The organism is Streptomyces sp. G-G2, assembly GCF_030063135.1.
Lineage (GTDB): Bacteria > Actinomycetota > Actinomycetes > Streptomycetales > Streptomycetaceae > Streptomyces.
The window spans coordinates 1-111,798 of record NZ_JASISO010000018.1 but is presented as its reverse complement, the minus strand read 5'-3'; the positions used below and the strand labels follow the sequence as shown (position 1 = coordinate 111,798).

104 protein-coding genes and 7 pseudogenes (1 of these 111 only partly in view) are annotated in these 111,798 nt (G+C 70.7%); 49 read left to right on the top strand and 62 right to left on the bottom strand.

Translation table 11 applies throughout. From position 1 onward, the window contains the following. The 5 genes and pseudogenes from QMF80_RS16635 to QMF80_RS16615 form a co-directional block, all read right to left on the bottom strand. Positions 1 to 1,292, bottom strand: partial view of a sensor histidine kinase gene (locus tag QMF80_RS16635; protein WP_283453941.1) — the 5' portion only. It extends 133 nt beyond the left edge of the window; only the first 1,292 of its 1,425 coding nucleotides appear in the window; its start codon is at positions 1,290 to 1,292; the stop codon falls past the left edge of the window. Beyond that, positions 1,289 to 2,023: pseudogene (locus tag QMF80_RS16630) on the bottom strand (response regulator transcription factor). Before QMF80_RS16630 ends, QMF80_RS16635 begins: the two are co-directional and overlap by 4 nt. Before the next feature lie 520 nt (positions 2,024 to 2,543). Continuing rightward, positions 2,544 to 4,256: a glycerol-3-phosphate dehydrogenase/oxidase gene (locus QMF80_RS16625; protein WP_283453940.1), complete on the bottom strand. Its 1,713-nt coding sequence runs from the start codon at positions 4,254 to 4,256 to the stop codon at positions 2,544 to 2,546. Positions 4,257 to 4,334: 78 nt separating this feature from the next. Beyond that, positions 4,335 to 5,852 carry a glycerol kinase GlpK gene (glpK, locus tag QMF80_RS16620; RefSeq protein ID WP_283453938.1) on the bottom strand — a complete coding sequence of 506 codons (1,518 nt, stop codon included), beginning with the start codon at positions 5,850 to 5,852 and terminating at the stop codon, positions 4,335 to 4,337. A gap of 107 nt (positions 5,853 to 5,959) precedes the next feature. Then, positions 5,960 to 6,805, bottom strand: coding sequence for an MIP/aquaporin family protein (locus tag QMF80_RS16615; protein WP_283453936.1), 846 nt, complete (start codon positions 6,803 to 6,805; stop codon positions 5,960 to 5,962). Between the two features lie 244 nt (positions 6,806 to 7,049). Between QMF80_RS16615 and dhaK the strand changes: the two genes are divergently transcribed. Then, positions 7,050 to 8,057, top strand: coding sequence for a dihydroxyacetone kinase subunit DhaK (dhaK, locus tag QMF80_RS16610; protein WP_283453934.1), 1,008 nt, complete (start codon positions 7,050 to 7,052; stop codon positions 8,055 to 8,057). 37 nt (positions 8,058 to 8,094) lie between these two features. Then, positions 8,095 to 8,700 carry a dihydroxyacetone kinase subunit DhaL gene (gene dhaL, locus QMF80_RS16605; RefSeq protein WP_283453932.1) on the top strand — a complete coding sequence of 202 codons (606 nt, stop codon included), beginning with the start codon at positions 8,095 to 8,097 and terminating at the stop codon, positions 8,698 to 8,700. Between the two features lie 318 nt (positions 8,701 to 9,018). Here the strand turns inward: dhaL and QMF80_RS16600 are convergent, their stop codons facing one another. Beyond that, on the bottom strand, positions 9,019 to 9,252 hold the full coding sequence (locus tag QMF80_RS16600) for a DUF6296 family protein (RefSeq protein WP_502962863.1): 234 nt from the start codon (positions 9,250 to 9,252) through the stop codon (positions 9,019 to 9,021). Positions 9,253 to 9,990: 738 nt separating this feature from the next. Between QMF80_RS16600 and QMF80_RS16595 the strand changes: the two genes are divergently transcribed. The 7 genes from QMF80_RS16595 (at position 9,991) to QMF80_RS16565 (ending at position 19,407) form a co-directional block, all read left to right on the top strand. Continuing rightward, positions 9,991 to 10,389, top strand: a complete 399-nt coding sequence (locus tag QMF80_RS16595; protein WP_283453929.1) for a hypothetical protein — start codon at positions 9,991 to 9,993, stop codon at positions 10,387 to 10,389. A 138-nt stretch (positions 10,390 to 10,527) separates the two neighbouring features. Then, positions 10,528 to 11,634 carry a PLP-dependent cysteine synthase family protein gene (locus tag QMF80_RS16590; RefSeq protein ID WP_283453927.1) on the top strand — a complete coding sequence of 369 codons (1,107 nt, stop codon included), beginning with the start codon at positions 10,528 to 10,530 and terminating at the stop codon, positions 11,632 to 11,634. Beyond that, positions 11,631 to 12,914 carry an MFS transporter gene (locus QMF80_RS16585; protein ID WP_283453924.1) on the top strand — a complete coding sequence of 428 codons (1,284 nt, stop codon included), beginning with the start codon at positions 11,631 to 11,633 and terminating at the stop codon, positions 12,912 to 12,914. Before QMF80_RS16590 ends, QMF80_RS16585 begins: the two co-directional genes overlap by 4 nt. Positions 12,915 to 13,504: 590 nt before the next feature. Next, positions 13,505 to 14,992, top strand: coding sequence for an APC family permease (locus QMF80_RS16580; protein ID WP_283453922.1), 1,488 nt, complete (start codon positions 13,505 to 13,507; stop codon positions 14,990 to 14,992). Positions 14,993 to 15,013: 21 nt separating this feature from the next. Then, entirely contained in the window at positions 15,014 to 15,952 is a 939-nt protein-coding gene (locus QMF80_RS16575) for a hypothetical protein (RefSeq protein WP_283453920.1), read from the top strand. 368 nt (positions 15,953 to 16,320) lie between these two features. After that, entirely contained in the window at positions 16,321 to 17,763 is a 1,443-nt protein-coding gene (locus QMF80_RS16570; protein ID WP_283454002.1) for an APC family permease, read from the top strand. Positions 17,764 to 17,775: 12 nt separating this feature from the next. Beyond that, positions 17,776 to 19,407, top strand: a complete 1,632-nt coding sequence (locus QMF80_RS16565; RefSeq protein ID WP_283453918.1) for a flavin monoamine oxidase family protein — start codon at positions 17,776 to 17,778, stop codon at positions 19,405 to 19,407. 236 nt (positions 19,408 to 19,643) lie between these two features. On the opposite strand, the gene QMF80_RS16560 is transcribed toward QMF80_RS16565, so the two are convergent. Then, positions 19,644 to 20,054 carry an arsenate reductase ArsC gene (locus QMF80_RS16560; RefSeq protein ID WP_502962862.1) on the bottom strand — a complete coding sequence of 137 codons (411 nt, stop codon included), beginning with the start codon at positions 20,052 to 20,054 and terminating at the stop codon, positions 19,644 to 19,646. Between the two features lie 82 nt (positions 20,055 to 20,136). Here QMF80_RS16560 and QMF80_RS16555 point away from each other — a divergent pair, with 82 nt between their 5' ends. Together QMF80_RS16555 and QMF80_RS16550 are read left to right on the top strand one after the other, a co-directional pair. Beyond that, complete coding sequence (locus tag QMF80_RS16555; RefSeq protein ID WP_283453914.1) at positions 20,137 to 20,451, top strand: ArsR/SmtB family transcription factor; 315 nt, start codon at positions 20,137 to 20,139, stop codon at positions 20,449 to 20,451. A 40-nt stretch (positions 20,452 to 20,491) separates the two neighbouring features. Continuing rightward, positions 20,492 to 21,286: an aquaporin gene (locus QMF80_RS16550; protein WP_283453912.1), complete on the top strand. Its 795-nt coding sequence runs from the start codon at positions 20,492 to 20,494 to the stop codon at positions 21,284 to 21,286. Between the two features lie 65 nt (positions 21,287 to 21,351). Here QMF80_RS16550 and QMF80_RS16545 read toward each other — a convergent pair whose 3' ends face one another. After that, positions 21,352 to 21,840 (bottom strand): GNAT family N-acetyltransferase, encoded by a 489-nt coding sequence (locus QMF80_RS16545; RefSeq protein WP_283453910.1) that lies wholly within the window; start codon positions 21,838 to 21,840, stop codon positions 21,352 to 21,354. 5 nt (positions 21,841 to 21,845) lie between these two features. Next, positions 21,846 to 22,217, bottom strand: coding sequence for an ArsR/SmtB family transcription factor (locus QMF80_RS16540; protein ID WP_283453908.1), 372 nt, complete (start codon positions 22,215 to 22,217; stop codon positions 21,846 to 21,848). A 107-nt stretch (positions 22,218 to 22,324) separates the two neighbouring features. On the opposite strand from QMF80_RS16540, the gene QMF80_RS16535 reads away from it, so the two are divergent. From QMF80_RS16535 to QMF80_RS16520, 4 genes and pseudogenes are all read left to right on the top strand, one after another. Further along, a complete protein-coding gene (locus QMF80_RS16535) occupies positions 22,325 to 23,698 on the top strand; it encodes an NAD(P)-binding domain-containing protein (RefSeq protein ID WP_283453906.1) in 1,374 nt (457 codons plus the stop codon). A gap of 128 nt (positions 23,699 to 23,826) precedes the next feature. Next, positions 23,827 to 24,537 (top strand): annotated as a pseudogene (locus QMF80_RS38340) (permease); the annotation flags it as partial. Positions 24,538 to 24,626: 89 nt separating this feature from the next. Continuing rightward, entirely contained in the window at positions 24,627 to 25,340 is a 714-nt protein-coding gene (locus QMF80_RS16525; RefSeq protein ID WP_283453905.1) for a class I SAM-dependent methyltransferase, read from the top strand. Between the two features lie 292 nt (positions 25,341 to 25,632). Further along, a complete protein-coding gene (locus QMF80_RS16520) occupies positions 25,633 to 25,767 on the top strand; it encodes a hypothetical protein (RefSeq protein ID WP_283453903.1) in 135 nt (44 codons plus the stop codon). Between the two features lie 12 nt (positions 25,768 to 25,779). Here QMF80_RS16520 and QMF80_RS16515 read toward each other — a convergent pair whose 3' ends face one another. From QMF80_RS16515 to QMF80_RS16490, 5 genes are all read right to left on the bottom strand, one after another. Beyond that, positions 25,780 to 26,877 carry an NAD(P)-dependent oxidoreductase gene (locus tag QMF80_RS16515; protein WP_283453901.1) on the bottom strand — a complete coding sequence of 366 codons (1,098 nt, stop codon included), beginning with the start codon at positions 26,875 to 26,877 and terminating at the stop codon, positions 25,780 to 25,782. Between the two features lie 360 nt (positions 26,878 to 27,237). After that, a complete protein-coding gene (locus QMF80_RS16505) occupies positions 27,238 to 27,741 on the bottom strand; it encodes a hypothetical protein (protein WP_283453899.1) in 504 nt (167 codons plus the stop codon). A gap of 197 nt (positions 27,742 to 27,938) precedes the next feature. Beyond that, on the bottom strand, positions 27,939 to 28,679 hold the full coding sequence (locus QMF80_RS16500) for a dienelactone hydrolase family protein (protein WP_283453898.1): 741 nt from the start codon (positions 28,677 to 28,679) through the stop codon (positions 27,939 to 27,941). A gap of 167 nt (positions 28,680 to 28,846) precedes the next feature. Continuing rightward, positions 28,847 to 29,704: an aminoglycoside phosphotransferase gene (locus QMF80_RS16495; protein ID WP_283454000.1), complete on the bottom strand. Its 858-nt coding sequence runs from the start codon at positions 29,702 to 29,704 to the stop codon at positions 28,847 to 28,849. A 536-nt stretch (positions 29,705 to 30,240) separates the two neighbouring features. Further along, on the bottom strand, positions 30,241 to 30,903 hold the full coding sequence (locus tag QMF80_RS16490) for a lysophospholipid acyltransferase family protein (protein ID WP_283453896.1): 663 nt from the start codon (positions 30,901 to 30,903) through the stop codon (positions 30,241 to 30,243). 1,062 nt (positions 30,904 to 31,965) lie between these two features. On the opposite strand from QMF80_RS16490, the gene QMF80_RS16485 reads away from it, so the two are divergent. Continuing rightward, positions 31,966 to 32,127: a carbohydrate-binding protein gene (locus QMF80_RS16485; protein WP_283453895.1), complete on the top strand. Its 162-nt coding sequence runs from the start codon at positions 31,966 to 31,968 to the stop codon at positions 32,125 to 32,127. A gap of 427 nt (positions 32,128 to 32,554) precedes the next feature. Here the strand turns inward: QMF80_RS16485 and QMF80_RS16480 are convergent, their stop codons facing one another. The 3 genes from QMF80_RS16480 to QMF80_RS16470 are packed head-to-tail and all read right to left on the bottom strand — an operon-like array spanning position 32,555 to position 37,188. Then, positions 32,555 to 34,099, bottom strand: coding sequence for a GMC family oxidoreductase (locus tag QMF80_RS16480; protein ID WP_283453893.1), 1,545 nt, complete (start codon positions 34,097 to 34,099; stop codon positions 32,555 to 32,557). 57 nt (positions 34,100 to 34,156) lie between these two features. Next, positions 34,157 to 35,722, bottom strand: a complete 1,566-nt coding sequence (locus tag QMF80_RS16475; RefSeq protein WP_283453891.1) for an APC family permease — start codon at positions 35,720 to 35,722, stop codon at positions 34,157 to 34,159. Then, on the bottom strand, positions 35,719 to 37,188 hold the full coding sequence (locus tag QMF80_RS16470) for an aldehyde dehydrogenase family protein (RefSeq protein ID WP_283453888.1): 1,470 nt from the start codon (positions 37,186 to 37,188) through the stop codon (positions 35,719 to 35,721). Before QMF80_RS16470 ends, QMF80_RS16475 begins: the two co-directional genes overlap by 4 nt. 253 nt (positions 37,189 to 37,441) lie before the next feature. Here QMF80_RS16470 and QMF80_RS16465 point away from each other — a divergent pair, with 253 nt between their 5' ends. The 4 genes from QMF80_RS16465 (at position 37,442) to QMF80_RS16450 (ending at position 45,554) form a co-directional block, all read left to right on the top strand. Further along, the gene (locus QMF80_RS16465; RefSeq protein WP_283453887.1) at positions 37,442 to 37,663 is read left to right on the top strand and encodes a hypothetical protein; all 222 of its coding nucleotides are present in this window, start codon (positions 37,442 to 37,444) and stop codon (positions 37,661 to 37,663) included. A gap of 239 nt (positions 37,664 to 37,902) precedes the next feature. Next, the gene (locus QMF80_RS16460) at positions 37,903 to 42,432 is read left to right on the top strand and encodes a HAMP domain-containing hybrid sensor histidine kinase/response regulator (protein WP_283453885.1); all 4,530 of its coding nucleotides are present in this window, start codon (positions 37,903 to 37,905) and stop codon (positions 42,430 to 42,432) included. After that, positions 42,390 to 44,957 carry a SpoIIE family protein phosphatase gene (locus QMF80_RS16455; RefSeq protein WP_502962861.1) on the top strand — a complete coding sequence of 856 codons (2,568 nt, stop codon included), beginning with the start codon at positions 42,390 to 42,392 and terminating at the stop codon, positions 44,955 to 44,957. Before QMF80_RS16460 ends, QMF80_RS16455 begins: the two co-directional genes overlap by 43 nt. 297 nt (positions 44,958 to 45,254) lie before the next feature. Next, positions 45,255 to 45,554: a hypothetical protein gene (locus QMF80_RS16450; RefSeq protein ID WP_283453883.1), complete on the top strand. Its 300-nt coding sequence runs from the start codon at positions 45,255 to 45,257 to the stop codon at positions 45,552 to 45,554. A 570-nt stretch (positions 45,555 to 46,124) separates the two neighbouring features. On the opposite strand, the gene QMF80_RS16445 is transcribed toward QMF80_RS16450, so the two are convergent. Both QMF80_RS16445 and QMF80_RS16440 read right to left on the bottom strand, forming a co-directional pair. Further along, the gene (locus QMF80_RS16445; RefSeq protein ID WP_283453881.1) at positions 46,125 to 46,745 is read right to left on the bottom strand and encodes a hypothetical protein; all 621 of its coding nucleotides are present in this window, start codon (positions 46,743 to 46,745) and stop codon (positions 46,125 to 46,127) included. Positions 46,746 to 47,219: 474 nt separating this feature from the next. Then, positions 47,220 to 47,855, bottom strand: coding sequence for a TetR family transcriptional regulator (locus QMF80_RS16440; protein ID WP_283453880.1), 636 nt, complete (start codon positions 47,853 to 47,855; stop codon positions 47,220 to 47,222). Between the two features lie 105 nt (positions 47,856 to 47,960). On the opposite strand from QMF80_RS16440, the gene QMF80_RS16435 reads away from it, so the two are divergent. The 6 genes from QMF80_RS16435 to QMF80_RS16410 all read left to right on the top strand — a co-directional run bounded on the left by QMF80_RS16435 (position 47,961) and on the right by QMF80_RS16410 (position 52,460). Further along, on the top strand, positions 47,961 to 48,140 hold the full coding sequence (locus QMF80_RS16435) for a hypothetical protein (protein WP_283453879.1): 180 nt from the start codon (positions 47,961 to 47,963) through the stop codon (positions 48,138 to 48,140). After that, positions 48,137 to 48,496 (top strand): DUF4190 domain-containing protein, encoded by a 360-nt coding sequence (locus tag QMF80_RS38335; RefSeq protein ID WP_502962860.1) that lies wholly within the window; start codon positions 48,137 to 48,139, stop codon positions 48,494 to 48,496. The genes QMF80_RS16435 and QMF80_RS38335 overlap by 4 nt, the downstream gene beginning before the upstream one ends. 135 nt (positions 48,497 to 48,631) lie before the next feature. After that, a complete protein-coding gene (locus QMF80_RS16425) occupies positions 48,632 to 49,861 on the top strand; it encodes a low temperature requirement protein A (RefSeq protein WP_283453877.1) in 1,230 nt (409 codons plus the stop codon). Positions 49,862 to 50,041: 180 nt separating this feature from the next. After that, complete coding sequence (locus QMF80_RS16420; protein WP_283453875.1) at positions 50,042 to 50,575, top strand: hypothetical protein; 534 nt, start codon at positions 50,042 to 50,044, stop codon at positions 50,573 to 50,575. 20 nt (positions 50,576 to 50,595) lie between these two features. After that, the gene (locus tag QMF80_RS16415; protein WP_502962859.1) at positions 50,596 to 51,789 is read left to right on the top strand and encodes a sensor histidine kinase; all 1,194 of its coding nucleotides are present in this window, start codon (positions 50,596 to 50,598) and stop codon (positions 51,787 to 51,789) included. Then, on the top strand, positions 51,786 to 52,460 hold the full coding sequence (locus tag QMF80_RS16410; protein WP_283453871.1) for a response regulator transcription factor: 675 nt from the start codon (positions 51,786 to 51,788) through the stop codon (positions 52,458 to 52,460). The genes QMF80_RS16415 and QMF80_RS16410 overlap by 4 nt, the downstream gene beginning before the upstream one ends. Before the next feature lie 291 nt (positions 52,461 to 52,751). On the opposite strand, the gene QMF80_RS16405 is transcribed toward QMF80_RS16410, so the two are convergent. The 7 genes and pseudogenes from QMF80_RS16405 to QMF80_RS16375 all read right to left on the bottom strand — a co-directional run bounded on the left by QMF80_RS16405 (position 52,752) and on the right by QMF80_RS16375 (position 58,109). Continuing rightward, entirely contained in the window at positions 52,752 to 53,486 is a 735-nt protein-coding gene (locus QMF80_RS16405; protein WP_283453869.1) for an SOS response-associated peptidase, read from the bottom strand. Between the two features lie 200 nt (positions 53,487 to 53,686). Continuing rightward, complete coding sequence (locus QMF80_RS16400) at positions 53,687 to 54,262, bottom strand: SMI1/KNR4 family protein (RefSeq protein WP_283453867.1); 576 nt, start codon at positions 54,260 to 54,262, stop codon at positions 53,687 to 53,689. 100 nt (positions 54,263 to 54,362) lie between these two features. Further along, positions 54,363 to 54,589: pseudogene (locus tag QMF80_RS16395) on the bottom strand (transposase); the annotation flags it as partial. A gap of 148 nt (positions 54,590 to 54,737) precedes the next feature. Continuing rightward, positions 54,738 to 55,130 carry a hypothetical protein gene (locus QMF80_RS16390; RefSeq protein WP_283453866.1) on the bottom strand — a complete coding sequence of 131 codons (393 nt, stop codon included), beginning with the start codon at positions 55,128 to 55,130 and terminating at the stop codon, positions 54,738 to 54,740. 219 nt (positions 55,131 to 55,349) lie between these two features. Next, positions 55,350 to 56,294 carry an AraC family transcriptional regulator gene (locus tag QMF80_RS16385; protein ID WP_283453863.1) on the bottom strand — a complete coding sequence of 315 codons (945 nt, stop codon included), beginning with the start codon at positions 56,292 to 56,294 and terminating at the stop codon, positions 55,350 to 55,352. 323 nt (positions 56,295 to 56,617) lie between these two features. Continuing rightward, positions 56,618 to 56,875 (bottom strand): annotated as a pseudogene (locus QMF80_RS16380) (ATP-binding protein); the annotation flags it as partial. 700 nt (positions 56,876 to 57,575) lie between these two features. Continuing rightward, positions 57,576 to 58,109, bottom strand: a complete 534-nt coding sequence (locus tag QMF80_RS16375) for a hypothetical protein (RefSeq protein ID WP_283453861.1) — start codon at positions 58,107 to 58,109, stop codon at positions 57,576 to 57,578. Between the two features lie 600 nt (positions 58,110 to 58,709). On the opposite strand from QMF80_RS16375, the gene QMF80_RS16370 reads away from it, so the two are divergent. Beyond that, positions 58,710 to 59,009, top strand: a complete 300-nt coding sequence (locus QMF80_RS16370; RefSeq protein WP_283453859.1) for a hypothetical protein — start codon at positions 58,710 to 58,712, stop codon at positions 59,007 to 59,009. Continuing rightward, positions 59,009 to 59,362 (top strand): hypothetical protein, encoded by a 354-nt coding sequence (locus QMF80_RS16365; protein ID WP_283453857.1) that lies wholly within the window; start codon positions 59,009 to 59,011, stop codon positions 59,360 to 59,362. The genes QMF80_RS16370 and QMF80_RS16365 overlap by 1 nt, the downstream gene beginning before the upstream one ends. A gap of 119 nt (positions 59,363 to 59,481) precedes the next feature. On the opposite strand, the gene QMF80_RS16360 is transcribed toward QMF80_RS16365, so the two are convergent. From QMF80_RS16360 to QMF80_RS16350, 3 genes are all read right to left on the bottom strand, one after another. Further along, positions 59,482 to 60,054: an SRPBCC family protein gene (locus QMF80_RS16360; RefSeq protein ID WP_502962865.1), complete on the bottom strand. Its 573-nt coding sequence runs from the start codon at positions 60,052 to 60,054 to the stop codon at positions 59,482 to 59,484. Then, complete coding sequence (locus QMF80_RS16355; RefSeq protein WP_283453854.1) at positions 60,051 to 60,497, bottom strand: GNAT family N-acetyltransferase; 447 nt, start codon at positions 60,495 to 60,497, stop codon at positions 60,051 to 60,053. The genes QMF80_RS16360 and QMF80_RS16355 overlap by 4 nt, the downstream gene beginning before the upstream one ends. A gap of 371 nt (positions 60,498 to 60,868) precedes the next feature. After that, positions 60,869 to 63,187, bottom strand: a complete 2,319-nt coding sequence (locus QMF80_RS16350; protein ID WP_283453852.1) for a M9 family metallopeptidase — start codon at positions 63,185 to 63,187, stop codon at positions 60,869 to 60,871. 376 nt (positions 63,188 to 63,563) lie between these two features. On the opposite strand from QMF80_RS16350, the gene QMF80_RS16345 reads away from it, so the two are divergent. From QMF80_RS16345 to QMF80_RS16335, 3 genes are all read left to right on the top strand, one after another. Then, the gene (locus QMF80_RS16345; protein ID WP_283453850.1) at positions 63,564 to 64,451 is read left to right on the top strand and encodes a helix-turn-helix domain-containing protein; all 888 of its coding nucleotides are present in this window, start codon (positions 63,564 to 63,566) and stop codon (positions 64,449 to 64,451) included. A 63-nt stretch (positions 64,452 to 64,514) separates the two neighbouring features. Beyond that, complete coding sequence (locus tag QMF80_RS16340; RefSeq protein WP_283453849.1) at positions 64,515 to 65,522, top strand: SMP-30/gluconolactonase/LRE family protein; 1,008 nt, start codon at positions 64,515 to 64,517, stop codon at positions 65,520 to 65,522. 337 nt (positions 65,523 to 65,859) lie between these two features. Beyond that, a complete protein-coding gene (locus tag QMF80_RS16335; RefSeq protein ID WP_283453847.1) occupies positions 65,860 to 67,014 on the top strand; it encodes a glycosyl hydrolase in 1,155 nt (384 codons plus the stop codon). 63 nt (positions 67,015 to 67,077) lie between these two features. Here QMF80_RS16335 and QMF80_RS16330 read toward each other — a convergent pair whose 3' ends face one another. The 4 genes from QMF80_RS16330 to QMF80_RS16315 all read right to left on the bottom strand — a co-directional run bounded on the left by QMF80_RS16330 (position 67,078) and on the right by QMF80_RS16315 (position 69,998). Further along, complete coding sequence (locus QMF80_RS16330) at positions 67,078 to 67,260, bottom strand: hypothetical protein (protein ID WP_283453845.1); 183 nt, start codon at positions 67,258 to 67,260, stop codon at positions 67,078 to 67,080. A 279-nt stretch (positions 67,261 to 67,539) separates the two neighbouring features. Then, a complete protein-coding gene (locus tag QMF80_RS16325; protein ID WP_283453843.1) occupies positions 67,540 to 68,079 on the bottom strand; it encodes a DoxX family membrane protein in 540 nt (179 codons plus the stop codon). 680 nt (positions 68,080 to 68,759) lie between these two features. Further along, positions 68,760 to 68,933, bottom strand: a complete 174-nt coding sequence (locus tag QMF80_RS16320) for a hypothetical protein (protein WP_283453841.1) — start codon at positions 68,931 to 68,933, stop codon at positions 68,760 to 68,762. Between the two features lie 456 nt (positions 68,934 to 69,389). Further along, positions 69,390 to 69,998 (bottom strand): TetR/AcrR family transcriptional regulator, encoded by a 609-nt coding sequence (locus QMF80_RS16315; protein ID WP_283453839.1) that lies wholly within the window; start codon positions 69,996 to 69,998, stop codon positions 69,390 to 69,392. 288 nt (positions 69,999 to 70,286) lie between these two features. On the opposite strand from QMF80_RS16315, the gene QMF80_RS16310 reads away from it, so the two are divergent. After that, positions 70,287 to 71,117 carry an ABC transporter substrate-binding protein gene (locus tag QMF80_RS16310; RefSeq protein ID WP_349372212.1) on the top strand — a complete coding sequence of 277 codons (831 nt, stop codon included), beginning with the start codon at positions 70,287 to 70,289 and terminating at the stop codon, positions 71,115 to 71,117. Between the two features lie 444 nt (positions 71,118 to 71,561). After that, positions 71,562 to 72,140 carry a dihydrofolate reductase family protein gene (locus tag QMF80_RS16305; RefSeq protein WP_283453837.1) on the top strand — a complete coding sequence of 193 codons (579 nt, stop codon included), beginning with the start codon at positions 71,562 to 71,564 and terminating at the stop codon, positions 72,138 to 72,140. 171 nt (positions 72,141 to 72,311) lie between these two features. Here QMF80_RS16305 and QMF80_RS16300 read toward each other — a convergent pair whose 3' ends face one another. Beyond that, a complete protein-coding gene (locus QMF80_RS16300) occupies positions 72,312 to 73,130 on the bottom strand; it encodes a GNAT family N-acetyltransferase (protein WP_283453835.1) in 819 nt (272 codons plus the stop codon). Between the two features lie 344 nt (positions 73,131 to 73,474). Further along, on the bottom strand, positions 73,475 to 73,960 hold the full coding sequence (locus tag QMF80_RS38330) for a hypothetical protein (RefSeq protein ID WP_502962858.1): 486 nt from the start codon (positions 73,958 to 73,960) through the stop codon (positions 73,475 to 73,477). Between QMF80_RS38330 and QMF80_RS38325 the strand changes: the two are divergent. Then, positions 73,907 to 74,095, top strand: a pseudogene (locus QMF80_RS38325) (hypothetical protein); the annotation flags it as partial. The gene QMF80_RS38330 and the pseudogene QMF80_RS38325 overlap by 54 nt on opposite strands. Further along, positions 74,088 to 74,690 (top strand): NmrA family NAD(P)-binding protein, encoded by a 603-nt coding sequence (locus QMF80_RS16290; RefSeq protein WP_502962857.1) that lies wholly within the window; start codon positions 74,088 to 74,090, stop codon positions 74,688 to 74,690. The pseudogene QMF80_RS38325 and the gene QMF80_RS16290, both read left to right, overlap by 8 nt. Positions 74,691 to 74,926: 236 nt before the next feature. Here QMF80_RS16290 and QMF80_RS16285 read toward each other — a convergent pair whose 3' ends face one another. The 3 genes from QMF80_RS16285 to QMF80_RS16275 all read right to left on the bottom strand — a co-directional run bounded on the left by QMF80_RS16285 (position 74,927) and on the right by QMF80_RS16275 (position 76,916). Beyond that, the gene (locus tag QMF80_RS16285; RefSeq protein WP_283453833.1) at positions 74,927 to 75,133 is read right to left on the bottom strand and encodes a hypothetical protein; all 207 of its coding nucleotides are present in this window, start codon (positions 75,131 to 75,133) and stop codon (positions 74,927 to 74,929) included. Between the two features lie 233 nt (positions 75,134 to 75,366). Continuing rightward, positions 75,367 to 76,512: an RNA polymerase sigma factor gene (locus QMF80_RS16280; RefSeq protein WP_283453831.1), complete on the bottom strand. Its 1,146-nt coding sequence runs from the start codon at positions 76,510 to 76,512 to the stop codon at positions 75,367 to 75,369. Then, complete coding sequence (locus QMF80_RS16275; RefSeq protein WP_283453990.1) at positions 76,509 to 76,916, bottom strand: YciI family protein; 408 nt, start codon at positions 76,914 to 76,916, stop codon at positions 76,509 to 76,511. Before QMF80_RS16275 ends, QMF80_RS16280 begins: the two co-directional genes overlap by 4 nt. 305 nt (positions 76,917 to 77,221) lie before the next feature. Here QMF80_RS16275 and QMF80_RS16270 point away from each other — a divergent pair, with 305 nt between their 5' ends. After that, the gene (locus QMF80_RS16270; protein WP_283453829.1) at positions 77,222 to 77,374 is read left to right on the top strand and encodes a hypothetical protein; all 153 of its coding nucleotides are present in this window, start codon (positions 77,222 to 77,224) and stop codon (positions 77,372 to 77,374) included. 103 nt (positions 77,375 to 77,477) lie between these two features. Here the strand turns inward: QMF80_RS16270 and QMF80_RS16265 are convergent, their stop codons facing one another. From QMF80_RS16265 to QMF80_RS16245, 5 genes are all read right to left on the bottom strand, one after another. Then, positions 77,478 to 78,641, bottom strand: a complete 1,164-nt coding sequence (locus QMF80_RS16265) for a cytochrome P450 (protein WP_283453827.1) — start codon at positions 78,639 to 78,641, stop codon at positions 77,478 to 77,480. Further along, positions 78,638 to 79,495, bottom strand: a complete 858-nt coding sequence (locus QMF80_RS16260) for a TauD/TfdA dioxygenase family protein (protein WP_283453825.1) — start codon at positions 79,493 to 79,495, stop codon at positions 78,638 to 78,640. Before QMF80_RS16260 ends, QMF80_RS16265 begins: the two co-directional genes overlap by 4 nt. Position 79,496: 1 nt before the next feature. Continuing rightward, entirely contained in the window at positions 79,497 to 80,708 is a 1,212-nt protein-coding gene (locus QMF80_RS16255) for an adenine nucleotide alpha hydrolase family protein (protein WP_283453823.1), read from the bottom strand. A gap of 22 nt (positions 80,709 to 80,730) precedes the next feature. Further along, positions 80,731 to 80,886, bottom strand: coding sequence for a hypothetical protein (locus QMF80_RS16250; RefSeq protein WP_283453821.1), 156 nt, complete (start codon positions 80,884 to 80,886; stop codon positions 80,731 to 80,733). A 446-nt stretch (positions 80,887 to 81,332) separates the two neighbouring features. Then, positions 81,333 to 82,154 carry a S1 family peptidase gene (locus QMF80_RS16245; RefSeq protein WP_283453819.1) on the bottom strand — a complete coding sequence of 274 codons (822 nt, stop codon included), beginning with the start codon at positions 82,152 to 82,154 and terminating at the stop codon, positions 81,333 to 81,335. A gap of 381 nt (positions 82,155 to 82,535) precedes the next feature. Between QMF80_RS16245 and QMF80_RS16240 the strand changes: the two genes are divergently transcribed. After that, positions 82,536 to 83,102: a hypothetical protein gene (locus QMF80_RS16240; RefSeq protein ID WP_283453817.1), complete on the top strand. Its 567-nt coding sequence runs from the start codon at positions 82,536 to 82,538 to the stop codon at positions 83,100 to 83,102. A gap of 107 nt (positions 83,103 to 83,209) precedes the next feature. On the opposite strand, the gene QMF80_RS16235 is transcribed toward QMF80_RS16240, so the two are convergent. The 7 genes from QMF80_RS16235 to QMF80_RS16205 form a co-directional block, all read right to left on the bottom strand. Next, on the bottom strand, positions 83,210 to 83,587 hold the full coding sequence (locus QMF80_RS16235) for a nuclear transport factor 2 family protein (protein ID WP_283453815.1): 378 nt from the start codon (positions 83,585 to 83,587) through the stop codon (positions 83,210 to 83,212). 267 nt (positions 83,588 to 83,854) lie between these two features. After that, positions 83,855 to 84,553, bottom strand: coding sequence for a carbonic anhydrase (locus QMF80_RS16230; RefSeq protein ID WP_283453813.1), 699 nt, complete (start codon positions 84,551 to 84,553; stop codon positions 83,855 to 83,857). Between the two features lie 456 nt (positions 84,554 to 85,009). Next, a complete protein-coding gene (locus QMF80_RS16225; RefSeq protein ID WP_283453811.1) occupies positions 85,010 to 85,213 on the bottom strand; it encodes a cold-shock protein in 204 nt (67 codons plus the stop codon). A 429-nt stretch (positions 85,214 to 85,642) separates the two neighbouring features. Beyond that, on the bottom strand, positions 85,643 to 85,837 hold the full coding sequence (locus QMF80_RS16220; RefSeq protein ID WP_283453809.1) for a hypothetical protein: 195 nt from the start codon (positions 85,835 to 85,837) through the stop codon (positions 85,643 to 85,645). A gap of 204 nt (positions 85,838 to 86,041) precedes the next feature. Further along, a complete protein-coding gene (locus tag QMF80_RS16215) occupies positions 86,042 to 86,518 on the bottom strand; it encodes a hypothetical protein (protein ID WP_283453808.1) in 477 nt (158 codons plus the stop codon). Positions 86,519 to 86,788: 270 nt separating this feature from the next. Next, the gene (locus tag QMF80_RS16210) at positions 86,789 to 88,516 is read right to left on the bottom strand and encodes a thiamine pyrophosphate-dependent enzyme (protein WP_283453806.1); all 1,728 of its coding nucleotides are present in this window, start codon (positions 88,514 to 88,516) and stop codon (positions 86,789 to 86,791) included. Positions 88,517 to 88,541: 25 nt separating this feature from the next. Then, entirely contained in the window at positions 88,542 to 90,122 is a 1,581-nt protein-coding gene (locus QMF80_RS16205) for an FMN-binding glutamate synthase family protein (protein ID WP_502962864.1), read from the bottom strand. A 764-nt stretch (positions 90,123 to 90,886) separates the two neighbouring features. Here QMF80_RS16205 and QMF80_RS16200 point away from each other — a divergent pair. Continuing rightward, the gene (locus QMF80_RS16200; protein WP_283453802.1) at positions 90,887 to 91,528 is read left to right on the top strand and encodes a hypothetical protein; all 642 of its coding nucleotides are present in this window, start codon (positions 90,887 to 90,889) and stop codon (positions 91,526 to 91,528) included. 44 nt (positions 91,529 to 91,572) lie between these two features. On the opposite strand, the gene QMF80_RS16195 is transcribed toward QMF80_RS16200, so the two are convergent. Both QMF80_RS16195 and QMF80_RS16190 read right to left on the bottom strand, forming a co-directional pair. Next, a complete protein-coding gene (locus QMF80_RS16195; protein ID WP_283453800.1) occupies positions 91,573 to 92,958 on the bottom strand; it encodes an MFS transporter in 1,386 nt (461 codons plus the stop codon). A 167-nt stretch (positions 92,959 to 93,125) separates the two neighbouring features. Then, positions 93,126 to 94,067 carry a RimK family alpha-L-glutamate ligase gene (locus QMF80_RS16190; protein WP_283453798.1) on the bottom strand — a complete coding sequence of 314 codons (942 nt, stop codon included), beginning with the start codon at positions 94,065 to 94,067 and terminating at the stop codon, positions 93,126 to 93,128. Positions 94,068 to 94,864: 797 nt separating this feature from the next. Between QMF80_RS16190 and QMF80_RS16185 the strand changes: the two are divergent. Continuing rightward, positions 94,865 to 95,500, top strand: a pseudogene (locus tag QMF80_RS16185) (response regulator); the annotation flags it as partial. A gap of 49 nt (positions 95,501 to 95,549) precedes the next feature. Here QMF80_RS16185 and QMF80_RS16180 read toward each other — a convergent pair. Then, positions 95,550 to 97,136: a GAF domain-containing protein gene (locus tag QMF80_RS16180; RefSeq protein WP_283453796.1), complete on the bottom strand. Its 1,587-nt coding sequence runs from the start codon at positions 97,134 to 97,136 to the stop codon at positions 95,550 to 95,552. Positions 97,137 to 97,735: 599 nt separating this feature from the next. Here QMF80_RS16180 and QMF80_RS16175 point away from each other — a divergent pair. After that, entirely contained in the window at positions 97,736 to 98,137 is a 402-nt protein-coding gene (locus tag QMF80_RS16175) for a cyclic nucleotide-binding domain-containing protein (protein WP_349372211.1), read from the top strand. 21 nt (positions 98,138 to 98,158) lie between these two features. On the opposite strand, the gene QMF80_RS16170 is transcribed toward QMF80_RS16175, so the two are convergent. From QMF80_RS16170 to QMF80_RS16150, 5 genes are all read right to left on the bottom strand, one after another. Beyond that, positions 98,159 to 98,860, bottom strand: a complete 702-nt coding sequence (locus QMF80_RS16170) for a helix-turn-helix domain-containing protein (protein WP_283453792.1) — start codon at positions 98,858 to 98,860, stop codon at positions 98,159 to 98,161. Positions 98,861 to 98,948: 88 nt separating this feature from the next. Continuing rightward, on the bottom strand, positions 98,949 to 99,221 hold the full coding sequence (locus QMF80_RS16165) for a hypothetical protein (RefSeq protein WP_283453790.1): 273 nt from the start codon (positions 99,219 to 99,221) through the stop codon (positions 98,949 to 98,951). A gap of 36 nt (positions 99,222 to 99,257) precedes the next feature. Further along, on the bottom strand, positions 99,258 to 99,545 hold the full coding sequence (locus QMF80_RS16160) for a hypothetical protein (protein ID WP_283453989.1): 288 nt from the start codon (positions 99,543 to 99,545) through the stop codon (positions 99,258 to 99,260). 106 nt (positions 99,546 to 99,651) lie between these two features. Continuing rightward, the gene (locus tag QMF80_RS16155) at positions 99,652 to 99,876 is read right to left on the bottom strand and encodes a hypothetical protein (RefSeq protein WP_283453788.1); all 225 of its coding nucleotides are present in this window, start codon (positions 99,874 to 99,876) and stop codon (positions 99,652 to 99,654) included. Between the two features lie 5 nt (positions 99,877 to 99,881). Then, positions 99,882 to 100,469 carry a DUF5994 family protein gene (locus tag QMF80_RS16150; RefSeq protein WP_283453786.1) on the bottom strand — a complete coding sequence of 196 codons (588 nt, stop codon included), beginning with the start codon at positions 100,467 to 100,469 and terminating at the stop codon, positions 99,882 to 99,884. A 537-nt stretch (positions 100,470 to 101,006) separates the two neighbouring features. On the opposite strand from QMF80_RS16150, the gene QMF80_RS16145 reads away from it, so the two are divergent. From QMF80_RS16145 to QMF80_RS16135, 3 genes are read left to right on the top strand one after another with little or no spacing between them, the layout of a single operon-like run. Further along, on the top strand, positions 101,007 to 102,497 hold the full coding sequence (locus tag QMF80_RS16145) for an MFS transporter (protein ID WP_283453784.1): 1,491 nt from the start codon (positions 101,007 to 101,009) through the stop codon (positions 102,495 to 102,497). Between the two features lie 60 nt (positions 102,498 to 102,557). Beyond that, positions 102,558 to 103,208: a TetR/AcrR family transcriptional regulator gene (locus tag QMF80_RS16140; protein WP_283453783.1), complete on the top strand. Its 651-nt coding sequence runs from the start codon at positions 102,558 to 102,560 to the stop codon at positions 103,206 to 103,208. 29 nt (positions 103,209 to 103,237) lie between these two features. Continuing rightward, on the top strand, positions 103,238 to 103,507 hold the full coding sequence (locus QMF80_RS16135) for a Tn3 family transposase (RefSeq protein WP_283453781.1): 270 nt from the start codon (positions 103,238 to 103,240) through the stop codon (positions 103,505 to 103,507). A gap of 221 nt (positions 103,508 to 103,728) precedes the next feature. On the opposite strand, the gene QMF80_RS16130 is transcribed toward QMF80_RS16135, so the two are convergent. Then, positions 103,729 to 104,256 carry a putative immunity protein gene (locus QMF80_RS16130; RefSeq protein WP_283453778.1) on the bottom strand — a complete coding sequence of 176 codons (528 nt, stop codon included), beginning with the start codon at positions 104,254 to 104,256 and terminating at the stop codon, positions 103,729 to 103,731. Between the two features lie 270 nt (positions 104,257 to 104,526). Next, positions 104,527 to 105,621 (bottom strand): annotated as a pseudogene (locus tag QMF80_RS16125) (ABC-2 transporter permease). A gap of 299 nt (positions 105,622 to 105,920) precedes the next feature. Here QMF80_RS16125 and QMF80_RS16120 point away from each other — a divergent pair. From QMF80_RS16120 to QMF80_RS16110, 3 genes are all read left to right on the top strand, one after another. After that, the gene (locus tag QMF80_RS16120) at positions 105,921 to 106,331 is read left to right on the top strand and encodes a MarR family winged helix-turn-helix transcriptional regulator (protein ID WP_283453987.1); all 411 of its coding nucleotides are present in this window, start codon (positions 105,921 to 105,923) and stop codon (positions 106,329 to 106,331) included. Positions 106,332 to 106,485: 154 nt separating this feature from the next. Then, positions 106,486 to 106,746 carry a DUF4404 family protein gene (locus tag QMF80_RS16115; protein ID WP_283453776.1) on the top strand — a complete coding sequence of 87 codons (261 nt, stop codon included), beginning with the start codon at positions 106,486 to 106,488 and terminating at the stop codon, positions 106,744 to 106,746. Positions 106,747 to 106,981: 235 nt separating this feature from the next. Then, positions 106,982 to 108,301, top strand: coding sequence for an aldehyde dehydrogenase family protein (locus QMF80_RS16110; RefSeq protein ID WP_283453774.1), 1,320 nt, complete (start codon positions 106,982 to 106,984; stop codon positions 108,299 to 108,301). 461 nt (positions 108,302 to 108,762) lie between these two features. Here the strand turns inward: QMF80_RS16110 and QMF80_RS16105 are convergent, their stop codons facing one another. Then, positions 108,763 to 109,089 carry a nuclear transport factor 2 family protein gene (locus QMF80_RS16105; RefSeq protein ID WP_283453772.1) on the bottom strand — a complete coding sequence of 109 codons (327 nt, stop codon included), beginning with the start codon at positions 109,087 to 109,089 and terminating at the stop codon, positions 108,763 to 108,765. Between the two features lie 108 nt (positions 109,090 to 109,197). Here QMF80_RS16105 and QMF80_RS16100 point away from each other — a divergent pair, with 108 nt between their 5' ends. The 3 genes from QMF80_RS16100 to QMF80_RS16090 all read left to right on the top strand — a co-directional run bounded on the left by QMF80_RS16100 (position 109,198) and on the right by QMF80_RS16090 (position 110,941). Beyond that, positions 109,198 to 109,494, top strand: a complete 297-nt coding sequence (locus QMF80_RS16100; protein WP_283453770.1) for a DUF8825 domain-containing protein — start codon at positions 109,198 to 109,200, stop codon at positions 109,492 to 109,494. Between the two features lie 173 nt (positions 109,495 to 109,667). Further along, the gene (locus tag QMF80_RS16095) at positions 109,668 to 110,456 is read left to right on the top strand and encodes a VOC family protein (protein WP_283453768.1); all 789 of its coding nucleotides are present in this window, start codon (positions 109,668 to 109,670) and stop codon (positions 110,454 to 110,456) included. A gap of 251 nt (positions 110,457 to 110,707) precedes the next feature. Beyond that, positions 110,708 to 110,941: a DUF6479 family protein gene (locus QMF80_RS16090; RefSeq protein WP_283453767.1), complete on the top strand. Its 234-nt coding sequence runs from the start codon at positions 110,708 to 110,710 to the stop codon at positions 110,939 to 110,941. Positions 110,942 to 111,088: 147 nt separating this feature from the next. Here QMF80_RS16090 and QMF80_RS16085 read toward each other — a convergent pair whose 3' ends face one another. Continuing rightward, complete coding sequence (locus tag QMF80_RS16085) at positions 111,089 to 111,661, bottom strand: GNAT family N-acetyltransferase (RefSeq protein ID WP_283453765.1); 573 nt, start codon at positions 111,659 to 111,661, stop codon at positions 111,089 to 111,091. Positions 111,662 to 111,798 lie beyond the last annotated feature (137 nt).

Sequence of the window (111,798 nt, the reverse complement as noted above, 5' to 3'; positions counted from 1 at the left end):
GCGTGGTCGGCGCGGACGAAACGGCCGAAGACTTCGGATTGGAGTTCGTCGGGGATGCCGGGACCGTTGTCACTCACGTCCACACAGACGGTGGTCTGTTCCGTAGTGAGGGAGATGGTCACGTCGGTGCCCGGCGGGGTGTGGGTCCGGGCGTTGGCGAGGAGGTTGCCGATCGCCTGTTGGAGGCGGTGGGCGTCGCCGGTGACGGTGACCGGTTCTTCGGGGAGGTCGAGGAGCCAGTGGTGGCCGGGGCTGGCGGCGCGGGCGTCGTCCGTCGCGTTCAGGATCAGCAGGGTCAGGTCGACCGGTTCGTGTTCGAGGGACCGTCCGGCGTCCAGGCGTGCGAGGAGGAGCAGGTCGTCGACGAGGCGGGTCATCCGTTGCGACTCGCTGCCGATGCGTTCCAGTGCGTGACGGACTTCGGCGGGGACGGGGCCGTGGTGGCGCAGGGCGAGTTCGGCGTGGCCGCGGATGTTGGCGACGGGAGTGCGCAGTTCGTGGCTGGCGTCGGCGGCGAAGTGACGGAGTCTCTCCTCGCTCGCGTGACGCCGGGTCAGGGCGTCTTCGACGTGGCCGAGCATGTGGTTGAGGGCGGTGCCGACCTGGCCCACCTCGGTACGGGGGTCGGTGTCGGGGAGCGGTCCGGGCATGGCGACCTCGCCGCTGGCCAGCGGCAGTCCGGCGACCTCCGCCGCACGGGCGGTGACCTTCTGGAGGGGGCGCAGGGACACCCGCACCCACACGGCCCCCGCGATGCCGGTGGCCACGAGGGCGGCGCCGAACAGCGCCGCTTCGACCGCTTCGAGGCGGTGAACTGTCTCTTCCACCGGGTGCAGGGGCAGGCCCGTGATCATGGTGTCCTGGTCGTCGCCCCGGACAGCCGTGACGCGGTACTTCCCCAGAACGGAGAGGCGGATGCTGTGCCCCTCTCCGTCCACGGGGATTCCCCTCAGGGTGCGGCGGTCCCCGGGGGTGAGCCGGAGCGGGCGGGCGGTGGCGGCGTCGACGACGGCGGCCTGGGTGACGGTGTCGTCCAGGAGACGTGCGCCGAAGGTGGATTCGGCCTGGCCCCGGGTGTCGGGGAGGTTGTCGGCGTCGGGCTTGGCCTCGTGTTCCAGGCTGGCCGCGAACCGGCCGCCGGACGCGGAGAGCTGCTCGTCCAGGCGCCCCATCAGGAAGCCCCGCAGAGCAAGGGCGGTGGTGATTCCGACGGCGAGACAGGCGAGGGCGAGCAGGGCGACGAGTCCGACGGTGAGCTGGCCGCGCAGAGTGCGGGGCGGCGGGCGCCTCACGAGGCTTCCGGCTTGAGGATGTAGCCGACACCGCGCACGGTGTGGATCATGGGGGTACGTCCGGTGTCGATCTTCTTGCGCAGGTAGCTGATGTAGAGCTCGACGATGTGGGCACGTCCGCCGAAGTCGTAGGCCCAGACACGGTCCAGGATCTGGTCCTAGGACAGGACCCGGCGCGGGTTGCGCATGAGGAAGCGCAGGAGTTCGGACTCGGTCCGGGACAGCTCGACGGTGGCCCCGTCGCGCCGGACCTCCCGGGCTTCCTCATCCATCGTGAGGTCCCCGACGGTGAGCCGGTTCGTGCCGGGTCCGGCAGTCATGCCGGCCCGCCGGAGCAGCCCGCGCAGCCGGGCCAGGACTTCCTCCAGGCTGTAGGGCTTGGTCACGTAGTCGTCGCCGCCCGCAGTGATCCCGGCGATGCGGTCCTCGACCGCGTCGCGGGCGGTCAGGAACAGGACACACACCTTGGGCATCTCACGTCTGAGGGCCCGCAGGACCTGGAGCCCGTCCAGGTCGGGCAGCATCCAGTCCAGAACCACCGCGTCGGGCCGGAAAGCACGGGCCGTCGCCAGCGCGGCCGCACCGTCGCCTGCGGTGCGCACCTGCCAGCCCTCGCCGGTGATGACCCCGGCCAGGACGTCGGTGACATCGGGTTCGTCGTCGACGACGAGGATCCTTACGGGGTCTCCGTCCGGGTGGCGCAGAAGCGATGTCGTACGCGGCTCGTCCATGATTCCTTCAGCATCCCCCAGCGCAGGCGACGGCAGGGATGAGGCATGCCTCTGAGTTTCCTCTGAATCGGAGCTGAGAGCGGTCGGCGGCGCTGTTTCAGAAGGTACGAAGAGGCTGGGCTGTGAGGCTGGCCGCCCATCGCCGGAGCATGCGCTACTTCCGGAGGAGCCCCATGACCACCACGTTCACGACCACGACGTATGCGACCACGACGTATGCGACCACGACGTATGCGAGCCGCGGGATGCGCCACCGACGCCCGCGCCGCAGCCTTGAAGTTGAGTCCTCCGCGCATCGGTGACTGCGAGGAGCCGCCCGGAGGGCAGGCAGCCGGAGGACGGCTACGGACAACAGTCGAGATCGCTTCCCAGTTCGCCGGTGAGCGTCCCGAAGGAGTCCCGGTCCGGGGGCCTGCCCGTCTCGGCCGTGATCGACGAGGCGAAACGGGCCTTCGAACGCCTGATTGTTGCCCGTGACACGGTGGTGGAGGTGCTTTCCGAGCGGGCCGCGGCGTGCCGCTCAGCGCACCGGGATGATGTCGGGGGCGCCGAGCCGCACCGCGTCGGCCGTCCGGTCGTCCGGCTGCTGCTGCGCCTCGCGTTCGGCCGCCACCCGCTTCAGGTAGTAGGTGACCTCGCGCTCCTGGTGAGCCCGGTCCCAGCCCAGAGCAGGCGCCATGAGCTCGGCGACGGTACGCGCGGCGTCCACGCCGCGGTCCCAGGACTCGATCGAGATCCGGGTGCGGCGGGCGAGCACGTCCTCCAGATGGCGGGCTCCTTCATGAGTCACCGCGTAGACGGCCTCGACCCGCAGATAGTCGTCCGAGCTCGGCAACGGCTCACCGAGGGAAGGGGCGGCCGCGACCATGTCGAGCAGTTCTCCCACCAGGGAGCCGTAACGGTTCAACAGGTGCTCGATGCGGGCGGCATGGAGCCCCGAGCGTTCGGCGAGCCGGTGCCGGGAGTTCCACAGGGCCGGATAGCCGTCGGCGCCGAGCAGCGGGACGCTCTGCGTGACGCAGGGAGCCACCTTCTCGTCCAGGCCGCGGACCGCCTCGTCGACCGCGTCCTTGGCCATCACCCGGTAGGTCGTGTACTTGCCTCCCGCGACCACGACGAGGCCGGGGACCGGGTGGGCGACCAGGTGTTCCCGGGACAGCTTGCTCGTCTCCGCGGCCTCGCCGGAGAGCAGGGGACGCAGGCCCGCGTACACGCCCTCGACGTCCTCCGCGGCCAGCGGCCTGGTCAGCACCCGGTTGACGTGTTCCAGCAGGTAGGCAACGTCCTTGGAGCTGAGGGCGGGATGAGCCTTGTCCAGAGTCCAGTCGGTGTCGGTGGTTCCGATGATCCAGTGCCGCCCCCAGGGGATGACGAACAGCACGCTCTTCTCGGTGCGCAGGATCAGCCCGGTACGGGAGTTGATCCGGTCGCGCGGCACGAGCAGGTGCACGCCTTTGGATGCGCGGACGTGGAACTGGCCGCGGGTGCCGGCCATGGCCTGGGTGTCGTCGGTCCACACACCGGTCGCGTTGATGACCTGCTTGGCCCGTACCTCGGTCTCGTCGCCCGTCTCCAGGTCGGTGACCACGGCTCCCACCACCCGCTCCCCCTGACGCAGGAAGCGGCTGACCCGGGTCCGGCTGGCGGCGAGGGCCCCGTAGGCGGCTGCGGTGCGGGCGAGGAACATCGTGTGCCGGGCGTCGTCCACCTGGGCGTCCCAGTACTGGATCGCGCCGACGAGGGCGTCGGAGCGCAGGGCGGGCGCCTCGCGCAGGGCTTGGCGCTTGAGCAGGTGGCGGTGGTGGGGCAGGCCGCTGGAGGTGCCCGAGGCCGCGGCCATGATGTCGTAGAGCAGCACGCCGGCGCCGACGTACGGACGCTCCCGGACCCGGTGTCGCAACGGGTACAGGAACGGCACCGGATGCACGAGATGCGGGGCCAGGAACTGGAGCAGCAGGCCGCGCTCCTTGAGCGCTTCGGCGACCAGCCGGAAGTCCAGCATTTCCAGGTAGCGCAGGCCTCCGTGAATCAGCTTGCTGGAGCGGCTGGAAGTCCCCGAGGCCCAGTCCCGGGCCTCCACGAGGCCGACGCTCAAGCCCCGGGTGGCCGCGTCGAGAGCCGCCCCGGCGCCCACTACTCCGCCACCGACGACGAGGACGTCCAGTTCGCCCTCGCCCAGCGCCTTGAGGGCCCGCGCCCGCGCCTCGGGAGAGAGAGCCACTGGATTCACCATCGGTCTCCTCCTCGTGCTGCGGTGGCCCGCGCTGGGGCCGGGGCGCCCTCGGCGGGCAGCCCCGGCCGCGAGCCGGGTCTATTCGACCTTGACCCATTCCAGCGTGCGCTCCACCGCCTTCTTCCAGCCCGCGTACCCTTCCGCGCGCTGTTCCTCGGACCAGGCGGGCTCCCAGCGCTTGGACTCCTGCCAGTGGGTGCGCAGTTCGTCGGTGTCCCGCCAGAAGCCCGTGGCCAGACCGGCTGCGTACGCGGCACCGAGCGCCGTGGTCTCGGCGACGACCGGGCGGCTGACCGGTACGCCGAGGATGTCGGCCTGGATCTGCATGCACAGGTCGTTGGCCGTCACACCGCCGTCGACCTTCAGCACGTCCAGATGGACGCCGGAGTCCTGCTCCATGGCCTCCACCACGTCGCGGCTCTGGTAGCAGATGGCTTCCAGAGTGGCCCGCGCCAGGTGGCCGTTGGTGTTGTACCGGGCGAGGCCGACGATCGCGCCGCGGGCGTCGGAGCGCCAATACGGGGCGAACAGGCCCGAGAAGGCGGGGACGAAGTAGATGCCGCCGTTGTCCTCGACGGTGGCGGCCAGACGCTCGCTCTCGGCGGCATCACTGATGATCTTCATCTGGTCGCGCAGCCACTGCACGGCGGACCCGGTGACCGCGATGGAGCCTTCCAGGGCGTAGATGGCCGGGCTGTCGCCGAACTGGTACGCCACGGTGGTGAGCAGGCCGTGCTGTGAACGGACCAATTCCGTGCCGGTGTTGAGCACCAGGAAGTTGCCGGTGCCGTAGGTGTTCTTGGCTTCGCCGGGCGCGTAGCAGACCTGCCCGACGGTGGCCGCCTGCTGGTCGCCGAGCACGGCGGTGATGGGGATGGCGGCGCGCAGCGGCCGGGAGGTACGGGTCGTGCCGAACGCCTCCCGGTGCGAGGACGGGTTGATGGTGGGCAGCATGGCCCGGGGGATGTTGAAGAAGCCCAGCAACTCGTCGTCCCAGTCCAGGGTTTCCAGGTTCATCAGCATCGTGCGACTGGCGTTGGTGACGTCGGTGGCGTGGACACCGCCGTCCGGGCCGCCGGTGAGGTTCCACAGCACCCAGCAGTCCGTGTTGCCGAAGATGGCATGGCCCTGCTCCGCCGCTTCGCGGACGCCGTCGACGTTCTCCACGATCCATTGGATCTTGCCGCCGGAGAAGTATGTGGCCGGTGGCAGCCCCGCCTTGCGGCGGATGACGTCGCCCTGGCCCGAGCGCTCCAAGGCGGCGGCGATGGAGTCGGTGCGGGTGTCCTGCCAGACGATGGCGTTGTAGTAGGGACGGCCGTTGCGGGGGTCCCAGACCACGCTCGTCTCGCGCTGGTTGGTGATGCCGATCGCCGCCAGGTCCTCCGGCCTCAGGTTCCCGTGCCGAAGGGCGTTCTGTACCACCGAGTTGGTGCGTTCCCAGATCTCCACCGGGTCGTGCTCGACCCACCCCGGGCGTGGAAGGATCTGGGCGTGCTCCAGTTGGTGCTTCGCCACTTCGTTACCGTCGTGGTCGAAGACCATGAAACGGGTGCTGGTGGTTCCCTGGTCCACCGCACCGACGAAGTCCGCCATGGGGATGCCGCCTCTCCTGTGAGGTGGGACTGGATTACGGCCCTACGCAGCCACGGCATTACGGCCGGCCCTACGCAGCCACGGTCGGGCCCCGGGGCAGAGCCAGGTCACCCCTCCGGGACCGGCATACGTCCGGGGGGCTCCGGCTCGGCAGTCGGCAGGAACCGGCCGATGAAGAACTTGTACAGACCCGCTCCGAGCAGACCGCCGATCAACGGTCCGACGATCGGAACCCAGAAGTAGAAGTGCCCGTATTGATCTCGCCACGCTCCGCGATATCCCGTAAGGAAGCTGGCGAGCCGAGGAGCGAAGTCACGGGCGGGGTTGATCGCGTAGCCGGCGTTGGTGCCCCAGGCCATGCCGATCGCCACGACGACCAGGCCGATGATGAACGGGGCCAGGTTGGCGCCGGGGGGCGTGTTGAGCAGGTCGGTGATGGCCAGGATCAGCAGCAGCAGGATCGCGGTGCCGATGACCTGGTCACGCAGCGCACCCCATTCGGTGACCGGCAGATTCGGATTGCCGTTGGCCGGCAGCGTGGAGAAGACGCCTTGGGTCTTGATGCTGTGGCCGGGGTCGGCCTTCGCCAGCGCCTCGCTGTAGTTCCAGCGCACCAATAGGGCCGCCACGAAGGCGCCGGCCGTCTGGGCCAGCACGTAGGGCGCCACCTTGCTCCACGGGAAACCTTTGAAGGCCGCCAAGGCCACAGTCACCGCGGGGTTCAGATGGGCACCGCTCAGCCTTGCGGCGACGTACACGCCGAGGGTGACGCCGAGGCCCCACGCCCACGCGATGCTGTCGTGGTTTCCGAGGCCGCCCGGAGGAGTCGTGAGCGCACCGCCCGCGACCACTTGGGCCACCACACCGACACCGAAGAGGATGAGAATCATGGTCCCGGCGAATTCGGCCGACAGTTCGCCGATCAACCCCGACCTTTTCAGACGCTCAGTCATGGAAGCCCGCTTCCCACCGGCCCAGGACCGGCCGCCGACTGCCCGAACCCTCCTGATATCAGCATAGGACGCTCCAAGGTCCCTCGCACACTCGCGGAGAGTGGCTCCCGGCCGTCACACTTGACTCAGGACGGACCGGCTTTCAGCGGACGGAGAGCGTCGGCACCGGGAACCGGCTACCCCTCCCCTGACCTGCGAAAACCCTACTCAGAGGCTCACCTGTCAACTTTACCGGGAGATTGCCATGAGGATGCTGATCAACAGCCCGGAGACGGTCGTCGCCGATGCGCTGCGGGGACTGGCCGCGGCCCATCCCGAGCTGGATGTAGACGTGGATCGGCGGATCGTCGTACGACGGGACGCGCGGGACGGCGGGCGGGTCGGGCTGGTGTCCGGGGGCGGTTCGGGCCACGAGCCCCTGCATGCCGGTTTCGTGGGACCCGGGATGCTGTCGGCGGCGTGTCCCGGTGAGGTGTTCACCTCACCGGTTCCCGATCAGATGCAGCGGGCTGCGACGGCCGTGAACGGCGGACAGGGGGTGCTGTTCATCGTCAAGAACTACACCGGGGACGTACTGAACTTCGACATGGCCGCCGAGCTCGCCGAGGAGGACGGCCTGAGGGTCGAGAAGGTGCTGGTCAACGACGACGTCGCCGTGACCGACAGCCTGTACACCGCCGGGCGGCGGGGCACCGGGGCCACCCTCTTCGTCGAGAAGATAGCCGGGGCGGCCGCGGAGGAGGGCGCGCCGCTGGACCGGGTGGCGACGCTCGCGCGGCGGGTGAACGCGTCCTCGCGGAGCTTCGGGGTGGCGCTGAGCGCGTGCACGACACCGGCCAAGGGGAGCCCCACCTTCGACCTGCCCGACGGCGAACTGGAGCTGGGGATCGGCATCCACGGCGAGCCGGGCCGGGAGCGGCGTCCGATGATGCCCTCGCGGGAGATCGCGGAGATCGCGGTGGGCGCCGTACTGGAGGACATGGCGCAGCTGGGCGGCCCGGCGGACGGGCCGGTGCTGGTGCTGGTCAACGGGATGGGGGCGACGCCGCTGCTGGAGCTGTACGGATTCCACGCGGAGGTGGCCCTGATACTGGGCGAGCGTGGCGTGCCGGTGGCGCGGACGCTGGTGGGGAACTACGTCACCTCGCTCGACATGGCGGGGTGTTCGGTGACACTGTGCCGGGCCGACGAGGAGTTGCTGCGGCTGTGGGACGCGCCCGTGCAGACCGCGGCGCTCCGCTGGGGCCGCTGACGGTAGGGACTGGGATGCTCTGATGCAAGGAGAACCGGTGCGTGACGCAGATTTCTTCCGGCGCTGGATGATGGCCGCCGCGGCCGTGGTGGAACGGGAGGCGGATCGGCTGACCGAGCTCGACTCGCCCATCGGGGACGCCGACCACGGGAGCAATCTGCGCCGCGGTTTCACGGCGGTACGGGCGGCCCTGGAGGCGGAGACTCCGGCCGCGCCGGGAGCAGTGCTCCAGCTGGCCGGGCGGACGCTGATCTCGACGGTCGGCGGGGCGTCCGGACCGCTGTACGGGACGCTGCTGCGGCGGACGGGCAAGGAGCTCGGGGAGGCCACGGAGGTCTCCGACGGGGAGCTGCGTGCGGCGCTGTACGCCGGGGTCGGCGCGGTGGCTCAGCTCGGCGGGGCGGCGCCGGGCGACAAGACGATGCTGGACGCGCTGGTCCCGGGGGTGGCGGCGCTGAGCACGTCGTACCGCGCGGCGGCGGACGCGGCGGAGAACGGAGCGGAGGCGACGGTACCGATGCAGGCCCGCAAGGGCCGGGCCAGCTACCTGGGCGAGCGGAGCATCGGCCATCAGGACCCGGGGGCGACGTCATCGGCGCTGCTGTTGGGGGCGCTGGCGGACACGGCGGACCCGGTCTCGTAAGCAGCGGGGTCGGGATCGTCCTGGTGTCGCACAGCGCGGAGGTCGCCGAATCGGTGACAGAACTGGCGCGGGGCCTGGCGGCGGGTGGCTCGGTGGCCTTTCTCGTGACTCGACGCGAAGAGCGACCCCCGGTGGAGGAAGAGGACTCGTCGGTGGCGTGCTCCGGCGCTATGTGATCCCAGCGGGCCGCGTGATACGCAATACGGGGCAATGAAGACAGCACATGCCAGGGCGAACGGGCTGCGGGCAGCGCGTGCCGTCCGCCGGCTGCGCCTGACCCGAAGGGGTGGCCCGCAGCCCCTCACCGGCTCCCGACCCTCATGTGGGCCGACGGGCCACCACGGGGTACGTGGGATCCTGCTGACCGCCGGAGGCCAGCATTCTGACCTCGCCCTGGTCACTGATCTCCGCCCGGATGATCCCGGTCTCGTCCGCGTACACAGGATGACCACCCGGTCCCGCCTGCGGGGTACGCGAAACGAGGACCTTGTCCTCGGTCCGTCCCCCGTTCCCGCCGCTCCGGAACACCAGCTCATACCGGTCCTCGTCCACCACACCTCCCGATCCGTGCCGCCGTCGGCCGTCCCTCCATGGAAAGGCGTCGTGCCCGGCTCGTCCACGCCACTGCGGCGATTGGCCCACCGGGACGCGGCGCCGACGCTCAGCCTGCCGCCGCCGTCCGTGTCGAGGGACCGGAAGGCTGCCTGACGGTGTTCCGGCACGGTACGGAAGACCTCCTGCCAGGCCGAGAACTCGTCCTCGTCGACCTCGCCGCCCCCATCGGTGTCCAGCAGCGCACAGATCGCCTCGGTCAGAGGCCGAAACACGCCCTCAGAGCCGTCGGCAGGGGTGATGAACGCGCCGGTCATACCCGCGCGGTGCTCCTCGGGCGTGAGCCGCCTGTCGCCGTCGGCGTCGGCGGCCGCTGCGAGAGCGTCCCAGTAGCGCGCCATGCCGTCCATGAGCAGGGTGCCCCTCCCTCCGGGACAGAGACCCTAGTGGTCGCGTCGCGTCCAGCGCCGGCGTGCGGTCATGACGAGCCGTGGCCGACTCGCCGAGAAGCCCCGACCGGCCCACCCCGACACCCCCCACGTGACCTCGCCTCCCCGGCCGCGACGAAATCGACGGCTCCCCGTCCCGCCGATCACCTACGGGATCCCCTTCGGCGCAGACGCCCGACTCTCACGCCGAGTCCCGGGGACTGCGCCTCCCCTGCGCGGCCGATGTGACTTCACGTGCCGATGTGGATACTTTGAGTGCGTGATCGGTGTGGCCGGGTCGGCTCCTGCGGTGGATCACCGCGTATGGAGGATCGGCGTCTTCGCGCTGCTGATGTGGGTCTCCATCCATCTTCTGGGGTGCCTGCACGGTCCGGCGCTGGACGGGCCGCACTCACCGATGGCTGCCGCCATGGCGAATTCCCCCGTCGCTGCTGCCGCGTTGCCCTCGGGCGCTCCCGGCCTGGTCAGCTCCGTGCAGCACGAATCCCACTGCCCTGATGGACTCGATCACGCCGTCGACCGGGTGCGCAGCGACACCTTCTCCGCACCGGCTCCCGGCCGCCCCCTACTGACGTACTCGCAGCCGGCGTCGGTGCTCGTCGCCTTGGTGGGAGCCGAGACCGTGTGGCCTGACAGCCGTGTCACGGGCCGCGGGGTTCTCACGGCTCTGTGCGTGGCGCGGACCTGACAGGTCCGGCACGGCCATCTGCTTCTTCCACCCGTCTGGGTATGCCGGGCGGGCGGTGCGCGGTGGTCGTGTCTTCGCGCCCTGATCCGCCGATGTCCCCGGCCGACGTACGCCTGGGGCCAAGGAGCCGTGACACCCATGACGAACACCCCGTTGTACGCGCCTGCCCCCGTGGCCGCGCGCAGGCCTGCCGACCTCGTCGGCCACACCCCCGTGCTGTGGATCGGTGAGCCGTTCGCCGGTTGCGGCCGCGGGTTCTGGGCCAAGCTGGAGGGCGCCAACCCGGGCGGCATCAAGGACCGCCCGGCCCTGCACATGGTGGCCCGCGCGCGATCCCGCGGAGACCTGGCCGACGGCGCTCCCATCATCGAGTCCTCCAGCGGCACCCTCGCCCTGGGCCTGGCCTTGGCCGGCATCACCTTCGGACACCAGGTGACCGTGGTGAGCGATCCCGGACTCGAGCCCTCGATCCGGCGAGCGCTGACGGCGTACGGCGCCCACGTCGAGATGGTCCCCACGGCGCACCCTGCCGGGGGCTGGCAGCAGGCCCGCCGGGACAAGGTAGCCGAACTGCTGGAGCAGCATCCGGGCGCGTGGTGCCCGGACCAGTACAACAATCCCGACAACGCCGATGCCTACACACCGCTGGCCGACGAACTCATCGCCCAGCTCGGCCGCGTCGACGTCCTGGTGGCCTCGGTGGGGACCGGCGGCCACTCCGCGGGCATCTCGGCTGCCCTGCGCCGGACCTTCCCCGAGCTGGACCTCATCGGTGTGGACTCGACCGGCTCCTCCATCTTCGGGCAGCCCGCCGGTCAGCGGCTGATGCGCGGGCTGGGCTCCAGCATCCACCCGGGCAACGTCGTCTACGAGGCGTTCACCGAGATCCACTGGGTCGCCCCGGGTGAGGCCGTCTCGGCCTGCCGCACCCTGGCTCGCCGCCATTACGCCTCCGGGGGCTGGAGCGTGGGAGCGGTCGCGCTCGTCGCGGGCTGGGCCGCCCGCACGTGGCCCGTCGGAACCCGGATCGCCGCGATCTTCCCGGACGGCCCCGCCCGCTACCTCGACACCGTCTACAGCGACGGCTGGTGCCACGGCCACGACCTGCTCGCGGCGCCCCTGCCGGACGGCCCGCAGGAGATCACCCATCCCGGCGCCCAGGTGGTGTCGTCGTGGACACGCTGCACTACGGTCATCGACCCGGCCCCGGCCGCACCGCGCGCTGCCCTGGCGGGTGTCCGGTGAGGCGGCTGCGAGCGCAGATGCGCTCCTTCGACCACGGCGTGCAGCTACTGATGATCAATCAGTTCGGCATCAACCTCGGCTTCTACATGCTGATGCCCTACCTCGCCGACCATCTCGCCCACGGCCTCGGCCTCGCGGCATGGGCCGTCGGCCTGGTACTGGGCGTGCGCAACCTGTCCCAGCAGGGCATGTTCTGGCTGGGCGGCACGCTCGCCGACCGGATCGGCTACAAGCCGATGATCCTGGCCGGGTGCGCGCTGCGGACCGGCGCGTTCGCGCTGCTGGCCGTCGCCGACACCCTTCCCGCCCTCATCGCCGCCTCGGCGACCACCGGATTCGCGGGGGCACTCTTCAACCCGGCCGTACGGGCCTACCTCGCCGCCGGAGCCGGGGAGCGCCGAGTGGAGGCCTTCGCCTGCTTCAACGTCTTCTACCAGGCGGGCATCCTGCTGGGCCCGCTGGCCGGGCTCGCCTTGCTCATGCTGGACTTCCGGCTGGTGTGCGCCGTTGCCGCGGCGCTCTTCGGGATGCTGGCGGTGGTGCAGGCCCGGGCCCTGCCCGCCCGGCGGCCAGAGCCGCACGCGCGGCAGGTGGCGGGCTGGCGCGGGATCGCGGCGGACTGGAAGGCGATCGGCCGCAACCGGCCCTTCCTCCTGTTCTCAGCCGCCATGGCCGGCTCCTACCTGCTGGCCTTCCAGACCTACCTGGCCCTGCCGATCCAGGCGCGGACCCTGCTCGGCGACGACAGTGGCACCGCCATGGGCGTGGTCTTCGCCGTCTCCGCCCTGGTCGCCATCGCCGGCCAGCTCCGGCTGACCGCCTGGGCCGGGAAACGGCTGGATGCCCCGCAGGCCATCGCCATCGGCCTGGCCCTGATGGGCGCCGCCTTCCTGCCCCTGCTGCCCGGTCCACACCGCACCGCCCAAGGCCTGTCGGCAGTGGTCGGACCGGCGGCACTCGTGCTGTGCGCGGCGCTGCTGGCCGCTGGGTCCGCGCTGCTGTATCCGTTCGAGATGGACACCCTGATCCGTCTCTCGGGCGAGCGCCTGGTCGCCACCTACTACGGCGCCTACAGCACCGCGGCCGGCATCGCGGTCGCGGCCGGGAACCTGGGCGTGGGCGCCCTGTTCGACCTGGCCTCCCGGCTCGGCCTCCCCTGGCTGCCATGGGCCGCGCTGGCCGCCGTGGGCGTGGGCTGCGCAGCAGCGTTGACCGCCCTGCGGCGAGCCGGTCACCTGAGCCCTGCCGCCAGTCCCCTTCCGGCCCCGGCTGCGGCCTGAACGCCTCGCTGGGCGTGCGCGCTTACGCGTGGGGTACCCGCCCGGCGGCCCGTGACCATCTCAACCACGGGGACTCTCCCTGTCCGTGGCGGCTGGCATGCCCACCGCCACGACCGACGCCACCCCTGTCATCCCCGCGTACGGGAACGCCGCCGCCCCGGCGTTCGACGACGAGCCGGTCCACGGGCCGCGCCACGAGCGCACCCGTACCTCCTGGGCGCGGCTAGTGCATGCCGCAGGACCTCCTCACGTCGACCACGAGTTGCTCACTGCGGCGGCGCTCGCCAGCGAATCCTCGGCATGTCAAGGAGGCGTGCATGGATTCCAATATCAACAAGCGAACCGATGCACAGAATCTTCGCTCACGCTCTTGCGCTTCCCATGCGACTTCGACAGGATCTGGTTCCTGTCCAGCCCCCGGTCGCGCGAACCGCAACCGGGTCGGCTCGGCAAGGGCCGGGAACGCCACCGCGATGCCGCCCGACTTCCGGCGCACTGAGCCTCCATCCGCCACGACACACGGCGCGGGCGTCGCCGGCGACCGCCAGCGACTCCGGGCCGCTGGTACCCCTCCCGGAAAGAACGTGATCGTGAGCAAGCACTCGGGTACCGGCGGGAGCCTGCGGGCCGATGCGCTCGGACCCTTCGACTCCGCCGTGATGGCAGTGGCGGGTTGCGGCCCGGCCTACACCATCGCGGGTACCTTTCCCGCGTTGATAGCCGCCGTCGGCGTCGCCGGGCCGGCCGTGTTCCTGTACTGCGTCATCCCGGTGCTGGGCATCGCCCTCGCCTTCCGCCACTTGGGGCGCCTCGACCCGAACGCCGGCGCCTCGTACGCCTGGGTGGCCAGGTCGCTCCACCCCTTCCTCGGCTTCCTCAGCGGCTGGGCGCTGGTCGTCTCCGCCACCGTCTTCATGGCGTCCAGCGCCTTGCCGGCAGGCGCCGCGACGCTGTCGCTCTTCGGGCCCGGAGCAGCCGGCGACACCGTCCTGGCCACGGCCGTCGGCGCGGGCTGGTTCCTGCTCATGGCCGCAGTGGTGATGTTGGGCGCCCGGATCAGCGCCCACGCCCAGACCATCATCACCGGGACGCAGCTCGTCCTGCTCGTCGGCTTCGCCGTCGCCGCCCTGTCCAAGGGGGGCAGCGTGGCGGACTTCTCACTCTCCTGGTTCGGCTTCGGCCACTTCGACGGTCAACACCACTTCGTGACCGGTGCCTTGATCGCGGTCTTCGCCTTCTGGGGCTGGGACGTGACAAGCAACCTCGCGGAAGAGACCCGGGGCGGCCGCCGCAGCTCGGGGTTCGGCGGTGTGATCGGCGTACTGACGTGCTTCGCTCTCTTCGTCGTCTTCATCATCGCGGTCAACATCCTCGTCGGCGCCGACGCCGTCAGGCAGAATCCCGGCGCCTTTCTCAGCGTCCTCGGTGACGCGGTCTGGCCGGGCTGGGGTGGACGGCTGCTCGTCCTCGCGGTGCTGCTCTCCACCGTCGCCACCTTGGAGACCTCGCTCATCCAGGCCACCCGCACCCTGTTCGCCATGGGCCGCGACCGCACCCTCCACCAGGCGTTCGGCCGCATCCACCCGCGCCGCCAGGCGCCGTGGACCGCCACCGTGGTGGTGGCCGGCGTCGCCCTCGTCTTCACCGTCGCCGTCAACCTGGGTGACGGGCCGGGGCTGGTCGCCGACGCGGTCAGCGGCGTCGGCCTGCTCATCTGCTTCTACTACAGCCTCGCCGCGTTCTCCGCTGTCGCGGTCCACCGCAAGCAGCTGCTCACGTCCACGGGCAGCCTGTTCCTCATTGGTGTGTGGCCCCTGTGCGGCGGGCTGTTCATGTCGTGGATCTTCGTTCAGTCGTTGACCGAACTTGGCACGGCCGCCCTCAGCATCGGACTCGGGGCGCTCGTCCTGGGCTGCCTGCCGATGCTGAGGTCCTGGTTCCTCGGCAGTTCCTACTTCCAGCCGAGTCGGCTGGACGCCGAACGCGCCCAGAAGGTGGACGCTTCGTACGGGGTCATGGACCTCGGTTCCTCCCGGGCCGCCGCCGGTCAACCCGAGGAACTTCTCACCGACTTCTGACCCGAGGAGGGTCCTGTCCCCATGGCCTGGAAACGCCGCCGCTCCGCAGCAGCACCGCAGTACGATCCGGCATTCGGCGACAAGGCCCTCTCGGAGTCATGTCAGGACATCAAGGCCGGTCGGTGGCAGGGCCCACGCGACCTGCTCGCCGCCGGGGCACCGAACGACTGGGACCGACGCAGCCACCGGATCCGCCTGCTGGCCAACGCCGCGGCGGACAGCCGGGTCGTGGAGGCCTGGCAGGCCTCCGAACCCGACAATCCGGATGCCGTCGTACTGCGCGCCGACACCGAGGTGATGCGGATGTTCGCCGTCGCCCGCGGCGGAACGATGCCAGGACGGCACCACCTGGACTGGACCGCCCAGATCTGCCTGCACGCGTCCGAGGTCGTACCGGAGGACCCCCATCCCTGGGTGTCGCTGGTTACCTTGGCGAGACTGTACGAGGGCGGGCATGCGGCCATGGGGCAGTGGTGGCAGCAGCTCCGCGCCCGCGACCCGCACCACCGGGAGGGACACCACCAGGGGCTGCGTTACATGTCAGCGCGCTGGCACGGCTCGCACGGCCAGGCGTACAACTTCGCGCGCGATTCCGCGAGCTACGCCCCGCTGGGCTCCGCCCTCGCCGTCCTTCCGCAGGCGGCCCGTGCGGAGCAGTTCCGCCATCGGGTGGAGACCGAAGGCGGCAACACGCTCGACCTCCTGCACCACTGGAGCGGGGACGCGGCACTGTGGGACCTTCGCGCGACGATGGAACGCTGGCTGGCGGCCCGCACAGCCCCGGCGGCCCAGGACGTGGCAGACCTCAACTACCTGACCCACGGACTCGTTCAGGCCGGCCTGCTCACGGAGGCGGCCCTCGTGTTCCAGCTGCTGGAAGGCCGGGCCACCCGGGTGCCGTGGTCGTACACCGGCGACCCGGAGGAGCAGTACGTCCGCTGGCGCGACCGGACGCGGTGATCGCCGGCCAGGCGGGTCCGTGCTGAACCACGTTCCGAGTCCGCCCCCTCGCTGTCCGGCGGCTACAGGGTGTCCTGTTCCCGGTACATCACCGGGCGGTTACGGAGCATGAAGTGTCCGCATGGGGGACGACAACTCGTATGCCCCGAACAGCAATTACCGCACCGTATGCCGATTGTGGCGTAGGACACGTGCGGTGAGAGTGGGCGCTCTCACCACAGGAACGAGGAACCATGAGTACGGAGACCGGCGCGGGCGGCCGCGCGGATGTCAGCGCGGATACGACCGGCGCGCAACCAGGCCCGTCCGGAGCACCCCCGGTCCAGCGGCTCAAGGCGAATTCGGTCGGCCTGGTCGGCGTCGTGTTCATGGCCGTCGCCACCGCCGCCCCCATCACCGCGATGACCGGAAACCTCCCCATCGCCGTCGGCTTCGGCAACGGCATCGGCGCCCCCGCCGGCTACCTCTTCGCGACCGCCGTACTCACGGTGTTCGCGGTCGGCTACGTGGCCATGGCCAAGCGGATCACCGCCGCCGGCGCCTTCTACGGGTACATCTCGCACGGGCTCGGCCGGATCGCTGGCATGGCCTCCGGGATGCTCGCGGTCCTCGCGTACATCGTCTTCGAGGCCTCGATCGTCGGCGTCTTCTCCTACTTCACCAAGACCACCGTCCACGACCAGCTCGGCATCGACCTGCCCTGGATCGTCTACGCGGCCGCCATGCTCGCGATCACCGCCTCCCTCGCCCACTTCGACATCAACCTCACCGCCAAGGCCCTCGGCGTGATGCTCGTCGCCGAGATCGCGGTCCTCTTCGCCGTCGCCACCGCCGTCCTGATCGCGGGCGGCGGCCCGGACGGGATCCCGGTCGCCCCCATCAATCCGAAGAACGCCTTCACCGGCACCTCCGCCGGGCTCGGCCTCTTCTTCGCCTTCTGGTCCTGGGTCGGTTTCGAATCCACCGCCATGTACGGGGAGGAGTCCCGCGACCCGAAACGGGTCATCCCCAAGGCGACCCTGATCTCCGTCGTCGGCGTCGGCCTCTTCTACATCTACGTCTCCTGGATGACCATCGCCGGCAACGGCCTCACGAAGTCCGTGGAGCTCTCAGCCTCCGCCAGCCCCCTCGACCTGTTCTTCGCCCCCACCCAGACCTTCATCGGCGCCTGGGCCGTCGACGCCTTCCAATGGCTGCTGCTCACCGGCTCCTTCGCCTGCGGCATGGCCTTCCACCAGTGCGCCGCCCGCTACCTCTACGCGATCGGCCGCGAGGGCTTCCTCCACCCCGGCCTGGGCCGCACCCACCCCAAGCACGGGTCCCCGTACATATCTTCCATGGTGCAGACCGGCATCGCGACGGGCCTGGTCGCGCTGTTCTGGCTGACCGGGCAGGACCCGTACGTCCACCTCTACACCCTCCTCGCGATCCTCGGCACGATGGCGATCCTCATCGTGCAGACCCTGTGCTCCTTCGCGGTGATCGGCTACTTCCGCAAGAACCACCCCGAGGACCGGCACTGGTTCCGCACCTTCACGGCCCCGCTCATCGGAGGGATCGCCATGGCGGCCGTGGTCGTCCTGCTGCTGGTCAACATGAAGACCGCCGCCGGGCTGGCCGCCGACTCGTTCTTCTTCACCCTGATCCCGTGGATCGTCGGAGGCGTCTTCTTCGGCGGCCTGGGGCTCGGCCTGTGGCTCAAGATCAAGGCCCCCGCGCGCTACGAGATCATCGGCCGCGTGGTCCTGGAGGACGCCGCCGAACGCACCGACGACCCCGCCCCTGCCACCCCTTCCGCGCACATCCGATAAGGAGCCACCGCCATGGCCCGTACACCGTTGATGCACGCGCTCCGCCAGCTCGCCGCCGAACACGCCGCCGGCCGCCGCCTCGGGCTGCCCGTCGCCGAAGTCCGCGGCTCCACCCGCCGACAGCTCCTCGGCCGGGCCGCCGCCCTCGGCCTCGGCACCGCCCTGGCCTCCTCCGCGGGGGCGACCGCGCACGCAGTGGAGGCACTCCCGCAGAAGAAGCCCATCACACCCGCCCGCGTCGCCGTCGTCGGCGCCGGAATCTCGGGGCTGACCGCGGCCCTCACCCTTCAGGACGCGGGGGTCGCCTGCACGCTCTACGAGGCCAACCCGAGCCGCGTCGGGGGCCGGATGTGGAGCCAGCGCTCCCTCTGGGCCTACGGGCAGACCTCCGAGATCGGCGGCGAGCTGATCGACACCAGCCACAAGAAGATCCTGGAGCTGTGCCGCCGCTTCAACCTGCCCACCGAGGACTTCCTCGGCGGCGGACCCAACGGCGCGGAGGAAATCCTCCGGTTCAACGGGACGTACTATCCGCGCAGCCAGGCCGATGAGGACTTCAAGGCCGTCTACCAGGCGCTGCACCGCGACCTGCAGGAGGCGGGCGAGGTCTCCTGGAACACCACCACGCCCGTCGGCACCGCCCTGGACAACATGACCCTCTACGAGTGGATCGAGACCCGCGTTCCCGGCGGCCACACCTCGCAACTCGGCCGCTTCATCGACGTCGCGTACAACGTCGAGTACGGGGCCGACACCGATCAGCAGTCCGCGCTCGCCCTCGTCCTGCTCATGGGCTACCAGCCCAACCCCGGCAACTTCAACGTCTGGGGCCTGTCCAACGAGCGTTACCACATCATCGGCGGCAACGACCAGCTGCCGAACGCCATCGCGGCCGCCCTGCCGGCCGGTTCGCTCGTGCGGGGCCGCGAGTTGGTCGCCGTACGCGTCGCCGCCGACGGCACCCAGACGCTGACCTTCAACGACGCGGGCGCCACCCGGACGGTCGTCGCCGACCACACCATCCTGTGCCTGCCACTGCCGATCCTCCAGCGGATCGACCTCACCGCGGCCGGCTTCGACCCGCTGATGACGAACCTGCTGCGCGATGCCCGCATGGGCTACTGCACCAAGCTGAACATGCAGTTCACCAGCCGCCCCTGGCGCGGCACCGGCCCCTGGCCGGGAGTCTCCGCAGGCGACTGCTTCACCGACACCGACGTCCAGCAGACCTGGGACACGACGAAGGTGCAACCCGGCAACGCGGGCATCCTGCTCCAATACGGCGGCGGCACCCTGGCCGGCTCCCTCACCCCGGGCAGCCCCTTCGCCACCGACTCCGACCCCTACGTCCGCACCCTCGCGGGCCGGATGCTCACCGGGATCGACGCGTTCTTCCCCGGCACCAAGGCCGCCTGGACCGGGCGCGCGCAGCTCTCGGCCTGGCACCGCAACCCGTACTCGCTCGGCGCGTACTCTTACTGGCCGACCGGCTACCTGCACAGGTACGCCAAGTACGAGGGCACCGCGCAGGGCCGGATCCGCATCGGCGGCGAACACTGCAGCTACGACTTCCAGGGCTTCATGGAAGGCGGGGCCACCGAGGGTGAACGGGCGGCGAAGGAGGTCATCACCGCCCTGACCTGACGCGAGCGGAACCGCCGAGGAGACGCCCGTGGCAGGCAAGCCCCAGGCCGATGACCTGGGGCTTGCCATGGAGCGAACGACGGGACGCGAACCCGTGCGTCGACCTTGGGCAGTCCATGAACCGCTGTCTCTCACGGGAGCAGCGACGGGAGATGTCGCGACCTGAGGGAAGGCGCTTCTTCCGGGGGCCGGCCTCCACGCGCTGAGGGGGAGTCGCGGGCAAGAGCGGAGCCGGATCAGGCGGTCGTGGCCGGTGCGATCTCGGAAATCAGGCTCTGGACCAGGGCCTTGATCTCGTCGCGGATGGGACGTACGGCTTCCACGCCCTGCCCGGCCGGGTCTTCGAGTTTCCAGTCGAGGTACCGCTTGCCGGGGAAGACGGGGCAGGTGTCGCCGCAGCCCATGGTGACGCACACGTCGGACGCATGGACCGCGTCGACGGTGAGGACCTTCGGCGTCTCGGCGGACATGTCGATGCCGACCTCGCGCATGGCCTCGACCGCGGCCGGGTTCACCGAGTCGGCAGGCGCGGAGCCGGCGGAGCGGACCTCGACGCGGTCCCCGGCGAGGTGGGTCAGCCAGGCGGCGGCCATCTGGGAGCGGCCGGCGTTGTGGACGCAGACGAACAGCACAGAGGGCTTGGACACGGCGGGTCTCTTCTCGCAGGCAGGGCGGGAACGCATCAGCAGACGATGGTGTCAGCCGTCGCTGATGTGAAAGTATCAGCTCATGATGACGTCAGTCGACACTGATCTGATCCGGGTTCTGGCCGACCCGCTCAGGCTCCAGATCGTAACCCTCCTCGCCAATCAGACGCTCTGCACCACCCACCTCGTCGAGGAGACGGGCGCCAAGCAGACCAACCTCTCCAACCACCTCAAGGTGCTGCGCGAAGCCGGGTTCGTCGATACGGAGCCGTGTGGGAGGTACATCTACTACCGCCTGCGCCCGGAAGTCATCGAAGCCCTCGCGGGTCAGTTCGCCGACCTCGCCCAGACGGCGCGCGCCACCGCCGGGGCGAACCTCAAGCGGTCCTGCCCGTAGCTCTCCCCCTTTTGCCTCACCTGCCCGAGGAGAACCTGTCGTGACCGCAACCGAGCCCGTCGGCGCCGCCCCCGCAGCGGAGATCGTCATAGCCGCCGACGCGCCCCGGCCCGCACCCGGTGCCACCCCGCCCCGGACTCCGCTGATCGCCCGCGCCGTCGCCGAACTGGTCGGCTCCGCGGCCCTGGTCGCGGTGGTGGTCGGCTCCGGAATCCAGGCCACCGAGCTCACTGACGACGTGGCCCTCCAACTGCTGGCCAACTCCACGGCCACCGTCTTCGGCCTCGGTGTCCTCATCACGCTCCTCGGCCCGGTCTCCGGCGCCCACTTCAACCCGGCCGTCACGCTGGCCGAGTGGTGGACCGCCCGCCGCGGCGGCGCCGGCGTCACCGCGCGCGAGCTGGCCGTCTACGTACCTTCACAGATCGCGGGGGCCATCGTGGGTGCCGTCCTGGCTGACGCGATGTTCGGCGAGCCGCTGGTGAAGTGGTCCACGCACGAGCGCTCGGCGGGCAACCTGCTGCTGGGTGAAGTCGTTGCGACGGCCGGCCTGATCCTCCTGATCTTCGGCCTCGCCCGAACCGACCGGCTCCGCTTCGCACCCGTCGCCGTCGCCTCGTACATCGGCGCCGCGTACTGGTTCACCTCCTCCACCTCCTTCGCCAATCCGGCCGTGACCATCGGGCGGTTGTTCACCGACACCTTCGCGGGCATCGCCCCGGCCTCGGTGCCTGCGTTCATAGGCATGCAGCTCGTAGGCACTGCGGTCGGGCTGGCGCTGGTGTCGGTCATCTTCATGAGCGGCAAGACGGCTAGCGGTCAACCCTCCGCCTGATTGAGCGGGCGGCCGGGATAGAAGCGCTCCTGGTTCGACCTGGTGCGACGCCGTTCGCGCAGCCGTCAGAGGACCGACGGGCTCCGGCGTTCAAGGAGGACGACGTCGCGCCAGGCGTCGTGGTGGCGTCCGACGCGCTCGCGGGTGCCGACGACCCGGAACCCGGCCCGCTGGTGGAGGGCGAGGCTGGCGGTGTTCTCGGGGAAGATGCCGGACTGGATCGTCCAGATCCCCACCGCCTCCGTGGACGCGATCAGCTCGTCCAGCAACGCGCGGGCGACACCCCTCCCGCGGGCGCCCGGGTGGATGTAGACGGAATGCTCGACCACGCCCGCGTACGCGCACCGGTCCGAGACCGCACTCGCGGCGACCCAGCCCAGGACCTTGCCGTCCTCTCCGAGGGCGGCGAAGCGGTGCTCGGGCAGCTTGGCGGCGTCGAAGGCGGTCCACGTCGGTGCGGTGGTCTCGAAGGTGGCGTTGCCCTCGTCGATCCCGGCCTGGTAGATCGCCAGGACCTCGTCCGCGTGTTCCGAAAGCAGCGCGGCGATGCGCATCCGCGTCAGGCCGCCTTCGTGGCGGCGGTGGTCAGCAGCGCTCCCATGGTCGCCAGGACGGCGGGCTCGACGCGGTAGTAGACCCAGGTGCCGCGCCGCTCGGAGGACAGCAGTCCGGCGTCCTTGAGCTTCTTCAGGTGGTGGGAGACGGTCGGCTGGGAGACGCCGACGTCGGAGATGTCGCACACGCACGCCTCGCCGCCCGCGTGCGAGGCGACCAGCGAGAACAGCCGTAGCCGCACCGGGTCGCCGAGCGCCTTGAACATCTTCGATGTCCGCTCGGCCTCTTCCGCACTCAGCGGCCGTTCGTTCAGCGGCGGGCAGCACGGCGCGGCGGACTCGCTGAAGAGGGGCAGCTCGACCTTCGGGTTCGACATGTGTCGATATTGACATCGGTCGATGCTTGGGTGCAAGCTCCAGGTGTCGACCATATCGACAAACGTCGAACCAGAAGATCGACGGAAGCCTGCCCATGGAGCCCCGGATGAGCGACAACACCACACCCGCCACCTTGCCGACCGTGGTCATCGGCGCCGGCCCCGTCGGCCTGGCCGCCGCCGCCCACCTCGTCGACCGCGGCCTCACGCCCCTGGTCCTGGAGACCGGCCCGAGCGCGGGCACCGCGGCCCGCGACTGGTCCCACGTACGGCTGTTCTCCACCTGGGCCGAAGTCACCGACCCGGCGGCCGAGAAGCTCCTCGCCCCGACAGGGTGGGTCAAGCCCGACGGCGCCACGTACCCGACCGGTGGCGACTGGGCGGAGAGGTACCTCCAGCCGCTGGCCGAGGTGCTGGGCGAGCGGGTGCGCTACAACGCGACGGTCACCGGTGTCTCCCGGGCCGGCCGCGACCGCGTCGTGGACGCCGACCGCGACGCCCAGCCCTTCAGCGTCCACCTCACGACCGCCGACGGCCGCGAGGAGCGGATCTTCGCCGCCGCCGTCATCGACGCCTCCGGCACCTGGTCGACCCCGAGCCCCATCGGCGGCGACGGCCTTCCCGCCCTCGGCGAGCGCACGGCAGCAGACCGCATCTCGTACCGCGTCCCCGACCTCAAGGACCCCGCCCAGCGCGCCCGGTACGCAGGCAAGCGCACCGCCGTCATCGGCTCCGGCGCCTCCGCCTTCACCGCCCTCGCGTACCTGGCCGACCTCGCCGAGGAAGAGCCCGGCACCCACGCCGTGTGGATCCTGCGGCGCGGCATCAGCGGCTCCACCTTCGGCGGCGGCGCCGCCGACCAGCTCCCCGCCCGCGGCGCCCTCGGCCTCGCCGCCAAGGCCGCCGTCGACAACGGATACGCGGACGCGGTCACCGGCTTCCGCACCCAGGGAGTCGAGCAGGACCCCGAAGGCCGCCTGGTCCTCGTCGGCGAGGACGGCCAGCTGCTCGACCCGGTCGACGAGGTCATCGGCCTGACCGGCTTCCGCCCCGACCTGGCCTTCCTGTCCGAACTCCGCCTCGGCCTCGACGAGCGCCTCCAGGCACCCACCGAGCTGGCCCCGCTGATCGACCCCAACCAGCACTCCTGCGGCACCGTCTATCCCCACGGCGTCAACGAGCTTTCGCACCCCGAGAAGGGCGTCTACCTCGTCGGCATGAAGTCCTACGGCCGCGCCCCGACCTTCCTCGCCATGACCGGCTACGAGCAGGTCCGCTCCATCGCCGCAGCCCTCGCCGGTGACCAGGAAGCCGCCGAGCGCGTCGAACTCACCCTCCCCGAAACCGGCGTCTGCGGCGGCGCCGGCCTCTTCGACCAGCCCGAACCGACGGAGGACACCGGCGGCGGCTGCTGCGCCGCTCCCGCCACAACCACGCTGCAGATCGGTGTCGGCGCCCCCGCCTCCTCCGGCGGCTGCTGACCACCGCGGCCCACGAGCGCAGGAGTAGGGGCCGGCCCGCGCGGGCATGTGGCCCGCGGCGGACGCCATCAGCGCGCGCACCGCAGGTGACCTCGCCGGATTCCCGAAGCCGCACACGGCCTGAGGGCCTGTGGGGCCCGGTCATCGGCCCGCTCGTTGCGCTCGCCTCGTTCGTCCGCTCGATCGGAAACGTGCCGCTCGCGGTCGTGCTGCAGAAGGGCGGCATCAGCTTCGGCGGCGGCGTCGTCATCGCGTTCGTCTTCGCCGAGCCGACCTGCTGATCCTTCCGATCCTTCCGATCCTGAACACCTACCAGAAGTACTACGGCGCGAAGATGGCCCGCTTCCTCCTCGGCCTGCTCGGCGCCTTCTGCCCAATGGTTGTCCCGTACGCCGCGGTGGACCAGCGCGCGGCATCGGATGCGGCGCCTCGCACGGCGCAGGGTCGTCCTCATACCGGGTGTATCCGGGCGATCCCACAACGCGGCGAGGTGCCGTGGCCGGCGTCGCGCGCCCGCCGGGGATTACGGGGCGGCCCTTCGCCAGCGTCATCGCCGGCTATGTCGTCGAGTTCGCCTTCAACGGCCATGGCCTCATTCGCGACCGGGCCGACGCCAAGATGCCTGTGGAGGGGGCACCTGGCACCACGCCACCTGGCTCAACATCGTTTTCCTTCTCCTTGCCCCCGCGCTCCTGATCCAGTTCTTCCATACCGGCGGACGGGACATGCTCCGCAAGACGGGCGGTCGACCCGGCAACGGCGACGACCGCGGAGGACACCCCATCAAGCCTGGCCATGAGAAGGCTTCCGGAGACCGGGACGAGGGCCATCACCACTGACTACCCTCGTCTCTCTGCACCCAGGGGTGTAGCCAATCCTCCACCCAAGGACCGATCCCTGCACGGCCGCCGCGTGCTCAACTAGCGGCGTGATTGCGACATTGCCGCGCGTCCTGCCCAGCCCGGACGGCAAACCCGTCCCGCCGCAGGCAACCGCTGAAGCATTCCGGTCCTTCGCCCGCGACCTCGCTGCCGGACACCGTCCCTGGACAGTCGAAGCCGCCCGCTTCCTCAGCACCCAGTTCGACCAGATGGCCGCCGACTGGGACACCACCCAGGCCACGGGCCGCGACGATCCACTCCGCGACGCCCTGTCCCGCAGCGGCCCCCTCCCCCACGGCCTCTGCCTGGAACTGGGCTCCGGAACGGGCCAGTTCACCGAGCTACTCGCCAGCGCCTATCCCGCAGTCGTCAGCATGGACATATCCCAGGAGATGCTCCGCCAGGCCGCCGGACGTTCCCCATGGCGTGTACGTGCAGACGCCAGCACCCTGCCGACCGCCGACGGCTCGGTGGCCGCCATCGTCGCAATCGACATGCTCCTGTTTCCTGCCGAGACGAGCCGCGTACTCGCGTCGGACGGCGTCCTGCTGTGGATCAACCAACTCGGCGAAGACGGACCTCTGTATCTGCCGGCCGAAGACGTCGCCTCGGCCCTGCCCGGGCACTGGACCGCGATCGAAGCCGAGGCCGGCTGGGGAACCTGGGCCGCACTTCGGCGCGCCACTGACGATTCCGGCCCAGTCCTTGGGACCCAGAGCCACCGGCCACTGCCCGTAGCCGTGGCAGCGTCAGAGGGTTGATGGCTGTCTACGCCTCCGCGGCGGACGGACGACCACCCGGCCCGGCCTCGTTGCCGACACGTGGCACCACACGCTGTGGAACCGGTGGGGAGACCCGGATATGCCCTGCGCGGACTTGCCGCGTCAGCGAGGTTTCCATCGTGGGGTCGGCGCCTTGAGGGTCAGGCTGGTCGCGGTGAGAACGCCATCGATCAGGTGGGGTCGGAGCTGGAATCTGCGTAACTCGCAGCGGTGCACTCGGTCGAGGTGCCCGGGTGTGCCGAACAGGATGTTGGCCATTGCCCGCGCACGCATGACTACCCTGGACCTGCTCGCGCAGTCGGCCCAGGCGTGGCGGCTGGTGGGTCACCGGGCCCCGATGGTCGCGGTGTGCTCGCTGGGGAACGACGCGGTGCTGAACGCGCTGGGGGTGCCCGCCGCGGAGTGAAGTGTCCTGATGTCACCTGGACCTGCCGCTCACGACGACGTTCTCTTCGACGTAGCGCGCGAATTCGGCCACGATTCGGCGCGAGGCCTCCTGCATGGCCGAGCGGGTCATGCCTGCGGCGTGCGGGGAGAGGGTGCAGTGGGGGTTGTCCCTGAGGGGCGAGGCGAATCCGGCCCCCTCCCCCTCGAAGACGTCGACGGCCGCGTGCCACGGGCCCGATTCCGGGTCCCGCAGGGCGCGGTCGAGGTCGGCTTCGTGGACCACGCTCGCCCGTGCGGTGTTGACCAGCACCGATCCCGGCTTCATCAGTCGCAGTTCCCCGGCGCCGATCAGACCGTTCGTCTCCGCCGTGGCGGGCACGTGCACGGAGACGACGTCACAGCTCTCCAGCAGAGCTTGCAGGGAGGCGACTTGGGTTCCGGGCCACCCGGCCGCGCGTTCCGGTGTGAACCGGGGGGATCCGAGCACATAGACCCCGGCGCCGAAGGCGCGCACCAGCTCGGCGACCCGTCGTGCCGTGGCTCCGGAACCCACCAGTCCGACGCGGGCACCTGACAGGCTGCCCGTAGGCAGGTCCGCGGCAGCTGTGGCCCAGGAGTCCTCGCGCAGGGCCTGCGCCCGCCGGGATACGCCGCGCAGGGCGTCGAGCATGAGGGCCAGAGTCAGTTCCGCGACGGCCGCCGCGTTGGCCCCGGGCGTGGTACGCAGAGCGACGCCCAGACGTCGTGCGGCTGCCGCGTCGAAGGTGTCCGAGCCCGCCGCCGCGCGGCCGACCAGCATCAGGCGGTGCTGGAGGGAGTCCGCGGTCGCCCGTTCCAGTACGGCCTCGGTGAGGGGAATACCTGCCCGGCACTTCAGGGCCTGGTAGCCGAGGCCACTGTCCTCGAGCTGCCGGGCCAGCTCCTCCTCCGCGAACCCGTCGAAGTCCACGGTCCGCCACCGCGCCGCGATGCGCGACCGCAGTTCGGGGTCTGCCACTCGCCTGACGTTGACGGTCGGTTCGAAGCCGAGGCCGCTCAGATCCGCCAGCTCGGTCAGCGCCGTGGTGCCTGGCGCGCAGTCCACGACCAAGAGCCGGCCGGGGGTGGTGCTGTCCTGTGTCCGGTTCATGCGTCGTCCAGCCCTCCATCGGTCGCCGGTGCGCCAGGCCCGTATGCCCGGCCACGCAGATCATCGCGTCCCAGCCCTGACACCTGGAACTCGCACCTGTGTCGGGGTCACGGCGGCGGTACTCGGGCAGGACACGGGCGATAACCGTGGCGGTGGTGCCATTGTCCCCGGTGGGCGGGCGCACGATAGCGCAGCCGAACAGGACGTCGCCGAGGTAGGCGACCTCCTTGCGGTTGCGACCGGTGTGGGCACGGACGTCGTCGGGGACAGTAGGGCGTTGACCCCGGATCGGATCTTGGACACCGGAGACACTTGGATCTTGATGGTCCAGGCGAACGGAGTCTCCGTGGGGATGGAGCACTACCCCGTCGAGTTCAAGGCGGACGCGGCCGCGCAGGACGAGGGCGAGGTGGCGGCGCGCTTCGGCGAGCAGGTGCCGACGGCGGAAGAGGCTGCCGCTGTCATCATGAACACGATCTCGGTGACGTTGACGGCCGCCCAGGCGATGTCGACAGTCTTGGCGACCCGCGCCCGCATCGCGGCGGCCGCGGTGCGGGCGCGCTCCAGGAGCGAGCCGACGAGCTCCACAACGAAGTTCAGGATCGCGCTCGCCTGCCACCAGACGCGCAGCTGCGCGAGCGGCCGGGTCCTCTGCTTGGGCGGGCGGGCCATCTTCGCCATGACCGGGTTCACCTTGGCGCGGGCCTGCTCGGGGACCGCGGGCGCGGACTTCAGTTCTCCGTTGTCGTCGACGGCGGTGACGTACGCGGTCGCCAGCTCAGTGAGGCAGGTGGCCAGCTCGGTGAGGCAGGTGGCCAGCTGGTCGCCGTGGCGGGCGGTGCAGCGGATCAGCTCGTGCGACACCCGGCGATCTCCATGACCGGCCGGCGCCCGGCGGTGACGGTGCGCGGCTCGATCGCCGGCCCCAGCGGCGCTGGCCCCTGCCGAGAGTTCGGCAGGGGCCCACGGTGTAGAAAGCTGCGGATGGCCGGGACGTGTCCTCGAGGGCGGCGTGCCGGCCGACATCAGCTACCGTCTGCTGCCGGTCTGACGGCCCGGCCTCACTTCAGATGCCGGGTGAAGAACTGGGCCGCGGCGTCCCCCGCGAACTGCGGGACGCCGGTGTGCCCACCGAGATGGGCGTGCAGGGACTTCTCCTCGGAGCCGAAGGCGTCGAACAGGTCCAGGGCCGCCTGCCGGTCGTTCCCCTCGTCGTCCCACTGCAGCAGGACGTGCAAGGGGATGGTGGCCTGCCGGGCCTCCTCGAACATGGCGCGTGGCACGAAACTGCCGGCGAACAGAACGGCGGCCGAGATGCGCGGCTCGACCACCGCCAGCCGGATACCGATGGAGATCACTCCCCCCGAGTACCCGACCGGGCCGCCGATCTCGGGCAGCGAAAGGAGGGCGTCCAGGGCGGCCTGCCATTCCGGGACGGCCTTGTCGACCAGCGGGAGTATGAGGGCGTCGACGATCTCATCGCTGACCCGCTCGCCGGACTCGATCGCCCGGCGCAGATCGGCGCGGGCCAGCTCGGCGGCGGGCCAACGGGGCCGGTCGCCGCTTCCGGGAAGCTCGATGGTGGCCGTGGCGAAGCCAGCGGCCGCGGAGTGCCGGGCCCGGGCCACCAGCCGGGGGTACATCTTGCGCAGCCCGACGGGAGGGTGGCCGAGCAGGATCAGCGGCGCCGGTGCGGATGCGGATGCCGAGGCGGGCGTCCACAGGATGCCGGGGATCTCACCGAGGGTGAATTCGCGTTCGAGGACGCCGTCGTCGAGGCGTTGCTCGGAAGTGAAATGCATGGTCGTGCCTTTCGGGAGTGCACTGGAACGGCGCTCCCGGACGACCTGTCTATCGCCCGACCGTGACCCCGGAGGGGAGCACCCATGTCGATACTGCGTTCACGGGTACCACCTCCTCGATCTCTCGCACGGCCTCCGGCAATGTAGCAGCGATCGCCCTCGTCCGACTACGAGCGGCCGGCGACGGCGTCGGCCCAGGCATCCGCGGCTTCACTGATCGAGGCAGCGCTGGGCACCTGGTCGACGGCGAGGTCGTGCCAGCGGCGTGCTTCGGCCCGGGTGAAGGCGACCAGCGCCCTCGGGTCCGCCGTGTCCCACCCGGCCACATGGGCGGCCCAGTCCCAGGCCTGTTCCGGGGTGTGGCCACCGGTGGAGACAAGCCGCATCCCCCACAGGGCCGTGTCCATCCACGGGAGGCCGACCGCGGGCCACGACCAGTCCACGAAGTGGGCCCGGCCCGAACCCATGATGATGTTGGTCGACGCGGGGTCGGTGTGCAGCAGACCAGTTCCGGTGAGTCGCTCCTGGTCGGCGGTGGTGCAGTAGTAGCCCCAGCGGTCCCAGGCGGTGGGAAGCCGCACCGCGCTCGGGGCGGTGACCGCCGCCAGTTCGGCCAGAGCTTCGGCGACGGGCTGGAGGTCAGGTGATCCGGGCGTGTATTCGGCGTCCCGGCCGACCAGCCCTTCGAATGCCAGGAGGTACCAGCCGTGGGCGTGGATACGCCACAGGACGCGTGGGGCACTGGTCGGCAGGTAGGGGTTGATGGCCTCTTCGAGGTCGAGCTCGTCGACAGGGGACCAGTCGGGGCCCCACCACGTCGTGTCGTCGGCGGCGGTGGCCGGGACGGGCCCGGAGAGGTCACGCTCGCGCTGGCCCTTCACGAAGACCATCGCCCCCGATGGGAGAGTCAGCAGCGCGGCGACGCCGGACGCCGCCGCGTGCTGTGCATCGACGGCCGTGTAGGGCACGGTGAGTTTCTCCCCGACGGCGTGCACCACACCGCCGGGCAGCTGCGCCCACCCCATGCGCTCGGCCGCCACGTCAGGCGCCCCGGGGTGGTGGGTGCTGCGGAGGCGAAGGCGGGTTCTCGTCTGGCGTGACCGGCCCTGACGGCCGTCCGGGCGGCGTCGGAGTCTTCGGCCCCCTCGGGGGCAGTGGGGCTTGCGGATTCATCCCGAGCAGCGTAGGCACCGGCTGCCTCCGGCGGGGCGTGTTTCCCCGCCCTGTCCGATTCGTTGCGCTGCGGTGCGGAGCGGTGCGGTGGGTGAATCCCCAGGTGACATGCCTGAAAGTTTCACCTACCGGGCGGGCCTGCCCGCCCGGGGCCGGTAGCCCCCGCCACCGGCAGCGATGACCGGTTGCAGGTGCCAGGCGTTCTCCCCCGCAGTCTCCGGGCGCGCGCCTGCTCAGGCGGAGTCGATCTGTGCGCTGGGTCGGGGAGGAGGACCCCTCTCACCTCCCGCCCGTCGGGCGGGACCGCGGTGAATCCAGAGGGAGGCGGCGCGACGGGGCCGGGGGCAGCTCCTCGACAGCGGACTCCGGACGCAGGCTCGCAAGCGGGCTATGCGGCGAGTGCGGCGGGCTCAGCGAGGTGCGCGGCCGCCGTACGCCACGCGCTGGTCACTGCCTCTCGGGCCCCCGCCGTGAGTACGGCGCTGTCGCCGGTCAAGACGATCGGGGCGCCGACATGGACGTGCAGCTCGGGTCGGCGCAGCGGGGCGGTAGCCAGGCCGGTGATCTGCTTGATGAAGCCGCCCGAGGTGACGCGGCGGGCACCGGCCTGGCCGACGGGCACGACAGGGGCACCGGTGCGCTCGGCGAGGCGGGCCAGACCGGTGCGGAAGTTGCCCGGGGCCGACTCTGCCGCGTCCTTGCGGCGGGGCAGGCCCCCCTCGGCGTAGATGAGCAGGCACCGGCCCTGCTCAAGGGCGTGGGCGGCCAGGTCGAGCGCGCCCGAGGCCCGTCGGTCGCCGCGGTGTACGGGGATATGGCCTTCGCGGGTGAGGGAGCGGCCGAGTACGGGCACGCGCCACAGGCCAGCGGTGGCCATGATGACCGGTTCCACGCCCAGGCCGCGCAAGGCGGCGATCACGATGGCGGGGTCGGCGAGTGAGGTGTGGTTGGCGGCGATGATGCTGCCCGGCGCCACGTCGAGGCTCGGGTCGGTGGTCACCGACAGGCGGCCGAAAGCGGGCGTCAGGATGCCGGCGAAGCTGCTGAGCACGGAGCGGTCTCCAGGTCTCGACTGTGTTGATCTCCATTGTCGGAGGCGGAGCGTCCGTCCGGCCTGAGTTGCCGTACTCATCTTTCCCTCCTGCTGGCGCCCAGCTCATTTCTGCTGCGGTCGGCGTGCGGGCCGCCGAACTCGGGGGGGGGGGGGAACGATGCGCGGGATGACGCAGGTCGTGTGGGCCGTGCTGGTTGGCTCACTCGCAGTCGGGTGCAGCGGACGTTCAGCGCAGGAGCCGGCGGCGAAGTCCGCCCAGGCGACGGTCACGGAAAGCGCGGACCCGTCCTCGCGTGCCGTACGAAAGTGCACCAGCCTCGTCGTGGGCCGAATAGCCAACGGCTGACGGCAGGTTGTGAGCAGCCAGATGGCAGCGGAGGGGGCCGAGTGCGATTTTGGAGGAGACGGCCTTGGTATCCGAGGCGGTCAGGCAGGACTGCGCAGTGGCGTACGGGCACTGAAGAGCCGCCGGGTGGTGCGCGGTGGCTCAACGACGGCGCAGCCAAGTTGCCATTCGGGAAAATGGTGGCGCTGGCATGGGCGATCACGAACGGCCGGGTGTTGGGGCCGATCTGGCCGCCCCATGAGCATCGGAAGTCGGCGCCGCTGCTGTCGACAAGGTCCACCCGGTCGCCTTCTGGCCAGCCCCCAGAAGGCCCGGCGAAGCTCGCCGCAGCGGTTCAGCACCGGACCGGCCGCGTCCCGCGCGAGCCGCTGCTGGTGACGGTCGTCCGGCGGCCAGCGGAAGTCGGCTGGAGCGTCTGCCATTGGCCGCATCAACCGCACCAACCGCACGATCGGCGGGTGGCGCGTCGCTGACGTGGACCGAGCGGGTGTGCGGGTCCGTGCTCCAGGCCCGGGACGGCTCGCGCTCGGAAGTGTGGGCGGGTGGGAGCGGGTCTAGGTGCGGCCGGGCCGGCCAGGTCTGTGCTGAGGCGGGCCAGGCGCCGCGGGTGCCGGCCGGGCGGGGCGGCGCCCGCTCCGGGCCGACCAGGGCTCCGACGTGCGAGAATTCGGGCGGGCCCGGCAGAGGGTCGGCCCGATGAAAGGTACCGCGACATGGCAGCAGGATTTTCGGACTGGAAAGTCAACCGGCAGTACGCGGCGAACGACCGGGTCTCCTACCAGGGGAAGCAGTACCGCTGCCTGGTGGCGAACAAGTCCAACTCCGCGTCCAACCCGAAAACGGCCGTGAAGCTGTGGCAGCAGTACTCGGTGTGACCGGTCGGCTGCCCGGGGCCAGCAGGTCGAAGCCGATCTCCTCGGGCGAGCGGGCGCCCACGAGGGCCATGGCCTAGCTAGGCCAGTTCGGTACGGCCCGGCCCGGTCCGGTCCGGTAGGAGTCGGACGGGCTCCGTACGGACGAGTATACATCGCATGTATACCCTCGCTGTATACACACGGCGTGTAGGTGGCCGGGGTGGAGGTGTTTCCGCAACGTCCGCCGCCCCTGCGGGCCGGGCGGCGATTCGGACGAGCCAACCTCGGCTTCCTCCGCGAGCGCATGCTCCTTACGCCCTGACCCGCCCCGTCGCACGACCAGCGACGGAGCCGCATTCATGAGCGCTCGCACCCCCCTGCGTCAGGGGGCCGGCGCCGCGCGGGCCAGCGCGTCCCCGAAGCCTGGCGGTGAGCCGGCTACGTCGGGTCAGGCCGACTTGATCATGTCGGCGCACTTCTCGCCGATCATCATCGTGGTGATGCACGGGTTGACCGTCGGCAGGAACGGCATCACCGAGGCGTCCGCCACCCGCAGCCCGGTGACGCCCTTGACCCGCAGCTGCGGGTCGAGGGGCGCCGCGGGGTCGTCGGCCGCGCCCATCCGGACGGTGCCCGCCGGGTGGTAGACGGTGTTGTGGGTCTTGCGGATGTAGTCCAGCAGCTCGTCGTCGGACCGGGCCGCCGGGCCGGGGGCCAGTTCGGTGCCCGCCCAGTCGGCCATCGGGGACTGGGAGACGATCTCCCGCGCGAGGCGCAGGCCGTACGTCATCACCCGTACGTCGTGCTCGTCGGTGAAGTACCGCGGGTCGACGCGCGGCTTGTCCCGGAAGTCGCGGGTCCGCAGCCGGACGGTGCCCGTCGAGCGGGCCCGGGTGACGTTCGGGGTGAGACAGAAGGCGTTCTCGGAGGTCGGGTAGCCGTGGCGGTAGGTGTTCAGGTCGAACGGCACCGACCCGTAGTGGAACATCAGGTCCGGCCGGTCCAGGCCCGGCCGGGTGTCGGTGAAGATGCCGATCTCCCACCACTGGGTGGAGGAGGAGACCATGGGCTGCTTCGCCTCCCACATGACCAGACCCTCCGGGTGGTCCTGGAGGTTCGAGCCGACTCCGGGAGAATCGGCGAGGACGTCCACCCCGGAGTCCCGCAGGTGCGCGGCCGGACCGATGCCCGACAGCATCAGCAGCTTGGGCGAGTCGATGGCCCCGCAGGCGACGATCACTTCCCGCCGCGCCCCGACCGCCCCGGTGTGGATGGTGTCGGGCGCCAGGTACTCCACGCCCGTGCAGCGCTTGCCGGCGTCGAACACCAGCCGCTTGGCCTGCAGGCCGGTGCGCACTTCGAGGTTCGGCCGGCGGCCGAGGATCGGGTGCAGATAGGACACCGACGCGGAGGACCGGGTGCCGTCCTCGCGGGCGTTGATCTGGAACCAGTGCGCGCCGCGCACCACGGTCGTGCCGGTGTTGAACGGGGTGGTGGGAATGCCGGCCGCCGCGCATGCCTCCAACAGGGCTGTGCCACAGGGGTCGTTCGGCGGGACGGTGCGGATGGTGACCGGGCCGGAGCGGCCGTGGTGCTCGCCGGGTGCGTCGTTGGTCTCCAGCCGCCGGTACAGCGGGAAGCAGTCCGCGGCGCTCCAGCCGGTACAGCCGAGCGCACCCCATTCGTCGAGGTCCTCGGCCGGTGCCCAGAAGGCGATGCAGGAGTTGTGCGAGGAGCAGCCGCCGAGCACCTTGGCGCGGGCGTGGCGCATGAAGCTGTTGCCGTTCTCCTGCGGTTCCACCGGGTAGTCCCAGTCGTAGCCGGATTCCAGCAGTCCCATCCACTTGTCGAGTCGCAGAATGTTGTCGTCGCCGACGTCCGAGGGTCCGGCCTCCAGTACGCAGACGGTGACGCTGGGGTCCTCGGTCAGCCGCGCGGCCACCACCGCGCCGGCCGTTCCGCCGCCGACCACCACGTAGTCGAACTCGTCCATGTCAGTACTTCCCCGTTTCACGATGCGGTCGTACGGTTCGGGCGTCACGCCGCGTTCTCAGGCGCCGCCGTGGACCGGTGCGGGCTCCGGCGGTTCCCCGATGCTGTGTTCGGCGAGAACGCCGGTCTTGTTGCGCTGGACGAACCAGTAGTAGAGGAAGCCACCGGCGGCGACGACGCCGACGAACAGGACGCCGCCCCAGCGCAGGTACCAGTGCTGGGGGCCGGTGGCGTTGTAGACCTCGGCGCGCGGCCACAGCAGGTTGATGGTCATCGCGGTGCCCCAGAGCACGGCCAGGATGTTGACCGGCAGACCCCACCGGCCCAGCGAGAAGTGATCGGTCGACGGCGTCCATGCGCCGCGCAGCCGCTGCACCAGCATGGGCATGGTGACCAGCAGATACGCAACGTAGATCATGATGATGGCGATACTGGTGACGACCGAGAAGATCTGCGGCTGGTTGATGTTGACGACCAGGATGGCGATCGCCACGATCCCGATCACGCACGTCGCCAGCACCGGCGTCTGGAACCTCGGGTGGAGAGCGGCCAGCTTCGAGCCGGCCGGCAGATTGTTGTCGCGGGCCATCGCGAAGGCGAGCCGTAGCCCCGCGGTCTGTACGGACAGCGCGCACACGGTGATGGCGATGACGACGCACCACAGCACGCCCTGGCCGATGGTCTCGCCGAGCGCGGCCTTCACCACGTACTGCAGACCGTCCACGGACAGTTCCTTGGCGTGGAGGTCGGGAGTGGCCAGCAGCGCGAACAGCAGGATCAGGCCGCCGAGGAGGAAGGAGGCGATGAGCGCGCGCAGGATGGCCCGCGGAGCGTTGCGGGCCGGGTCGATGGACTCCTCGCCCAGCGAGGAGGCGGTGTCGAAGCCGTACATGACATATGCCGAGGCGAGTGAGGCGGTCAGGAACGCGCCGAAGTAGCCGAGCGTCTGCCCCTGGCCGAGGCCCTGGGTCTGCATGATGGCGCTCGGGCCGCGGGTGATGTGCGCGGCGAGCAGCACCACCAGCACGACCGCGGCGATCAGCTCGATGAACACCCCGGTGGAGTTGATGGTGGCCATCAGCTTCACCCCGAAGGCGTTGATCACGGTGGTGAAGACGATCAGGATCGTGCCGAGCAGTACGGCGTTGGCGGCCGCGTCGTACTTGCCGGTGCCGTCACCGATGACCTGGAAGAGACTGGAGATCTGAGGGAGCGTCAACTGGTAGGCGAGGGCCACGGCGGCCAGCGACACCATGGTCGCGACCGTCATCATCCAGCCGGCCAGCCAGCCGATGTGCGGGCCGCCGGTGTGCTTGGCCCAGTTGTAGACCGATCCCGCCACCGGGAAGCGCGCGGCGAGTTCGCAGAAACACAGCGCCACCATCAGCTGACCGATGAAGACCATCGGCCAGGACCACCAGTAGGCGGGCCCGCCGAGGCTGACGCCGAAGTAGAAGAGCTGGAACGTGCCGGTCAGGATGGAGATGTAACTGATTCCGGCGGCGAAGGTGTGGAAGTTGCCGAGTGTGCGCTTGAGTCCGGGCTTGTAGCCCAGTTCGGTGAGCGCCGCGTCGCTGTCGACCTCGCCGTGCGCCGACCCGGGGTCCGGGGCGGGGTCGCTCATTCGAACCACCTCTGCGGGCGGGGGGCCGTGTTGCGCCAGATGTGCTTGGCCTCCTGGTACTCGGCCAGCCCCGCCGGGCCCAGTTCGCGGCCGACGCCGGACTGCTTCATGCCGCCCCACTCGGCCTGAGGCACATAGGGATGGAAGTCGTTGATCCATACGGTTCCGGCGCGCAGCCGGGCGGCGACCCGGTGCGCACGCTCGCTGTCCTGCGTCCAGACCGCTCCGGCCAGGCCGTACACGGTGTCGTTGGCGAGCGCGACCGCCTCGGCCTCGTCATGGAACCGCTCGACTGTGAGCACCGGGCCGAACGATTCGTCACGCACCACGGACATGCCCGGGGTGCACTCGTCGAGCACCGTCGGCGGGTAGTAGAAGCCGTTGGCCAGCGCGGGGTCCTCGGGCCGGGCGCCGCCGCAGCGCAGCACCGCCCCCTCCGCCAGGCCGGCCGCAACGTACGCCTCTACCTTCTCGCGGTGCGCCGCGGAGATCAGCGGGCCGGTGCGGGCATTCTCGTCGAACGGGCCGCCGAGCCGGATCTGCTGCGCCCGCCGCACCACCTCGTCCACGAACGCGTCGTGCAGTTCGTCCTGGACCAACAGCCGGGCGCCGGCCGAGCAGACCTGCCCGGAGTGCAGGAACACCGCCATCAGGGCGTAGTCGACGGCGGTGTCGAACTCGGCGTCGGCGAAGACGATGTTGGGGTTCTTGCCGCCCAGTTCCAGGGCGATCTTCTTGACGGTGGGCGCGGCGGCGGCCATGATGCGCCGTCCGGTGAGCAGCCCGCCGGTGAAGGACACCAGGTCCACCCGCTCGTCGGTACTGAGCGGCGCTCCGGCGACAGCGCCCGCGCCGAGCACCAGGTTGGCGACGCCGTCGGGCAGCCCGGCCTCCTTGAGCAGCCCCATCAGGAGGATGGCGGTGTGCGGGGTCAGCTCGCTGGGCTTGAGCACGAAGGTGTTGCCCGCGGCGAGCGCGGGGGCCACCTTCCAGGCGGTCTGCAGCAGCGGGTAGTTCCACGGGGTGATCAGGGAGCAGACGCCGACCGGCTCGTGCACCACCCTGCTGTCCGTGTCCGGATTGCCGGCGTCGATGATCCGGTCCGTGCCACCGGAGGCCGCCAGGTTGCCGAAGTACCGGAAGCAGTTGGCGATGTCGTCCATGTCGTATTCGCTCTCGACCAGCCGCTTCCCGGTGTCCAGGGATTCGGCGCGGGCGAACGCGGCCTTGTCGCGCTCCAGCAGATCGGCGACGCGCAGCAGCAGCCGACCGCGCTCGGCGGCCGGGGTGCCGGGCCACGGCCCGCTGTCGAACGCCTCGCGGGCGGCGGCCACGGCGGCGGCGGCGTCCTCGGGGCCCGCCTCGTCCACGGTCGCTACCAGCGTGCCGTCCGCTGGGCAGCGGATCTCGCGCACCTGCCCGTCGGAGGCGGTGGTCCATTGGCCACCGATGAACAGCTCCGGCATGAAGGCTCCCCCGGGTCGGGTCGGTCTGTGCGGTTCTGTGATGGTCTGATACCCGACCCTAAGGGGACCGTCCGGGCTCCGCAGCGCACGAGGGGCCAACCGGACGGCATCCCTCTGCGCATCTGTCCGCAACCCGGGACCGTGCCTCACCCATGCGGTCTCATCCTCCGCCACCTCGACGACGGGCATGACGGGGCTCCACCGCAGGTCGGTGCGGTGGAGTCGCACGGTTGAACGACGGGGCCTCACTCTGTTGAGCGGCCACCCCGGCTACCAGGCCCAGGCCGCCGAACGCCAGCGCACCGGCCTGCCCGGCGAGAAGCTGACCGCACAGCTGGTGCACGCGCTGTTCGTCGGGCCGCTCCTGAGCGACTCCGCCCGGCGGGCCGCGGTGACGGACCGGGCCCGGCGTACGGGCAGCCGGATGCCGTGGACAGGCTCGTGGACGTACCGCTTCTACGCAGCGGTCGCCTGACGAGCCTCGGGGACCATCGCGGGAGCCACCATCCACCGGGGCGGCCCCGGCGGCTGCGGCACTTGCTGGAGGCCCGGGCGTCGTGGCGTGCCCCGGAGCGGCTATTGTGCTTCGCCGGGTGCGGTGGATTTGCCGCGTCGGGGGAACGCTCGCTCGGGCTTGGCGCCTGGTCAGACGGAAGTGGGGCAGGGATGGTCAAGTCGGCGGTATCAGTGGTGGCAGCAAAGGATTCGGGGGCGGTGGGCGAGCCGGAGCTTCGCCAGCTCCTGGCCGGGCTGACAGCCGTCCGTGACGGTGATTTCGGCACCCGCCTGCCGGACGAGGCAGACGGGCTCCTGGGCGAGATCGCCACCGTTTTCAACGGTATGGTCGATCAGCTGTCCCTGTTCACCTCGGAGGTGACCCGGGTCGCCCGCGAGGTCGGTACCGAGGGGACCCTGGGCGGCCAGGCCGAGGTTCCCGGTGTATCCGGCACGTGGGCCGACCTCACCGACTCCGTCAATGCGATGGCCGGCAACCTCACCACCCAGGTCCGTGACATCGCCCAGGTAGCCACGGCTGTCGCCCGCGGCGACCTTTCCCAGAAGATCGATGTGGCGGCCCGGGGCGAGATCCTGGAGTTGAAGGACACCGTCAACACGATGGTCGACCAGCTCTCCTCCTTCGCGGACGAGGTCACTCGCGTCGCGCGTGAGGTGGGCAGTGAAGGACGCCTGGGCGGTCAGGCCGAGGTACCAGGCGTGGCCGGGGTATGGCGGGACCTCACCGATTCCGTGAACTTCATGGCCGGCAACCTCACCGACCAGGTCCGCAACATCGCTCAGGTCACCACGGCCGTAGCCAAGGGTGACCTCTCGCAGAAGATCGCTGTCGACGCCCGCGGTGAGATCCTGGAACTCAAGAACACCATCAACACGATGGTCGACCAGCTCTCCGCGTTCGCCGACGAGGTCACCCGCATGGCCCGGGAGGTGGGTACCGACGGTCGGCTCGGCGGGCAGGCGGACGTGAAGGGCGTCTCGGGTACCTGGCGGGACCTCACCGACTCGGTGAACTTCATGGCCGGCAACCTCACCGCGCAGGTCCGTTCCATCGCCGAGGTCGCCACCGCGGTGGCGCAGGGAGACCTCTCCCAGAAGATCCGCGTCGACGCGCGCGGCGAGATCCTGGAACTGAAGACCACCATCAACACGATGGTCGACCAGCTCTCCGCGTTCGCCGACGAGGTCACCCGAGTGGCCCGGGAGGTGGGTACCGACGGCCGCCTCGGCGGGCAGGCGGACGTGAAGGGCGTCTCGGGTACCTGGCGGGACCTCACCGACTCGGTGAACTTCATGGCCGACAACCTCACCGCGCAGGTCCGTTCCATCGCCGAGGTCACCACCGCGGTGGCGCAGGGAGACCTCTCCCAGAAGATCCGCGTCGACGCGCGCGGCGAGATCCTGGAGCTGAAGGAAACCATCAACACGATGGTCGACCAGCTCTCCGCGTTCGCCGACGAGGTCACCCGAGTGGCCCGGGAGGTGGGCACCGAAGGAAATCTGGGGGGCCAGGCCACTGTCCGGGGTGTGTCGGGCACCTGGAAGGACCTCACGGACAACGTCAACGTCATGGCGTCGAACCTGACCGGGCAGGTGCGGTCCATCGCCCAGGTGGCCACGGCGGTCGCCCGTGGCGACCTGTCCCAGAAGATCGTCGTGGAGGCAAAGGGCGAGGTCGCCGCGCTCGCCGGGGTGATCAATACGATGGTTGACACGCTGTCTGCCTTCGCGGACGAGGTCACCCGTGTCGCGAGGGAGGTGGGGACCGAGGGGCGCCTCGGCGGACAGGCCCGGGTCCCGAACGTCGCCGGCACGTGGAAGGACCTCACGGACAACGTCAACTCCATGGCGAACAACTTGACCGGTCAGGTGCGCAACATCGCGCTCGTCACCACAGCCGTGGCCAATGGCGATCTGTCGAAGAAGATCGACGTCGACGCCCGGGGCGAGATCCTGGAACTGAAGACCACCATCAACACGATGGTGGACCAGCTGTCCTCGTTCGCCGCCGAGGTGACGCGCGTCGCGCGCGAGGTCGGCAGCGAGGGACGGCTCGGCGGCCAGGCGGAGGTGGAGGGGGTCTCCGGTACCTGGAAGCGCCTGACGGAGAACGTGAACGAGCTGGCGGGGAACCTGACCCGCCAGGTACGGGCGATCGCCGAGGTCGCCAGCGCGGTGGCCGAAGGAGACCTGACCCGCTCCATCACGGTCGACGCCTCGGGCGAGGTCGCCGAACTCAAGGACAACATCAACTCGATGGTCGGCTCCCTGCGCGAGACCACCCGGGCCAACCAGGTACAGGACTGGCTGAAGTCGAACCTGGCGCAGATCTCCGGCCTGATGCAGGGCCACCGCGACCTGGCGGTCGTCGCCGAACTCGTCATGGACGAGCTCGCCCCCCTGGTCGACGCCAGCTACGGCGCCTTCTACCTCGCCGAGGAGACCGGCGGCGAAACCTGGCTCACCCTGATCGGCTCCTTCGGGCGGCCGGTCGGCAGTCCCGCAGCCCAGCGGGTGCGCCATGGCGAGACCCTCGTGGGGCAGGCAGCCCGCAGCCGCCGCATCCTGGCCATCGACAACGTACCCCCCGGCTACCTGATCTCCTCCGGCCTGGGCGGAGCGGCCCCTGCCAACCTCATCGTGCTGCCCATCCTCGTCGAGGAGCAGGTCCTCGGGGTCATCGAACTCGCCTCCTTCAACTCCTTCTCGCCGGTGCACCGCGACTTCCTCGGGCGCCTGATGGAAACGGTCGGCGTCAACGTCAGCACCATCGTCGCCAATGCCCGTACCGACGAACTCCTCGGCGAGTCGCAGCGTCTGACCGGCGAGCTGCAGGCCCGCTCTGAGCAGCTGCAGGTCCAGCAGGACGAGCTGCAGAGGTCCAATGCCGAGCTGGAGGAGAAGGCCGCTCTCCTGGCGACCCAGAACCGCGACATCGAGACGAAGAACCTGGAGATCGAGCAGGCCCGCCAGGAGCTCGAAGACAGGGCCCAACAGCTGTCTCTGGCCTCCAAGTACAAGTCGGAGTTCCTGGCGAACATGAGCCATGAACTGCGCACACCGCTCAACAGTCTGCTCATCCTCGCCCAGCTCCTCTCCCAGAATCCCAGCCGCAACCTCACCCCGAAGCAGGTGGAGTACGCGGGCATCATCCACTCCGCGGGCTCGGACCTGCTCCAGCTGATCAATGACATCCTCGACCTGTCCAAGGTCGAGGCGGGCAAGATGGACGTCAATCTGGAGCGGGTCTCTCTCAAGCGGCTCCTCGACTACGTGGAGGCCTCCTTCCGCCCGCTGACCACGCAGAAGGGCCTCGAATTCGACATCACGACCTCGCCCGGTGTGCCGGTCGACCTGCTGACCGATGACGCGCGGCTGCAGCAGATCCTGCGCAATCTGCTGTCCAACGCGGTGAAGTTCACCGAACGCGGCCAGGTCCGGGTCCAGATCGAGCCCACGAACGCCGCAGAGCTTCCCGCGGAGCTGGCCGGGGCGGGATCGGTCGTCGCCTTCAAGGTCGCGGACACGGGCATCGGGATCGCCGAGGAGCAGCTGGAGGTGATTTTCGCGGCATTCCAGCAGGCTGACGGCACGACCAGCCGCAAGTACGGGGGCACCGGCCTTGGCCTGTCCATCACCAGGGAGATCGCACGGCTGCTCGGCGGTGTGGTCACGGCCAGCAGCACGCCCGGCGCGGGGTCGGTCTTCACGCTGTACCTGCCCGTCGCACGCCCCGACTTCATCGAACGGGACGCGACGGCTCCGGCCTTGGACCAGCCGGTCGCCGAACCTGGTGATCGGTCGGCGGCCAGCGGCGCGGACGCCGAGGAGGGCCGGCGGCACCCCCGACGTCTCCTGGTGATCGAAGAGCGCGCCAACGGCCTGCTCAGCCTCGTCGCCGAGAGTGCGGCCTCCGATCTGATCGCCGGACGTGCGGCCCCGGAGCCGTCCGACCAAGTCGAGGTCCTTGCCGCCTCAAGTGCCGCGGACGCGGCCGCGGTGCTTGCTCAGATGCCGTTCCACTGCGTGGTCCTCGAACTGGGGGCCAGTGCAGAAGCGCTCAGTTTCCTCGAGGCCCTCGCGGGAGACACGGCGCTGGCGTCCTTGCCGGTACTCGCCCACGACAACCGGCGCATGACCCGCGAGCAGCAGGAGGCGGTGGATCAGCACGCGATCAGCCAGCGCCTCGAAATCCTTTCCAGCCTCGATGAGCTCCGGGAACGAATTGCCCTGCACCTGTCGGTGGACCGGCTCGGGGACATCCTGCCCCTGGTCCGGGCCGAGGGTGGACACGCTCCGTCGGAGCGGCCCTACGTCGATGCCAGCCTCGCGGACATGTCCGTCCTGGTCGTCGATGACGATCCCCGCAACCTCTACGCGATCAGCGGAATCCTCGAACTCCACGGTATCCGCGTCCTGCACGCGGAGAACGGCCGCAAGGGCATCGAGACCCTGACCAGCACCCCCGGCATCGACCTCATCCTGATGGACGTCATGATGCCCGAACTGGACGGGTACGCGGCAACGGCGGAGATCAGGAGGATGCCCCAGTACGCCGACCTGCCCATCATCTCGGTCACCGCCAAGGCCATGCCCGGCGACCGGGAGAAGAGCATCGCCTCAGGATCGAGCGACTACGTCACCAAGCCCGTCGATGCGGACGACCTCATCGCCCGGCTCCGCCGATGGCTCCTTCCCCAGGACGCTTCCGGCCCCTCGCGCGCCTGACCGTCCTGTTCCTGCCGCCCCATGGAAGAAACCGACCTCCGGTGAACAACTCTCTCAATGCGCACGAGGCATCACAGCCAGCATCCAGCTCGCCCCGCGAGCTCACTCCGTCGCAGGTCCCGGCCGCGCGAACCCCGGATAAGGACGTTCCTTGCCCCATTGCCGGATCGTCTGACCGCGCCGCCGAGTCGGGGGAGGTAGGACGGCTCGCCGCCACAGTGGAGCGGCTGCGCCAGCAGGCCCTGGAAGCGGAGTGGGCCGCCGACGGGCGCGCCCTGATCGAGATGGCCAGGGGCATTCTCGTAGGGCGACTGGGCTGCGGGGCCGCCGAAGCCTCCCGGCAGCTGACCCGGCTTGCCGACCAGTCGGGCGTCACCGTCCTGAGCCTGGCAGTCGATGTCATCAACCAGGCCGCACGCGACGGCGTCAGCGAGATCGCGCAGCAGTTCCTCAAGACCGCCGCCGCCGCAGAATCCGAGCCCGCCGGAGAACCCCGTGCCGCGGTCCGGCTGAGGGCGGCGGAGAGCCGCGTCCTGGCCGCGGCCGATGTCCAGGCCGTTGCCACCGCACTGCTGCAGAACGCCTTCGGCCCGCTGGGCGCCAGTGGCGTCGCGATCTGGCTGGTCGGCCCCGATTCCTCGCTCGCCCTCGTCGGGCAGGCCGGATTCACCCAGGAGGACGCGGAGCGCTGGCGCCATGTCCCTCCAGAAGTAGCCACCTGCGCCCGCCTGGCCCTGCACAGCCGCGATCTCGCTGTGGTGGCCTGCCTGTCCGAGGCGGGCATCCCCACCATCGGCCGGCGACAGCACCCCGACGGCGGACGGATCATGGCTCCCGCAGGGACCGGGGGCCGCATCCACGGAATCCTGGAAGTGAGCTGGCCCGACCGGCTGCCCTCTCAGCAGCCTCAGATCCTGCGGCAGCTGGAAGCCATGGCCGAACTGTGCGCCCATACCCTTGAGGAGCAGTCCCTCGACATACCGCCGCCCTCGGCGCGCGTCGCACCCCCCACCGGCGTCGGCGAACTGGTGGACCTCGCCGACCACCTCAACGACCCGGTGCTGATCCTCACTCCTCACCTCGACCGGGCCGGCCGGCTGTCCGACTTCCGCGTCCACCACACCAACAGCCGCTTCATCGACCCGGCCGGCCGCCCGCGCTCCCTGGTCACCGGAGCGCACTTCCTCGAGGCCTACCCGGCGGCCGCCGAGAACAACGGCCTCTTCTCCAAGCTGGAGCGGGTCTACGCGACGGGAGAGCCCTGCCACGCGCCGCGCACCGCCTTGACCGCCTTCGTCGACGAAGTCCCCCTCACCTCCGTCGCCGATGTCAGCATCAGTCGGCACGGCACGGCCCTCCTGCTCATCTGGAAGATCGAGGACGAGACCGCGCGGCTGGCCAGCCTTCTGCAGCACGCGCAGCGCCTCGGCCGGGTCGGCGGCTTCGAGCAGAACACGCGTACCGGGGCCATCACGTGGAACGGCCAGCTCTTCGCCCTGTTCGGGCTGCCTTCCACGGCCTCTCCCGTTCCGCTGGAGGACCTGGCCGCCCACGCCCACCCCCACGACGTCAACTCGATCGGCCGGTTCCTGCGCACACTCCTGCACAGGCTGCGCGAGTCATCGGTGGACTTCCGACTCAGACGCCCCGACGGCATCACTCGCCACATCCGGATCGTGGCGGAACCTGTCCTCGACGCGCACGGACGCCTGTACGCCGTCCGCGGCGCCTGCCAGGACATCTCAGCTCAACACTGGACCGAAGTAGCCCTCGCAGCCACCCGCGACCAGCTCGCCGACAGCGAAGCGGAATCCGCAGACCGCACCAAGCTCGCCCTGAAGCTCCAGCACGCCATCATGCCCCCCGCTCCAGCCACGCTGGAGGTTCCGGGGATCCGTATCGCCGTACGCTACAGACCGGCAGAATCGCACTCCCTCGTCGGCGGCGACTGGTACGACTCCGTCGTTCTGCCCAACGAGAAGATCCTCATCAGCGTCGGTGACGTCGCCGGCCACGGCATCCAAGCGGCCACCGGAATGGTCGTCCTGCGCAACGCCCTGCGAGGCCTCGCCGTCACCGGCGCCGGCCCGGCACAGCTGCTGTCCTGGCTGAACGCCGTCGCCTACCACCTCACCGGCAACCTGACCGCCACCGCTGTCTGTGGAATCTACGACCCTGCCACTCGCTCCCTGCGCTGGGCGCGTGCCGGACACCTGCCCCCCGTACTGGTGCGGGGCGACCACGTCCAGGCCCTCCCCCTCGTCCCCGGAATGCTCCTCGGAGCACTCCCGGACCCCGAGTTCGCGGAACACGAAGTGCAGCTGGAACGTGAGGACATCCTGCTCATGTACACCGACGGGCTCATCGAACGCCGTGACATCTCCGTCACCGACGCCCTGAGCAACCTCCTCACAGTGGCGTCCCAGCACAAAGAATCGCTGGACAAGCGCCTCGACAACCTGCTCACTTACAGCGCCTCCGACACGGATGACGACACCTGTCTCATTGGTGTCCAGGTGCGCTGACCCACCGACAAGCCGGAGGGGAACCGCCGACCGTGGGGTCCTCGTGGAGAGGGTCGGCTCGGTCCGCGATGCGGGACTGTCCACTGTCTCCGGTACGCCAGGTCGTTCGTTTTCTTCATCCGCTCCGTCAGCGCGCCCACTCGCGTTCCGCGCAGCGGACAGCGGACAGCGGAACACCGCGCCGCCCACGCGGGGTTGTGACACTTCGGCGGCGCGCGGATAGTGAGGTGTTCGGGGGCCATGCCGAAGCTCCCGAGGGGCGTTGCCTCACAGTGGACCCTTCGATCGGGAGCCTGGATGAAGCGCATCGGATCCTTGCTGATCTCAATGGCCCTGGGCACCGGGCTGATGGTGGCCGGGGCAGGTCCGGCGGCCGCGGACCCGTACGACTGCCGCACGTGGTACAAGTCCAGTACTACCGCTGCCGGTACGTGCACCAATGGCACCGGCGAATTCCGCGTGTACACCAAGTGTGACCGGCCTTGGGCACAGGACTACACCGTGTACGACCCCACGTGGCGCCGGGTCGGCGCCACCAGCACCGCCGTCTGCTACAGCGGTGGAAAGCCGTTTGGCGCAGGCATCCAGGTGCACTGATCCACGGGGACGCAGCTTGCCGAGCACGTCGCTTGCCTGGCACGTCGCTTCCCGGGCGCGCTCATCTCGGGCCTCGCTCTCGGGACCGGGAAGGGAGGGCGGGTACGCCGACGGCGAGCAGCTCGGTGTCGTCGGCGAGTCCGTCGCCGAAGCCGGTGAGCAGGCCGGTCAGGGCGGTCAGGGCGGTCAGGGCGGTGATCAGCGCTTCCGGTCAGTCCAGGATGGTCCGGCCCACGTCGACGGCCCAGAAGAGCGCGAACCGACAGACGCAGCGGTGCGGCCGCAGTGAGCGGCGCGGGCAGATCCGGCCGGGCGGCTACGGCGTCCGCCTAGGGTGGATGGCTCCGTCGCCGCTGCGCCGCATCCTGGAGCGAGGCCGCCCCGCACCGCTCGCCCCACCACATGAGTTGCCCCGGCTGGGAAGCCCAGCCGGGGCAACTCGTCGGGGTCCTGCTCACCACGCGTCAATGATCATTCATCGGTCAGCGATCGCGTGGTGTGAGGCCCCATGACCGCGTTCTCCGGGCGCTGTTGCCAGAAACAGGTCCGGGTTCCGGTCCGGTGGGCCGTTCAGCAGGGGAGGGTGGTGTGTCCCGCAGCGCCGGTGGCGCCGGTGACACCGTCCGCGCCTGCCGTGGCGGCGGTGCCGTCGCCACCGGGCTTACCGGGACACACCGGACTCGCGGCGCCACCCGCCCCACCCGTGCCGCCCTTATGGGTGCCACCTGCCGTCGATGCGCCGCCCTTGCCACCGTTGCCGCCGACGATGCCCGTACCGGCGTCGCCTACGCCGCCCACGCCGCCTTTGCCGCCGGTGCCGCCCTGGTTGGCAGTACCCCCGGCGCCTCCGCTGCCGCCGTTGCCGTTGGCCCCGCCGGCGCCACCCGCGCCACCCGCGCCGCCGGTGCTTCCGCTGCCGTCACCGTTGCCCCCGGCGCCTCCGCTGCCGCCGTTGCCGTTCGCACCGGCCGCTCCGCCAGTGCCGCCGAGGCCACCGATACCGCCGTTGCTCCCCACGCCGTTCGCGCCGTTCCCGCCAGGGAGGCCGAGAACACCCAGGACGGAAGTCCGGGAACTACCCGCGTCGGCGAGAGCCGTCGCGGAAGCCAAGGTCGGGGTCGCGAGGCCGACTACGGCGATCGCACTGATCAGGAAGGTCCGGGCCATGGCGGTGGTGCGCGAGATGCGCATGAGGTACGCCTTTCGGTTTGTGCAACCGGAGATATTCTCCGGCCGGCACACCCCACAAACTAGGGGGGAACGACCTGGTCCGCATTGTGCTGGATGATCAAATGTCTGGAAATACGGAGATTCGCCAAACTCTGGCTCTAAATGACCGTGTTGGCCTAGGTCGGCTGCACAGACTCCAGTCCCCGAAGCGAGCAAGCCGGGAGCGGGTCTCTGCGACGTTCAGGCCGAGGGCGGCCGCGATCTTGCCGGAACCCCCCTCGTGGACCTGGCCCTGGCCTCCGAGCACCGGGGCGGGCGCGGCGCCGAAGCCAAGTCCTCCACCCGCAGCCCTCTCCCCCGACGAGGTTGAACGGCAAGCTGAGAAGCCGTGATCTTTCCCGAGGGCGATGGGTTCATTGACGTGCCTCCGGGCCCCGTCCGCACAGGCGGCCGACTGACCCACCGCCTCGACGACGGGGGCACCCGAGGGGCGCCTCACGCGCTGTGGGCGCCCGCCCAGTTGAGCCGTCCCGCGTGGATCAGCCGGAGCTGGCGCCGCGCGGTGTCCGTGACGTCGGCCCACGCGTGGCCCTCCAGGGCCGCCGCCAGGTAGGCGGATGCCGTCATCACCATGTGGTCGACGTACAGGCGGGCGAGCATCAGCAGGTCCGCGGGGTTCCACCCGGCGCCGAGCGGGTCGGCGGCGAGGTTTTCGGCCATGCCCCGGGCGAAGTCGTCCAGTCGGCCGGCGACCGCCTCGCGCACCCTTCGTACGCCTCCGTGGCGTTCCCTGACGATGAAACGCAGGTGCGCGGGGTACGCGCGGACGAGTCCGGCCATCAAGTCCACCGCCTGGTCGATGCGTTGTGCCGCGATCCCCGAGCTGTCGAAGATCGAGGAGATGCCCTCGTTCAGGTTCTCCAGCGCCTCGTCCACCAGGGCGATTCCCAGTTCCTCGACGCCCGGGAAGTGCCGGTAGAAGGCCGTCGGCGCCACTCCCGCCGCGCGGGTCACTTCCCGCAGACCGAGGCTGCCCAGGTTCTGCTCCTCCAGGAGCGAGAGCGCGGCGTCCAGCAAGGCCCGGCGGGTACGGAGGCGTTGGGCTTGGCGGGCTCCGACAGTCTGGTTCATGACGGAAATTAAACCCCCAACCCGCGGGAGCCGCATGCCATGATTTAGACTGGGTAGTCAGTGAACAACTGTCACCACATTCAGGAATCTGAAGGAGGAAGCACCATGCTCTTCCTCGTAGCGGCTTTGATGCTCATGGGGATCCTGCTGGGAACCGCGGCCCACGTTCCGGCGACGGTCACGCTCGTCGGGACGGCCGCGATCGCCGTCTGGCTCATGGTCTTCGCCGTACGGGAGTGGGCCGGGCGGCACCACCGCGCCGGTCGCCAGGGAGGTTCCTCATGACCGCGCGCCCGCCCACCGTCCAGGAGCACCGCTCCCCCAACCCCACCGCACGGCCTCGCTCCACCGCCAAGGACAACGCCACCGTCTCCACCCCCCACCGGCCCGCCGACCGGCACGCGCCGGTCCGCGACACCGACACCATGGCCGTCATCTCCTTCCTGTCCGGCCTGGTGGGGCTCTTGGCGATGAACCTCGTGCTCGGACCGATCGCGATCGGCCTCGCCGGCCTCGCCCTGATCCGCGGGACGACCCGCCCCGGCCGCGCCGGCCTCGGGCTGGCCCTCGGGATCGCCGACCTCGTGGTCCTGGCCTGCCTCATCAGTGCGGACCACACCTGGTCGTGGAGCCTCGGCTGACGGCCACCGCCGGACCGGTCCACGGTGCGGGACCGGCTCCGGCCGGCCAAGCCCCCAGCGCCTCGTAGAAGAAATGGCTCTGCTACCCGGTAGTCGACGGAAGACGAGCGGGTGGTTCATCCAATACTTGCCGTTATGACCCCTCAGTACGCCGCACCGGCAGGGCAGCCGCCAGGCTTCTCCGTAGGAGGCGCCCGGCACGCCTCGTGGTTGGAGTTGTTCTTCGATCTGATCGCCGTGGCCGGCGTCGCTCAGCTGGCGCATCTGCTCCACGGCGCACCGGGCCGCGCGGACCTCGGGCTGTACTGCGTGCTGTACCTGGCCTTCTGGACCGCCTGGATGTGTTTCACGACCTACGGAAACGTCGCGGCCGACAAGGTGCGCACACGCACCGTCCTCATCGGCATGTTCGGGCTCGCGGTCATGGCGGCGGCTGTGCCGGAGGTCCGCTCGGAGCGTGCGGCCGCCTTCGCGCTCGCCTACGTCCTCGTACGGGTGCTGGCCTCACGCGTGTGGCAGCGGCGGGGCGAGGTCCCGGTGGACTGGCCGATGGCGCAGCTCTCGGCGGGCGTCGTGCCGTGGATCGTCTCCTTGTGGGCGCAGGCGCCCACCCGGTACTGGCTGTGGGCGGCCGGGTTGCTCATCGACCTCGGCCTCACCTTCGCCCTGTCGAGGAGCAGGGTGCTGGCGCGGGCCCGGGAGGGGCGGGACGAGCACGGCAAGCGGCGCGGTCGGATCGAGGTGCCGCCGGTGGCCGCGCCGTTCGATCCGAGCCATCTGGACGAACGGCTCGGTCTGTTCACCCTGATCGTGCTGGGTGAAGGCATCGCCCAGGGCGTGGAGGCCGCTTCGGAGACCGAGTGGACCTCCGCACTGGGCGGCCTGGCCGTAGGTGCGTTCGTGCTGCTGTTGGCGTTGTGGGCACTGGCGGTACGCCGCTCGTGCGGCGTACCCCTACTGGGGTTCGGCGTTCTGACCGCTCGTTTCGCGCTACCGCTGCACTGTGTGGCGACGAGTGCCCTCGCTGCGCTGGCCGCCTCGCTGGGCGCGGCGGTGGAACACGTGGACGACCGGCTGCCGGCCGGGATGCGCTGGCTGATGTGCGGCAGCCTCTGCGTATTCCTGGCCGTGGGTCTACTGGCCGGTGCGCTGTCGGGGCGCGGTGGCCGGTGGGTCATGCTGGCGGGGCTGCCGATGGTGGCGGCGCCACTGCTGCTTGCCGCCTTCGCTGGAGGCGTGTCGCCCGGCGCCTTGGTGTGGACGCTCGTCCTGGTGGCTCGCTGGCCGTGGCTCTACGAGAAGGCGGTTCGCGTGAAGGAGCCTCCCAGAACAGCGGGGGGACGCACGGCGGAACAGGAACGGTGAGGGGCGACACGGACGAGAGGGCCGACCGACGCGTCCGGGCCCACATCCGCCGACGGGACCCGGCCTCCGCCCGCCGACACGCCACACCGGGTGGAGCGGGCGAACTCCACCCCCGTTTCCACCCACGTTTCCCCCCGTGGGTGCAGGTGCCGCGAGCCGCTCCGGAGCAGTCTTGAGGACATGACAACGACCGAGTGGATCACCGACATCGCCCTCCTCCTGATCGTCTTCCGGCAGCTTCGGGAAGGGCGGCTCGACCTCAAGACCTTCCTGATCCCGCTGGGGATCGTGACCTTCGTGGCCTATTCGTACCTGGACACCATCCCCACCGCAGGCAATGACCTGGTGCTGATCGCGGCCTTGGTGGGCGTGGGCGCCGCGCTCGGCATCGCGGGCGGCGTCTACACCCGGATCCGGACCGTCGGCGAGCACGTCCTGATCAAGGCCGGTGTGGTGTCGGCGGTCCTGTGGGTCGTGGGCATGGGCGCCCGGATGGGCTTCCAGCTGTGGGTCGAGCACGGCGGCGCCGCCGATGTCGCCCGGTTCAGCGTCACCCACCAGATCACCAGCGACAAGGCATGGGTGGCGGCCTTCGTCCTGATGGCCCTCACCGAGGTGGTCACGCGGCTGGCGACGATCTTCATCCGGAGCCGGACCAGCGCGGTGGCCCGCCCCGCGACCGTGACCGTGCCCGCCCTCGACCGCACGGCCTGACCGTGCAGTACGTTCTGCGCATGCCCACGACCGAGAGCGCTCCGCCCCCCAGGAAGACACCGTCCTTGGGGGCGGTCCCGCCTCCGGTCCCCGGGCAGGACCCGCGGGTCCGGTGGGCACTGACCCTGGCCGTCATCGTCGTCGGCATCGCGACGGTCCGGCCCATGGGGTTCAGCGGCCGGGGCTTGGCCGTCGCCGCTCTCTTCGTGGTCAGCACGGCCGCGCTGCTGGCCCGGGGCCTGCCCGAGAACGCCGCGACCCAGCGCTTCGCCCCTGGCTGGCTGACCGTAGGAATCATCGCGGCGGCCGCGCTGATCGGCGTCAGCAGCAGTGGGACGGGGTACCTCTTCGCCTTCTTCCTCGCCGGTCACATCGGATACCGGCTGAGCGCCGGGTGGGCCCTGTCCCTCGCGCTGCTCTGCAGCGTGCTCTGCGCGGGCGTCATGTACCTGGACCTCGTGCCGGGGCAGCAGCAGTTGCCGTGGACGCTCGGCCTCGCCACCGGCACGCCGGTCCTGATCGGCATCCTCAACCGCAGCCAGCACCAGGCCGTGCGGGCGGCGATCGCTGCCTCCGAGTCGGCTGGACGCGCCGCCCGGGCCGAGGCGCGGACGGCCGTGCTGACCGAACGCGGCCGGATCGCCCGGGACGTGCACGACGTACTGGCGCACTCGCTGGCCGGGATCAACATGCAGCTGGAACTGGCCGACGCGCTGATCGACACGGGTGACCTGGAGAAGGTCCGGGAGGCCAACGCCAAGGCCCACGCCCTGGTCAAGGAGAGCCTGAAGCAGGCTCAGTGGACCGTGCACACGCTGCGCGAGGACGCGCTCCCGCTCGTGGAGAGCCTGACCGCGATGGTCGAGTCGTCGGGCCACCACGACGCCCTCACCATCACCGGCACGGTCCGTGAGCTCCCGGCTCAACTGACCCAGAACCTGCTGCGGATCGCCCAGGAGTCGCTGACCAACGCCGCTCGGCACGCGCCCGGAGGGGACGTCGGCGTGGAGCTGACGTTCGTCGCCGCATCGACGACACTGAAGATCCGTAATCGCCCCGGCACCCGTGGGGTGACCGCAGGGCTCGGTAGTGGGATGGGGCTGATCGGAATGCGCGAACGCGTCGCGCTGCTGGAGGGAACCGTCACCGCGGGCCCGGTCACCGAAGGGCCGGACCGGGGCGGCTGGCACGTGGAGGCAGTGATCCCGGGATGAGTGAACCGACCGAGAAGCAGCAGAAGTTGAGGGTGGTCGTCGCCGATGACCAGGCCGCCGTCCGGGAGCCGCTCGCCGCGGTGCTCGCACTGTCCGAGGACATCGACGTCGTCGCGGCCGCCGCGGACGGAACCGAGGTGATCGCGGCGGTCGCGGCCGGGCCGGTGGACGTCGTACTGATGGATCTGAGGATGCCCGTCATGGACGGGATCGAGACGACCCGCCGACTGGGCGAGCAGTACCCGCAGGTGGCGGTGGTCGTACTCACCACCTTCGCCGACGACGAGTCGATCCTGGGCGCACTGGGCGCGGGAGCCCGCGGGTACCTGACCAAGAACGCGGGACGCCAGGACATCACCCGGGCCATCCGCGCCGCCGCCGCCGGTCAGTCCGTGCTCGACGGCGAGGTGCGGGACCGGCTGCTCGCCACCGCAAGGACCACGGCGGCGAAGACCCCCGCACCGGGGGCTGCCCTGCCCGCGGACCTCACACCACGTGAACGCGAGGTGCTGACGCTGATCGGCCAGGGGCTGCCCAACCGGGGCATCGCCGAGAAGCTCTTCATCAGCGAGGCCACCGTCAAGACGCACATCAACAACTTGTTCGCCAAAGCGGGCATCCCCGACCGGGCGGCCGCCGTCCGTCGTGCCATCGAGGCGGGTCTGGCCTGACACGGGGAGCGGGATCAGGGCCGCCGGCTCTCGGCGGCCCGGCCGGGCTGCTCCCTCGAGATCACCACTACCCATGGCCAGCACCTCGTCGACACGCTGCGCGAGGTCGGCCTCGGCGCTACCGGTGATGTGGGGTTCACTACCGGTGATGTGGGGTTCATCGGCCTGGACACTGCCGCCAGCGCCCCGGTGGTCATCACCGGCTTCAAGGCCGCGCAGGTCAGTGCGGGAGGGCCGGGACGATCGGCAGGCGAGTTCCCGACACCCGGGCCTCGGGGGGAGCGGTCGGGGTCAGGGCGTGGTCGGGGCGTCGAGGAGGTGCGGGCCGTTGTTGCGGACGTTGTTGACCGCGGTGGACACCGCCCGTACCTGGAGGCGGTCGTCGGCCGGGCTGTGGAGCAGGGCGCGCAGGGCGTGGGGGTCCTGGTGGGTGGGGTCGAGCCAGGCTTCGTAGTCGGCGGGGGTGAGGGTGAGGGGCATGCGCGGGTGGATGCGGCCGGCCTGGTCGGTGGCTTCGGTGGTGATGATCGTGCAGCTGGTCAACCAGGCGGCCGGGTCGTCCTCGTCGGTGACCGTCGGGTCGCGCCAGAACTCGTAGAGCCCGGCCATGGCCATCACGGTGCCGTCCTCGGGCGTGATGAAGTACGGCTGCTTGAACGCTTTCGAGACCGGTGTCGCGGCGACGGGCTGCCACTCGAAGAATCCGTCAGCGGGCAGCAGACACCGGCGTTTGGCGAAGGCCCGGCGGTAGGCCGGCTTCTCCTGGACGGTCTCGACCCTCGCGTTGATCATCCGTGAACCGACACCCGGGTCCTTGGCCCAGGACGGCACCAGCCCCCAGCGCATCGCGCGCAACGCCCGCCCGATCTCCCCAGTGTGCCGACTGGGGTGCTCGGCGACAGCCCAGACCTGATCGGTGGGGGCGACGTTCCAGCTCGGCGCCAGAGTCTCCCGGCCGTCCCAGCGTGCCTGGAAGAGGGGCGCCAGGTCGGCTGGGGCGCGAGTAGAGGCGTATCGACCGCACATGACCCCACTCTCCCACCCCGGACGCCATCGCGGAGCCCGAGCACGCGCTGCGGCCCGTCCTCGAACGGATGGAAGAACAGGATGTCGAGTCAGGTCCGGGCGGCGCGTGCCGGGAGGGGCGCGTCCGGTTGAGCACTCTCGGGCAGGCAGCGCTCGAAGCGTGCCCGAGTACCGGGTGCCAGGCCGTAGGCCGGACGGCGTCAGCGCCGGGACGCTCCGAGGGTCTGGTCGGCCGTCACGAAGCGGTGCTCCGTCGGCTTCAGTACTTCGTAGAGGTGGCCGAAGTACGCCGTGTCGGCGGTTCCCGTGAGCGCTGCCAGCAGGAAGGCGAGGCACCCCGTCTCATGGTGCTCCCAATGGGGGCCGCGCCCCTCGTTGTAGAGCACGGTCCACTCGTCCGGCTGCTGGCCGGGCCGCGCCAGCCAGTACAGGAACGCCCCCGTGCCCTCCTCGAACGCCCACGGCAGCACCCGCGCCCCCGCCTCCAGCAGGCCGACGGGCTTCTCCTCCCCCATGTCCCACAGGTCTGCCAAGGTCTCGTCCCGCTCCGTCGTCTGCGCGTGCAGGTCGCAGCTGCTGTAGGCGGAGTCGGGAACGAGCAGCCAGAGCGTCTCGTCGAAGATGCCGTCGCCGTACGTCTCGACGAGCTGCTTGTAGTCGGCAGGCAGAGCCGCACCCAGGGCTCGATCGGCCTGCACCCAGTCCACAGCGGGCGGCGGATCGGCGGGCGGCGGGCAGAGGCGGACGAGGGTATCGAGAGCGTCGAGGGCGATCATGGGATCGACGCTACGGGAACCCGGGCCAGTGCCCGCGGGCGGGTCGGCTGGGCAGGCGACGATGTTGGGGCTTGCCTTCTGCTGTGCGTCGTTCCAGCTAGATACGGGTTCGTTCGTCCCAGCGCAGGCGTGTGAGGACGATGAGGTAAAGGGCTGCGTTGGCCTGCCGGTTGCCGCCGCGGTTCAGGCGTCGGTGCTTGCTCTTTCCCGACGAGTGCTCGACTGGGCTGACGCCGCACGCGGCTGCGAGCGAGGCGTCCCCGCCGAGGCGGTCGTGGTTTCGCCGGCCACGACCAGGAGGGCTGCGGCACTGTCGGGCTCCACGCCCCGGATCTCCAGGAGAGGCGGCGGACCGGGCCCCCGCTTCGCGTTGGCCAGCGGTGGAAGGGCTGATGATGCGGTGCGGAGTCGGGTATTGGGCTGTCCGAATGCCCCCTTCAAGGGGCGGTGGCGATGTTCGCGACGGCGTCAGCCGTCAGTCGTCAGCTGCGACGAGGAGGGTGAGAGTCGCTGACGGGCGGTTGATGAGGACGAGTTCGTGGTAATCGATGTGGATAGGGCCGTAATCGTGGAACGCGTCCTCGGGAAGCGGTACCAGCAGGTATGTGCTGGTCGCACGGCGGATCGGGGTGTAGATCTCCTGATGCAGGCGTGACGCGAGTGCTTCAGGGATGCCCCCGTGCTGGTTGGCCCAGGAGTGGATGGCGTGGACGGCCGTTGCGGCACCGACGAGTTCGTAGGCGTCAGGGGTGATGCGATCAAGCCACCATTGGCCGTGTCGTGGCCACTCTTGAACGCCGGCTCCGTCGTACGTGTCCCGAAACTGAGGGTGTGCGATCAAAGCGGCGAGCACGTCCCGGTCGGCCAACACCTCGGGCGATAGCTGGAAACGCTTGGGGCGGGGAGGTGTCCGTCCGGCAGTGCGGACCGCGACGGTTCGGTTTCCTGTTCTTCGGGGCTGGGCATGGGTCGGCTCCTTCACACTCGTGTGCGGGGAAGGCGGGGAACGGGGGGCCGGACCCCCGGGCTGCGGTGGGGCGCGGCCCGGGGCGGGAGGCGCACACCCGGTCGCCCGGACCCGTCGGCGTCAACCTACGGTTCCCGTCGCGGCGGCCGCGATGGACGGGATCCGGGGATCGTGGTGAATTCCTCCGCCCTCCGGCTCGGTCCCCGGGCCGATCGCCGCCCGGTAGTCCCCGAGGGTCAGTCCGGTCTCGCGCCGGAAGAAGCGGCAGAAGTACGCCGGGTCCGCGAAGCCCGTGTCCCGTGCCACCTGCCTGATCGTGAGGTCGGTACGGGCCAGCAGCCGCTTGGCCTCCAGTGTCTGCCGACGGCGGATCAGCTGGCCCGGCGTCTGGCCGGTGGCCTCCTTCACCAGCGCGTGCAGATGGCCGGCGGACACTCCCAACTCCTTCGCGCAGGAGGCCACGGAGGGCTCCGTACCGCCCGGGGAGGCGATCAGGCGGGTGAAGTGGGCGGCCAGTTCGGCGGCCCGCCCGGCCACCGCGGGTCCACGCCCCGGACCTGGTTCGCAGTTGCGCAGGGCCCGGACGATCAGGATGTGCAGGTAGGCGCGCAGTACCCCGGCGTACCCCTCGCGCAGGCTCCGGTACTCGTGCTCCATCTCCGCGAGCAGATCCGCGATCCCGTCCTGGTGGTCCCGGAGGCGCAGCCAGGGCCGGTCGGCCAGCAGGTCCAGCGCGGCGGCGTCGTCGGGGTGGGAGAGGAGGAAGTCCTCGTTGAACAGCATCACCCGGCCGGTGAGTCCGTCGGCGTCCTCCCAGTGGTGGACCTGGCCGGGCGTGATCACGCACAGGTGCGGCGGGTCCAGCAGCCGGTGGGCGAGGTCGAGCACGTGCGCGCCGCGGCCGCCGGTGACGTGGACGATCTCGTAGAACGCGTGCCGGTGCGGGAAGTTCGCGCGGGAGAGAGGCCCGATGGAGTCGAAGGATCCGATGGCGAAGGGCAGGAGGTGCGGGAGCGGGACCTCCAGCCGGTGCAGCGGCAGCTCGCCGGTCCGGGGCGTGCTCACGAGGTGGTCCGTAACGGGTTCATCGGGCCAGTCTGCGACCGGCCCACTTATTGGTCCAGACCAAAGACCGGCCGCCCGGCCCGGTCACCGGCCCTCGCGTGCCGCTGTTCGGCCGCTCCGACTGCCGTCGTCGCGAGCTCCTCTGCGCTGCGGACGCCTCGGGCGCGGAGCCGGCGGGTCAGCGGGGCGGCGCCCGTGCGACGGATCGCGCGAAGGGCAGGTTGGGGCCACCCGCTCTGGTACTCCGCCGGGGCCGCTGGGATGCGCAGCAGCCCAGGCGGACAGCCCGGTGCGCCTGTTTTCGCGTGGTGGGCGGGCGGACCTCAACTCCTGACGGCCTCTGCGATGTGCAGGGCGACCTGGGCGGGCGTGAGGTGCGTGGTGTCGATGACCTCGGCCTCGCCGTGCAGCCACGTACGAGCCGCCTCGGCGTAGGGCTCAAGATGGGCGAGACGGAACGGTGAGTTGGGGCCGAGAACAGTGTCGCCCGCGATACGCCCGCGGAGGGTCTCTTGGTCAGCGTGGAGGACGAAGTGCCGTACGGGAATCGCGTGTTGGCCGAGGCCAGCACTGATCTCGCGCGACTCAACGCTAGCGCTGTGCGGGCCGGGGGTCGCGGGAACGGGCACAGGCACGGGCTCGGCAGAAATCCGGTGCGGCTTCGGCGCTTCTCGGGGCGGTGTCGACCACGACGGTCAGGTATCACGCATCCCGAAGAGTCGCACCCGGCGTGCCCCGTCCGAAAATCCTGGTGCCAACCGACCTGTCGACGTGGTGCTGCGGCACTACGGGGAGGACACCCATCCGGGGAGCCTTTTGACGAGTACGTGCGACAGCGGACGCGTACGGAAAAGGGGCCCCGACCAGCCGGGGGGGGAAGGCCGGTCGGGGCCGGGCCCTGACCCAGCCGGGGGGGGTGGCCAGGTCAGGGCGCATGAGGTACGGAAAGATTCCGGCGACAGGGTTTTGCTGTCGCCGATCCTTCCGAACCCTTGCCACGGTACTCCCCACCCGAGACAAGAGCGGACCGCCGCGCGCCCGTGACTCGGAACAGTCGTCCGAGTGCCCGGACATTCCCCGCACCCCGCCCCGCCGGAACGGGCGTCCCGCTCTCACCCCGCTTCGAGCGGGACGCCTGGTGGCCGCCGGGTGGAGAGCCCACCTGGTGGAGGCGGTCCCGGTGGCGCCAGCCTGGCCGCCAGCCGCGTTCGCCCGCCGCCGCGCGGGCACGGCGGTCGGCACCGCGTCCGGATGGTCCACCCGCCGCCGGAGCGGCTTTGGTCAGCTGTACGGGCTCCAGCCCCCGAAGCGGGCCAGCAGGGAGCGGGTGTCCTCGGCGTTCAGGCCGAGGGCGGCCGCGACGTTGCCGGGATCCTGGGTGCGGGCCTCGTGGGCGGGCCAGTGGGCGGTGCGCTGGGCGATGATCTCCAGCTGTCGGGCTGCTTTGATAGCAGCGGTGGGCGAGTCATGTGCCAGGCTTTCGATGGCGGCAGCGACGTTTTCCAGGAGAATCTCCAGCTCGGCTGGCAGCGGCACCGTTCCTTCACCGACCTGCGTGGTGTGGCGGGCCCAGTCGTCCAGGCAGCGGCCGGCGTCGCGGGACCCGCTTTCGCGGAACGGGCGGTCGCCGGCCGCCGCCCAGTCCACGGGATGCGGCTCGCCCGTCCAGCCGCAGGAGCACTCAGAGCGCAGCATGGCCGCCCTCGGGCGCAGGGTGCAGGCGCCGTCGTAGACGCTCCAGTGCCGCACCTCCCCGCCGCTACCGGAGGAACTCGCATCGACGTAGCCCGGGTTGGGGACACTCCCGTCGGCCAAGAGGACACCGACTCGCCCCTCGTGCGATGCGCCGTACTCCTCCGACGTCCACGTCTCGCCTCCACCGTTCACCCTGCACCCCTCCCCACGCGCCGCGGCCCGGCCGGATCCGTCCGGGCCTTAGAACGACGATGGCCCACCCGCCGGTACGGGTGCGGGAAAACCGGCAAAGATCCCTCAGGGTTGCCCCTGCCCGAGCCTGACGTGGCCGGGCGGGCCCGCTCGCGCCGTCCCGATCAGCGGCGCGGCAGCAGGGTCGGCGATGAGCCGCTCCCTGAAGCCCGGGTCCTGACCGGCTTGTGCGGCATCTGCCGCGCCCCTGGCCCGTGCCGAACGGTCCGCCCACGCCCGACCGTTGTGACATGGATCAATGACACGCTCCTCCTGTTGTTCTGCACGCTCCCGAGCAAGTGCGGGTCGGGACTTGTAGGAGGTTCCCGGGCGGCCCCAGGTTCGGATCGTCTCACCGGGAGCCGAATCCGCGGAATGTCCCCTCGGGTATCTACCGGGAACTCGCCCGGCATTTCACGAGTGAAACCCAACAGGTCGCGAACAGCCCCGACCCGAGGGCTGTGCGATGAATCCATTTGGAGAGCCGCGTTGAATCCGCCGAGTGACCTCGCATACGACTTCCGGCACATGCGCGAGCGGATGGCACGCAAGACGTCATCCTCCTGGTTCCGGGAAAAGCGCCAGGAGATAGAGGAGCTCGCCCGGTACGACCAGGACAGGGGGGCCGAGCGACTGGGCAGGCTGCTCGCCACCGCCCAGGAACGGGTGCCGCGGTACCGTGCACTGCGCGGCCGGGAGCAGGTGGGGCTGAGCGACTTCCCGCTGCCCGCAAGAGCGATCTCCGCGAACATTTCGTCGACTCCATCAGCCGTGATGCGACCGGCCTGATGGAGCCTGGTCGCCTCTTCCTCACCCAGACCAGCGGCAGCACCGGCCAGCCGGTCGCCCTGCTCTCCACCGCGGAAACCGGCGGCCTGTCGAACGACGTGATCCGGGAGCGCTTCAGCGCCTACCTCGGTCTCCCGGAAAGCGGTACGACCCTCAACGTGGGACTGCTCTTCGGGGGCACGCCGCTACTCGAGCCGGTGATGCTGCCGCGCCCCTACCTCAAGTGCAACCTCGGCGGCTTCGACCCTGATTCGCCCGGGATCGTCGCCGACTACGAGGCCGTGGTGGGCCGATTCCCGGTCGACCTGGTCACCGGGTCGTCGAGCCGGGTGATCGCATTGGCCCCATGCTGACGACGGGGCTGTCGAACAGCTCGGCCAACTGAGCCCAGTGGGTGGCGCTTCGGATTCCCTGGGCGGCCTCCCGTTCACGGCGCTCCTCGCACGCCTGACGCGCGGGTCTGGCGCGTCGATCAGTCCGGGCGGTGGTGGGCATGGGCCTCGGCGGCGGCCCTGAGGTGGTTCAGCCAACTTTCGAGTCCTTGGCGGAGGATGGCGCTCGCGGTGGGGACGTCGGCGTCGACCTGAGGACCGGTGTGGGTCTCCTCGGTACTCACCCGGACTCCGCCTCGGGTCTCGGTGAAGGTCCACACGTGGACGCCGTCGATGTGCAGTCCCTCGCCGATCGCGGGGCCCGTCCAGCGGATGCAGGTGTGATGGCCGAGCTGCTCGACGGTCGAGGTGATCTCCAGGCCGGTGGCCGGAGTCGGGTTGGGGGGTAACGGGGTTGCCCACCGGAAGGCCGAACCCTCATGGAGGGGGCCGCTGCCGAGACGTTCCGCTGCCGTCACGGGAGCCTGCCAGGACGGCCAGCGCTCGACGTCGGCCTGCAGGTTCCAGACCGTGCGTAGCGGCGCGTTGATGAGGATCTGGGCCCGGTGCCGGACGCGGGCATCGGGGTCGACGCCGGCCCCGCGGCAGGTGAGGAGCTTGGCGGGGCGCATCGGGGGCCGGGGCGGGAGGGCAGGGTCCGTCCGGCGGATCAGGCCAGGCGCAGGTCGATCCAGGGCACGGTGTCGCCCTCGCGCAGCAGATAGCGTTCGAGCTCGACGAAGCCGTGCCGCTCGGCGAAGCGCAGCCCGTCCGGGTTGGAGGCCAGCACCACGGTCTCGATTACCTGGGCGTCCAGTGCGCGGGCCTGGCCCAGGGCGCGTTCGTGGAGCCGGGTGCCGAAGCCTCGGCGGCGGTACTGGGGCAGGACACGGGCGATGACCGTGGCGGTGGCGCCGTTGTCGCCGGTGGGCGGGCGCACGGTGGTGCAGCCGGCCAGAACGCCGCCGAGGTAGGCGGCCTCCATGCGGTTTCGGCCAGTACGGGCACGTACGTCGTCGAGGGACAGTACGTCACCGGGGATGATCAGGTTGTGGACGTACTGCCAGTCGCAGATCGAGGCGTCGTCGTCCACCGCCCGGATGCGGAGTTCGGTCATCGGCCCAGCAAACCGGTGCGCGCCGTGGCACGTCAACCGCGATCGCTGTGTGGGGAATTGCCGCTGCCAGCGCCCGGGGCGACGGCGCGACCCGCTCGCCCCGCGCGGCTGCGCGCGCTCGCCGAGCCGGCCGTGCGGCGGGCCGCGACACTGGTCCCGGAGTGGCCGGAGCAGCTGTCCGTGATCGGGGTGTGGTGGGTGGAGCCGTACGACGGGCAGCGGAGTCGGGTGCGCCGGCGGGTACGGGCGATCCGCTCCCGCTTGGGCGGCCGGGCTCTCCTTGCCGAGCGGATCCGTGTTCGGCAGATACCTGTTCGGCGGATCCGCGTTCGCCGGGGCCAGGCTGGTCCGGTCGGCCCCGGCGAACCGGCTCACTTGGACTGTGTGGAGACGCTCACACCGCTGAAGTCCTGCGCGGCGGCGAGGCTGAAGTAGACCCAGCCGGAGGGAGGGCTGTCGATCGTCAGGGTCTCGCCGTTGCCTGCGTTGGTGGACTTCACCTGGTAGCTGCTGGTGGTGGCCCAGCTGCTACCGCCGTAGTACAGGTCGGCGTTGCCGGTACCGCCGCTGCTGGTGATGGTCAGTTGCTTGACGCCGGTCGGCAGGTACACGAAGTGGTAGCTGTAGTTGCCGGTGGCGGCCGCGAGGTTGTCCCGGCGGCAGTTCTTGTCGAACTGGCGGGGGTCGCTGATGGTGCAGAGCGGGGTGGACGAGGCCTCCGGCAGGGGGCCGCAGTCGCTGGTCGCGCAGGTGGTCGTCAGCCAGGTGGCGAAGCCGGCGTCGTAGCTGGTGCCGATCGTCTGCTTCAGGAAGGTGCGGGCACCGTTCCAGTCACCGGTGCGGTACTTGCCGAGCACGGTCTCTACGTCGGCGGGGTGCGCCTGGAGCATGTAGCGGACCGCGAGGAAGCCCCAACGGTAGATCCGGTTGGAGTTGACGTCGGGGTCCGCGTCCTGGCTGTAGACGGTGTCGAACAGGTCGCTGAGCTTGTAGGTCTTCTTCCCCGCCTCGCCGATCGCGGCGGCGTTGCGCTCGCCCCGGTAGCCGTACGAGATGTTCTCGGCGATGCCCTCGACCCACCAGATGGTCGGGGTGGTCATGCCGGCCTCGAAGTCGCCGGCCATGTTGTAGCGGCCGTCGAGGTAGTGGGTGTACTCGTGGTTGAGGTTCCAGATCTGGAAGTCGGGGCGCAGCCAGTCGGCCTCGTGGGCGATGAAGCGGGCCTGGTTGCCGGCGGCGGCCGGGTTGCCCTCCTCGTACATGCCGCCGTTGTCGACGTCGATGTTGTAGATGGCCCAGGCGTACAGCGAGTACTGGGTGTGGTCGTCGAAGACGACGACCTCGAGGTTGGAGTTCACGTCACCGGGGATCGAGCCCTTGTCGCCGATGACCCGGTGGAAGTAGGCGTCCTGGCCGACCAGGCTGGTACAGGTACCCGCCAGCTGTCCGGGGGACATGTCCTGGGCGCGGATCTTCAGGCCCGGGGTGCACGTGTGCTGGATCGGCAGGATCGCCGGGAGCACACGGTCGCCCAGGTCGCAGATGGCGTAGGCCGCGCAGTTGTTCCTGTCGTACTGGCGCGTGTACCAGCCCAGGTTCATGGTGATCGGCGCGGTGGGGCCGACGTTCGGGTAGCGGTTGATCAGGTCCTTCAGCAGCGGCCGGACCCGGTCCTTGAGCTCGGGTACGTCGAGGGCGTAGCCGAGGTAGCGGCCGACGTTGCTGACGACGTCCAGGCGGTTCAGCTGCGCGCCGTTGCGCGTGATGAAGCCGGCCCAGGTGTCGAGGATGGTGGGGTCGGCCTTGAGGGCGGCCCGCCAGCCGCGGTCGTCGTTCTTGGCCTTGAATCCGTTCTCGACGACCCATTCGACGTGCTGCATGGCGAGGTTCATCTGGCCGGGCCAGGTGCCGTCGTAGCTACCGAGCATCCACTTGACGACGCCGGCGTACCGGCCGGCCGCGTGGGTGCTGTCGATCAGCGTCACGACCTCGTTGAAGATCTCGCCGTTGGCGTCGGTGACGTCCTTGCTGCGCGGGGAGGCGAAGAAGGCGTCCAGTGCGCCGCGCGCCGCGCTGTCCAGCGCCGTGCCGTAATCACCGACGACGTCCGCGTTGTTGTCCTGCACGTAGTAGCCGGCGCGCAGGAACAGCACCAACTGCCCTATCGCGGCACTGTTGTTGCCCGAGTAGCTGGTGGAGGTGTCGTGCAGCGCGTTGGCGACGGTGACCATCTGGGCCTCACCGAAGGCCTTCCGCGCGTTCTCCCCGGTGAGGTTGAACAGCGGGTAGGTGCAGGCGATCCGGGGTAGTGACCTGAGCTGCTGGACCAACGCGCTGCCCGTGGCGTTGATCACGCCGGAGATGTCGCCGCACTCGTCCCCGGCGGCGGCCGAGGACTGCTTGCCGGCCTTGACGGTCGGGGCGGGCGCCGGGGCGGACTCCTCGGCACTGTCCTGCGAGGAGATCCGGAAGCCGGAGCCGTTGCTCATGGCGGCGGGCGACTTGGGGACCGGGATCGACCGCGGTGCCGAGGCCGCGGTTCCCCGTGTGTTCGCACCGGCCGGGGTCGTGACGCCGACGGAGGCGGCTTGGCTCTGAGGAGTGAGCAGGCCGAACGCGATGAAGACGGCTGCGCCGAGTGCAGGAAGTCTGCGCGCGGTGGCCGTGGATATCCGGAAGGAATGACGCATCTGTGGGGGCCTCCGGGGCCGTTGTGGCCGCGTGCTGGGGACACGGGCAGTTGATGTGTGACATGTAAAATTTCACATGTCGCATCGCGCCGGAAGGGTTTTGGCCAGATTACCGACGGCCGCGACGGAAACGTTGCCAACCGCCGATTCCGGATCCCCGCCAACCACCCGCATCGGCCGCGAAGTTGGGGACTCCCCGACGCCTCGGCGTCCACCCCCACGTCGCGGACGGTCGGGTCCGACGACCGGCCACGGCCCGGGATTGCCGGGGCGGCGCCGCCCACCTCATCGCCGTCCTGGCGGGGACCCGGACCCGCCGGTGCCCATCCCCGCCAGGGGCAGGCTGCGCGGTGGGGCTCGATCCATACTCGGACCCATGAACGGAACAGTGCGGCTCGGGGACTTCCTGCGGACAAGGCGCTCCCAGCTGCTGCCCGAGGAGGTCGGCGTGCCCACCTACGGGGAGCGGCGGCGCGTGCCGGGCCTTCGGCGCGAGGAGCTGGCGCTGCTGGCAGGGGTGAGCGCCTCCTACTACACCCGGCTGGAACAGGGGCACTCCCTGAACGCTTCGCCGCAGGTGCTGGACGCGATCGCCCGGGCCCTGCGGCTGGAGGAGACGGAGCGCCTGCACCTGCACAACCTGGCCCGGCCGGACAAGGGCCCGGCCCGAGGCCGGCGGCCTGCCCCGGAGCGGGTGGCGGAGGCTACCGGCCAGCTGCTGGAGGCGCTGGCCCACGTTCCGGTGATCGTGACCGGCCGCCGCAGTGACGTCCTGGCGTGGAACCGGCTGGGCCACGCGCTGTTCGCCGGACACCTGGATCCGGGCGCCGCTGACCGACCGGCGGAGCGACCCAACATGGCCCGACTGGTGTTCCTCGACGCGCACACCCGTGACCTGTACGCGGACTGGCCGACCAAGGCCCGGGCCGTGGTGGGGAATCTGCGCCTGGTGGCAGGCGGGCATCCGGACGACACCGCGCTGCACGCTCTCGTGGGTGAACTGAGCGCGAAGAGCACGGAGTTCGCCTCGATGTGGGCCGACCACCGCGTCAAGGCATGCGCTGTCGCCACCTACGAGATGCGCCATCCGCTGCTCGGCCCGCTGACCGTCACTCAGCAGACCTTGGGCCAAGGCGCAGACCAGAACATCGTGGTCGCCACCACGGAGGCCGGCTCGCCCTCGCGGACCGCGCTGGCCCTCCTCGCCCAGGTCAGCCCGCAGGACGAACCGGCGCGACCGGGAGCCCTGACCGACGCCGGCTGATCCGACGCACCACGCCCTGACCGAAGCCTCCCGTAACCCCGTGCGTCGGCGTACCGCTGCCGCATGCCCGAAAACAGTGAGGGATCCATGTTCAAGAACAGGTTGTCCAAGAACAAGATGTCCAAGACGGCCATGTCAGCCGCCGTCCTGACCGCGGCTGTCGTCGCCACGGCCGGCCCCGGCGTCGCGTCGGCCGTCTCCGCCCCACTGAGCTGCGCGCGCATCGCCGGGCACTTCGACCTGGCCCGGCACCAGACGCCTGAGAACATCGCCCTGGCTCCCGATGGCAGCGCGTACGTCACCTTCGCCGCCGCCCGGCAGGTCGCCCGCATCGACCCCACGGGAGCCACCCGGATCCTGGCCACCCTGCCCGCACCCGCCGACGGCGGCATCCATACTCCCGTCCTGGGCTTCGCCCTGACCACCGGGATCGTCCGCGCGCATGACGGCACGCTGTACTTCCTGTACGCCACCGGCACCGCCGATCTGACCGGCCTGTGGCGGCTGCGCCCGGGCGGCGAACCGCAGCGCATCGCCGCGCTGCCCGCGGCCGGCCTACCCAACGGCCTGGCGCTGGATCCCCGGACCCACACCCTCTACGTCACCGACTCCGTCCTCGGCACCATCTCGAGCGTGCCCACCGCGGGCGGCACCCCCCGTACTTGGTCCAACGCCCCCGAACTGGCCTCCACCGGATTCCTCGGGGCCAACGGGCTGAAGGTCCGGGGCGGGGCGCTGTGGGCCACCAACCTCGACCGGGGCACCCTCCTGCGCGTCCCCGTCCTGCGGGGAGGGAACGCCGGCGCGGCCGAGACCCGGGCCACCGGTTTGGCCGGGATCGACGGCTTCGCCTTCACCGGCCAGGGCGACCAGATCCTGGCCGCCCTCAATGGCCCCAGCGAAGTCGCCCTCATCCAGACCGACGGCACCCACTCCATCGTCCTGACCGCCGCCGACGGGCTGCAGAACCCCACGTCCATCGCCCTGCGCGGCGACACCGCCTACGTCCTGAGCGCGGCCTACGTCACGGCCAAGGACCCCAACCTCCTCGTCGCCCACGTGAACAAGTAGCACGGGGTCGGCCGCGGTGCACACCAGGGGAAGGCGGATACAGGTACAGGTGCACAGACGGCCGGCGCCTGGCCGACCTGGTCGAAGGTCCAGGTCCGGGGAGAGCCCGGCGAGTTCAACCCCGGCCTCGACCTGCTCCGGCGAGGGATCGTCGGCAGATCGGCCACCGAGGGTCAGCCGTGCGAGTTCTCGGACGTCGGCGGTGTGCCGCCCACCTGGGCCGTTCGCGGCACGTGCCGCGAATGGCCCAGGCTCCGGGCACCGGGCGGGACGCCAGTCGGAGAAGATGTCATGGTCGCTGCCAGACACATCTTTTTGCGAAACGTGTGGAGACACCATGTCCCATCGAGGGCGCTGGCTTGCGGGCGCCTGCGTGAGTACGGCCGCTGCCATCCTGGTCGCCACCGGGGGCACCCTCGCCACACCGCCGCATGAGACCTCCGGCAGCGGCGCCGCAGACGAGGTCGCGGTGGGTGCCTACCTCCACTACGGCTCGCCCGGCGTCACGAGGATGCAGGAACTCTCACGCTGGCTCGGGGGTACCGAGCTGCGCGCCGGGCACACCTACCTGCCGGGCGACACCTGGTCCAGCATCGAGGGGGCACCCGATTCCCTGCGCAGCTGGGCACGGTGGCGCGGGGAGAGAGCCGATCGGCTGTTCGTCCTGAACGTGCCCATGCTGGCGGGCAACGAGGCCCGCGTCCCCGACAGCCGGGTCGCCGAGCTGCTCCGCTCCGGTGCGCGGGGCGCGTACGACCACCACTTCAACCGGCTGGCCAAGCGGCTGGTCGGCCTCGAGGTGCCGGACACGGTGATCGTGCTCGGCTGGGAGATGAACGGCTTCGACTACACCCACCGGTGCCGGCCCGACCCCGAGAGCTGGAAGAGGTACTGGCGGCGCATCGTGTCCGCCATGCGCTCGGTGAAGGGGCAGCGGTTCCGTTTCGACTTCGCTCCCAACCGCGGCGGTGACGCGATCGCCTGGACCACGTGCTATCCCGGCGACGACGTGGTCGATGTCGTGGGCATGGACTCCTACGACCAGCCGCCCGGTGAGACCTTCGACGACTACGTCACTCAGCCCTACGGCCTCCGGCATCAGGTCGACTTCGCGAGGGCGCACGGCAAGCGGATCTCGTACCCCGAGTGGGGGCTGTTCCGGAACGGCGACAACCCCGACTACATGGGGAACATGCTGGCATGGATCGCCGAGCACAAGCCGCTCTACCACAGCATCACCGACTACTGCCCGCACGGCGTGTGGCAGTGCGGGCAGAACCCGCGCTCCGCCCAGGTGTTCCGGGATTTCCTGTCCGCGAGGCACGACCGCGGTCTGCCTTCTGTCTTCGACCGTGGGGGTAGCGGCACGGTGGGACACCGCGGCATCGCGTACGGAGCGGCGCAGCTGCCCGATGGGTACGTGGTTCCTGGACGGCGTAGTCAAAACCTGCGACGCCGGCACCGGCGCCCGCACCGGCGAGTGAGTCCCTAGACCCGCGGCGGTGAGACTACCGCCGGACCACCGCCGGACGCGGTCTGCCTGTCGCGCCGCCCCTCAGTCGCGCTCGGGCCGCAGGTCCAGCATCGCGAGGAGCGAGGCCAGGTCGTCGGGGCTGGTGGTACGGGACACGACCACATCCTGGGCGTTGCGCTCGCGACGGTCCGCTGCGCCCGAAGCACCGGCGGAGCCGTCCCGGCACCGCCGCCGCGCCGTGCCACGCGGTTCGGCCCCACCCACACGGCCGGTGCCCGAGCGGTGCTCGGAGGCGGTCGGGCAGCTGGCCGACGTGTCCGCACCACGGCGTCGCCGGGCGCTGCGGGCGAGGACGGCCAGGGTTTCCGTGACGAAGCGGGGCGTGCGTCTGCCATGTGGTGCTCCTCGTCGTTGAGGTCGGGTCCTGACCGGCGGCGGTCAGGGGGGTCGGGACCCGACCCGTATGGTGCGCGATCCGGTCACGCGGTCCATCCATAGGGATGCAGCCCGCGAAGCCGGGTGCGGCAGCGGGTCGGTCGGCCGTCAGCGTGCGCCGGGGAGAGCGGCTGCGACCGCCTTGGCGCGGTCGGCGGTATGCGCCGCGAGCGTGCGGGCCGGACGGCGGACCGCCTTCACCGGGTGCCGGTGGTCGAGCGCGTGCCGGGAGCGGTAGGCGAGCGAGGGCTTGCCGTGGGTGTCCGCGGCGGCGATGAGGAGCCCTCCCAGGGCGGATAGGTCGGTCAGGAAGTGAGCGCGCTGTCGTGCGCGCTCCTCCGGGTCCTCCACCGTCCAGTAGGCGTGTGCGGCGAGGGAGGTCGGTACCAGCGAGGCGGCGAGCGTGAGCGCGGCCAGGCGTGGGGCACGCCCCGTCGCGAGCAGCAGACCGGCCGCGGCCTGGATCGTGCCGGTGACGCGTACCAGGCGCAGCGGATCTCCGGCGAGGGCCGGGACACGTTCCCCGACCGCCCGGACGACGGGTTGGAGGACTTCCGCGACGGCGTCGGGACGGCGCAGGGTGCGCAGTCCGCCGGTGACGAACGGGGCGGCGAGCAGGGGGCGGGCGAGCTTTCGAAGGACAGCCATGTCCCGCTGCTGCCCAGACCCGGCCCGTCCATCCGGCCCGCGCCGTGTCCGTCTGCCGCCTCCCGGGCGAGTGCACCGGCGGAACGCGGGCGGGGACGTGCGCCCGCTCCGCCACGGGGGCCAGCCGTGGGCGGCGCATCGCTCGCGCACCGCCGTGCCGCCCTCGATTCCCTCCGTAAACGCTCATGCCGCCGACCCCCGCGGTGGCGAAGACCGGGACGTGAACGCCGACGTTGTCGCCCCCGCTGCGGATAGCGGACTCTGGCAGGAAGGTGGCGCCGAAGGCAGCCGCCGCCGCCACGGCCAAGATCGCCAGGAAGCCCAGGTACCGAGCCGGAGCGATCCGGCGCGCCGAACCCTTGTGCCCGGCACCCCGTCGCACGTTTCCAGGAGCTCGTCGACACGCAGCGCGAGCCCGGAGGGTCATTGGCGATCTGGCGCCACGGGGCGTGGAGGCGCTCGACCTTGAGATCCGGCAGTCCGGCGACGTGGTCCAGGCGGCGCAGGGTGCTCGCGTTCAAGCTCTCGATCGCGTTGGTCGTTCAAGCGGCTCTACCTCGCTACCCTCGCCCTCGATCCCACCGGCCGGGGCCGCCAGCGCTGGAGGGCAGTTGTAGGCGGGCCACCGACGTGAGCGGGGGCGGAAGGGTGTGTGCGCTGAGCCCGCCTCCGGGCGGGTGTCAGCGGCTGTGGTGCCGGGTGCTCTGCTGGCGCGGGATACGTGTCAGCCGGGGCGCCGTGGAGCGGTGGCGGCCGGGAAGGGGATTGCGCCGCGCCGCAGCACTGGGGGCGACGGCCAAGAGAGCGACGGCTACGAGGACCGCGACGAGGATGAGCACGGCAACGAGGTTCATGTTCCTGCCTTCCGGTCGGGTACGGACTACCTGTAGCTACATCATGTAGCCAAAAACCCAGCCCATAAACACGGTGAGTGAGAATGGCTGGGGAGCATGGGCAATGAGGCCGGAGGAACCGCTCGCGATTGGCCGCTCGTGATTGGCCGCTCGCCGGGACGGCAGACGGGAAGCCGACCGGCAGATCACCGGGCCGCGCCGATGGCTCCCCGGGCAGCCGGGCAGCCGGGCAGCCGGGGACCCCCCTGAGGAGCGGTAACAGGGGCGCTGCGGCGCCGCGTCACCACACGGGGGCGGCGGCCAGGGGACTGGATGACGTCGCTGGTTTCGCCGCCCCGGGCAGGCAGTGCTCGTGTCCGCCCGGCGAGGCCCGGCCGCCGTTGGTGGGTCAGGGCAGCAGGCTGGGGCAGGCGAAGTATTCCGGTGCGGCCCGCGGGGCCGCCCCGCCGAGTGGGTTCAGAGGACGCGGAGGTCGTGGGTGAAGCCGGCCGTGTCGTCCAGTCCGAACGCCGTGTATTGCAGTACGAAGCCGTGCAGCAACGCCATCACCACGCGCGCTCCGCGATCGGGATCCAGTTCGGTCGGCACACTGCCCGCCCGCTGGCCGTCGCGGAGCGCGTCCGCGATGCGTTTGCGCACGCGCTCGAAGCCCGCTCCGGCCTGCTCTCGTAGCCCTTGGTGCCGAAGCAACTCGCCCCACGCCTGGACGGCACAACGCAGAAGCTCGTCGACCGGGACGGCCTGCCCCGTCCCGTCGGCGGTGAGGCCACGGCTCACCGGGTCGACTGCCGCCGCCACCAGATCGGCGACCGCCACATCGCCGCCCGCGTTGATGAGGCGCTCGACGGGATCGAACATCACGCGAAAGGCGTCGCCGGCGATTTCGAGGATGATCTCCTCCTTGCCGGCGAAGTAGCGGTAGGGGGCTCCCACCGAAACGCCCGCTTCGGCGGCGATGTCGGGCATCGAGGTCTGGTGGAAGCCGTCCCGCGAGAAGCAGCGACGGGCCGCCGCCACGATCTGCGCCCGGTTCGCCGCCCGGCGTTCGGCAGTAATGCGTGGCACCGGTCACGCCCCTCTCCGTAAATGAACGTCCATTCACCTTGACCGTGGGAACGCCTGCCGTCACCGTAAAGGTGAATGTCCGTTCACGGAAGCAGCCTGCGAGGAGGAGGAGTACAGCTATGACGGATCTGAAGCTCAAGGTGGGCGTCTACCGGTATGAGCACACCGAGGCGCTGTTCTACGGGCGGGTCGCGATCGGCGGCGTCGACGCCACCCTGGAGACCTCGCCGCTGATCTCCGACGTCTTCCACCGCATGGCCAAGGGCGAACTGGACCGCCGAGTTCGGGCTGACCTACTTCCTGCGCACCTTCGACCAGGACGACTCACCCTTCCTGGCCCTGCCGATCTTCCCGAACCGCAGCTTTCGCCACTCGGCGCTGTTCGTCAACGTCGACAGCGGGATCGAGAAGCCGCAGGACCTCGCGGGCAAGACCGTCGGAGAGTTCGCGCTATGGGGCCACGACCCGGGTGTCTGGATGAAGGGCGTCCTGGCCGAGGAGTACGGCGTCACGCCTGATCGGATGCGTTGGGTGATCGGCGGCACCAATCACCCGATCCCCGCTTTCGACTGGATTCCCCAACCCGTCCCGGACGGCATCGAAATCCGCCGCACCGAGGGTGACCAGACCCTGAGCGCCATGCTCGAGGCGGGTGAGATCGATGCCCTGCTGTCGGTTGACGTCCCGCAGCCCCTCATCGACGGCTCGACGAAGAAGATCCGACGGCTGTTCGTGGACTACGAATCGGTCGAGCGCGACTACTACCGCCGCACCGGCATCTTCCCGATGATGCACATCGTCGCCATCCGCCGTGACCTTGCCCAAGTGCCCGGTCTGGCGCAGTCCGTGTACCGCGCGTTCAACCAGGCCAAGGACATCGTGCAGGAACGGTTCCGGGCTGGTGCGGCCAAGCAGCACATGGCAGTGATCACCCCCTGGTTCAGCGAACTGTTCGCGGCGAACCGCGCGCTGCTCGGCGAGGACTGGTGGCCCTACGGCCTCGACGCCAACCGCAAGGCGGTCGACACCTTCCTGCGCTACCACCACGAGCAGGGCCTGTCCAAGCGACTGCTCACCTCCGAGGACGTCTTCGTCCCCGGCCCGGCCGGCACCGTTTAGGCCGGGCCGGTCCCCTCTCACGGCATGGGGGCCCGGCCGGACGGAGGAGAGGATTGGAGGCCGCAATGGCAGCGGCAGAGCAGGGGAACCTCAGTCCGCAGTTCGGCCTGCAGGCGGTGGATGCGGGTCGCCGCACGCCTGTCCCGACGGACCACATCATCTGAGAAGCGGAGTGAATCGGGCCAGATCATCTGAGACCGGGACCAGGTCACCTGCGACGGACAGGCACGACGAGGGGGCGCCGCGCATTTCCTTCCGGTCGATGGGACACGCTTGTTGGCACCGAATGGTCACGCTTCTCGCCACCAACCGCGAGTCCCCAGTGCGGTCTTCCCCACGAAATGGTCTCGTGAGGTGATCGGCCCCGGGGGTCCCGCGAGTTGCGACGAGTCCTGCGGCCTCCGGCGGCCGTACTGTCGAACCCGTTACGGAAGAGGACTTCTGATGCGCAGCGTGACCTATTCGATGGGCGTCTCACTTGACGGCTACATCGTCGGGCCGGACGGCGGCTTCAACTGGACCGCGCCCGACGAGGAGGTCTTTCGCTTCGTCACCGAAGGGATGCGCGAGGTCGGCGTCCACCTGCTGGGACGACGACTGTACGAGGCGATGCTGTACTGGGAGACCGCCGACCAGGATCCATCGCTCGACGACTCGATGCTCGAGTGGGCCGCGATCTGGAAGCCGCTCCCCAAGGTGGTGTTCTCCACCACCCTGCCGACGGTGCAGGGCAATGCCCGCCTGGCCTCCGGCGGCCTGAAGGAGGAGATCGAGCGGTTGCGAGCCGAGCCGGGGGAAGGCGAGCGGGGGGAAGGCGACATCGCGATCGGCGGCGCGACTCTCGCCGCCGAGGCGGCCTCGTTGGACCTGATCGACGAGTACCGGGCCAGGGTCTACCCGGTGCTGGTTGGCGGTGGCATTCCGTTCTTTCCCCAGCACGAGCGCCGGGTGGATCTCGAACTCGTCGAGACCCGCACCTTCAGCTCGGGAGTCGTCTACCTCCACTACCGCGTGGCGCGCTAGGGCCGTGACCGGAAAGGTGCACGGGGCCGCGGCGCCCGGCACGGCACAAGGCGTATTGAGCGGGGACCGTTCTCAGTTCAGACCACGCGGTGGGTTTGGAGACTGCGGAGCCACAGGATGGCGCCGGGTCGGTGGAGTCCGGCGAAGGGGGCCAGTGGTGTCCCATGCGGCTCACTGGGCGGCTTCCGACGGCTCGTACCAGAGGCTCGTCATCGGGGAGCGCATGGTCCAGCCCAGCGAGGAGTAGAGCGCCCGACCCTCGGGCGTGCCCACCAGGAGGCCAGTCCTTGCACCGGCCTCGTACGCGGTGCTCTGTAGCGTGCGCATCACCAGGCCCCCGAGGCCTTTGCGCCGGTGCTCGACGGCGGTCTCGACCTGGTCGACCATGGCATGGGCGCCTACCTGGGCGACTTGTCCACGGGCGGCGAAGTGCCCGGCGCGCGTGCGGACCAGCACTCGACTGACGCCACCCCGGGTCCAACTGGTGAGCGTGTAACCGGCCGGCACCTCAGGGCGCACGGGTACTAGTGCCGCGTCAGGCAACGTTTGTCCGTCGAGAAGCGGCGTCCGGTGCGTGCTCTCGGTGTGCCGGCCGGAAGCCCTTGTACTGGACGTACGTGGGCTTTCGGCCGGTGCGGCGAGAGTGCGTGCGGGGTGTCGCGACGGAGCGAACGCTGCCTGACGCGGCACTAGGTGGCAGGACATCAGAAAGCCGGGACTGTCGCACCGCCAGCCCGGCCCGACCCACGGCAGGACCGCCTGCTCCTCGGCGAACAGCTTCAGCCACGTCCCCGGCGCGCTCGTCGCGGCGACGATCTTGCGCACATCACCTTCGGAGGGCTCCGGCAGGACGTGCCGGGCGACGTGCTTGGGCTGCCCGACGTCGATCGTCCATCCCCACGGCTCGTCGATCGGGTCCGAGCTGCCGCGCGAGACGACCCAGCCGTCGATCCATATCCGCACGAGCTCACTGATCCTGGTGTCCGGCATCGCCGACCGCCCCCTGAATGGTAATAGGTGATAGCGCTCCAGGGACCTTACGTGATGGGGGTGGGATGTGCCATAGGAGTAGACCGCTCGACCAAAGGGCCGCAGGACCATGGTGCGGGCCCGTTCGTTCTTGGTCGCGCATGGGCACTGTTGGGGGACGCGAGCCGCGCGGGAGCGTTCGGGGGGCGTCGGTCCAGGACGTGGCGAGGTGGAGCTCGCGGTCGACGAGAGCGTGACCGCGGGCGGTGGCGTGGACGGCGAACTCGGCCAGTTGCCCGGCGCGTCACGGCGCGCGCACTCCACTCCGCGCTCGCCTCGTACTGGGCCGCATCAGTCGGCCGCGCTCAGATCTCGGGCAGACCGAAAGCGGCGCGGTCAGCATCGACCAGGGCGCCGAGCAGCGCGATGGTAGCGGCGCTGAGCTCCTGGAAGGGGAGGTCGGAGGGCGCCTCGTTCTCGAATGCGTTCCGGACGGTTCGCGCGAGCAACTCGGCCCGCTGCTCCGGACCACCCGCCGGGGCCGAGCCCTCGGCGCGCAGGAAGCCTTCGAAGGTCGCTTGATAGGCGTAGCCGATCTCGTCCACCTTCAGGTCGTCGCGGAGCAGGCCGTGTTCGGCGAGCAGCGCGAGGTAGCCGCGCGCCACCGCGGCGTGCCGGTCGTCGCGGGCCGGGTCGGGCGAGCCGGTCAACTTGCCGAGCAGGTGGGGGTCGCCCAGGAGTAGCCCGCGCAGCAGTGGACGGTCCACGACCGCCAGGAAGTACACGCGGGCGAAGTTGTGCAGCAGGCAGGTTTGCGGGTCCCGCTGGAGCGCCTGCCGCAGCGCGTCCATCGCCCGGAGCACCTCACGTGCGAAGACCGCGGCGCCTCCATCGAGGCGGCGGCGCGCGGCGCGAACGGGCTCTACAGCGTGCAGTCCGCGAACGAAAACGAACTCGACCAGGGCATGAACGTCGCGGATGCCGCGAAGGCCGCAGGCACCCGGCACCTGGTGTTCTCGTCCGTCGGCGGCGCGGAGAGCCAGAACCGCTTCTACCGGAAGCAGGGGTGGGGGCAACAAGTGGCAGATCGAGGAGCACATCCGCGCGCTGGGCATACCCGCGACGATTCTGCGTCCGGCGGTGTTCATGGAGGACTTCACCAGCCCCGCGCGGTTCTTCCAGAACGGCTCACTGAACGTCCCCTGGCACGACGACCTGGTCATGCCGCTGATCGCCATCGACGACATCGGCGCATTCGCCGCCTTGGCCTTCGGCAATCCGGACGCCTACCTGGGCAGGGCGATCGCGATCGCCGGCGACCGGCTCACCGCCCCGCAGATCACCGAAGCCCTCAGCGCGGCCGCCGGACGTCCCGTCCCGCACACCCAGATCCCGCTCGACATCCTGTGGGAGCACCATCCTGAGGTTGCGAAGGTCTACACCTGGGCGAACTCCACCTTCTACGCCAGCGACCCCGCCCCGCTGCGCCAGGCCCACCCCGGTGTCATGGACTTCCGTACCTGGCTCAGCCGATCCGGCAAGGCCCGTCTCGCGGCGCGACTGGACGCCGCCGCGGGCTGACAGGGCGGCTCGCCAGGGGCGGCGCATTCGACGCGGAAGGCTCACGTGTCGGGGCGAGGTCGATGCACGCGGCAACCGGGTCCGGCCGAACGAAGTCGCCGACGGGTCCCGCGTATGCGGTCACGCCGGGTTCCCGAACACTCCAGCCGAGCGCCCAGCCACCTCGGCACGGTCTCACCGTCGACTGATCCCCGTCTCTCCATGACGGCCCGTGCCGCCTGCCGGCACGGTTCGCCTCAGTTCTCTATCAGAAGTTCGTAGGGATTTCCCTCCGGAGTGAAGATGAGGACGAAGTCCTTTCCGATCCCGACGGCCACCTCCCGCAGGCGGGCCAGGACGTCCGCCTCGTTGGGAAGGTCGAGGCCAAGAGCAACGGCGGCGCGGTCTCGCAGGAAATGGGCCGTTTCATCCTGTTCGCGAATGGCGGCGATCAACGATTTCATGGGGCGGTACCTTACGGTGCACCGGTTGACGAGATTCATGGGCTGCGGCCTCGACCTCCTCGGGGTTTGCGCGGACCGACGCCTTGCGCGCGTTCCCGGCGGACGCCGCCCGCAGGGTCCGTGCCGCCGCCGTGCTCAACCCGTGCCTCGCCGAGTGGTGACGCCGACATGATCCCGACCCAGGTCATCGCCAGCACGACGTACCACGACGGCACCACTGGCGGGTTCGGCGCTCAACCGCGCAGCTGCGCGTTGAGCCGGGCGGCCTGTCGCGTGAGGTGGTCGCGTTCGGGGATGTTGGGTGCTGATCGGGCGGCTTGGGCGTAGAGCCGCGCTGCGGTCACTGGATCACCATCACGCTCGTGCAGGTATGCGGCGACGGCGGCGTGCCGGGGCAAGGAGGGGTCGAGCCCTGCCAGGGCGGCCAGGCCGGCCCGCGGGCCGTCGGCCTCGCCCACCGCGACAGCCCGGTTGAGGCGGACCACCGGGCTGTCGGTGAGTCGCACCAGTTCGTCGTACCACTCCACGATCTGCACCCAATCGGTCTCCTCGGCCGTCCGGGCGTCGGCATGGAGCGCGGCGATGGCCGCCTGGGCCTGGAATTCGCCCAGGAGGTCGCGGGCGAGGGCGCTCTGGAGCATCTCGACGCCCTCGGTGATCAGTTGGGTGTTCCACAGGCCGCGGTCCTGCTCAGCCAGCGGCACGAGCCTTCCGTCGGGGCCGGTCCGTGCCGGGCGCCGTGCGTGGTGGAGCAGCATGAGCGCCAGCAGGCCCGCGACCTCCTCATGGCTGGTCCTGGCCGCCACTTGGCGAGTGAGTCGGATCGCCTCGGCGGCGAGGTCGACATTGCCGGAGTAGCCCTCGTTGAAGACCAGGTAGAGCACGCGCAGCACCCTGGCGACGTCGCCGGGCTGGTCGAACCGGACACCGGAGACGATCCGCTTGGCCCTGCTGATGCGCTGGGCCATGGTCGCCTCCGGCACGAGGTAGGCCTGCGCGATCTGCCGTGTGGTCAGACCGCCGACCGCGCGCAGGGTGAGCGCGACGGCCGAGGCCGGAGTCAGGGACGGGTGCGCGCACAGAAAGTACAGCTGAAGCGTGTCGTCCACCGCGTCGCCCGGGCCGGGCACCGGCTCGGCCTCGACCCGCTCCTCTCGCCGCCGCCGGGAGGTATCGGCGCGGACCGCGTCGAGGAACTTGCGCCAGGCCACCGTGACCAGCCAGCCCTTGGGGTCCCGCGGCGAGTCGTCCGGCCACCCGCGCACGGCCTCGACCAGGGCGTCCTGCACCGCGTCCTCGGCCGCCGCGAAATCGGCTCCGCGACGGACGAGAACACCGATCACCGCGGGCACCAGCTCCCGGAGCAGCGACTCGTTCACTCGGTGGCCGTGGGCTGCACGCCGTAGAACGGGCGCACCTCGAGCCACTCGTGGATCGGCTTCCCGCCCGCACCCGGAGCCGCGGACAGCTCGCCGGCCAGCTCCAGCGCGCGCTCGTAGGTCTCGACGTCGATCACCATCCAGCCGGCGATCAGGTCCTTGGTCTCCGCGAACGGGCCGTCGGTGACCGGCGGCCGCCCCTCGCCGTCGTAGCGGACGAACGTGCCCTCCGGGGAGAGCGCCTGACTGTCGACGAACTCGCCGGTGCCCACGAGCCGAGCGGCGAAGTCCCGCATGTACTGCAGGTGGGCCGAAACCTCCTCCGGCTCCCACTGGTCCATCGGCGCGCAGTTGACCGATGCCGGCGCGCCCCGGTAGTGCTTGAGCAGCAGGTACTTGGCCATCATGTTCTCCTTGGTGAGGTACGGCCCCTTGTGGCCGTGTCCGCTCCTGGGACGGAGCCGGACGCGGGTTCTCGACATCCCATCGCGAAATATTCTGGCGGACTTCAAAGATTCCGCGCTTCGGCCGGCTCGCGCTCGTCAGCGCTCACCCCCCTGTGCCGACCAGGTGCCGACCACGATGTGCGGCTGCGGTGGTAGGTGTACGCGGACGAGCATTTCACGGTGGGCCGCTCCGGGCGGGGTGGCCCACCGTGCGGGCCCAGCAGTGTCGAAGGTCCTGAAGCACGAGGTGCGACCCCGAGTGGATGACAACCGGAGGCGCGGACCGGCTGACCGAGCAGTTGCACGAGCTGGCAACGGATGCGGACGTCGGCGTCCGCGACGAAGCCCGACGGATCCTCGCAACGTTGCGGCCGCGCGAGGAATGGGCCCAAGGGTCCGCCGAGGACACCCCCTGACCTGCGAACGGGTAACCAAACGGGCAGGCACCTCCGAGCTGCCGCGGACCGACGAGAGCTGCCGATCGGCCTGCGCCCAGGCGAGCGATGCCGGGGGCGCGGGTCATCCGCACGACAGCCTTCTGAAGTGGCCCCCGCCCATTGCGGGGCGGGTCTCCCGTGAGGGCGGGACGTCGTCCCAGCACGGGACCAGTGCGGGGCTGCGCGATTCGACCAGGGTCAGTCGGCCGGACACCGGCGGCGGGAAGCGGTCTGCGAACAGTTCGGCGGCCGCGGCGATCTGCGTGCGGGCGAAGGTGGCGGCCGGGCACCTGCGCGGTCCGAGGCCGAACGGCAGGAACCAGTGCGGCGCCGGCGTCGTCTGCCATCGGCTCGGGGTGTAGTCGTCGGGCCGGGCCCAGGCCCGCCCGTCCCGGTGGATGAGCCAGGGGCTGACGAGGACAAGGTCTCCCGCGGCGAAGGGGAAGGCCCGGCGCGGCTCCATGATCCGCCGGGCGATCATGAAGCTCGGCGGGTACATCCTGAGGACTTCGTCAAGGGCCGGGCGCGTGCACTGGGAGGCGGCACCCAGGGAGACGGCGCTCAGGACGGCAGCCGTCGTGCTGCCCCAGCCCGCAAGGATCATGGCGCGGAGCTCCTCGGCGATGCGGGGCGTGGTCCAGCCCTCGTCGCGCAGGTGCCGGGTGAACCCGGAGTGCGAGGCCTCGACCAGCGCGTGGACGAAGGACGCGAGGTCGTCCTCGGTGCCACCTGGGCCGTGCCCGGCCGGCCCGGCCGGCCGTTCCAGCCGGGCCCAGCTCGTCCGTACGAGCTCCCGGAGCCGTCCGCCGTCCACAGAGCCCGGCTCCTGCCCGGTGAGCTGGGCGAGCAGGGAGGCGGACAGGGCTTCGGTCAGCGTCCCCGGCCCCGGCGGCGACTCCCGCCCGCGCAGCGCCGCGTCAAGGTGTACGGCCAACAGGTGCTGCCGCCGGGCCTCCCGTCCCATGGCGGTGACGAGCCGGCGTTTGACGCTGCGCACCTGGTCGGCCTGCAGGACGCCGACGCCGCCCAGCAGCCGTTGGGAGTGCGCGGGCCGCGACTTCTGCCCGGCGGACGAGGTCAGCAGGGCGCGCGCGGTGGGCAGGTCCGAGACGAGCCAGCCGGTCTCGCCGCCGAAGGCGCACGGTGACACCGGTCCTGCGGACGCCGTGCCGTGAGCCCTGATCGCGTCGAAGAGGTCGGGCCGCTGCGCCAGCGACAGGCCCGGGAACCGGTCGCCGGGGCTCACCCGGGCTCGACCATCGGCCGGCCGGGTGAACCGCCTGCCTTGAAGCGCAGCAGCGTCCGGGCACTGGGTTCCTTGATGGCGGGGCCGCGGTGCAGGGCGGCGTAGTTGTCGAAGACGAGCACTCGGGAGGGGGCGACCACCGCCTCGTACCAGCGCGTCGCGCCGTCCACCGCGCGCTCCAGCGACCGGCAGGCGAGGGACACCGCGGGCGGACCGCCGCCGATCACCTCGTCCAGCGCGGGGCGGAACCAGCGCGGTACGGCGCCCCGCACCGGAGCGCGGAGCTGCGCCAGCCCGGGGTAGCGCAGGCGCCAGGCGACGTCGTGGTCCCGCAGGACGCCCAGCACCTCAGCCGCACCGGGCCATGCCGCGTCGACCTCGTCCCACGGCAGCACGCCGGTCGCGGGTTCGTGCAGGGCGGGGTCCGCACACAACAGGCCGAGGATCGTCCACCGATTGGGCGTGGCCCAGGGGGTGCTGTCGGTGTGCCAGTTCTGCTCATAGCGGTCGGCCCCGCCGGTCGGCACCTCGGAGACCGAGCCGCCGAGCGTGGGGTCGGCCGGGTGGTCGACGTGCCCGAGCAGGGCGCCGGCGGCCGACACCACGGCGAGCGTCCACCGGGGTTCGGAGAAGCTCAGCGTGACGCTGCGCGCGGATCCGGCCAGCGCCGCGCGCAGCGAGGCGGTGAAGTCCGGGTACTGCTCGTCGCCCCGGCGCAGCTCGTCGAGTCGACCCGAGCGGCGGGTGGCGACCAGCCCCTCCGCAAGCTGTGACGGTACCCGTGCGGGCCAGTCGTCCAGCGTCCGCGCCCAGCGGGCGGGAACGGGCAGGTCCGGAACGGGTAGAGCGGGCATCTCAGTTCACGGCCCCTTGACCGAAGTGCCGGGACAGGAGCGCGCGGACCTGTTCGATGCTCTGCGTACTGGCCTGCTCGGTGACGAACACGTCCAGGTCCTCGTGGTGGGTGACCTCGCCCCAGGCCCCGTCGAACGCCTGTGACATCCCGGTCAGCACGCTGAGCCCGAAGGAGGGGTACGCCGAGTCCATGGCGTGCGCGAGGAAGAACGCGAGACTCCGCTGACGCGTGGTGTAGGGGTCGCGCTCCCGGTAGTTCTCCAGGCTGAAACTCGGGTGGCAGGCGTCGAGCAGGAGCTTCGGGGCCTTCCACACGGGCATCACCACGCGGTGCCTGCCCACGGTGCGGACCGGGTAGGAGAGCGGGCGCCGGCCGTTCATCACCATGAACATGGCCTCGGCCAGCAGATCCTCGCGATTGTATCCGAATGCCAGATCGCGCAGTCCGTGCTGGTCGGCGAGTTTCCGCGCCGTGCGCAGGATGAGGAAGGTTCCGAAGAAGTGCAGTGCCTCGTGTGTGAAGGTGTCGCTGAAGTCCTTGTAGAGTTCGTCCATCGACGTTCTGACCCCGAGGAGTTCTGCTATGTCTTCGGGTCGTAGTACACGGTGGCTGATTCCGAGGTCCTGGCACAGCACTCCGGCCCGGACCGCGGCCTCCGGAGAGAAGACGGCGCCGAATACCAGGGTAAAGGCTGTGAGCCGGTCCTGCGGAATGGAGTTGGCCAGCCCATAGGCCAGCGCGTTGCTGTCACCACCCCCGGATATTCCGAATACGCAGCCGGCGGCGGAGATCGCGTATTTCTCCTCGAATTCGGCCACCTGCGAGGCGACGATGCTCCGGGCCTCTCCCTGCCCCACCGTCGCGTGGACTTCGCGCGCCGTTCCGTCCAGCGCCGTGCGCACCGACCGGAAGCCGATCCCCGCGCCCGGCGGGCCGACGGGCCCCACGGGTTCCCGGTCGGCGGGCAGCACCGTGGGGAACAGCGTGTTGCGGATGGCCCGTACGAGCAGCCGTTCGGCGTCCTCGGGGAGGTCGTCCAGCCGTGTTGTCAGGGGAACGGGCGTCGCGGTGGCCCCTCTGACGACATAGGGCTGGAACATGGTCTCCGGGAGGCGGTTCGCGGCGAGCAGCTCGCCGATCGTCAGGTCCGCCAGCCCCAGGGTGCGGGTGCCGAGTACGTCCTCAAGATGGATGGGCAGCTGTTGCGACACGCATCCGCTCCTTTGTCCGGGGTCAGACCTGGGCGGTGAGAGCGGAGGTGCAGAGGACGAATTCGACGCCCTCGGCGGTCATCCGGTCCATTCCGAGGGAGGGCAGCGTGGTGAACACGATGTCTTCCGCCCGCAGGTTGTCTTCGGTTTCTGTGCGATCAATGAGTTCCACGAACATTGATGCCTCCTGGAGATGGTGGGCGGTACGGCTGTGCGCGAGCCGAGGCTCACCGTAGCACCGAATTCCGGGGATCATCGCGGTAGAAATTAGCTGGTTCCGTCTTTAGCGCGTCCAGCGGGGCGCATGTTCCCCAGGGATATTCGAGTAGCCGAGAGGGGGCGGTGGGTTTCTGGGAAATTCCGGGCGGGAATTTCCGGCGATTTACGGGCGCCAAGTCGGCAGGTTCCCGCGGCAGGCAGGCGTCCGGCGAGGAGATCCGCGAGGAGACCGGGCCCGGCTCCGCCCGGGGATTGCGCCACGATCACGCGGCGGTCGCGGCCGCGGCGAGGCCTTCGCTCGGCTGCGCCACGGGTGGCGATGCCGAAGTCGGCCCGACGCGGAGACGGACGGGCACCGCCGCATGGGGCGTGCTGCCCATTCCATGCGGTCGGCCCCGTCACTGATCAGGCGTGGCGGTCGGGCTTGATGATCTTCTGGATCCAGTCCGCATAGGCGGGAACGCTGCTGTAGAGCCCCGGCCCCGCAGAGCACGCGACGCCCGGGGCACCGGGCCCCGAGGTGACTCCGACCAGCTCCCACCGCCCGTTCCTGCCCTTTTGCAGTTGCGGTCCGCCGGAGTCACCGAAGCAGGCCATGGCCTGGGGTACGCGGCTGACGGTGCACAGCCGGGTGCGGTCGGCGTAACCGGGGGCGCACTCGGCTGTGGCACCCCTGCGGGTTTCGAGCTGCTGCAGGCGTTCCGCGAACGTGAACTCCGTGTCGGAGGTGGTACCGAAGCCGAGGATCCTGGTCGGGGTACCCGGTCGCCCCGCCCCCTTCGCGAGCGGGACGGGCGTCTCCGCCACAGGGCGGTCGAGGCGGACCAGCGCCATGTCGTCCTTGTTCGCGCCCCCCTTGTAACTGTTCACGTAGCCGGGGTGGACGACGATCCGGTCGATGGCCCGGACGGTGCCCCCGGACTTCCGTTGGTCACTGCCGACGCGGACGGTGCCGTCGAGCACGAGGGCCTCGCCCCGCACGCAGTGGGCCGCTGTCAGCACCCACTGCGGATCGATCAGCGAGGCTCCGCAGGTCCCGTCGAGGAGTCCCTGCGACGGGGCCGACTCCGGGATCGTCGCCATGAACGGGTAACGCCCGGTGACGTCGTCCCCGTTGACGATCGCCCCGGCGCTGCCGGTCATCAGGGTGCCGCACACCGCAGCCGCGAGAGCACTGACGGCAGTGACGCGCGCCACGCGGCCACGTACCGACTTCACGCTGAACATAGGGGTTCCTTTCTTCGAAAATCCGGAAGTGTCTCGATGTGTCCAGTTTCTCTGTTCAAGATCCACCGGACCATCGGGGCAGCAGGCCGAAGCGCAGGCCAGGTAGCGGCCCCCAGCAGGGTCGGGGTAACCCCCGGCCCACCTCAACGTCCCCGGCCCCGGCCCCGGGGATCCGATCCGCGTCGGCGCGAGGGCCGCGCTGGTCGGCGTATACGTCCTGCACCCGCGCGGCGCCCACCGCGCGGGGCGGTCGGCTCACGGGCGTCGGTGAGACGCGACGAGCGCGGCCACCGATCACGACTCCCGGGCCAGCTCGGGAACCGCTCCCCCGGATCCTGCGTCACCTCTTGAGGTGTGTGGTCGGCTGATGGAGGGGACCGGATGAGAACGCGGACGATGGTGAGCGTGGCGGTATCGGCCTGCGTGGCGCTGGTGGCGTGCGCGTGCGGTCCGGAGAAGACGAAGGAGGACGCGGACGCGAAGCCTGCGCAGCCGTCCGCGTCCACCCGGGCAGAAGAGCCGTCGGCCACGCCGTCCGCGTCCCCTCGGACCGAGAAGCCGTCGGCCACCCCGACCGGGAACCAGCCCGCGCCCAGGACGAAGGAGCGCGCGATCGAGCGGTACGAGCAGTACCTCCACGCCCTCGGCCGCGAGGACATCGCCACCGTCTGCGAAGTTGCCGGGCCCGGCGCGAAGAAGGCGCAGGACGAGGGGTTCGGTCCGTGCACGTCGACATACGTCGTGGTGTTCCAGATGATCTCACCGGAGCAGAAGAAGGCCCTGCAGAGCGCGACGGTCGACCCGCGGCGCGTCATCGTGCGCACCCCCGACAAGGTCGAGATGCCACTCGAAGCGGTCAGGTCCTCCGCAACCTTCTCCGAGAGCGACCTCGGCAGCTACACCCTGGAGTACCTCAAGAACGATTACTACATCACCGACGGAATGTGACGCGCCGTACGGGAAGCCGCCTGGCGGTAGGAGCAGGCTCGTCCCCACGGCCTTCACGCTGATCAATGCCTGGACGATGGGCTGCCCAGTGGGTGTCTGGTGGTGGCTCAGACGCCAGGAACCCGGTCCAGGAATCCCTGCACAGATATGATGCGGCCGTCTTCGGACAGCGTGATCACATCGAACCCTGCGGCCGGGGATGAACCGTCCGCGGTGGACACCAGGTCCCATGTGAACCTGGCCGTGTTGTGGTGCCCGTCGACCTCACCGGTCAGCTTGAACTCGAAGCCGGGGAACTGCTGGTGTGCGGCGGCGATGCCGGCGGCCAGCTGCTCGTGACCGCGTACGTCCATCAGCGGGTCGGTATAGGCGCCGTCCTCCGTCCATGCCGCGGCGACCGCATCCGCGAGGGCGTCGCCATCACGGGCGTTCCACGCCGCGAAGTAGCGCTCGACCGCGGCCCCGAACGTGTTGAGGGTGCTCATGGATACCGTCTCCTCTAGTCTCGGTCAGCTGCCTCAGAGCCGGTGCGGCTCATGGGGCAATCCTGCGACGGGAGGGCCGGCCGGGTCGATTACCTGCCAGGTAGGGCAAGCCGCGTGAAGAGTTCCGATGCGCGGAGCGTGCGGAGCCAAGAACCGGCGTACGCGCTACGAGACCGGTCCGCGGCCCCGCACCACCTCGACGCGCACCCGCAGGTGTCAAGCCCCCGCGGATCAGCGTCAGTCGGCAACAGGGCCGAGCGTGAGGACTCAGGCTGGCGAACCCGTCAGGACCTCCACCTTGCCGGTGTCCAGCGAGTAGTAGGCACCGACAACGGCCAGGGCGCCCTTCTTCGCGAGGGGCCCCAGATCCGCGTTGGCCCTCAAATCGTCCGCGGTGAGCCTGACTTGGTGGTGAATCATGGTGTCGACTGGATCGGCGCCCGGATCCTTGACCGTCAGCCGGTACGCCGGCTCCACCGCCTTGACAATCGCCTGGAGATTGCCGGGCAGGGGCGCACCGTCCTTCAACGACTTGTACGCCGCCTCAATGGCCCCGCAGCGCTGGTGTCCGAGCACCACGATCAGCGGAGTGGCGCCCGTCATGGGCCCGTACTCGACAGAGCCGGTGACGACCGCACCGATCGCCTGGCCGCCCGTACGCAGGACGTACAGATCACCGAGTCCCGTGTCGAAGACGAGCTCGGGCGGCACCCGGGAGTCGATGCAGGAGAGAATCACCCCGAAGGGGTTCTGCGCCGCGGCGACGAACGCACGCCGCTTGGGATCCCGGTCGGGGTGATCAAGGTCCCCGCTCACCCAGCGGACGTTGCCCTCCATCAGGCGCGCGAACGCGACCTTGGGCGTGTCCGGCCGTGGCTGCGGCGCGGCGGTCGTCGCCTTCGGAGTGCCGGCCGACGAGCACCCCGCGAGGGCAACGGCAGCGGCGGCCAGGCCGCCGGTCACCATGCTTCTGCGAGCCGGAAGTCCCGCTGTGTCCATGGGTGGTACCCCTCGTTGCCGCAGAGACGTATCGGTACGCCGTTACGGCCGCGATTGTCCGGCATGCCGGAACGAGGCACAGGCCGCCATCCGCCGGCGCGGACACGATTACCTCAGACAGCCCACACGTCGGGCGAGGGACCGCCGCGTCCGGAGCCGAGATCGCGTTCCTGGGCACATCAGTGGCCGTGGACAGACGGGAGGCCCGGCATGTCGCCCTGCGTCAAACCCCCCTGCGCGCGGCGCCCCGGCTCGACACGGATCAGGGCCGCGCGATTGCGCGGCCCTGATCGTGTGCGTCTCACATCCCGCTGAGGCCCGGGCGACGTTCAGGCGAACGATGCTCCGCGGACGGTACGTATCCGTGCACGGGCATCCGTACGCGCCGCTCCCGGCGTCCGGGGCGGGGCGAGATCGGTCGGGCTAGGCCGGGCTGATGTTCTCGGCCTGCGGGCCCTTCTGGCCCTGGGTGACGTCGAACGTCACGACCTGGCCCTCCTGGAGCTCACGGAAGCCCGAGGAATTGATCGCCGAGTAGTGGGCGAACACGTCCGGGCCGCCACCCTCCTGAGCGATGAAGCCGAAGCCCTTTTCAGCGTTGAACCACTTCACAGTTCCCGTAGCCATGTTTCATGCCTTCCAGTCGATGAACGCCAACCGCACCATGCGGAAGACGGAGGTGATCGCCCTGGTTCCTGCGGCACAGCACAGCAAAACGCCCACACCTTCGGCGTGGGCAAAGGGGAACTTCCGAACCACGACAGCTGACGCAAACGCTACACGCCCACCTCAGCCCCGCACCAGAGGAAACGAGCCCGTGTCACGCCCGCGACACACGCGGACGGGCGTGCCCGCCGAGAGCTCGGAGGAAGCCGGGGCTGGTGGCCCCCGACGACACCCCGATCGGCGACCCTGACCGCCCACCGCCTGCCCGGGACCCGGGACCCGCCGCAGAACGTTCCGCGACTGCCGCCGCGCGGCCCGTACGCACGTGCACACATGGCAGGGCCCGCCCGGGGGTGCTGACCGGGCGGGCCCGCCACGTCACGGCGCTGACTACAGCGCGTCGTCACGCATGTCGTCGTCCAGCTCCCCTTCACGGCGGCGCGTGGGCTCCTCACGGCTTTCGCGCGACGGGCGGCCGGGCATCTCCTTCGGCTCGTCCTGGCCGGGACGCTGCCTCTCGTGCTGCCGCTCCTGCTCTTCGCGGCCCTTGCTCGGCTGCTGGTTCTTGTCCTGCGTACCGCTCATCGTTCACTCCGTGAAAGCCGGGGATGTTCCACCCGCCACGCTGCCACGAATCGTCACAGACCGCATGTTTTCGTGACGGATGGTAATGGTGGGAGTGGGTCGTCGTAGGGCGCCACGTCGCGCCCGGGGCGCGGCTCGCTCACGCTCAGCCACCACACGCCACCCGCCTGACGGCCACCTGACGGCCCCAGAATGCGGCGGGGGTCAGCCGGGAAGCTTGTAGGTCACGTCCTTGGGGAGCGGGGACGGCGCCGTGCCCGCATAGAGGAGCCGGATCGTGGTGAACCGCTGGAGGTCCGGGTGGGCGGACCACGGCTGGGGGTCGCTCAGGGTCACGGAGACGGGGTACCTGTGGAATCTGCCGGCCGCGCAGTAGGGAACGCAGTCGTTCGCCAGGTCCGTGCCAGTGGCCGTCGCGGTCCGCGTGCTCCAGCTGTCCCAGTGGAGCCGGACGAGCTTGTTGTTGCCGTCGCCGCAGGCCAGCAGGTATTCCTCGGGGCGCACCTGTGCCTGGGCGAAGCAGTCGACGACCAGGACCGGGTCCCGTTCGGGGACTCTCCGGGCCTGGGCGGCGGCTGGCGCGGTCGCAGCGGCGAGTGCCGCGGCCGCACAGAGCAGCACCGCCGTCCGCACGTGGGTCCGGAGCGCGGGAGTGCGCCTGTCGTTTCCTGAAGCGTCCACGAGACCTCCTCGCCCGGCCGCGGCTGCTGCCGCCGCCGCATCCAGCTTTCCCCATCCGGATGTGCGGCGCACCCGCTGCGGCGGCCTCACGGCGCTGCGGAGCATCGGTTCGTCGGCGTCGCCCCATGGCCGCGGAGCTGGAGGAGCCAGGGACAGCAGCTGTCGTTGAGTCACCCCCTCGCTGGGCCGGCCTCCGGCCACCGGTCACACCTACTCGCCGGCGGCTCCCGCCGCCGTCCCCTCAGACGGTCGGCGCGGCGTGCTCCGCGCTCACCCCTCGCGGCTCGGGAGGATCTCCTTGACCTTGGCAATGGCGAAGCCCCAGCCCTGCGACACGGTCGGCTTGCCCGGCACGGCCACTTCCTCCGGGTTGGTGAGCACGTCCAGCAGGACCGGGCCCGGCGTCTCGAAGGCCCGGCGGACGCTGTCGTCGAGGTCTGCCGGGTCGGTGACGCGGATCCCGGTCAGACCGAGGGCCGTGGCGACGGCGGCGAAGTCTGGATTGTCGAGTTCCGTACCGAATTCGGGCAGGCCTGCTTGCTCCTGTTCGAGCTTGACCATGCCCAAGCGGCGGTTGTCGAAGACGACGAGCTTGACCGGCAGCTGGTACGTCTTGATCGTCATGAGGTCCCCGAGCAGCATGCTCAGTCCGCCGTCGCCGCAGAAGGCGACGATCTGCCGGTCCGGCGCCCAGAGCTGGGCCCCGAGGGCCTGGGGCATGGCGTTGGCCATCGAGCCGAGGTTGTACGAGCCGATCAGCCGCCTGGTGCCGCGCATGGTGACGAAGCGGGAGAGCCAGACGGTGGCCATACCGGTGTCGGAGGTGAACACGGCGTCGTCGGCGGCATGGCCGTCCACGGCGGCGGCCAGCGCCTCGGGGCGGATCTGATGGTCGCGGTTGTCCAGCGCCGCCCGGAGCTTCCCGGTCCAGCGGTGGTCGTGGTGCGGGTCGGCCAGGCGCTGCTGGCCTTCCTGCCAGTGGGCGAACCGCTCCCGGGCCGCGTCAAGGTGGGTACGGTCCGGCACCTCCTCCAGCAGCGGCAGCAAGGCCCGCAGAGTGGCTCCGACATCGCCCGCGAGACCCACGTCCACGGGAACCCGGCGGCCCAGGTGCTCCTCGCGGGTGTCGATCTGGACGACCTTGCAGTCCTTCGGGTACCAGTCGCGGTAGGGGAAGTCGGTGCCCAGCATGAGGAGCGCGTCACCGCTGTCGAGTGCGTGGGAGGCGGCGGGGTTGCCGATCAGCCCGGTCTGGCCCACCTGGAAGGGGTTGCCGTCCTCGAAGCCCTCCTTCCCCTTGAGCGTGAGCACCATCGGCGAGGAGAGCAGCTCGGCGGTACGCAGGACCTCGGCGCGGGCGTCGCGTGCCCCGCGGCCGACCAGCAGGGTGACGCGGGAGGCGGAGTTCAGGAGTTCGGCGGCCTGGGCGAGGGCGGGGTCGTCGGGCCGGGTGACGGCCCGGTCGAGGGCGAAGCGCGTCGGTCGGTCCTCGCCCAGTTCCTGGTCGCCGAGGTCGCCGGGGACCGTCAGGACGGCCACTCCGCCCTGGCTGACGGCCGCGCGCACGGCTGATTCGAGCATGCGGGGCATCTGCTCGGGAGAAGTGACGGTGGCGCGGTAGACGGCCACGTCACGAAAGAGCAGGTCGTTGTCGACTTCCTGGAAGTAGTCGCTGCCGATCTCGGCGAGGGGCACCTGCCCGCAGATCGCGAGGACGGGGGTGTGGCTCTTGGCCGCGTCGTACAGCCCGTTGAGGAGGTGTACGGAGCCCGGTCCCACGGTTCCCATGCACACGCCGAGGTTTCCGGAGAGCTGCGACTGGGCCCCGGCGGCGAAGGCCGCGGCCTCTTCGTGCCGGCAGCCGACCCAGTCCAGGTCGTCCGTGGTGCGAATCGCGTCGGTCAGCGGGTTCAGGGCGTCTCCGACGACGCCGAAGACGTGTCGGACACCCAGCTCCTTGAGTGCGTCGACGATGACGTGGGCGACGGTTCGTGCCACGGGAAGGCCTCCGGTCCGGCGGTTGTCAGTGCGTGAAGCGGTCGGGATCGGCCGCCAGCCAATCGGATGCCCAGTCGTCGGGAGGTGATGCGAGCAGCTGTCCGGGTGTGAGCCATTCGTACAGTTCGGCGTACGAGCGCACCGTCTGCGGGTCCACGCGCTGGAGCAGCATGTGGGGGTGCAGATCCTGCGGCTCGTCGACCCCCATCGACGCAATGATCTGGAGGGCGCTCTTGACCGTCGCCTCCTGGTAGCGCCGTACGCGCTGCGACTTGTCGCCGACGTCGAGCGCGCGGGCGCGCCGCTCGTCCTGGGTGGCGACTCCCACGGGGCAGGTGTTGGTGTGGCAGCGCTGGGCCTGGATGCAGCCGATCGCGAACATCATCGCGCGGGCCGCGTTCGTGTAGTCGGCGCCTTGGAGCAGGCGTTTGACGAGGTCACTGCCGGTGGCGACCTTGCCGCTGGCTCCGATCCGGATCCGGTCGCGCAGTCCGACCCCCACGAGGGCGTTGTGCACGGTCATCAGCCCTTCGCTGAGCGGCAGGCCGACGTTGTCGGCGAACTCCAGCGGCGCCGCGCCCGTACCGCCCTCCGCGCCGTCGACGACGATGAAGTCGGGCGTGACGTCCTCGTCCCGCATGGCCTTGCACACGGCGAGGAACTCACGGCGCGAACCGACGCACAGCTTGAATCCGACGGGCTTTCCGTCGGCCAGCTCGCGCATCCGGGCGAGGAAACGGACCAGCTCCCGGGGCGTGGAGTAGACGCGGTGGAAGGGCGGCGAGATCACGGTCTCGCCCTGCGGGACCCCCCGTACCCGTGCGATCTCGGCGTTCACCTTGGCTCCCGGCAGCACCCCGCCGATACCGGGCTTGGCACCCTGGCTGATCTTCAGCGATACGCACTTGACCTGCGCGTCGGCCGCCTTTTCGGCGAACTGCCGTTCGTCGAAGCCGCCGTCGTCCGTCCGGCACCCGAAGTATCCGGTGCCGATCTCCCAGACGAGGTCCCCTCCGGGGCGCAGGTGGTACTCGGAGAGGCCGCCCTCGCCGGTGTCGTGGGCGAAGCCTCCGAGCCGCGCGCCGGTGTTGAGGGCGAGTACGGCGTTGGCGGACAGCGAGCCGAAGCTCATCGCCGAGACGTTGAGGAGGGCCATGTCGTACGGCCGGGTGCAGTCGGGCCCGCCGATCCGGACCCTGGGCGGGTCGGTGCGCACCGGCCGGGGGGCCATGGACGGGGTCAGGTACTCGCTGCCGGCCTGGTACAGGTCCCGCTCGGTGCCGAACGGCTCCGCGGCGTCGGTGCCCTTGGCCCGTTCGTAGACGATGCTGCGCGTGTCGCGGTCGAAGGGGCGCCCGTCGAAGTTCCGCTCGATGAAGTACTGCTGGAGCTCCGGCCGCAGCGCCTCCATCGCGAACCGGAGGTGCCCGAGCAGGGGGTAGTTGCGCAGCACGGAATGTCGGCGCTGCACGAGGTCGTACACAGCCACCACGACGAGCAGCAGTAGCGGGAGGGCCGCGGCCCACCACCAGGGCGAGACCTGGAGGGCGGCGGCCGAGGCACCCACGGCGAGCGATCCGGACAAAACGAGCACGAGTATCTTCAGCACACCACTCTTCTGTCCCGAAGCCCGGCCCTCAATCAGTACCGCTACTCGCAGGTCACGGCGGTCCGGGGGCCGCCGTTGCGGGCCGTCGGGCTCCGGCTCCCGGCTCCGGCTCCGGCTCCGCTGGTGAAGCTCAGTGCGGGGCCCGGGGCCCGGGACCCACCCGGCCCGGCGCGCTCTCGCCCCACGCGAGGGCCGCCGCACGAGCCCGCTCACCTCCCCGCAGACCGCCCCCCTCCTGAAGCACCCCAGTGATGCGGCGCAGCAGACGGGGGCGGGGTCCCATGTCGCGGCGACTCGCGCACGTACAGTCGTGGCCGTCAGGCCGGGGCGGGCCGAGGGGGCGCCTCGGCCCTCTTTTCGGTCGGCCGCCACTGGGTAGGCGGGGCGGTGGCCGTGGGAACGGCACCCCGAAGGAGAACAACCATGATCACTCAGAACCAGGTGCAGGAGCCGGCCTGGTGCACGGCCCCCACGGAGCGGGGCAGCCGGTCGGCGGGGCGGGAGTGCGTGCTGCCGGACGACACCCCCGGACGGCCGGAGCGAACGCGGCTCGTCCACCGGCCCTCGGGCCCGGGCGGGACGGCTGCGGCGCGCTCGGTTCGAACGATGATCCTCACGCCGCGGAGCCCCCGCAGGTGGCCCGCGCGGTCGATGCCGTGGAACACGACACGAAGGGCAGGGCCGCCATGGGGCGCGACCGTGTGACCGCCAGCACCCGCCACCCTCGCCACGAGCGTCGTGGAGAGGCTCGGCTCCCGGCCGTGGCCGCGACACTTGTGGCGATCTGCCTGTATCTGGCGCTGCCCCAGCAGCTTCTGGTCGCCCCCCGGTACGTTCTGCCCGGCCTGGAGATCCTGCTGCTGCTGCCGCTGATCGCCATCAACCCACGACGTCTGACGCGTCAGACGAGGACGTTTCGGGCGCTGTCCCTCACCCTCGTGCTGATCATCGCGGCAAGCAACCTGGTGGCACTGGGGCTACTTGTCGACCAGCTGGTCCACGCGAAGGTCTCGGACGGTCGCTCGCTGTTGATCGCGGCCTTCCAGGTCTGGCTGACGAACATCATCGTGTTCGGCCTGGCCTACTGGGAACTCGACCGGGGAGGCCCGGTGAGCCGTACGCAGGTCCCCCGCGACGAGCTGCCGTTGGCGGACTTCCGCTTCTCCCAGGACGAGAACGACGACGCGGTCGAAGAAGTCGCGGACGGGGCGAGCAAGAATTCCGACTGGGTCCCGACGCTGGCGGACTACCTGTACGTGTCCGTCACGAACTCCACCGCCTTCAGTCCGACGGACACGATGCCGCTCTCCTCCCGGGCGAAACTCATGATGGCCGTCGAGAGCGTGGCCGCCCTGCTCACCTCGCTCCTGGTGATCGCCCGCGCGGTGAGCATCCTCCACTGAACCCGGACCTGATCCCGCGAGAAGAACGGCTGCTGAGACGGCGGTTAACACCGCCGCTGACGACGTTGCCGACCGAAGAGCGGGGCCCGCGGGTGCACGGGCCCCTGCCTGCGCACGCCGACGGATACCGCGGCCAGCGCCGAGGCCAGACCGCCGACCGCGAGGCCGGCTCGGGGGGTCGCGGCGCTGGAGATCCATCCGATCAGCGGGGCCGTGAGCGGCGTGGTACCGAGGGAGGCGAGTGTGTACAAGCTCATGACACGGCCGCGCATGGCATCGTCCGTGCCCAGTTGCAGGGCCGACTTCACGGCCGTCATGAACAGGATCAGCACGGCGCCGGTGGGCACCAGCATGAGCAGGAAGGCCGCCTGGTGGGGCATCGTGCTCGTGACGACTTCCAGCACACCGAAGGCGAACGCCGTGCCCGCGAGGTAGGCGCGTCCGCAGTGGTCACTGCGTGCAGCCGCCACGGAACCCGTCACCGCGCCGACCGCGAACGCGGTGGAGCCGAGCCCGAAGGCGATCGACGAGGTGTGGAAGACGTCGCTCGCCATCAGGGCGGTGGTGATCTGGAAGTTCATGCCGAACCCCGCGACCACGCCGACCAGGATGAGGGGGGAGCCGAGGTCCGGGCGGCCCCGCACGTATCGCAGCAACTCCCGTACCTGCCCCTTGGGATGCCGGGCCGATGAGGAGACACCGGCCGTGCGCCGAGGTACCGGCTTCATGCGGAGCAGGGCACCGAGCACGACGAGGTAGGAGAAGGAGTTGAGGAAGAACGCGGGCGCGACCCCGAAGGCGCCGATCACAGGGCCGGTCAAGGCAGGGCCGGCGATCCGGGCGAGGTTGAACGCCGCGGTGTCCAGCGCCACCGCGTTGGGCAGGTCCGCCTTGGGAACGGTCTGTGCGATGAAGGACTGCAGGGCCGGCTTCTCCGCGGCCAAGGTCAGTCCCATCGCCAGCGCGAAGGCGTAGACGGCCCGCAGACTCACCGCACCGGTCAGGGCCAGCACTCCCGGCAGCAGGGAGACCAGGCACAGCACCGACTGGGTGACGAGCAGGATCTGCCGCTGCGGGTAGCGGTCCGCGAGGACTCCGCCCCACGGGCCGAGGAACAGCAGGGGGAGAAACTGGAGCGCCGTGACGACGCCAAGGGCGGTGCCGTCACCGTGGGACAGGTCGAGGACCAGCCAGGTCTGCGCCACTTTCTGCATCCACGTCCCGGTTTGGGAAGCGAGTTGGCCCACCGCGAGCAGGCGGAAGTCCCGGTGGCGCAGCGACCTGAGCGTCCGTCGGCTTCCGTTGCCGTCCGTCGATCGTGCGGGTCCCGGGCCGGGGCTGGGACTTAAGCCGGGGCTCGGGCTCGGGCTGGGGCTCGGGCTGGGGCTCGGGCTCGTGGTGTCCTCGTCAGATGGTGTGTCCGGGCGCACGGCCGGTTCCTCCTGGGCTTCGGATCCAGCGGGCTGACGTCCTCCGTACTCCTGGGTCCCGGAGCAGGACGCAGACGTGGACGACGGCGCGAGGGCGGACCCGGAGGCCGCCGGTCAAGCCGCACGCACACCGTCATCGGCCATCGGTCGCCGCCCGAGCTGGTTGGTCACCGCCGGGCGCGCAGCCGGGCGTCGCAGGTCCGGGCGATGGCCGGGACGATCTGATGCAGGTGTTCACGCCACCCGACGTTCGCGTTCACCTCGCAGATCGTGAAGCTGCCGTCCGGCTCGAAGAGCAGGTCCACGCCCGCGACTCCAAGCCCGAGCACCTCCGCCGCCGCCACCGCGAGCGCCTCCCCCGCGGGGTGCAGCCCGGTGCACGGGGTCGAGGTTCCGCCCTGGGCCAGGTTCGATTTGAGACCGCCGTCGGCGGCCACGCGGACCTGCGCCGCGACAGCCTGTCCGTCGACCACGACGACCCGCAGGTCCCGTCCGTGCGAGTACCGCACGTACTCCTGGAACAGGTAGGGCGCGTCGTCGCTGAGGCTGCCCTGGATGTCATGGAGCATCGCCGCGTCACGGGCCAGGAAGACACGTCGCCCGCGATGGCCTCGTACCGATTTCACCACGCACGGCTCCGGCACCCCCGCGCGGACCACATCCGTCATCGACGCGTCGACGTAGCTGCGGGTATCGGGTACGGGAAGCCCGGCGACCGCGAGTTGTTGCAGGTGCCAGAACTTGTTCACGCAGGCCAGCACGGCATCGATCGGGTTGAGCAGCACCGTGCCCATGCCCTCCAGGTGCCGCAGCAGGGTGATCTCCCGGTCCGTGGAGAGCCGGGGGGTGGACAGGCGCGCATAGGCGACTTCCGGCGGCGCGAGCGGCAAGCCCTGGAGGTCGTACAGCGTCAGGCGCCCGCCGGACACGCCGAGTACCAGCTCGCTGGTCCGCATCACCGCACTGCGGTCGCCCAGAACACGCTCGAACCCGTCCACGAGTTCAGCGGTGATCCGGTCCTGGTCAAGGGCGCCGCCGAGGATCAGCCAGAAAGGTGCGGTCGCTCGGCAGTCGGACAGGGGCTTCGCCGACACATCGGCCATGGTCATCAAAAGGCTCCTCAGGAAGTCAACGGCCTCCCCCCATGGGGTTGGCCGAGCGAGTAGCGGGTCGCCCGACGTCAACGGCAGCCCCGGCCGCAGGCCGACGGCTCCGCCAACACGGTGATGGCCCGGCCACCCTGTCACCCTGCAAGCCAATACGGCATTAATTAGCCCAAATAGGGCCGCGTTCGCACAATCACACCAGAAGGAAGGGGAACGGGCGGCCACTGAGCATCCGCCACTCCTGCTTCGAGCCCCTGCCACGCCGTCACGCCAGTGCTGTGACCGGGAAGGCCTGCCGGGTTCGGCGAGCGATGACGATGCCGGCCTCGGCCGGAGGCAGAGCGGGCCCGGTCGCAGCCAGCCTGGTCCGGACGGCCACCACCCGCCCGCCGTCCCGGAAACTCCCTTCGCCCGCTGTCCGGTGGCGAGTTGGGCAGGCACCGCCAGATCCGAGCTTGTCTACGCGAGGGCAGGGGCCACCCCGGCGGACAGGAGCCGGACGGCCGGCCCGGGTCCGTATCCGGGCGGGGAGGGCTTGCCCGGCCGACCCGCGGGTCAGCGTTGAGGTGACCAGCGAAGCCCCCGGGCCCCCTCACACAGCCGGACGGGGACCGCTTGGGCCCGGGTCGGCACGGGTGGCAGGGACCATCCGGCCCCTGGTGGCGTCCGAGGGCAGCGGTGACGATGGGAGCCGATAGCTCAGTAGGCGGGACACCGCGGAGGCCGGCCATGCCGGAGGATCCGGGAGTGTTGCCTCGGGAGGCTCGTACGTGGGCTTTCGGCCGGTGCGGCGAGAGTGCGTGCCGGGCGTCGCGACGGGGCGAACGTCGCCTGACGCGGCACTAGACGCGGAAGCGGACATCATGGTGGTCGGGGAGGCGGGTACAGCCGCGCAGGCCCTCGCCCGGGGCCCGGCCCTGCGCTCGGACGTGGCCGTGCTGGACGTACGGCTGCCGGACGGCGACGGGATCGCGGTCTGCCGTGAACTGCGCTCGCGGATGCCGGAGCTGGCGTGTCTGATCCTGACGTCCTTCGACGACGACGCGCTCCTCGACGCGATCATGGCCGGGGCCGCGGGTTACGTGCTGAAGGAGGTCACGGGGGCCGCCCTGGTCTCCGCGATCCGCACGGTGGCGTCCGGGCAGTCGATGCTGGACCCGGCCACCACGGGCCGTCTGATGCGCAGCCTCCGCGGGGACGGCGGCCCTCCGGAGGATGCCGAGGGGGCTCTGTCCGGGCTCTCCGAGCGGGAACGGGGGATCCTCGACCTGATCGGGGAGGGGCTGACCAACGCGGAGATCCGCCGTCGGATGTTCCTTTCGCAGAAGACGGTGAAGAACGGCATCTCCCCGCTGCTGGCCAAGCTGGGGGTCGACCGCCGCGTTCAGGCCGCGGTGCTCGCCGCGCAGGCCTCCGGCCGCCCCCGGGCGCAGCCCCGCTACAACCGGCGAACAGGGAACCTCCGGCCGGGCGGGCGGGCGTGCCTCATCCGGGGACACCGGGCACCCGCCACACCAGACGGGTGCCGCCCTGCGGGGCGGGGTCCACGGTCATGGCGCCGCCCAGGCGTCCGGCCCGCTCGGCGAGGTTGCGCAAGCCGCTGCCCTCGCGGTGGCCGCGGGACGGCATGCCCGTGCCGTTGTCGGTGACCGTGAGGGTGAGGGTGCCGGAGCGGACGACGAGCGCGACCGCGACGGCGGTGGCGTGCGCGTGGCGTGCGACGTTGGTCAGTGCCTCGCCGAGCACGGCGATGACGTGGTCGCCCACCGCGGGCGGCACATCGGTGTCGATGAGTCCTTCCATCCTCAGGACGGGCGTGCAGCCGAGGGCGGGGGCCGCCTGTTCCAGGGCTGCGACGGTCCGTGCGCGCAGGCCGCGCTGGGCGCGGGGGCCTTCGCGGGACCGCAGGCCGAAGATGGTCGATCTGATGATCTTGATGGTTTCGTCCAGGTCGTCCACGGCTCTGAGCAGCCGCTCGCTGGCCTGCGGGTGCTCGACGAAGCGTACGGCGCTCTGCAGGGTCATGCCGGTCGCGAAGAGCCGCTGGATGGCGAGGTCGTGCAGGTCCCGGGCGATCCGGTCGCGGTCTTCCAGCAGTGCCAGCTGCTCGGCGCCCCGTCGGCGTTCGCCCAGCTCCATCGCGAGGGCCGCCTGTCCCGCGAAGGCCATCAGCGGGGCCGTCTCGGTCTCCGTGAACGGCGCCAGGCCCTGGGCCCGGGCCAGCAGCAGTACGCCCCGCACACGCTCCCCGGCGCCCATGGGCACCGCCACGGCCGGGCCCAGCCCGTCCCAGCGCGGCGCGTCGGCCTCCGTCCGCGGATCGCGGGCGATATCACGACTGGTGAGGGGTCCGTGGGCCGCGAGGGCCGCCCCGGCGAACGATCCTTCCCGGGGCAGTGTCAGTCCCCGGTGCTGCGCCGCGTCGACACCGGCGGCCAGGGCGACGCGCAGGTCGTCCGTACCCGGTACGGTCAGGGCCACCAGGCCGAGGTCGGCGGCGAGGATCCGTCCGGCACGCTCCACGATCAGCTGCAGGACAGCGTCCTCGTCGGCGCCCGACAGCAGGGTGGAGACGATCTCGGAGTTGGCCTCGATCCAGCTCTGCCGGTACGAGGCCCGTTCGCTCAGGCGGGCGTTCGCGATGGCCACGCCCGCAGCCGAGGCCAGGAGGGACAGGTCCCGATCGTCCGCCGCGTCGAAGGCCCGGTCCCGCCGCTCCCGCTTCAGGTACAGGCAGCCGAGTACGTCGTCGCCGCCCTTGACGGCAGCGCCCAGGAACGCCCCGGCCCGCCCGACGGGCTTTCCCGCCGTCTGGAGGCCGCGGAGCTGGGCGTCGTCGCCGACCACGCACAGGGCGCCGTATCGGGCGTCCACGAGGACCACGGCGGCATCGAGGATCCGCTGGAGTGCCTGGGGCTGGTCCAGCGCCCGGTCGGCCGAGAGGACGACTTCCAGCAGGCCGGCCATTCGTCTCGGCCCGCCGAGCGGGCGGGGCCCGCCGGGCCGGGGCCTCGCGTCCGGCGGGCCGGGCAGTACGGGGCCGCCGACGTCACCGCTTCCTGAGTCGCCCACCGGTTCCTCCGTCGGGACACACCTCGTGGCGGGCTTGGTCGCCGCCCCTCCACGGTAGCGCTCCGCGTGGGCGGCGGCCCGTGCGGTGCGCGGCGCCGAACGGCCACAGGGGCTCCATCGTCCTCGTGCGTGACCGTGACCGCTCCGACGGGCTCCGACGGGCTCCGACGGGTGGGGAGCGCCGACTGCGGCGTGAGCGGACCGTGACTGCGGGCGAGGAGGGAGAGCCTGGCCGGCCAGCTCGGGTGTGCGATGACCCAGTCGCACGGAAGCGCCGGACCGCAGGGCGCCGGTCCGCACCCTGCGGAAGACGTCGAGGCCGCTGCCGTCGCCTCCTTCGCCAGGAAGGACCGCAGGCCGCCTCTGATTGCGATGCTCTCCGGGCGCAGGCGCTCCGGGCAGGGGCCGAACGGTCCAGACCCGTGCGGTGTGTGGTGCCGTCAGGGCCGGTCGGTCCCCCGAAAGGGGCCGGTCGGCCCGCGTACAGGGTCGGTGGCCCGGCCGAGAATGGCAGGGGGCTCGAACGGAGGCACGTCATGCGCATCCTCTCGCCGGCCCGGCTGGCCAATGCCCTGCCCCCCGCATACCGGGACCGGCTGATGGCACAGGCCCACGAGGTCAACTTTCCCGAAGGCACCCGTCTCTTCGAAGAGGGCGGCCGCGCCGACCGGTTCTGGATCGTACGGTCGGGCATCGTGACGCTGGACATGCACCTGCCGGGCAGTGGGCCTGCGCTCATCGAGCGCCTCGGCCCCGGTGAACTGGTCGGCTGGTCCTGGCTGCTGGCACCGTACGAGTGGCACAACGGCGCCGAGGCGGCGACTCCTGTACGCACGGACCAGTTCGACGCGACGGCCGTGCGGATGATGATGGACGCCGACCCGGCGTTCGGCTCCATGGTCGGCAACTGGGTGGCGCGCGTGCTGGCCCACCGCCTCCAGGGAACCCGCGTACAGCTGCTCCAGCAGTACGCCAACCACGGCAGTACCAGCAGCGTGTGACCGCGAGCGCCGTCGGCCGGTTCAGCCTGCGGCGCCCCGCGTCGGCCCCCGCACCACGCGTCGGCCGCTGATCAGCGACGGAGCGACGGTCATCCAGTGCGTACGCTCCCCACCCGCCCAGGGCAGGGAGGGCGCGGTGGCGTCCAGCCGGCGGACGGCCGAGTCCTCGCTGACCCGCGACAGCTCACCCATGACCAGCACGCTCCAGCCCTGGCTCATGGCGTCATCGATCTGGTCGACCTCGAAGGCCGCGTCGGTTCCGGCCGCCGCTGCGAGAGTCCCGTCACCGGAGGTACGGAAGGCGACCCGCCCGTCCGCCATCACGTAGTTGACGGGTGAGACGGTCGGCCCGTTCGCGGTGACGATCGCCATCCTGCCGATGCCGTGCGTGGAGAGCAGCCGACGGCACTCCGCATCGCTCAGCACGACCAGTTCACCCTCCCGCGATCCGGCGGCCCGGCCCGGGGGGCTCTCGGTCGTCGTGCCGGTCAGTTCGTCGACCGTCGTACCCAGCGCGTCGGCGAGCCGCAGGAGAGAGCCGATGCCCGGAGCCACGGCATGGTCTTCGAGGTAGGCGACGTACGAAGCGGCGAGCCCGCTGCGCTCGGCCACCTGTTCACGGCTGAGGGAGAGATCGCGTCGGCGCGCCGCGGCGCGCCGACCGAGATCGCTGCGCCCGGCCGGCCCTCCGGTCGGGACGGAACGCGCAGGGGTACTGGTCATGATGTTCAGGCCTCCGGTCGCGGCAAGGGGGTCGGGCGGGGCGGTGGGCCGGGCAGCGGGCGGACGGGCCGTTCCCCGGCCGATCGGTTCAGCCGCGTTTCTCCTCTTCGGCTTCCATGAGCCGGATGCCCTGATGGGTGAGGGTGACCATGGCAGGGATGTTGCCCGGTTCCCAGTCGATGGTGATCAGGCCCTCCCCCGCCAGGTAGGTGCAGGCGGCGGCGAGGTCCTGTTCCGGGATGTCGAGGTCGTGGGCGAGCCGGGCTCCGGTCATTCCGAGGAGGCGGTTGCCTTCGATGGCTTCGTACAGGGCCCCGAGGATCTGCTCGCGGTAGGCCTTTCGCTCGCGGAGGGTCGCCATGACCACACCTCTCATACAGGGTCGGGGGCGTGGCCGTCAGATCTCGTCGGCGTGGGTACTGGCGCGGCTGCCGGTGGGCGGCCTGCTGCGGGCCAGCCAGGAGCGTGCGGGACCGGCCGCAGCGTCGGTGTCGACGGTGAGATGGAGCCGGGTACCGCCGTCCGGGGCCGGGTAACTGCGCTGTTCGGAGCCGGCGAAGCAGCGGCGCAGGACCTCAGCGACCGCGCGGGCGGCCCCCGGGGAGGCCGCGACGACGCGGACCTCCGCCCGTCCGCTCGACGGCGGGGTCCGCGTCCCAGCCTGGGTCTGGGTCCGGGTCTGGATCTGGGCCTGGGTCCGGGTTTCGATTGTCTTCACGAGGCGGCGTTCCTTTCGGATGGAGACGGCACGTCGGCGGCCGGGGGCGCCGACCGCCACCCGCTGCCCCCGGTCAGAAGGGTCCGGGTCCTCTGGTGGCGCCCGGGCGGTCGACCGGATCGCTGTCTCCGCGGGTCGGCCCGTGGTGCTTCCTGTCCCACCGCCCGATGCCCGGGAGCGTGTCGCTGAAGTGGTGGGCGGCGATGCGGGCGTCGTGCTGGGCGTTGAGCAGGTGGATCAGGCGCATGCCGATGCCGGTCGCCAGGAGGATGACCGCGATGAGGATGACGGCGTCCATGGCGCTCACCTCCCAGTGTGCACCGGCACGGGCATGACGGGCAGCCCGGGTGATGGCCCCGCCAGCCGTCCGTAGGGCGACATGCATGCTCCGCCTTCGGTCTCCCAGGACTCCTCCCGGCTCCGGGACTCACGTGGGGCGCGTCCGATGGCGGCTTCGTTGGCCATCAGTACGCCGGCCGTGAGGATGCTTCCGGGGATCGCGGCGGCGGCCATCAGCCGGGCGGCTGCGGCGGGTTCGGTCTCGGGCGGGATCACCAGCAGGTCCCAGCGGCCGACGGTGAAGGAGAGCAGGATCAGCTTGTCCGGGTGCTGCTCGGTGAACCATCCGACGTGCAGGGTGTGGCCGTCGACGGTCACGGTGTCCGGGATGACCGGCCAGCGGGTGGGGTTCACGGTGACGCGGGTGATGCGTCCCCAGGCCGCGTCGAGACCGGCCACCAGGAGCGGAAGCTCGACGGTGAGGTCGCGGGAGTAGGGCCACCAGGCTCCGTCCAGCTGGCCCGCGAGTGCGGTCTTCGGCGTGAGCGACAAACGCGCCGACGGCTTGGGGGCGAGGTCGTGCGGCGTGGTCAGATCGAGGAGCGTGGTCATGGCGCGAAACCTGCCCCCGGGCCGCCCGTCGGCGGCCCGGTGTTCGGCAATCGCCGGGAACGGCACCTGCGTGAGAGCCGGTGTGCGAAATGCTCCCGGTCCTTTGACCCTACTCCTGTGCGAGGCTCCCGGGCGGTTTCGTGACCAGGCACTTCACGGGTTTACATGCCGGTCGGCGGGCACCGGCCGCACAGGGCGGCGAGCCGGGTCGCGGATCGCCGCGAGACGAGGTCAGCTCCCGTCCGGGAGCGGGCTGTGGCCGTATCGCTGGGGGGATCAGGCGGGCGTCGGCAGCCGGGGAGAGGTCCACGACCAGGCGCTCGCCCGCCCCGGAGGCGGTCTTGGCCTCGGGAGTGGGGCAGCCGAGGTCACGCAGCTCGCCGTCCGCCTCGCCGCCGGAATCACGATGATCACGACCCCGCCCGAGCGTCGGATCGGAGCGCTCCGCTCCGATAGACTCGCCGCATCACTCGGGCGATCACGCCGCTCCGTGCGGCTGCTCCGCCATGCCCTCGACAAGAAACGGAGGTGTCGTCAGTGGGCGACACCAGAATTGCGCACCACACCAAGGCAGCCTCACGGCCGAGCGCGGTGCTGGCCGCACTGCTCGCCACGGTGGGCGCCTACGGGTTGATGCAGACCTTGGTCATCCCCGCGATGTCCGTGCTCGCGGAACGCCTGCACGCCGACACCGCCACGGCCGGATGGCTGGTCACCGCCTTCCTCCTCGGCGGGGCCGTACTCACCCCGGTACTGAGCCTGCTCGGCGACAAGTACGGCCACCGACGGCTGCTCCTCCTCGTCATGCTCGTGTTCCTCGCGAGCACCCTGGCGGCCGCCGCCTCCCCCACCATCGGCTTCCTCATCGCGATGCGCGCCGTACAGGGAGCCTCCATGGCCTCGCTCCCGCTGGCCCTGGCCCTGGTCCGCGAAGCGATGCCCAGGGAGCGGATGGCCTCGAGCTTCGGTCTCACCGCCGCCATGCTCGGCGGCGGCGCGGGCGTCGGGCTGGTCGTGGGCGCCCTGATCATCCAGCACACCTCCTGGCGCTGGATGTTCGGTGCCGAAGCCGTGTTCATCGCGGTGGCGACCCTCATGGTCCTTCTCTGGGTGCCGGAAAGCCCCGAGCGCCACAGCAAGCGCATCGACGTGCCCGGTGCCCTGCTCCTGGCCGGAGGGCTCGTCGCCCTGCTGCTGGCGATCACCGAAGGCACGAAGTGGGGCTGGCTCTCCGCCGGAGTGCTCTCGCTGTTCGCGGTCGCCGCGGTGGTCTTCGCCGTGCTCGGCGTGGTGTCGTCCCGCCGGTCCGACCCGATCCTCGACCTCCGGCACGTCACCCACCTGCCGATGCTCGTCACGAACCTCGCGGCGCTGCTGGTCGGTATGGTGCCGTTCTTCTTCTACGTCCTGGTCCCGCAACTGCTGCAGTTGCCCAGCGGCCTCCCGCCCGCGCTGCGCCCCGTGGCCTCCTACGGCGCCGGGCTGACCATCGTGCAGTCCGGACTGCTGATGCTCCCGGGTTCGCTCCTCGTCGTCGTGGGCGGGCGCACAGCGCACTGGCTGCGCGGGCGCCTCGGACCTCGTGCGCCTCTGTTCGCCTGCATGACGCTGATGACGAGCGGAGCCGTGCTCACCGCCCTCCTCCACAGCTCTCCGGCACAGGTCTCGCTCTGGTTCTCCCTGGTCGGCCTCGGTGCGGGCTACGGGTACGCGGCGCTCGCCGACCTGGTCGCGGCGCTCGTACCGCGCCGCGAGATCGCCGCGGGCAACGGGCTGAACACCGTCATCCGGACGGTCGGCAGCGCCGTGGGCAGCCAGCTCGCCGTCGGCTTCCTGCAGAGCTTCACCGTGCACGGCACGCACGTTCCCGCCGAGAAGGCGTTCACGGTGGGCTTCTGGGTCGCCGCCGTGCTCGGAGTCCTCGGTATCCTGCTGGTCGGCGCCCTGCGCATCCGCCCGCACCACCCGGCCCCCGCGCCCGAGGCCGTCGTGGTGGCACGGGACCAGGTCGCCGCCCACCCGCACTGAGCGGTCGACCCCCACCCCGCGGCGGGTCGGCGTCGGCCGCCGCATCGAAGGAGTCCCAGCATGCGCGCCGCCCGCACCGGACCGCCCAGCGGACGCCAGAAGGAAGCCGACCGCAATGACGAGCGGATTCTGCGCGCGGCGCGCGAGGTCTTCGCCGAGCACGGCTGGAACGCTCCCGTCTCGGACATCGCCCGCCGCGCCGGTGTGGGCATGGGCAGCCTCTACCGGCGCTACCCGGCCAAGGAGGATCTCGCCCAGGCGCTGCGCGTGCAGGGCATGAACGAGCTGGTTTCCCTGGCCCGCGGCGCCATGACCGACCACGGCGACCCCTGGACCGCGCTGGCGGCCTTCCTGCGCACAGCTCTGTCCTCTCCCGACGCCGTCTCCCTCCTCCCCCTCATCGGGGGCCGCCTTCCGGCCACCGACGAGATCGACGCCGCCTCAAACCGCCTCAAGGCGGCACTCGACGACCTGGTCGACGCCGCCCACCGGTCCGGCGCACTGCGCGAGGACGTCAGCTCCGCAGACCTCCCCCTGCTGCTCAGCCACCTCAGTCCCCGCTTGCCCACGACCGGCGAGCGCGCGCTCGGACTCCACCTGCGCTACCTCGACCTCGTCCTGAGCGGCCTTCAGAACCCTTCGGCGCCGGACAGGCAGCCCGTCAGCCCGCCCGACTGGACGGAGCTGAACGACCTCTGGAACACCCCCTGAACGCGGGCCCGCCCGCCTCGTCCCGACCCGTGCGGTCGGCGCCGGAGCCGGCGCGTTGCTGGTCGGCGCCCGTCAAGGCGTCCAACGGCTTCTCCCCGTGGATTGACTTCGGCGACGGCGGCGCCATCGCCGACGACGACCCCGTCGAACAGGCGAAGACCGCGAAGTCCAACGCGCTGCTCACGAACGCGGTCGTCTTCCACAACGCCGCCCTCGACATCGCCGAGATCGTCCGCGTAGGTAGGAAAATGGCCACGCCATCGACCCCGAGGACCTGGCCCCCGTCTCGCCGTACCTGACCGAGCGCATCCGCCGCTTCGGCGAGTACTCCCCCCACCGACTCCACATGGAGCCCGCGGCGTACGACCAGCACCTTGAGGTCGATTCAGCCCGCTCCGCGGCGAGAGGCCGCCCGCCTCGGACGGCCATGGGCGGGCGGCGTGACGCGCACGTCGCGCCGCCGCTGGGGCAGATGGGACTCCAGCGCGCTTGTGGGCGCAACGGGCGCCCCGAGGTGCGCTCAGCAGTCGAACACCAACCAGCAGATGTCGTTCCGCGACCGCTGGTCGTCCAGCACGAGCTCGCGTATCGCCTCCGGGAGCTGGTCGCGCTGCCACTGGCACTCGAGTCGCCCTGCGGCCTCGCCCTCGCCCTCGCCCTCACCTTCCGGCGCGGCAGCACGTGCGGCCTTGATCGCATAGGCGGCAGCACCGAGTTCGTGCGCGGCGACGTGCGCGACAGCCCCGGCCTGGCCGGCAGCGTACGCGGCATGGCGTGCTGCCCCACGCAGGTCTCTGGCCGCACCCATCGCATGGCCGCCCGCCGCGCGCGCCTGGGTCATCTTGACCTCGCCACGCACCCAGGCGCGGGCATGCTCGATCGCCTGACGCGGCCGCGGGTCTTCAGGCCGAGCCGACTCGAAGAGGGGAAGGACGTGTTCCGCACACGATGCCGCCCACAGAGCGAGGAGGTGGTGATCCGCATCAGTGAGGGTCCCACCGCGACGGATCGTCACGAAACGAGGGTCCCGGACCTTCGAGAGGATCATGGTTGGCTCCTTTGCTTGCGTCCGCCCAACACCCAAGGGCGCGTACGCGCGCCAGGCACGCCCACAAGTAAAGCCTGGTTCCGAGGGGTCGGGCGGGCCTGGTTCTCAAGCTGAAGCCGGACGTCGCCACACCCTTCGAGACCCGAAGGTCCGACCTGTGCTTCATATTCCTCTGCACGGAAGCCGGCTTGAACACTTCCACGCCCGCATTGCTCTGACGGCCGCTCATACCCCAGGCCCCGGGCCGCTCGGCGAAAATACACGAACCCGTCAGACGCCCACGGCCTCCTCCATCTCCTCCTCTTCCTCTTCCTCCCGCTTCTGCGACGTCTCCCCCTTCGCGGCCTCCTCCGAGACCCCCTCCCGGCGGAACCCCGCCGACGCCGAGGCACTTTGCGCGGCTGCCGCCGGAGCCGCCGTCGCCGCCCGGCGTCGTTCGACGAGTCCGGCCGCAGCCGTGAGCAGCAGCCCGAGGACCAGCCAGGAAGCGAGGGTCACCACGTGGTGGGAGAGGCCGTCGCGGCCGAAGTACACGAGGCTGCGCAGGCCCTCGATGTATCCGGCACCGTTCCAGAACGCGTGCAGCGAGCCGAAGAAGCCGTTCTGCAACTCGGGGCGGAACAGTCCGCCGGAACTGGTGAAGTTGAGCATCACGAAGAGCACCATCATGGCCAGCGTCGTCCAGCGCTTCAGGAAGGTGTGCAGGCCGACCCCGATGAAGAGGATGCCGGCGGAGTAGAGCCAGCTCAGGCCCCAGACTCCGGCCAGCCCGCGATGGACGAGGTGGAAGACGGGCCCGGCGAGCAGGGCTCCGATCGCGCTGACCACGCCCGAGACGCCGACGACGAGCAGGGCCCGGCCGCGCATGCGCAGGGCGGCGCCCGCCCCGCCGAGCACGGCCACCGAGGCGTACGAGCCGATGCTGACGGCGACAAGCAGGAAGAACAGCCCCTAGCCGGTCGGGTCGTCGTCCACGGTGCCGACGACGTCGGTGACCTTGAGCGGGGCGCCCTGGAGGGCGGCGACGGGGGTGAAGACCTTCTCGACGACGGTGGCACCGGTCTCGGAGGCGGCCGTGGCGACGAGCAGCTCGGGCGCCGTGTCGCTGAGGACGTAGGCGCCCGTGATGCGGCGGTCCTTGAGCGCGTCGACGGCGTCGGCGCGGTGGGCGAGGGTACGCACGTCCAGGGCGTCGCCCGCATGGTCCTTGACCGTCTGGGCGAACACCATGGCCCGGGGTCCCTCGCCGACGACGGCGACCGGCAGGTGGTGGGGCTCCGGCTGGACGAACGCACCCATGTACGCGAGCCCCATGCCGAGGCACATCAGCAGCGGCGTCAGCAGATGGGTGAGCACGTGGCGCATCGCGGGGTTGCGCGGCCCGGCGGCGGCGCTGCGGGTGGCTGCGGCCAGCTGCCCCCGGGGTACGGGGTCCCCTGCGTGGTGGTGTGCGGATGTGCGACCGGACATGCGACAGGACCTCCGGTGTCGGCTCGGGCTGCGGGACGGTTCTCGCCGGCACATAGTTGGTATATACAACTTCATCTTCAGTTGTACCATACAACTAACTGGCGAAAGGAGTCACCGTGGCCACGGACACGACCGGCCCGCGCCGTCCGGACGGCGCGGGCGGGGAAGCGGCCGTCGAGACGATCCAGCGCGAGATGACCTCGTTCGCCCGGCGGGCCAGGTCCGCGGCCGCGCGGATGCATCCGGAGCTCTCCCTGGTGTCCTTCACCCTGCTCAGCCACCTGGAGGAGCGGCGCGGCTGCCGCGCCTGCGACCTCGCCGCCCACTACGCGCTCGACAAGTCGACGGTCAGCCGTCAGGTCGCGGCGCTGGAGCGGGCGCGGCTGGTGACACGGGGGGCCGACCCCGAGGACCACCGGGTGCAGGTGCTGGAGCTCACCGCGGCGGGTGCCGCGATCCTGGCCCAGGTGACGCGGAACCGGCGCGCGATGTTCCACGAGCGACTCGCGGACTGGCACCCCGACGACCTGGATCGCTTCGCCGCCTACCTATTGCGCTACAACGGACACCCGCAGGACGGCGACGTACACGGCCGGCCGGAATGAGATCCGCCGCCCGGCCGGGCGGACCGGGCCAGGCACATGTCCCGGCCGATGGCGGGCAGGCGGGCGGGACACAGGCACGACGATCACCACGTCCTGTCGACAGCACGACCGACAGGACGACAGGACCGACCAGACACGCACACAAAGGGGACACATGTCCGATCAAGAGCTGAAGGCCTCGCTGGCCGCCCTGCGCGGCCACACCCGCGACACGTCGCTCTCGCCCGAGGACCGCGCACACCTGGAGGCGCTCACCGGCCGGCTGGAGGCCCAGGCCCGACGCGAGGACGCCGACCGCGACGGCCACGCGATCGAAGGGCTGAACCTGGCCGTGGCCCGCTTCGAGCTGAGCCACCCCCGCATCGGGGCGACCCTCAACTCCATCGCGCAGAGCCTGGCCTCGCTCGGCATCTAGGGCCGCGACCGGAAAGGTGCACCGGGTCAAACCTTCCCGGTCACGGCCCTAGGCCGCCCCGTTCGCCGACAGCGGCGCGCGCCGGCCCCGGCGGGCTCGCGCGCGCACGTTCCCCGCGAGAGCCAGCGGCGGCTCCCGCTTCGTCGGGGAATGCAGCCGCCTTATTGGTTGCTATATACATCGATCTACGCGGGCACCGTCCAGCCCCGCGCTGCACGACCTCTAGGAGAAAAGCATGTCGGACCGCACCTCGGAGAAGCCCGCTGACGTCGTCGCACGCCTGCGTGCCACGTTCGCCACCGGCCACACGAAGCCCCTGGCCTGGCGCACCGCCCAGCTGAAGGCCCTGCGGACGCTGCTGACCGAGCGCGGTGACGATCTGGCCGCCGCGCTCCACGCCGACCTCGGCAAGAGCCGCAAGGAGGCGTACCGCACTGAGATCGACTTCACCGTGCGGGAGATCGACCACACACTGGAGCACCTGGCCGAGTGGCTGCGTCCGCAGCCCGCACCCGTACCGGAGCGGCTGAGCCCCGCGGTCGCCCACACCGTGCTGGACCCGCTCGGCGTGGTGCTCGTCATCGCCCCCTGGAACTACCCCGTCCAGCTGCTGCTCGCCCCGGTCGTCGGCGCGCTCGCCGCCGGCAACTGTGTCGTCGCCAAGCCCAGCGAACTGGCCCCGGCCACCTCCCGCACCGTCGCCGACCTCCTGCCCCGCTACCTCGACACCGACGCGTTGGCCGTGGTGGAAGGCGCCGTCCCGGAGACCACCGAGCTCCTCGCGCAGCGGTTCGACCACATCTTCTACACCGGCAACGGCCAGGTCGGCCGCATCGTCATGCGTGCCGCCGCCGAGAACCTCACACCGGTGACGCTCGAACTCGGCGGCAAGTCGCCCGCGTTCGTCGACCGCGGCACGGACCTGGACGTCGTGGCCGCCCGGCTGGCGTCCACCAAGTTCATGAACGCCGGCCAGACATGTGTCGCCCCCGACTACGTGCTGACCGATCCGGAGACCGCCCGGAAGCTGGAGCGGGCACTCGCCGACACCCTGCGCGGGCTGTACGGCGACGACCCCGCGGCTTCCCCGGACTACGGCCGGATCGTCAACGAGCGCCACTTCGACCGGCTGACGGGCCTGCTCGACTCCGGCCGCACCGTCGTCGGCGGCGACCACGACCGGTCGGAGCGCTACATCGCCCCGACCGTCCTCGCCGAGGTGGCACCCGACTCCCCCGTCATGCGGGAGGAGATCTTCGGCCCGATCCTGCCTGTGGTCGAGGTCGCCGGGCTCGACGAGGCCATCGCCTTCATCCGCGACCGCGACAAGCCCCTGGCCCTGTACGCCTTCACGGAATCCGCCACCACGCGCGACCGCCTGACCTCCGAGACCTCCTCGGGCGGCCTGGCCTTCGGCCTGCCCGTGGCCCACCTCACCGTCTCCGACCTGCCCTTCGGCGGAGTGGGCGAGAGCGGCATGGGCAGCTACCACGGCCGCTACTCCCTGGAGACCTTCAGCCACCGCAAGGCCGTACTGGACAAGCCCCTCGGCTGACCGGCCCTCCTACGGACCCGCGCCGGGCCGGCCGGCCCGTGCCAGCCGGCCCACCAGCCTTCGGGTTCCGCCGCTCCTGCGGGTCGGTCCGGAAAGTCGGCGGGGGCCGGATGGACGGGCCGGGACAGGGCCTGCGACCGGGCGTGCTCCGGTGAGCCGACGGCGGGGCTGCGACGCTCCGCTCCAGCGGGACGGCGTCGCGTTGCACCCCACGATGGCGACCGATGGGCTCGCTGTCCCGACGGCCGGCACGCAACCTTCGCGGCGGTCCCGACGGCCGGCACGCAACCTTCGCGGGCGGGGAGTGCGCCATCGCCTCGGTGGGTGCGGTGGATCGACAGCCCTGCGACCGTCAGTGAGAGCCGCCGCTCCATCGATCCCGGTGCGGCCAGCCGGAGGGCTGCTGCCACTGGCGGATCATCGGCCGATGTCGCGAGGTTGGGGACGCACGGTCCCTTGAGTCAGCCGAGGAGGTCGACGCGGTCGATCAGGCCGCCGCGGACCCGGTAGGAGACCAGCAGGCGGACGGGCTCGTCCGCGACGCCGTGAGCGATCTCGTGGTCTACGACCCAATCGCCCTCCGTGAGTCGGCCGACGATCTCGGCCCGGCAGCAGCCCTTGGCGAACATGTCGGCGTACGCTTCCCGCACGGCGTCGCGCCCGAGCAGGGGGTCGCCGCTGCTGCGGTTGACGCAGACGTCGGGGGCGTACGTCGCCGCGAAGGCTTCGAGGTCATGGCTGTTGTAGGCGGCGAGCTGGCGTTCGACGATGATCTCTGGCGTGGTCACCAGTTGATCATGCAGAGAACCCCCTCGCCCGTCCAGGGACAACCGGGACGACCTGCCGATCGGCAAACGGAGTGGCACATCAATTCGAACACCTGATTGAATATGTGGGTGACGCCCTTCCGCTTTCCCGACGACCTGATCAGCCTCAAGCGCCGGCAGGTCCGCGCTTACCACCAGCTCGCCCTGCGCCCCGCCGTCGGGGCGGCCGAGCTGCGACGGGAACTGATCCGGCTGTCGTGCCTGATCAGCTCCCACCCGTACTGGGCAGAGCGCGGCTGGAGCTCGGCGGGCCGCATCGAGCTGTTCCGCGCGGCCGAGAGCGGGCCGGACGGGGTGCGGGGGCTGGTCGTGCGCTGGAATGGTGAGGAGTTCATCGTCGCCGAGCAGGAGGCACGGCCCGCGTGAGCGAGCAGGAGAGCTGGCGGGCCGTACTGGCGCGGGGACCGGGCCGGCGCCGGCGCCCGCGGGCCGGCCGCCCGCGCGGGGACGCGGCCGCCGGTCTTTACAGCCTTGGGGGCGTCGTCGGGTTTACGGTGGGAGGGCCCCGTCCTAGGTGAACGGCAGATGAGGTGCCCACTGTGTCGACATCGAGCCATGAGGTCTCCGGTGCCCCGTGCTGGGTGAGTCTGCTGGCCCGGGACATGCCGTCCGCGCAGAGGTTCTACGGTGCCGTGCTCGGCTGGGAATTCCGTAGCACCCGCCTCGGTGACGGCTTCGTGGTCGCCCTTCGCGACGGGGCTCCTGTTGCGGGGATCGGCGCTCTGGCGGGCAGCCTGGGGATGCCGGTGGCGTGGACTCCCTACTTCGCCGTCGACGACGCCGACGTCACGGCGTCCCGGATCCGCGAGCGCGGGGCCACGATGGCGGTGGGCCCCCTGGCCTTCGGCACGGGCCGGGCCGGAATGGCCGCCGATCCCGCCGGGGCGGTTTTCGGGTTCTGGCAGGGCGCGGTCATTCCCGACTGGAGCGTCGGGCAGAGGAGTGCCCCGGCATGGCTGGAGCTGCGTACGCGTGACGCGTTCGCCGCGGCCATCTTCTACGGCGAAGTCCTCGAGTGGGCCGGCGAGCGGGAGGGCTGCTGCACCGTCGCCTACGAACACGACCACGTCGTCCTGCGTCATGGCCACGACACCGTTGCCCGCATCAGCGGCGGAGCCCTCGAGGGGGATCCTGACCCGGAGATCCGGCCCCGCTGGCAGGTCCACTTCCGCGTACCCGACCTGGAGGCGGCCGTCGAGAGCGCGATCGGCTTGGGCGGCAGGACTGTCACTCCTGTCGAAACGACCACTTCGAGCCGATGGGTGGTCCTCGCCGACCCCGAAGGGGCACACTTCACGGCCGTCGCGCCGCAGGGCACTCCGGCCTGAGCCCGGATGACCACGCGGCCGAGAGGACAAGCGCCCAGAAATGCGGTCCGCAAGCCGCCCCGCCACCTGCCGCCCTACCGGGGAGACCCTCCGGGCGCATGCCGGTCGGCCCGGGCCGCACACGTGCGCCGTGCAGGCAGCCGTGCCGACACGGGGATCCTCTGCGCTCTCCATCCGCCCTTGCCTCGATATGCCGCCCGGCGCTTCCCTCCCGGAGGTGAGAGTCCCGGAAATCCGGGTAGGCGCGCGGCATGATCGCTTCAGTTCCGCTCGCAGCCGCAGGCTCCTCGTCCCTCTTCCTGATCGCGGTCGGCGTCATCGTGGCCGCGCTCTTGATCGCGGCGTTCTGGTACGGCAGCCGACGCGCCGCAGCCCGCAAGGATCCCGGCGCGCAGCCCCTGGACCAGAGCCCTCCCGCCCGAGCACGACAGGACTCCTGGCGAACCCCCGACGACACCAACCCCGACCCCGAGCGGCGCCCCTGACCGCCCACCGCCTCTCGCGGGAGTGTCGTGAGCCGGCTGCCGGCGTGGAGCCCGGCCGCCGCGCCACCGGGTGGGCGAGGAACGTGCGGCAGCGGTCGGCGCGGACGCTGCCTCGGCCGGGCGCGGCGGCTCCGGGACGGGCCCGGGTCAGGCCGTTTGGCCGCCTCGGGCGAGCGGCCGCCCCACGGAGCGGGGCTCGTCCGAGGCGATGTCTTCGCGGAGCACGCTGTAGCGCACGACGTCCCTCCACCGCCCGTTCCGGAACACGGTGCTGCGCAGCACGCCCTCGCGGGTGAAGCCCGACTTCTCCAGTGCTCGTTGCTCGGCGATGTTCTCCGTCTCGGTGTCCGCCTCGAGCCTGATCACCGGTGTGTGCGCGAACAGGTACCGGGACAGCAGCCGCTGGGCTTGTGTGCCCACTCCGCGACCCCGGCCTTCCGGCAGGAGCTGGGCTCCGATGTTCCAGCAGTACGAGCTCCGTGAGGTCATGACCTTCCGCCATGCCACGAAGCCGAGCCGGTCGGCGCCGGTCACCACCATGAGCTGGCCGCCCTCGTCGTTCAGCAGACCGTCCTGCAACCAGCGCCGCCGCCAGCGCCCCGGATCGGACCAGCCCATCCATTGGAACGGCCCGGTCGCCTCCGGATCGGTCAGGAACCGCTCGAGCACCGGAAGGTCGTCCTCGGTCACTGCGCGGAGTATCACGGGATCGTCGCTCATCCTCGTCACCCTAGTGCTGTGACCGCATACGTTCACCGTGTCTGACGGTCCGGCGGCCACAACGCACTCAGGCGAGGAGGTGTGTGGCGATCTTCTGGGCGTGCTGTTTGGCTTCTTGGTGGGCGCGGGTGCGGGAA

Bases quoted from the DNA above. Each gene is read 5' to 3' on its own strand.
- QMF80_RS16625 (WP_283453940.1), bottom strand. From the start codon at position 4,256: ATGGTGAATCCAGTGGCTCTCTCTCCCGAGGCGCGGGCGCGGGCCCTC.
- glpK (WP_283453938.1), bottom strand. From the start codon at position 5,852: ATGGCGGACTTCGTCGGTGCGGTGGACCAGGGAACCACCAGCACCCGT.
- QMF80_RS16615 (WP_283453936.1), bottom strand. From the start codon at position 6,805: ATGACTGAGCGTCTGAAAAGGTCGGGGTTGATCGGCGAACTGTCGGCC.
- dhaK (WP_283453934.1), top strand. From the start codon at position 7,050: ATGAGGATGCTGATCAACAGCCCGGAGACGGTCGTCGCCGATGCGCTG.
- QMF80_RS16590 (WP_283453927.1), top strand. From the start codon at position 10,528: ATGACGAACACCCCGTTGTACGCGCCTGCCCCCGTGGCCGCGCGCAGG.
- QMF80_RS16575 (WP_283453920.1), top strand. From the start codon at position 15,014: ATGGCCTGGAAACGCCGCCGCTCCGCAGCAGCACCGCAGTACGATCCG.
- QMF80_RS16570 (WP_283454002.1), top strand. From the start codon at position 16,321: ATGGCCGTCGCCACCGCCGCCCCCATCACCGCGATGACCGGAAACCTC.
- QMF80_RS16565 (WP_283453918.1), top strand. From the start codon at position 17,776: ATGGCCCGTACACCGTTGATGCACGCGCTCCGCCAGCTCGCCGCCGAA.
- QMF80_RS16555 (WP_283453914.1), top strand. From the start codon at position 20,137: ATGATGACGTCAGTCGACACTGATCTGATCCGGGTTCTGGCCGACCCG.
- QMF80_RS16545 (WP_283453910.1), bottom strand. From the start codon at position 21,840: ATGCGCATCGCCGCGCTGCTTTCGGAACACGCGGACGAGGTCCTGGCG.
- QMF80_RS16540 (WP_283453908.1), bottom strand. From the start codon at position 22,217: ATGTCGAACCCGAAGGTCGAGCTGCCCCTCTTCAGCGAGTCCGCCGCG.
- QMF80_RS16535 (WP_283453906.1), top strand. From the start codon at position 22,325: ATGAGCGACAACACCACACCCGCCACCTTGCCGACCGTGGTCATCGGC.
- QMF80_RS16520 (WP_283453903.1), top strand. From the start codon at position 25,633: ATGACTACCCTGGACCTGCTCGCGCAGTCGGCCCAGGCGTGGCGGCTG.
- QMF80_RS16515 (WP_283453901.1), bottom strand. From the start codon at position 26,877: ATGAACCGGACACAGGACAGCACCACCCCCGGCCGGCTCTTGGTCGTG.
- QMF80_RS16500 (WP_283453898.1), bottom strand. From the start codon at position 28,679: ATGCATTTCACTTCCGAGCAACGCCTCGACGACGGCGTCCTCGAACGC.
- QMF80_RS16495 (WP_283454000.1), bottom strand. From the start codon at position 29,704: ATGGGGTGGGCGCAGCTGCCCGGCGGTGTGGTGCACGCCGTCGGGGAG.
- QMF80_RS16485 (WP_283453895.1), top strand. From the start codon at position 31,966: ATGGCAGCAGGATTTTCGGACTGGAAAGTCAACCGGCAGTACGCGGCG.
- QMF80_RS16480 (WP_283453893.1), bottom strand. From the start codon at position 34,099: ATGGACGAGTTCGACTACGTGGTGGTCGGCGGCGGAACGGCCGGCGCG.
- QMF80_RS16475 (WP_283453891.1), bottom strand. From the start codon at position 35,722: ATGAGCGACCCCGCCCCGGACCCCGGGTCGGCGCACGGCGAGGTCGAC.
- QMF80_RS16470 (WP_283453888.1), bottom strand. From the start codon at position 37,188: ATGCCGGAGCTGTTCATCGGTGGCCAATGGACCACCGCCTCCGACGGG.
- QMF80_RS16455 (WP_502962861.1), top strand. From the start codon at position 42,390: ATGGCTCCTTCCCCAGGACGCTTCCGGCCCCTCGCGCGCCTGACCGTC.
- QMF80_RS16450 (WP_283453883.1), top strand. From the start codon at position 45,255: ATGAAGCGCATCGGATCCTTGCTGATCTCAATGGCCCTGGGCACCGGG.
- QMF80_RS16445 (WP_283453881.1), bottom strand. From the start codon at position 46,745: ATGCGCATCTCGCGCACCACCGCCATGGCCCGGACCTTCCTGATCAGT.
- QMF80_RS16440 (WP_283453880.1), bottom strand. From the start codon at position 47,855: ATGAACCAGACTGTCGGAGCCCGCCAAGCCCAACGCCTCCGTACCCGC.
- QMF80_RS16435 (WP_283453879.1), top strand. From the start codon at position 47,961: ATGCTCTTCCTCGTAGCGGCTTTGATGCTCATGGGGATCCTGCTGGGA.
- QMF80_RS38335 (WP_502962860.1), top strand. From the start codon at position 48,137: ATGACCGCGCGCCCGCCCACCGTCCAGGAGCACCGCTCCCCCAACCCC.
- QMF80_RS16425 (WP_283453877.1), top strand. From the start codon at position 48,632: ATGACCCCTCAGTACGCCGCACCGGCAGGGCAGCCGCCAGGCTTCTCC.
- QMF80_RS16420 (WP_283453875.1), top strand. From the start codon at position 50,042: ATGACAACGACCGAGTGGATCACCGACATCGCCCTCCTCCTGATCGTC.
- QMF80_RS16415 (WP_502962859.1), top strand. From the start codon at position 50,596: ATGCCCACGACCGAGAGCGCTCCGCCCCCCAGGAAGACACCGTCCTTG.
- QMF80_RS16410 (WP_283453871.1), top strand. From the start codon at position 51,786: ATGAGTGAACCGACCGAGAAGCAGCAGAAGTTGAGGGTGGTCGTCGCC.
- QMF80_RS16405 (WP_283453869.1), bottom strand. From the start codon at position 53,486: ATGTGCGGTCGATACGCCTCTACTCGCGCCCCAGCCGACCTGGCGCCC.
- QMF80_RS16400 (WP_283453867.1), bottom strand. From the start codon at position 54,262: ATGATCGCCCTCGACGCTCTCGATACCCTCGTCCGCCTCTGCCCGCCG.
- QMF80_RS16365 (WP_283453857.1), top strand. From the start codon at position 59,009: ATGGAGCCTGGTCGCCTCTTCCTCACCCAGACCAGCGGCAGCACCGGC.
- QMF80_RS16355 (WP_283453854.1), bottom strand. From the start codon at position 60,497: ATGACCGAACTCCGCATCCGGGCGGTGGACGACGACGCCTCGATCTGC.
- QMF80_RS16350 (WP_283453852.1), bottom strand. From the start codon at position 63,187: ATGCGTCATTCCTTCCGGATATCCACGGCCACCGCGCGCAGACTTCCT.
- QMF80_RS16345 (WP_283453850.1), top strand. From the start codon at position 63,564: ATGAACGGAACAGTGCGGCTCGGGGACTTCCTGCGGACAAGGCGCTCC.
- QMF80_RS16340 (WP_283453849.1), top strand. From the start codon at position 64,515: ATGCCCGAAAACAGTGAGGGATCCATGTTCAAGAACAGGTTGTCCAAG.
- QMF80_RS16335 (WP_283453847.1), top strand. From the start codon at position 65,860: ATGTCCCATCGAGGGCGCTGGCTTGCGGGCGCCTGCGTGAGTACGGCC.
- QMF80_RS16325 (WP_283453843.1), bottom strand. From the start codon at position 68,079: ATGGCTGTCCTTCGAAAGCTCGCCCGCCCCCTGCTCGCCGCCCCGTTC.
- QMF80_RS16320 (WP_283453841.1), bottom strand. From the start codon at position 68,933: ATGAACCTCGTTGCCGTGCTCATCCTCGTCGCGGTCCTCGTAGCCGTC.
- QMF80_RS16305 (WP_283453837.1), top strand. From the start codon at position 71,562: ATGCGCAGCGTGACCTATTCGATGGGCGTCTCACTTGACGGCTACATC.
- QMF80_RS16300 (WP_283453835.1), bottom strand. From the start codon at position 73,130: ATGCCGGACACCAGGATCAGTGAGCTCGTGCGGATATGGATCGACGGC.
- QMF80_RS38330 (WP_502962858.1), bottom strand. From the start codon at position 73,960: ATGGACGCGCTGCGGCAGGCGCTCCAGCGGGACCCGCAAACCTGCCTG.
- QMF80_RS16290 (WP_502962857.1), top strand. From the start codon at position 74,088: ATGCCGCGAAGGCCGCAGGCACCCGGCACCTGGTGTTCTCGTCCGTCG.
- QMF80_RS16285 (WP_283453833.1), bottom strand. From the start codon at position 75,133: ATGAAATCGTTGATCGCCGCCATTCGCGAACAGGATGAAACGGCCCAT.
- QMF80_RS16275 (WP_283453990.1), bottom strand. From the start codon at position 76,916: ATGGCCAAGTACCTGCTGCTCAAGCACTACCGGGGCGCGCCGGCATCG.
- QMF80_RS16270 (WP_283453829.1), top strand. From the start codon at position 77,222: ATGACAACCGGAGGCGCGGACCGGCTGACCGAGCAGTTGCACGAGCTG.
- QMF80_RS16260 (WP_283453825.1), bottom strand. From the start codon at position 79,495: ATGCCCGCTCTACCCGTTCCGGACCTGCCCGTTCCCGCCCGCTGGGCG.
- QMF80_RS16250 (WP_283453821.1), bottom strand. From the start codon at position 80,886: ATGTTCGTGGAACTCATTGATCGCACAGAAACCGAAGACAACCTGCGG.
- QMF80_RS16245 (WP_283453819.1), bottom strand. From the start codon at position 82,154: ATGTTCAGCGTGAAGTCGGTACGTGGCCGCGTGGCGCGCGTCACTGCC.
- QMF80_RS16240 (WP_283453817.1), top strand. From the start codon at position 82,536: ATGAGAACGCGGACGATGGTGAGCGTGGCGGTATCGGCCTGCGTGGCG.
- QMF80_RS16235 (WP_283453815.1), bottom strand. From the start codon at position 83,587: ATGAGCACCCTCAACACGTTCGGGGCCGCGGTCGAGCGCTACTTCGCG.
- QMF80_RS16230 (WP_283453813.1), bottom strand. From the start codon at position 84,553: ATGGTGACCGGCGGCCTGGCCGCCGCTGCCGTTGCCCTCGCGGGGTGC.
- QMF80_RS16225 (WP_283453811.1), bottom strand. From the start codon at position 85,213: ATGGCTACGGGAACTGTGAAGTGGTTCAACGCTGAAAAGGGCTTCGGC.
- QMF80_RS16220 (WP_283453809.1), bottom strand. From the start codon at position 85,837: ATGAGCGGTACGCAGGACAAGAACCAGCAGCCGAGCAAGGGCCGCGAA.
- QMF80_RS16190 (WP_283453798.1), bottom strand. From the start codon at position 94,067: ATGACCATGGCCGATGTGTCGGCGAAGCCCCTGTCCGACTGCCGAGCG.
- QMF80_RS16175 (WP_349372211.1), top strand. From the start codon at position 97,736: ATGGCACAGGCCCACGAGGTCAACTTTCCCGAAGGCACCCGTCTCTTC.
- QMF80_RS16170 (WP_283453792.1), bottom strand. From the start codon at position 98,860: ATGACCAGTACCCCTGCGCGTTCCGTCCCGACCGGAGGGCCGGCCGGG.
- QMF80_RS16165 (WP_283453790.1), bottom strand. From the start codon at position 99,221: ATGGCGACCCTCCGCGAGCGAAAGGCCTACCGCGAGCAGATCCTCGGG.
- QMF80_RS16155 (WP_283453788.1), bottom strand. From the start codon at position 99,876: ATGGACGCCGTCATCCTCATCGCGGTCATCCTCCTGGCGACCGGCATC.
- QMF80_RS16150 (WP_283453786.1), bottom strand. From the start codon at position 100,469: ATGACCACGCTCCTCGATCTGACCACGCCGCACGACCTCGCCCCCAAG.
- QMF80_RS16140 (WP_283453783.1), top strand. From the start codon at position 102,558: ATGCGCGCCGCCCGCACCGGACCGCCCAGCGGACGCCAGAAGGAAGCC.
- QMF80_RS16130 (WP_283453778.1), bottom strand. From the start codon at position 104,256: ATGATCCTCTCGAAGGTCCGGGACCCTCGTTTCGTGACGATCCGTCGC.
- QMF80_RS16120 (WP_283453987.1), top strand. From the start codon at position 105,921: ATGACCTCGTTCGCCCGGCGGGCCAGGTCCGCGGCCGCGCGGATGCAT.
- QMF80_RS16115 (WP_283453776.1), top strand. From the start codon at position 106,486: ATGTCCGATCAAGAGCTGAAGGCCTCGCTGGCCGCCCTGCGCGGCCAC.
- QMF80_RS16110 (WP_283453774.1), top strand. From the start codon at position 106,982: ATGTCGGACCGCACCTCGGAGAAGCCCGCTGACGTCGTCGCACGCCTG.
- QMF80_RS16090 (WP_283453767.1), top strand. From the start codon at position 110,708: ATGATCGCTTCAGTTCCGCTCGCAGCCGCAGGCTCCTCGTCCCTCTTC.
- QMF80_RS16085 (WP_283453765.1), bottom strand. From the start codon at position 111,661: ATGAGCGACGATCCCGTGATACTCCGCGCAGTGACCGAGGACGACCTT.